The 113,268-nt window shown below is 67.3% G+C and carries 74 protein-coding genes; 29 read left to right on the forward strand and 45 right to left on the reverse strand.

The genetic code is table 11. From position 1 onward, the window contains the following. Nucleotides 1-438: 438 nt before the first annotated feature. Both ACOQFL_RS16525 and ACOQFL_RS16530 read right to left on the reverse strand, forming a co-directional pair. The gene (locus ACOQFL_RS16525; protein ID WP_435545072.1) at nt 439-1,329 is read right to left on the reverse strand and encodes an NAD(P)-dependent oxidoreductase; all 891 of its coding nucleotides are present in this window, start codon (nt 1,327-1,329) and stop codon (nt 439-441) included. 317 nt (nt 1,330-1,646) lie between these two features. Beyond that, nucleotides 1,647-2,525 (reverse strand): NAD(P)-dependent oxidoreductase, encoded by an 879-nt coding sequence (locus tag ACOQFL_RS16530; RefSeq protein ID WP_435545073.1) that lies wholly within the window; start codon nt 2,523-2,525, stop codon nt 1,647-1,649. A gap of 308 nt (nt 2,526-2,833) precedes the next feature. Here ACOQFL_RS16530 and ACOQFL_RS16535 point away from each other — a divergent pair, with 308 nt between their 5' ends. Beyond that, the gene (locus ACOQFL_RS16535) at nt 2,834-6,142 is read left to right on the forward strand and encodes an AfsR/SARP family transcriptional regulator (protein ID WP_435545074.1); all 3,309 of its coding nucleotides are present in this window, start codon (nt 2,834-2,836) and stop codon (nt 6,140-6,142) included. Between the two features lie 254 nt (nt 6,143-6,396). Here ACOQFL_RS16535 and ACOQFL_RS16540 read toward each other — a convergent pair whose 3' ends face one another. Beyond that, nucleotides 6,397-7,203 (reverse strand): pectate lyase, encoded by an 807-nt coding sequence (locus ACOQFL_RS16540; protein ID WP_435545075.1) that lies wholly within the window; start codon nt 7,201-7,203, stop codon nt 6,397-6,399. A gap of 517 nt (nt 7,204-7,720) precedes the next feature. Between ACOQFL_RS16540 and htpG the strand changes: the two genes are divergently transcribed. Beyond that, nucleotides 7,721-9,622, forward strand: coding sequence for a molecular chaperone HtpG (gene htpG, locus ACOQFL_RS16545; protein ID WP_435545076.1), 1,902 nt, complete (start codon nt 7,721-7,723; stop codon nt 9,620-9,622). A 91-nt stretch (nt 9,623-9,713) separates the two neighbouring features. On the opposite strand, the gene ACOQFL_RS16550 is transcribed toward htpG, so the two are convergent. From ACOQFL_RS16550 to ACOQFL_RS16580, 7 genes are all read right to left on the reverse strand, one after another. Beyond that, nucleotides 9,714-12,644, reverse strand: a complete 2,931-nt coding sequence (locus ACOQFL_RS16550) for an FAD-binding and (Fe-S)-binding domain-containing protein (RefSeq protein ID WP_435545077.1) — start codon at nt 12,642-12,644, stop codon at nt 9,714-9,716. 36 nt (nt 12,645-12,680) lie between these two features. Continuing rightward, nucleotides 12,681-13,790, reverse strand: a complete 1,110-nt coding sequence (locus ACOQFL_RS16555; protein ID WP_435545078.1) for an enolase C-terminal domain-like protein — start codon at nt 13,788-13,790, stop codon at nt 12,681-12,683. Next, nucleotides 13,787-15,583, reverse strand: coding sequence for a thiamine pyrophosphate-requiring protein (locus tag ACOQFL_RS16560; RefSeq protein WP_435545079.1), 1,797 nt, complete (start codon nt 15,581-15,583; stop codon nt 13,787-13,789). The genes ACOQFL_RS16555 and ACOQFL_RS16560 overlap by 4 nt, the downstream gene beginning before the upstream one ends. Nucleotides 15,584-15,906: 323 nt before the next feature. Further along, nucleotides 15,907-16,818, reverse strand: coding sequence for a non-homologous end-joining DNA ligase (ligD, locus tag ACOQFL_RS16565; RefSeq protein WP_435545080.1), 912 nt, complete (start codon nt 16,816-16,818; stop codon nt 15,907-15,909). Beyond that, nucleotides 16,815-17,813 carry a non-homologous end-joining DNA ligase gene (gene ligD, locus ACOQFL_RS16570; protein ID WP_435545081.1) on the reverse strand — a complete coding sequence of 333 codons (999 nt, stop codon included), beginning with the start codon at nt 17,811-17,813 and terminating at the stop codon, nt 16,815-16,817. The genes ligD (ACOQFL_RS16565) and ligD (ACOQFL_RS16570) overlap by 4 nt, the downstream gene beginning before the upstream one ends. Beyond that, nucleotides 17,810-18,403, reverse strand: a complete 594-nt coding sequence (locus ACOQFL_RS16575; RefSeq protein WP_435545082.1) for a DNA polymerase ligase N-terminal domain-containing protein — start codon at nt 18,401-18,403, stop codon at nt 17,810-17,812. The genes ligD (ACOQFL_RS16570) and ACOQFL_RS16575 overlap by 4 nt, the downstream gene beginning before the upstream one ends. Before the next feature lie 386 nt (nt 18,404-18,789). Further along, the gene (locus tag ACOQFL_RS16580) at nt 18,790-20,226 is read right to left on the reverse strand and encodes a BNR repeat-containing protein (RefSeq protein ID WP_435545083.1); all 1,437 of its coding nucleotides are present in this window, start codon (nt 20,224-20,226) and stop codon (nt 18,790-18,792) included. A gap of 569 nt (nt 20,227-20,795) precedes the next feature. Between ACOQFL_RS16580 and ACOQFL_RS16585 the strand changes: the two genes are divergently transcribed. Next, entirely contained in the window at nt 20,796-21,416 is a 621-nt protein-coding gene (locus ACOQFL_RS16585; RefSeq protein WP_435545084.1) for an acetoacetate decarboxylase family protein, read from the forward strand. A gap of 179 nt (nt 21,417-21,595) precedes the next feature. On the opposite strand, the gene rhaI is transcribed toward ACOQFL_RS16585, so the two are convergent. The 5 genes from rhaI to ACOQFL_RS16610 all read right to left on the reverse strand — a co-directional run bounded on the left by rhaI (nt 21,596) and on the right by ACOQFL_RS16610 (nt 27,905). Continuing rightward, a complete protein-coding gene (gene rhaI / locus ACOQFL_RS16590) occupies nt 21,596-22,768 on the reverse strand; it encodes an L-rhamnose isomerase (RefSeq protein ID WP_435545085.1) in 1,173 nt (390 codons plus the stop codon). After that, nucleotides 22,765-23,169, reverse strand: a complete 405-nt coding sequence (locus ACOQFL_RS16595; protein ID WP_435545086.1) for an L-rhamnose mutarotase — start codon at nt 23,167-23,169, stop codon at nt 22,765-22,767. Before ACOQFL_RS16595 ends, rhaI begins: the two co-directional genes overlap by 4 nt. Then, nucleotides 23,166-24,467 carry an MFS transporter gene (locus ACOQFL_RS16600; protein ID WP_435545087.1) on the reverse strand — a complete coding sequence of 434 codons (1,302 nt, stop codon included), beginning with the start codon at nt 24,465-24,467 and terminating at the stop codon, nt 23,166-23,168. The genes ACOQFL_RS16595 and ACOQFL_RS16600 overlap by 4 nt, the downstream gene beginning before the upstream one ends. An 801-nt stretch (nt 24,468-25,268) precedes the next feature. Then, nucleotides 25,269-26,555: a glycosyltransferase family 87 protein gene (locus tag ACOQFL_RS16605; protein WP_435545088.1), complete on the reverse strand. Its 1,287-nt coding sequence runs from the start codon at nt 26,553-26,555 to the stop codon at nt 25,269-25,271. Nucleotides 26,556-27,074: 519 nt separating this feature from the next. Beyond that, nucleotides 27,075-27,905: a methyltransferase domain-containing protein gene (locus tag ACOQFL_RS16610; RefSeq protein WP_435545089.1), complete on the reverse strand. Its 831-nt coding sequence runs from the start codon at nt 27,903-27,905 to the stop codon at nt 27,075-27,077. A gap of 643 nt (nt 27,906-28,548) precedes the next feature. On the opposite strand from ACOQFL_RS16610, the gene ACOQFL_RS16615 reads away from it, so the two are divergent. Continuing rightward, a complete protein-coding gene (locus ACOQFL_RS16615) occupies nt 28,549-28,791 on the forward strand; it encodes a hypothetical protein (protein WP_435545090.1) in 243 nt (80 codons plus the stop codon). A gap of 113 nt (nt 28,792-28,904) precedes the next feature. Here the strand turns inward: ACOQFL_RS16615 and ACOQFL_RS16620 are convergent, their stop codons facing one another. After that, nucleotides 28,905-29,366 carry a nuclear transport factor 2 family protein gene (locus ACOQFL_RS16620; RefSeq protein WP_435545091.1) on the reverse strand — a complete coding sequence of 154 codons (462 nt, stop codon included), beginning with the start codon at nt 29,364-29,366 and terminating at the stop codon, nt 28,905-28,907. A gap of 91 nt (nt 29,367-29,457) precedes the next feature. On the opposite strand from ACOQFL_RS16620, the gene ACOQFL_RS16625 reads away from it, so the two are divergent. The 7 genes from ACOQFL_RS16625 (at nt 29,458) to ACOQFL_RS16655 (ending at nt 40,446) form a co-directional block, all read left to right on the forward strand. Beyond that, nucleotides 29,458-30,024, forward strand: coding sequence for a TetR/AcrR family transcriptional regulator (locus tag ACOQFL_RS16625; protein ID WP_435545092.1), 567 nt, complete (start codon nt 29,458-29,460; stop codon nt 30,022-30,024). Between the two features lie 552 nt (nt 30,025-30,576). Continuing rightward, nucleotides 30,577-31,881 carry a family 2B encapsulin nanocompartment shell protein gene (locus tag ACOQFL_RS16630; protein ID WP_435545150.1) on the forward strand — a complete coding sequence of 435 codons (1,305 nt, stop codon included), beginning with the start codon at nt 30,577-30,579 and terminating at the stop codon, nt 31,879-31,881. 4 nt (nt 31,882-31,885) lie between these two features. Beyond that, the gene (locus ACOQFL_RS16635) at nt 31,886-34,231 is read left to right on the forward strand and encodes a family 2 encapsulin nanocompartment cargo protein terpene cyclase (protein ID WP_435545093.1); all 2,346 of its coding nucleotides are present in this window, start codon (nt 31,886-31,888) and stop codon (nt 34,229-34,231) included. Nucleotides 34,232-34,283: 52 nt separating this feature from the next. Next, entirely contained in the window at nt 34,284-35,696 is a 1,413-nt protein-coding gene (locus ACOQFL_RS16640; RefSeq protein ID WP_435545094.1) for a family 2B encapsulin nanocompartment shell protein, read from the forward strand. A gap of 13 nt (nt 35,697-35,709) precedes the next feature. Continuing rightward, nucleotides 35,710-36,753 carry a family 2 encapsulin nanocompartment cargo protein polyprenyl transferase gene (locus ACOQFL_RS16645; RefSeq protein WP_435545095.1) on the forward strand — a complete coding sequence of 348 codons (1,044 nt, stop codon included), beginning with the start codon at nt 35,710-35,712 and terminating at the stop codon, nt 36,751-36,753. Between the two features lie 645 nt (nt 36,754-37,398). Continuing rightward, entirely contained in the window at nt 37,399-39,327 is a 1,929-nt protein-coding gene (locus ACOQFL_RS16650; protein ID WP_435545096.1) for a glycoside hydrolase 5 family protein, read from the forward strand. 171 nt (nt 39,328-39,498) lie between these two features. Continuing rightward, nucleotides 39,499-40,446 (forward strand): carbohydrate kinase family protein, encoded by a 948-nt coding sequence (locus tag ACOQFL_RS16655; protein ID WP_435545097.1) that lies wholly within the window; start codon nt 39,499-39,501, stop codon nt 40,444-40,446. 239 nt (nt 40,447-40,685) lie between these two features. Here ACOQFL_RS16655 and ACOQFL_RS16660 read toward each other — a convergent pair whose 3' ends face one another. Continuing rightward, nucleotides 40,686-42,695 (reverse strand): NPCBM/NEW2 domain-containing protein, encoded by a 2,010-nt coding sequence (locus tag ACOQFL_RS16660; protein ID WP_435545098.1) that lies wholly within the window; start codon nt 42,693-42,695, stop codon nt 40,686-40,688. Between the two features lie 388 nt (nt 42,696-43,083). On the opposite strand from ACOQFL_RS16660, the gene ACOQFL_RS16665 reads away from it, so the two are divergent. The 6 genes from ACOQFL_RS16665 to ACOQFL_RS22895 all read left to right on the forward strand — a co-directional run bounded on the left by ACOQFL_RS16665 (nt 43,084) and on the right by ACOQFL_RS22895 (nt 49,276). Continuing rightward, on the forward strand, nt 43,084-44,733 hold the full coding sequence (locus tag ACOQFL_RS16665) for an ABC transporter substrate-binding protein (protein WP_435545099.1): 1,650 nt from the start codon (nt 43,084-43,086) through the stop codon (nt 44,731-44,733). A gap of 34 nt (nt 44,734-44,767) precedes the next feature. Then, a complete protein-coding gene (locus tag ACOQFL_RS16670; protein WP_435545100.1) occupies nt 44,768-45,757 on the forward strand; it encodes an ABC transporter permease in 990 nt (329 codons plus the stop codon). A gap of 5 nt (nt 45,758-45,762) precedes the next feature. Next, nucleotides 45,763-46,701 (forward strand): ABC transporter permease, encoded by a 939-nt coding sequence (locus ACOQFL_RS16675; protein ID WP_435545101.1) that lies wholly within the window; start codon nt 45,763-45,765, stop codon nt 46,699-46,701. Then, entirely contained in the window at nt 46,698-47,798 is a 1,101-nt protein-coding gene (locus ACOQFL_RS16680; protein ID WP_435545102.1) for an ABC transporter ATP-binding protein, read from the forward strand. Before ACOQFL_RS16675 ends, ACOQFL_RS16680 begins: the two co-directional genes overlap by 4 nt. Next, nucleotides 47,795-48,772 carry an ABC transporter ATP-binding protein gene (locus ACOQFL_RS16685; protein WP_435545103.1) on the forward strand — a complete coding sequence of 326 codons (978 nt, stop codon included), beginning with the start codon at nt 47,795-47,797 and terminating at the stop codon, nt 48,770-48,772. Before ACOQFL_RS16680 ends, ACOQFL_RS16685 begins: the two co-directional genes overlap by 4 nt. Nucleotides 48,773-48,973: 201 nt before the next feature. Then, nucleotides 48,974-49,276, forward strand: coding sequence for a hypothetical protein (locus ACOQFL_RS22895; RefSeq protein ID WP_503169962.1), 303 nt, complete (start codon nt 48,974-48,976; stop codon nt 49,274-49,276). 144 nt (nt 49,277-49,420) lie between these two features. Here the strand turns inward: ACOQFL_RS22895 and ACOQFL_RS16700 are convergent, their stop codons facing one another. Further along, nucleotides 49,421-50,680, reverse strand: coding sequence for an AGE family epimerase/isomerase (locus tag ACOQFL_RS16700; protein WP_435545105.1), 1,260 nt, complete (start codon nt 50,678-50,680; stop codon nt 49,421-49,423). 818 nt (nt 50,681-51,498) lie between these two features. Between ACOQFL_RS16700 and ACOQFL_RS16705 the strand changes: the two genes are divergently transcribed. Then, complete coding sequence (locus ACOQFL_RS16705; protein ID WP_435545106.1) at nt 51,499-52,815, forward strand: MFS transporter; 1,317 nt, start codon at nt 51,499-51,501, stop codon at nt 52,813-52,815. 449 nt (nt 52,816-53,264) lie between these two features. Next, complete coding sequence (locus ACOQFL_RS16710; protein ID WP_435545107.1) at nt 53,265-53,408, forward strand: hypothetical protein; 144 nt, start codon at nt 53,265-53,267, stop codon at nt 53,406-53,408. A 650-nt stretch (nt 53,409-54,058) separates the two neighbouring features. Here the strand turns inward: ACOQFL_RS16710 and ACOQFL_RS16715 are convergent. Both ACOQFL_RS16715 and ACOQFL_RS16720 read right to left on the reverse strand, forming a co-directional pair. After that, nucleotides 54,059-55,042 carry a glycoside hydrolase family 5 protein gene (locus ACOQFL_RS16715; RefSeq protein WP_435545108.1) on the reverse strand — a complete coding sequence of 328 codons (984 nt, stop codon included), beginning with the start codon at nt 55,040-55,042 and terminating at the stop codon, nt 54,059-54,061. Nucleotides 55,043-55,310: 268 nt separating this feature from the next. Beyond that, nucleotides 55,311-56,336, reverse strand: a complete 1,026-nt coding sequence (locus ACOQFL_RS16720; RefSeq protein WP_435545109.1) for a LacI family DNA-binding transcriptional regulator — start codon at nt 56,334-56,336, stop codon at nt 55,311-55,313. An 87-nt stretch (nt 56,337-56,423) separates the two neighbouring features. Between ACOQFL_RS16720 and ACOQFL_RS16725 the strand changes: the two genes are divergently transcribed. After that, on the forward strand, nt 56,424-56,567 hold the full coding sequence (locus ACOQFL_RS16725) for a hypothetical protein (protein WP_435545110.1): 144 nt from the start codon (nt 56,424-56,426) through the stop codon (nt 56,565-56,567). 59 nt (nt 56,568-56,626) lie between these two features. On the opposite strand, the gene ACOQFL_RS16730 is transcribed toward ACOQFL_RS16725, so the two are convergent. After that, nucleotides 56,627-57,448, reverse strand: a complete 822-nt coding sequence (locus tag ACOQFL_RS16730; RefSeq protein WP_435545111.1) for a bifunctional allantoicase/(S)-ureidoglycine aminohydrolase — start codon at nt 57,446-57,448, stop codon at nt 56,627-56,629. A gap of 330 nt (nt 57,449-57,778) precedes the next feature. Between ACOQFL_RS16730 and ACOQFL_RS16735 the strand changes: the two genes are divergently transcribed. Both ACOQFL_RS16735 and ACOQFL_RS16740 read left to right on the forward strand, forming a co-directional pair. Then, nucleotides 57,779-58,264: a nucleoside deaminase gene (locus ACOQFL_RS16735; RefSeq protein WP_435545112.1), complete on the forward strand. Its 486-nt coding sequence runs from the start codon at nt 57,779-57,781 to the stop codon at nt 58,262-58,264. Nucleotides 58,265-58,397: 133 nt separating this feature from the next. Continuing rightward, entirely contained in the window at nt 58,398-58,832 is a 435-nt protein-coding gene (locus ACOQFL_RS16740) for an SRPBCC family protein (protein WP_435545113.1), read from the forward strand. Between the two features lie 92 nt (nt 58,833-58,924). Here ACOQFL_RS16740 and ACOQFL_RS16745 read toward each other — a convergent pair whose 3' ends face one another. From ACOQFL_RS16745 to ACOQFL_RS16755, 3 genes are all read right to left on the reverse strand, one after another. Then, on the reverse strand, nt 58,925-59,188 hold the full coding sequence (locus tag ACOQFL_RS16745) for an FAD-dependent oxidoreductase (RefSeq protein ID WP_435545114.1): 264 nt from the start codon (nt 59,186-59,188) through the stop codon (nt 58,925-58,927). A 208-nt stretch (nt 59,189-59,396) separates the two neighbouring features. Further along, nucleotides 59,397-61,886 (reverse strand): right-handed parallel beta-helix repeat-containing protein, encoded by a 2,490-nt coding sequence (locus ACOQFL_RS16750; protein ID WP_435545115.1) that lies wholly within the window; start codon nt 61,884-61,886, stop codon nt 59,397-59,399. Nucleotides 61,887-61,996: 110 nt separating this feature from the next. Further along, a complete protein-coding gene (locus ACOQFL_RS16755) occupies nt 61,997-64,843 on the reverse strand; it encodes an AAA family ATPase (protein WP_435545116.1) in 2,847 nt (948 codons plus the stop codon). 277 nt (nt 64,844-65,120) lie between these two features. Between ACOQFL_RS16755 and ACOQFL_RS16760 the strand changes: the two genes are divergently transcribed. After that, nucleotides 65,121-67,955 carry an AAA family ATPase gene (locus ACOQFL_RS16760; protein WP_435545117.1) on the forward strand — a complete coding sequence of 945 codons (2,835 nt, stop codon included), beginning with the start codon at nt 65,121-65,123 and terminating at the stop codon, nt 67,953-67,955. A 47-nt stretch (nt 67,956-68,002) separates the two neighbouring features. On the opposite strand, the gene ACOQFL_RS16765 is transcribed toward ACOQFL_RS16760, so the two are convergent. The 10 genes from ACOQFL_RS16765 to eccD form a co-directional block, all read right to left on the reverse strand. Beyond that, entirely contained in the window at nt 68,003-77,518 is a 9,516-nt protein-coding gene (locus ACOQFL_RS16765; protein WP_435545118.1) for a WXG100-like domain-containing protein, read from the reverse strand. 206 nt (nt 77,519-77,724) lie between these two features. Then, nucleotides 77,725-78,111 (reverse strand): hypothetical protein, encoded by a 387-nt coding sequence (locus ACOQFL_RS16770; protein WP_435545119.1) that lies wholly within the window; start codon nt 78,109-78,111, stop codon nt 77,725-77,727. Nucleotides 78,112-78,155: 44 nt separating this feature from the next. Continuing rightward, nucleotides 78,156-78,626 (reverse strand): YbaB/EbfC family nucleoid-associated protein, encoded by a 471-nt coding sequence (locus ACOQFL_RS16775; protein WP_435545120.1) that lies wholly within the window; start codon nt 78,624-78,626, stop codon nt 78,156-78,158. A 34-nt stretch (nt 78,627-78,660) separates the two neighbouring features. Beyond that, nucleotides 78,661-80,343 carry a WXG100 family type VII secretion target gene (locus tag ACOQFL_RS16780; protein WP_435545121.1) on the reverse strand — a complete coding sequence of 561 codons (1,683 nt, stop codon included), beginning with the start codon at nt 80,341-80,343 and terminating at the stop codon, nt 78,661-78,663. 36 nt (nt 80,344-80,379) lie between these two features. Then, nucleotides 80,380-83,937: a WXG100 family type VII secretion target gene (locus ACOQFL_RS16785; RefSeq protein ID WP_435545122.1), complete on the reverse strand. Its 3,558-nt coding sequence runs from the start codon at nt 83,935-83,937 to the stop codon at nt 80,380-80,382. Nucleotides 83,938-84,076: 139 nt separating this feature from the next. After that, entirely contained in the window at nt 84,077-84,463 is a 387-nt protein-coding gene (locus tag ACOQFL_RS16790; protein ID WP_435545123.1) for a type VII secretion target, read from the reverse strand. A gap of 131 nt (nt 84,464-84,594) precedes the next feature. Beyond that, on the reverse strand, nt 84,595-84,885 hold the full coding sequence (locus ACOQFL_RS16795) for a WXG100 family type VII secretion target (RefSeq protein WP_435545124.1): 291 nt from the start codon (nt 84,883-84,885) through the stop codon (nt 84,595-84,597). A gap of 46 nt (nt 84,886-84,931) precedes the next feature. Further along, nucleotides 84,932-85,261, reverse strand: coding sequence for a WXG100 family type VII secretion target (locus tag ACOQFL_RS16800; RefSeq protein WP_092928661.1), 330 nt, complete (start codon nt 85,259-85,261; stop codon nt 84,932-84,934). 155 nt (nt 85,262-85,416) lie between these two features. After that, complete coding sequence (eccB, locus tag ACOQFL_RS16805) at nt 85,417-86,838, reverse strand: type VII secretion protein EccB (RefSeq protein ID WP_435545125.1); 1,422 nt, start codon at nt 86,836-86,838, stop codon at nt 85,417-85,419. Nucleotides 86,839-86,922: 84 nt separating this feature from the next. Next, nucleotides 86,923-88,320 (reverse strand): type VII secretion integral membrane protein EccD, encoded by a 1,398-nt coding sequence (eccD, locus tag ACOQFL_RS16810; RefSeq protein WP_435545126.1) that lies wholly within the window; start codon nt 88,318-88,320, stop codon nt 86,923-86,925. Nucleotides 88,321-88,462: 142 nt separating this feature from the next. Between eccD and eccCa the strand changes: the two genes are divergently transcribed. Beyond that, complete coding sequence (gene eccCa, locus ACOQFL_RS16815; protein ID WP_435545127.1) at nt 88,463-92,452, forward strand: type VII secretion protein EccCa; 3,990 nt, start codon at nt 88,463-88,465, stop codon at nt 92,450-92,452. A 48-nt stretch (nt 92,453-92,500) separates the two neighbouring features. On the opposite strand, the gene mycP is transcribed toward eccCa, so the two are convergent. From mycP to ACOQFL_RS16845, 6 genes are all read right to left on the reverse strand, one after another. Continuing rightward, nucleotides 92,501-93,808 (reverse strand): type VII secretion-associated serine protease mycosin, encoded by a 1,308-nt coding sequence (gene mycP / locus ACOQFL_RS16820; protein WP_435545128.1) that lies wholly within the window; start codon nt 93,806-93,808, stop codon nt 92,501-92,503. Nucleotides 93,809-93,879: 71 nt separating this feature from the next. Then, complete coding sequence (locus ACOQFL_RS16825) at nt 93,880-96,567, reverse strand: hypothetical protein (RefSeq protein WP_435545129.1); 2,688 nt, start codon at nt 96,565-96,567, stop codon at nt 93,880-93,882. 219 nt (nt 96,568-96,786) lie between these two features. Continuing rightward, nucleotides 96,787-97,407: an L-threonylcarbamoyladenylate synthase gene (locus ACOQFL_RS16830; RefSeq protein WP_435545130.1), complete on the reverse strand. Its 621-nt coding sequence runs from the start codon at nt 97,405-97,407 to the stop codon at nt 96,787-96,789. Nucleotides 97,408-98,116: 709 nt separating this feature from the next. Further along, entirely contained in the window at nt 98,117-99,352 is a 1,236-nt protein-coding gene (locus ACOQFL_RS16835) for a helix-turn-helix domain-containing protein (protein WP_435545131.1), read from the reverse strand. Nucleotides 99,353-99,442: 90 nt separating this feature from the next. After that, nucleotides 99,443-99,637, reverse strand: a complete 195-nt coding sequence (locus ACOQFL_RS16840) for a DUF397 domain-containing protein (RefSeq protein WP_435545132.1) — start codon at nt 99,635-99,637, stop codon at nt 99,443-99,445. A 77-nt stretch (nt 99,638-99,714) separates the two neighbouring features. Next, nucleotides 99,715-100,572 carry a helix-turn-helix domain-containing protein gene (locus ACOQFL_RS16845; RefSeq protein ID WP_435545133.1) on the reverse strand — a complete coding sequence of 286 codons (858 nt, stop codon included), beginning with the start codon at nt 100,570-100,572 and terminating at the stop codon, nt 99,715-99,717. A gap of 310 nt (nt 100,573-100,882) precedes the next feature. Here ACOQFL_RS16845 and ACOQFL_RS16850 point away from each other — a divergent pair, with 310 nt between their 5' ends. Continuing rightward, on the forward strand, nt 100,883-101,203 hold the full coding sequence (locus ACOQFL_RS16850; RefSeq protein ID WP_435545134.1) for a hypothetical protein: 321 nt from the start codon (nt 100,883-100,885) through the stop codon (nt 101,201-101,203). Between the two features lie 482 nt (nt 101,204-101,685). Then, on the forward strand, nt 101,686-102,348 hold the full coding sequence (locus tag ACOQFL_RS16855) for a DUF4389 domain-containing protein (RefSeq protein WP_435545135.1): 663 nt from the start codon (nt 101,686-101,688) through the stop codon (nt 102,346-102,348). 57 nt (nt 102,349-102,405) lie between these two features. On the opposite strand, the gene ACOQFL_RS16860 is transcribed toward ACOQFL_RS16855, so the two are convergent. The 4 genes from ACOQFL_RS16860 to ACOQFL_RS16875 all read right to left on the reverse strand — a co-directional run bounded on the left by ACOQFL_RS16860 (nt 102,406) and on the right by ACOQFL_RS16875 (nt 105,249). Next, entirely contained in the window at nt 102,406-103,452 is a 1,047-nt protein-coding gene (locus ACOQFL_RS16860; protein ID WP_435545136.1) for a zinc-dependent alcohol dehydrogenase family protein, read from the reverse strand. 83 nt (nt 103,453-103,535) lie between these two features. After that, nucleotides 103,536-104,189 carry an SDR family oxidoreductase gene (locus ACOQFL_RS16865; RefSeq protein WP_435545137.1) on the reverse strand — a complete coding sequence of 218 codons (654 nt, stop codon included), beginning with the start codon at nt 104,187-104,189 and terminating at the stop codon, nt 103,536-103,538. A 98-nt stretch (nt 104,190-104,287) separates the two neighbouring features. Further along, nucleotides 104,288-104,983 (reverse strand): type 1 glutamine amidotransferase domain-containing protein, encoded by a 696-nt coding sequence (locus ACOQFL_RS16870; protein WP_435545138.1) that lies wholly within the window; start codon nt 104,981-104,983, stop codon nt 104,288-104,290. A 47-nt stretch (nt 104,984-105,030) separates the two neighbouring features. Continuing rightward, a complete protein-coding gene (locus ACOQFL_RS16875; RefSeq protein ID WP_435545139.1) occupies nt 105,031-105,249 on the reverse strand; it encodes a hypothetical protein in 219 nt (72 codons plus the stop codon). An 88-nt stretch (nt 105,250-105,337) separates the two neighbouring features. Between ACOQFL_RS16875 and ACOQFL_RS16880 the strand changes: the two genes are divergently transcribed. Then, nucleotides 105,338-105,979 (forward strand): TlpA disulfide reductase family protein, encoded by a 642-nt coding sequence (locus ACOQFL_RS16880; protein ID WP_435545140.1) that lies wholly within the window; start codon nt 105,338-105,340, stop codon nt 105,977-105,979. A 226-nt stretch (nt 105,980-106,205) separates the two neighbouring features. Here ACOQFL_RS16880 and ACOQFL_RS16885 read toward each other — a convergent pair whose 3' ends face one another. Next, nucleotides 106,206-107,018: an SAM-dependent methyltransferase gene (locus tag ACOQFL_RS16885; RefSeq protein WP_435545141.1), complete on the reverse strand. Its 813-nt coding sequence runs from the start codon at nt 107,016-107,018 to the stop codon at nt 106,206-106,208. Between the two features lie 601 nt (nt 107,019-107,619). Here ACOQFL_RS16885 and ACOQFL_RS16890 point away from each other — a divergent pair. Both ACOQFL_RS16890 and ACOQFL_RS16895 read left to right on the forward strand, forming a co-directional pair. Further along, nucleotides 107,620-108,381, forward strand: coding sequence for a thioesterase II family protein (locus tag ACOQFL_RS16890; RefSeq protein WP_435545142.1), 762 nt, complete (start codon nt 107,620-107,622; stop codon nt 108,379-108,381). Between the two features lie 338 nt (nt 108,382-108,719). Next, the coding region (locus ACOQFL_RS16895; RefSeq protein ID WP_435545143.1) for a beta-ketoacyl synthase N-terminal-like domain-containing protein at nt 108,720-113,268 on the forward strand (4,549 nt) is incomplete at its 3' end.

Here is a 113,268-nt window from a genome sequence, read left to right on the forward strand (position 1 = left end):
TTTCGAGTGACTCCCGTGAAACACGTTCCGTCGCGTGCCTCTCGCGCGCCGCTGTTCGTCGTCGGCCGTGGCGGTGCGGCTGTGGACGGATGGGCTCCTGAGTAGATCACGGTGTGGTTCCGGAGTGTTCCGATCGTTCCGCCGCGAACGCGTCGTGCGGCCGAAATTCGCCGTCGCCGGTCTCGGTCCGCCTCCGTAGCGGTCGAGCCGCTCGGACAGGGGACGGCGAGAAAGATCGTAAGGCACTGACTCCTTGCTTGGCCGTTCGAACGGGGTGGCGTCCCTGGGTCGGTGGGAGTCTCGGCGGCCAATACCCACGACAGCCGCGCGTTGATCCCTGGTGCCGGATCCGCTCCAGAACCGAGATCGAGTTCTGGAGCGGGCTCTCAGACTCCGGATGCGGAATATCTAGTGCCAGGCCTCACACGGCCGGTCGTGCTAGTGGCTTTCTTGCTTCTTGAACGCCTCGATCAAGCTGGCAAGGCTGTGATTTCCGTGCCCCTGTGCGACGCGCTTTTCAATCATTTCCTGGATGGCGACCGACATGTCATTATCGACGTTCAGCTGCTTGCTCGTCTTCACCAAGTGGGAGATGGCGGCCTTGTTGACATCGAGGCTCGACACATCCGTCTCGAACCGACCCGAGTCGATCTCTTTGGCGCTCTTCGGGATGGCCGGAGCGATGACCTGCTCGATCCAGGTATTCACGAAGGGTAGGAACTCCTCGGCCGAGACACCGACGGTACCAACCAAGGCCTGGGCATGGACGTATCCTGCGATGCAGGACCACAGGATGGAGAGCAGACCCAGATCGTAAATCATCGGAACTCCGGCGTCAGTGCCGAGATAAACGCTTTTTCCTCCCAGGGGCTTGAGCAGTTCCTCCTGTTCAGTAAACACTTGCTGGTTACCTGCGTAGAAAATCAACGCCTCGGGAAGACCGATCATTTGCGGTACGGCCATGATGGCGCCGTCGAGATACTCGACACCGTTTTCCTGGGCCCATAAGGCGGTATCGCGCGCCTCTTCAGGGGTGCCGGAGGTCAAGTTCACGACAACCCTGCCCCTGAGCTCATCGGCCACCGAGGCGAGTAAATCGTTCATGACTTCGTACGTGGATACGCAGATCACAATCACTGGGCTTGCTTCAACGGCGTCCCGGATTTCGCCGGCCGCCACAGCCCCCTCAGCGATCAGGGCGTCGGTTTTATCCGCAGAACGGTTCCAGACGATCGTCCGATTGCCATTATTCAGAAACGCACCGGCCAAAGCGGTGCCCATCATGCCGAGTCCCAGAACTGTCACGGGTATCCGATTGGTTTCCGTCATCGAAAGGTTTCTCCTGCAATACGATTGAATTACTTGCTCTCGGGTGCGAGTCGATATCGCAACCAATTCTGGAATTGCATCGTCTGTCCGGTACTGACATCCGACGGTGTGGCTGTTGAAAATGAACGAAGGTTACGAAGGTTGCGAAGGTCTTGCACAATCTTCACAGCACTTCGAGGGTTTCTCCGGTGGGCAATACCACGGCAGGGAAGTAAAGTACCGGCGAGTGGTGGTTGTTCCCGCCACTCGCCGGAGAACGATTTCGCTGTGTCGATGCCGGTTGACGGATGGCCGGAACTCATCCGTGCGGCCGTTGGTTATGCGCCGCGGAGAACCTGGGAGAGTCGAGCGAAGCTCTCCTCACCGTACCCGGACTCCGTGGCCCGTTTCGCCAGCGCCGTGGCCGCGTTGAGTACACCGGTCTCGATGTCGCGGTTGTGGGCCGCGTGGATGATGTGGTCCATGCCCGCTGCGGCGGACTGTATGTTTGAGATGTCTCCGGTGAAGCGGTCCTTGTCGATTCGTTCGGCGAAGTCGGACATGATGTCGGGCAGCAGGTTGACGATGCCCTTGGCGTAGGGTGCCAGGTCGACCGCGTCGATCCCTTCGGCCTTGGCCAGTGCGAAACCGTGCACCATGCCTGCCATGCCCGTCCAGAATATGTCCAGCAGGGAAACGTCGTGCGCCGCTGCCCTGCCCGGATCCGTGCCCAGGGGCGCGGCCGTTCCCCCCAGGTTGGACAGCGTCGGTTCGTGGGACTCGTAGAGAGCCTGTGAACCGGCGTAGAGCACGACGGCCGCTGATCCCCCGATGGTCGGTGCCGGGGTCATAATCGCCCCGTCCAGGTATTCGATGCCGTGCTCGGCCGCCCAGTCGGCCATCTCGCGGGCCCGTGCGGGCGAGTCGGCGGTCAGGTTCACCAGCGTCTTGCCTTTCAGCGCGGTGGCAGCAGGCTCGACGATCGCCCGCACCGCGTCGTAGTCGATCACGCAGGCGATGACGAGATCACTCGCCGCGACCGCGTCGGCGACCGTCTCCGTTCGGTTGGCCCCCTCCTTCACGAGGGCATCCGCTTTCGATGCCGTCCGGTTCCACACCGTGGTGGGGTGGCCGTTGTTCAGGAACGCTCCGGCTAGAGCCTGGCCCATCGGACCGAGCCCAAGGATCGTGACCGGCTCGCGGTTGGCCGCAGTCATTGCTGTGTTCCTCCTTCGCGGCGACCGCCCCAGGGGCGTTCCGCTTCTTCTGCTGTCTTGTTCGGCAGCCACCATCGCTTGGTCCGTACCGTTCGAGGATGCTGTACCGATCACTCTGGCGCAGCCCGCTCAGGAGTCACTCTCGATCCGCTCACGCCCTAATGCCCGCGAGCCGGACCGTTCCGGACAGGACGACATGGGGGAATCCCATGAGGCCGAACGGAGGTATACAGCCTCGGACGGGTGAGCCCGCAGGAACCGTCACTTACCCTTCCGGAAGTATCCGGCTGCGCGGATATTCTGGCGGCATGCGATTCGGGATCCTCGGACCTCTGGCGGTGTGGACGGCGGACGGCCTGCCGGTCACGGTCCCCGAGTCCAAAGTGCGAGTGCTACTGGCAACGCTGTTGGTCCATGATGGTCAACCAGTCTCCACCGATCGGTTGTGTGACGTCCTCTGGGGTGATGAGCTGCCGCGAAATCCCACGGCTGCCCTCCAGACGAAGGTGTGGCAGTTGCGGCGGACCTTGGATGATGCGGAATCCGGCGCGGCGACCCTCGTCGAGTACTCCGCGCCCGGATACTTGTTCCGCATCGAGGACACCGAAGTGGACGCGAGAAGGTTTCAGCGCCTCATCACCGGCTCCCGGCACACCGAAGGCCCCCGAGCGCGTGCCGACGCGCTCGCCGATGCCTTCGGACTCTGGCGCGGCCCGGCACTCGCGGATTTCAGGGACGACGAGTTCGCGAGTGCGGCGATCACTCGTTTCGAGGAGCAATGGATCGCGGCGGCGGAGGACCACGCCGAAGTGCTGCTGGAACTGGGCGAGAACCGAGTGCTCGTGGGTGACCTGGCGGACCTGAGTGCCAGGTATCCGCTGCGGGAGCGGTTGCGAGCGCTGCGCATGCGCGCACTTCACCGCGCCGGCAGGTCGAGCGAGGCATTGCAGACCTTCGACGAGTTTCGGAGCTACCTCGGTGAGAATCTCGGGGTCGAACCGAACAACGAGCTGGTGGCGCTTCGCCAGGCGATCCTGCAGCGGTCCACCAGTCTCGATCCCGTGCCGCCGTCCTCGGCCAAGGCGGCGGTCTCCACACCGGGCAACCTCCCCGCAGCGCTCACCCCGCTGATCGGTCGGGACACCGCCGTCGAGGAGCTTCGTGAGTTGCTGGACGGAAACCGATTGGTCACCCTGACCGGAACTGGTGGAGTGGGGAAGACGAGACTCGCCCTGGAGCTGGCCACGACTCTGACCGAGACCTTCGTGGACGGGGTGTGGCTGGTGGAACTGGCACCGCTGGCCCCGCCGGGAGAGGTGGACGAGGCCGAACTCTACGACGCCGTCGTCGGCCAGGTCGCGAGCACCCTGGAGATACGTGGCGAGGCCACTTCGAGCGGCGGGCCCGGTGGTGGATTCCCGACTCCGCTGTCCGAGCGGTTGAGGGACGCGCTGCGTACCAAGCGGTTGCTTCTCCTCCTGGACAACTGTGAACACCTGGTCGAACCGGTCGCCAAGCTGGTCGAGAAGCTGTTGCAGGCGGCACCCGGTCTGCGAGTGCTCGCGACGAGTCAGGACGCGCTCGGTGTCGTCGGCGAACAGCTGCACAACGTCCCACCCCTGGTGGTCCCGGATGGTCCGGAAAGGATGGAGGAGGCGAGTGCGGTCGAGCTGTTCGTGACGAAGGCGAGCGCGGCCTCTCCCGGTTTCCGGCTCGACCGGTCCAACATGCGAGAGGTGCTCGCCATCTGCAAGCAACTGGACGGGGTCCCGCTGTCTCTCGAGCTGGCCGCGACCAGAGTACGGGCACTGGGCACCCGCGAGGTGGCGGCGCGGTTGGCGAACCGGTTCGAACTGCTCACCGTCGGATATCGCGGCGCGCCCGCGCGGCAGCAGACCCTGCGGGCGACGATCGACTGGAGCTGGAGCCTCCTGAGCGTCTCCGAACGGTCCGTGCTGTGCCGACTCGTCCCCCACATCGGCGGTTTCACCCTCCGTGCGGCCGAACAAACGTGTGCGGATGAGGGGATCGACACTTCGCGAATTCTCGATCTGGTCGCTCGTTTGGTGGACCGGTCCCTGGTCGCGGCTTCGGACGGCAACAATGGACGGCGGTTCCACTTGCTCGAGTCCATTTCGGCCTATTGTGCCGAGCGCTTGCGCGAGTCCGGCGAGCATACACGGGTTCATACCCGTTATGTGTGGTACTACACCGATCTCGCCGAACGGGCCGTACCGCAGCTGCGCGGGCCGAACCAGCGAAGCTGGTTGGAGCGCTTGGACGCGGAGGCGGCCAATCTCCGCAACGCACTGGATGTCGCCGTCCGGTACGAGCTCGCCGAGCTGGGACTGCGACTCGTGAACGCGTTGGCGTGGTACTGGTTGCTGCGTGGCCAATCGGGTGAAGGAAGTCGGTCCTGCTCCGCGGCCCTCACGATCGTGGGGGACAGCACGGCCGACAACCGTCTCGCCGCGCTCTGCTGGCGGGCCGGTTTCGCGTTCCGCGCCGATGAGGGCGAGTCTCCGCTGGTCGAGTGCGACCGAACGTGGGAGCTGAGCGCACGGATCGAGGACCCGCTGCGCAGAGCCACGGCGCGATGGTTCCTGGGATTCGCCCAGCTCGGATTCGGCGACCGGCAGCGGAACGAGGCCCGGATCGAGCGGGCGTTGGAGGACCTTCGTGCCGCTGGAGATCGGTTGGGCGTCGCCGCGGCGCTCAGCGCGCGGGCCACCCAGGCACTTATCAGCGGCGATCTGAGTACTGCTCAACGCGATGGTGCCGAGAGCGCCGCCGCGTACCACGCACTCGGGGATGCCTGGGGACAGCTACAGGCAGGCAACGTGCTGGCTCAGCTCGCTGAGATCAGCGGCGATTACGAGCGGTCGGCCGGGCGGTACCGCGAGGGACTGCACATCGCCACGTCACTCGGTTTGTGGACGGACGTGGCGTTGAAACTGTCCGGGCTGGGACGGGTCGCGCTGTTGCAAGGCGACTACCCGCGGGCCCGGGAGCTGCACGAACGAGCGATGCGCTCGGCCGCCGAGCAGGGTTTCCCCTTCGGGGAGCAGTTCGCCGAGGTGGGGTTGGGTATGGGGGCACGCAGGGAGAACGACCTCGATACCGCGGAGAAGCACCTGTCGCGATGGCTCGACTGGTGCCGCCGTACGGACGGTGCTCCGGGTGTCGCGCTGATCCTCGCCGAACTCGGCTTCGTGGCCGAGCAGCGCGGCGACGCCCACACGGCGTTGCGCTATCACCTGGAGGGGATCGGCGTCGCTGGCAGGGACCTCCGAGCGATCGCGCTGGTGGTGGAAGGCGTCGCGGGTGCGGTGGCCGTCGCCAAGGAGTGGAGAGGTGCCGCGTTGTTGCTCGGCTCCGCCGAGGCAGCGCGCGAGACCGCGGGCGCTCCGCTCCCACCTGGTGAGCGGGGGGACGTGGAGCGGATCACGCTGACGGCACGGCTGGGGACGGATACCGAGAACTTCGCCGCCAAGTTTCAGCGGGGCCGAGACCTGGCCCCTGCACAGGCCATGTCCGAGGTGTTGAGCGAGAGCGCGCTCGCGGGTCACGTGAACGGCCTCTTCCGCTCGGAGCTCTCGGGGAATCGCGCCCTCTGACCGAGCCGAGGGGGTGGAGCGATTCGTTTCCGGTGTCGTGGGGGCTTGTGCGGTTGGCCGACGACTTCTACGGTCTCCGCGAAGTGGGTTCCCCGGCGGAACCGTTGCCGAGTGCGTCACCCGGGTGGGAGCCTCCGAGGACCGCCCCGCGGCGCCGCTCCGGCGAGCGGCGAAGCCGCGACGCGGTTCCATATGAGGCCCCCGGGGGCGCTCCTCATCGGGTCAGTCGAAGCCGTCCTCGACGAAACCGGGTGTCATTCGAAGTCGATGTCCCACGGGTCGTACAGGCAGTTCCTACTGGGACCACTGCCGATCCGCTCGGGTTCGGCCCCGGTGTCGTTTCCCAAGTACGAGACGCAGATGTCCATCTCGGAGTCTCCGACGACCGTGATGTCGGACAATGCGACGCTGTCGCCGTAATTGACATTGACTCCGGTCAGTTTCCCGCCCGGCGCGGTGGCCGTGACATCGTTGATGATCGCGTGGCGCTCGTACTGCTCGGTGCAGTTGCCGCAGGACAGGTAGAGTGTGCCGAAGTTCTCGACCCGGAAATCGTTGATCAGCATGGTTCCCGGGCCGTTGTGCTGGAAGACCTTGTCCTCGGCCGCCCGCGCACCACCGCCGTCGACCAGCATCAGGTCGGAGGGGGAACCGGCGGCCAGTGTCGCGGCGTCCTCGCCGACGTCCTCCCACCACACGTTCCGCAGCGTGCAGGAGCCGAGGCAGTGGATGCCGTCGGAAGCCGGGGCGCCGATGATCACGTTTCGCAGCGTCGCACCGTCGGCGAGTTCGAAGATCGGGGGTTGGTCCTCGGCCTGGCCTCCTCCGCCGAGGTCGCCCTTCCCGTAGTAGCGGGTGAGCCCACCGTCCATCGTTCCCTCGACCGTGATCGTGGAGTCGACGGCCTGCTCACCTCGTGCCTCGGGAATGGGAACGGCCGCGGTGGCGGGGGGTTCGGCGTGCCCGAGGGGAACGGCCACGGCCATGCCCAGCACGGTCAGCGCACTCAGCGCCGCCGAGTACAGGCCCTTCCTGGCGCGGGAAGAAAAGCGGGGTAACAATGGTTCTCCTTTTCCGACCGGGGAAAACGCTTTCCTTGAAGTTACGGTGCGTCATCCGGGGAACCAAGCGGCTGTTCGTTCCCGCCGGCTGGGCGAGCCGATCCAGTGATGTCGTGCCCGAACGGCGCATCTCTCCCGGTTGGTGAAACGGCGCGGTGCCGTGGGCCTTTTCGCGCAGCGCATCGGTGCTTTCGCTCCGCCTCGCCTCACACAGCACCGGTAACAGCCTCCGCCGCACCTCCGCTGAGTGGCCCACGGGCAGGGGCGGGAAGAGCCAGTGGGGGCGGGCCTTCGGCACCAGCGAACCAGGCGTGCCCGACTGTGCCCGGGCGGAGTTCCGGGGCGACTCGGAGTGTTCCGCCGGGTCCGCTGTGACTGCCGTGACCGGCCGCGACGCGATGTAACCGGGCCCGGGCGGGATGGTCGTCGCGGTCGCGCGAGCTCCTATAATCCGGGTCGTGCCCGTGTCGCCGTTCGAAGCGACGCGCGGGAAACGTGATTTCGGGAAAGGGGATCAGTGAGTACACAGGCGGAAACGTTCGAATTCCAGGCGGAATCCCGCAAATTGTTGCAGTTGATGGTGCACGCCATATATTCGAACAAGGACACGTTCCTGCGCGAGCTCGTTTCCAACTCCTCGGACGCGCTCGACAAGGTGCGGCTGGAGTCCTTCCGCGACAAGGACCTGGAGGTGGACACCTCCGACCCGCACATCCTGATCGAGGCCGACAGGGAGCACCGCACCCTGACGGTGCGCGACAACGGTATCGGCATGTCGCGGGACGAGGTCCAGGACCTGATCGGCACGATCGCCAAGTCGGGCACGGCCGAGCTGCTGCAGCAGCTGAAGGAGACGCAGGACGGCGCGGCCGCGCAGGAGTTGATCGGCCAGTTCGGGCTCGGTTTCTACTCCAGCTTCATGGTCGCCGACCGGGTGACGCTGCTGACCCGTCGGGCGGGCGAGAGCACCGGCACCCGCTGGGACTCGACCGGTGAGGGCACCTACACCCTCGAGACGGTCGAGGAGGCCCCGCAGGGCACGGCGGTGACGCTGCACCTGAAGGCCGAGGACCAGGAAGACAGCCTGCTCGACTACACCGACAGCACGACGATCACCAACATAATCAAGCGCTACTCCGACTTCATCTCGTGGCCCATCCGCATGGAGGTCGAGCACACCGACTCCGAGGGCGAGACCACGCGGCAGGTCGAGACGATCAACTCGATGAAGGCGCTCTGGGCGCGCCCCAAGGAGGAGGTCGCCGACGAGGAGTACCGCGAGTTCTACAAGCACATCAGCCACGACTGGAACGACCCGCTCGAGACGATCCACCTGCGGGCCGAGGGCACGATCGAGTACCAGGCGCTGCTGTTCATCCCCTCGGTCGCCCCCTTCGACCTCTTCACGCGTGACCACAAGCGCGGCGTTCAGCTCTACGTCAAGCGCGTGTTCATCATGGACGACTGCGAGGAACTCCTGCCGGAGTACCTGCGCTTCGTCAAGGGCGTGGTGGACGCACAGGACCTCTCCCTCAACGTCTCGCGGGAGATCCTGCAGCAGGACCGCCAGATCCAGATGATGCGCAAGCGGCTGGTCAAGAAGGTCCTGTCCACGGTCAAGGACATGATGAGCCAGGACCCGGACAGCTACGCGAAGTTCTGGGAGCAGTTCGGCCAGGCCGTCAAGGAGGGACTGCTCAACGACGTCGACAACCGCGAGCAGATCCTCGAGATCGCCTCCTTCGAGTCCACGCACGACGCGGAGAACAAGACGACACTGCGTGAGTACATCGAGCGGATGAAGGAGGGCCAGGACAGCATCTACTACATCACCGGCAGTTCGCGGTCCAAGGTCGAGAACTCCCCGCACATCGAGGCCTTCCGGGACAAGGGCATGGAGGTGCTGCTGCTGACCGATCCGGTCGACGAGATGTGGGTGGAGTCGGTGCCGGAGTTCGACGGCAAGCCGTTCCAGTCGATCGCCAAGGGCCAGGTCGATCTCGACGAGCAGGACGAGGACGGCAAGGACGCCGAGCGGCAGCAGGAGTTCGCCGACGTGCTGTCCTGGATGTCGACCAAGCTCGCCGAGGACGTGAAGGAAGTGCGGCTGTCCTCGCGCCTGAGCTCCTCACCCGCCTGCGTGGTCGGGGACAACAATGACATGGGGCCGACCCTGGAGAAGATGTACCGGGCCATGGGTCACGAGGTGCCGCCGGTGAAACGCATCCTCGAGGTCAACCCCGATCACCCTCTCGTGAGCGGGATGCGCGACTCCTACGACAAGAACGGCGAGAGCCAGGAGTTGAAGGAGACGGCCGAACTCGTCCACGGCATGGCGCTGCTGGCCGAGGGCGGTGAGCTCCGCGAGCCCGCGCAGTTCACCAGTCTGCTGGCCAACAGGCTCGCCCAAACGCTGTAAGGACTCCTCGCCCCGGGGCCGGAGGGCGGCTGCTCTCCGGCCCCGGTGGAGGTACATGGCGGGGCCTTCCGGTCGTGGAGGCCGGGGTAGCTCATCGGAGGAGCTCGGTCGCGGGGTCGAGCACCTCGGCCAGGTGGCGGGCGCGGTGCCTGCTGCCGTGGGCTATCTGCGTCCGGCAGCTGAAACCGTCGGCCAGCACCAGTTCGTCGGTGCCGGTGTTTCGCAGCGCGGGTAGCAGGGCGTGCTCGGCACACGCCATCGACACTTCGTAATGACCACGCTCGAAACCGAAGTTGCCTGCGAGCCCGCAGCACCCCGAATCCAGCACCTCGGGGAGGAGACCCGCTCGCCGCATGATCGTCCGATCGGCGGTGAAACCCAGCACGGCGTGCTGGTGGCAGTGCGTCTGCACGAGGGCCTCGGCTCCTCGAGCACTCGGCTCCAGGTCTTTCGGCGCGTGGTCGGTGAGGGCTTCCGCCAGTGTGACGAAATGGGCACGGGCTCGCGCGGCCTCCTCGTCGTGGGGGAAGAGATCACGGGTGTCGGAACGGAACACGGCGGTGCACGAGGGTTCGATCCCCACCACGGGAGTGCCCGCCTCGAGCCAGGGGCGCAGTACCCGGAGAGTGCGCCGCAGTACTCTTCCGGCGACGCCGAGCTGTCCGGTGGAGATCCAGGTCAGTCCACAGCAGACCGGCTCGGTCGGTACCGCCACCCGAAATCCGGCGGCCTCCAGCACACGTACCGCCGCCCGTGCGATGTGCGGTTCGAAGTGGTTGGTGAAAGTGTCCGGCCACAGCACTACAGCGTTGGCATCGCCGGGGGAGGGTTCGGCCGAGCCACGCCCCAGCCATTGCTCCCGGAAGCCGTGGCGAGCGAATTCGGGGGCTTCCCGGTGGGGGGTCACTCCGGCGATCCTCTTGCCGACAGCGGCGATCCCCGGAGTGTGCAGCACGGTGTTGACCAGTTGGGGGGCGAACCGGGCCACCTGTGCCAACGCGGGCATCCAGCCGAGCGAGTAGTGCGCGGCTGGGCGCAACCGGTGGCGGTAGTGCTGGGCGAGGAACTCGGCCTTGTAGGTCGCCATGTCCACGCCTGTGGGGCAGTCCGATTTGCAGCCCTTGCACGAAAGGCACAGGTCCAGCGATTCCAGGACGGCTTCGGAACGCCATCCGTTGGTGACGGGGGAGTCCTCGTTGCCGCGCATCATCTCGAACAGCAGCCGGGCGCGTCCCCGTGTGGAGTGTTTCTCCTCCCCGGTGGCCCGGTAGGAAGGGCACATGACGCCACCGGTGGAGCTGCGGCAGTTGCCGATCCCCACGCAACGCATCACGCCCTGGTGGAAATCGGCTTGATCGTCCGGGTATCCCAGGAATGTGTCCGGATGCCACGGTCGGTACTCGGAACCGAGTCGCAGGTTCTCGTCCACCCGGTAGGGTGCGACCACTTTTCCGGGGTTCATGCGGTTCCCCGGATCGAAGATCTCCTTGAGCTCGCCGAAGGCACGCACCATCTCCGTTCCGAACATGCGCACCAGCAGCTCGCCACGCGCCTGTCCGTCGCCGTGCTCGCCGGACAGCGACCCCCCGTAGGAAGTAACGAGGTCGGCGGCGCGCTCCACGAAGCTACGGTAAGTGGCCACCCCCGGACCGCTCTTCAAGCGGAACGGAATCCGAACGTGTAAGCAGCCGTGCCCGAAATGGCCGTACAACGCGGGACGTTCGTAGCCGAACTCGTCGAACAGTCCAAGCAGATCGCGCAGGTAATCACCCAGACGTTTGGGAGGCACCGCTGAGTCCTCCCAGCCGGGCCAGCTCTCCGGGATGTCGGGAGGATCGGCGGTCGCCGCGAGCCCGGCCTCGCGTGCTTTGAGCATCCGCTCCTCGCGGGCCGGATCGTCGGAAACGGCCACGTCGTGGTCGTCCCGCGACTTGCCGAGTCCAGCCAGCAGCCGGTTGACACCTTCGTCGGCCTGTTCGACGCTTTCCCCGCCCGTCTGGACGAACAGCCAGCCGGAACCCTCCGGCAGGAGTTCGAGCGAATCCTCGAACAGCCCTTCCTCACGGATGAAGTGCACGAGTTCGGGGCCGACCGCTTCGAAGATCAGGGGATCGGACTCGGCCAGTACGCCCGGTACGGCGTCCGCGGCCGTCACGATGTCGTCGTAGCCGAGCACCACCAGGGCCTTGTACGGCACCGTCGGGACCAGTTCGAGCTCGGCCCGCAGCACCGTCGCCAGGGTGCCCTCGCTTCCGGCGAGCAACCCCGCCGCATCGATGCCGTCGGGACGCAGCAGCGAGTCGAGGTTGTAGCCGGAGACCCGGCGCGGTATGTCCGGATAGCTCGCTTGGATTTCAGCACGGTACCGGTCGCGCAGGTCGCGCAACTCCTGGTGGAGCCGCCCGATTTCGCCGCCACCGGCGATGGTCGACTCCAGCTCGCTCTCGGTGAGCGGACCGAGCCAGCAGCGCAGCCCCCCGTAGGTGAGCACTTCCAGACGTCTGATGTTGTCCACCGTCTTGCCGTACCGCTGTGCGCTGGCTCCGCAGGAGTTGTTCCCGATCATTCCACCGAGCGAACAGTGGCTGTGGGTGGAGGGCTGGGGACCGAACCGAAGGCCGTGCTCCGCCAGCGCCCGGTTGAGGTCGTCCAGCACGATCCCCGGCTCGACCACGCAGGTGCGTTCGTGCGGATCGACGGAGAGCAGGGAGTCGCAGTACTTCGTCCAGTCGATCACCACGGCCACGTTCACGCACTGACCACCCAGGCTCGTCCCACCACCGCGCGGAAGCACGGGTGCGTCGTGTGCACGACACGTTCGTATCGCTGTGGCCCCGTCCTCCGGAGTGTGGGGGACAACCACGGCGATCGGTACCTGGCGGTAGTTCGACGAATCCGTGGCGTAGGCCCCCCGTGAGGCCTCGTCGAACCGGACCTCACCGCTCACGGCCGAGCTCAGTGCCTGTTCCAGCGCTGTCGTGTCCACCCGGGGGATGCCAGGAAGACCGATCTCCGCAGCCATTCCGATCCCTTCGTCCGCCGTGGGTGCATACCGTGCTCATCGCACGCGATAGGGCTCCGAGTCGGGTTCCTTGAGTGCCATGCCGTGCCCCGGCAGCGACATATCCGGCCGCACCGCGCCCTCGCGTGGACGCAGTGTGCCGTCGAAGAGCATTTCCTCGACGCGCTCGTGGTCGCGGAACCATTCGAGGTGTCTGACATTGGGCGTGCACAGGGCCACGTGCGCTGTGAGGTTCTGCGCGCAGTGCCCGGAGACGTCGAGACCGCGAGCCGCGGCGAGCGCCGCGATCCGCTGCCACTCGCCGATGCCGCCACAGCGGGTGAGGTCGATCTGCGGGCAGTCCACGGCCTCGGCGGCCAGCATTCCCGCGAAGTAGGAAGGGTGGTAGCCGTACTCGCCTGCCGCGACATCGGCTCCGACGGCTTCGCACACCCTGCGGAGACCGGTCCAGTCGTCACTGGAGACGGGCTCCTCGTACCACCGCACGTCGAGCTGGTCCAGCAGTTCGCCCATCCGCACCGCCTGACCGACCGAGTACGCGCCGTTGGCGTCCACGAACAGTGCGGTGTCCGTTCCGGTGAGCTCCTGTGCGAACCGTACCCGCGCGAGGTCGCGTTCCGTGTCGGTTCCCCGGGACTCGCCGATCTTGATCTTCACCGCTGACATGCCGTGCTCACTTGCGTAGCGGTGCAGTTGGGTACGCAGCTGGTCGTCGTCGTAGGTGGTGAATCCACCGCTGCCGTACACCGGTACCGAGTCGTGCGCTCGTCCGAGCAGCCGACTCAGCGGCAGCTCGTGCAGCCGGGCCGCCGCGTCCCACTGCGCGACCTCCACTGCCGACATCGCGCACGAGACCAGCCCCGGTCTGCCGTGGTTCCGGATCGCCCGCTGCATGGTCTCCCGCGCGGCGGGGACGTCGGTGACACTGGTACCCAGCACGGCGGAGCGCAGCACCGATTCGACGAGATCCACGATCGCGTGATGAGCGTAGGTCCACCCCAGGCCGGTGTGCTCGGCCGTGTGCACGAAAACGACGACGACAGTGGTATCCGACCAGGCGAGCGTTCCGTCGGCCTCCGGAGTTTCCGTGGGAACCCTGTAGGCTCGTGCGCCCACGTCGGTTATCTTCGCGTCGTTCCCGATCATTTTCGATCGGAGCGGTGGGGGATGAACTCCTGGGCCTTGGACTTCACGCCTTCCTTGACCACCGACCACGCGTCGGGGTCCCCGCGCAGCATCGCTTCGGCGACGTTCTCCATCTGGTCCCAGTTGGCCTCCGGTGGGATCGGTGGCACCGCGGGGTCGGTGACGAACTCGAGCAGACAAGGGCGGTCGGCCCTCACGGCCTGTTGCCACGCGCTGCGGACGTCGCCCGGTTGTTCGATCCTCACCCCGCGTAGTCCGAGCAGTTCGGCGAAGCGCGCGTAGCCGAACTCCGGCAGTTGCTGGGAGGGCAGGAACTGCGGTGAGCCGCTCAGAGCGCGCAATTCCCAAGTCACCTGGTTGAGATCGGAGTTGTTGAGGACCCCGACCACCACTCTTGGATCCTGCCACTCGGGCCAGTAGTGCGCCATGGTGATCAACTCGTTGATGCCGTTCATCTGCATGGCGCCGTCGCCGACCAGCGCGAAGACAGGGCGGTCGGGATGCGCGAACTTTGCCCCCGTGGCGTACGGCATTCCCGGGCCCATTGTGGCCAGGGTTCCGGAGAGCGAGCCGCGGATGTTCCCTCTGAAGCGCAGGTGCCTTCCGTACCAGTTCGCGACGGAGCCGGCGTCGGTGGTGACGATCGAGTCGTCGGGCAACTCGTCGGAGAGCTCGTGGAACACGAGTTCGGGGTTGACGGGGTCGGCCTTCACCTGGGCACGACGTTCCATGGTCTCCCACCAACGGGTGACAGTTTGCTCGACGTCCGCACGCCACGTGCGATCCTCCTTGCGGTGCAGGAGCGGCAGCAGTTCGCGCAGCGTCGCCTGGGCGTCCCCGACGAGGTTGACCTCGAAGGGGTAGCGCATCCCGATCATGGTCGGATCGATGTCGATCTGCACCCCTCGGGCCTGGTCGAACTCGGGCAGGAACTGGCTGTAGGGGAAACTGGCGCCGATCATCAGCAGCGTGTCGCAGTCGCGCATCAGCTCCCAGGAGGGCCGAGTACCCAGCAACCCGGACGCCCCCGTCACGTAAGGCAGGTCGTCGCTGAGCACATCCTTGCCGAGCAGCGCTTTCGCGACACCGGCCCCCAGGGTGTCCGCGACTTCGGTCACCTCGTTCGCGGCACCACGCGCCCCCTGTCCGATCATGATCGCCACGCGTTCGCCCTCGTTGAGGATGCCTGCCGCTCGCTGAACGTCGTCGCCGGAGGGAATCACCACCGAGTCCGAGATGCCCAGACTGGAGGGCACCATCTTGAACGCGTGGGTCGGCGGTGAGTACTCCAGCTCCTGCACGTCACCCGGGATGATCAGGGCGGTCACGGTTCTCTTCGCCCATGCCGTGCGGATCGCCCGGTCGAGGACGTTCGGCAGTTGCTGGGGGGCCGTCACAGTCTGGACGTACTCGCTGGCGACATCCTTGTACAACGAACCAAGGTCGATCTCCTGCTGGTAGGCACCGCCCAATGAGGTGCTGCCCTGCTGCCCGACGATCGCCACCACCGGAACGTGGTCCAGTTTCGCGTCGTAAAGCCCGTTGAGCAGGTGTACCGCACCTGGCCCTCCGGTAGCCATGCACACTCCGACGCGTCCGGAGAACTTCGCGTAGCCCACGGCTTCAAAAGCGGCCAGCTCCTCGTGGCGCGCTTGGATGAAGCGTGGATCGTTGTCGGCGCGTTGCCACGCCGAGAGGATTCCGTTTATGCCGTCCCCGCCGTAGGAGAAGATCCGGTCCACGTTCCATTCGCGCAACCGGCGCAGCAGAAAATCCGAAACCAGTTCGACCATGTGTGGGCTCCGATTCGCGAGGTCTTCGTCGGCCTGCTCGGCGGGTTTCCGCCCGGTGTCCGTCCCAACCGGTGTCGCGGAGTACCACCGTCCAGCTCGTTCAGCGCCGCCTCGACGGGCTCGCCGGTGGACCGGACGAGCGTGGCTCGTGGGAGCGCGAACCCGGGAGTACCCGCCGCGCGCCGCACGGAACCACCGGAGGCAGCGCTTCGGGGCTACCCGGACGAAGGTTTCGGCAAACGGCGATGCAAGCTCCCAGGGCGGGACCGGTACGTTCCCGGGCGCCGCGAGACCTCTCGTGGGGAAGGAGTGACGCCCGTTGGTCAAGCGGTACGAAGGTGCTCGAGTAGATTCCGGGCACGGTTCAGGGAGTGCGCGCGGTTGCCGAGGTCCGACCAGGGGTCACCGTGCTCGCGTAGCCTGGCCGGGATGTCGTGCACGGTGAATTCCCACGGTGTCACGTCGGGAAGCTCGTCCCATCTCAGTGGGGTCGCCACGGGAGCGCCGGGCCTGGCGCGCACGGAGTACGGCGCGACAGCGGTCTGGCCGTACGCGTTGCGCAGGTAGTCCACGAATACGCGGTTGCCGCGTTTTTCTTTGCGCTGCTGCACGGTCAGCGTCTCGGGCTTGCGCTCCGCGAGGACCGTGGCTACTTGTTCGGCGAAGTCGCGTACCTCGTCGAAATTCTCGTGCCGCCGCAGTGGAGCCAACACGTGGAATCCCCGCGAGCCGGTGGTCATGACGAAGGAGGGCAGGGAGAGCTCGTCCAGCAGGTCACGGGTGGAGCGGGCGGCCTCGCGCAGGGTTTCGAGATCGTTGCCCTCCGGGTCGAGATCGAAGATCAGCCGATCCGGGAAGTCCAGTGCGTCCACACGGGACGGCCACACGTGTGGTGTCAGGCAGGCCTGATCGCTCAGGTACACGAGGGTGGCAGGCTCGTCGCACACCACGTGCACGGTCACACCGCCCTCCTTCTTGGGGACGGAGAAACGGCGGATCCAGTCGGGCGTGTGCTCGGAGACGTTCTTCTGGAAGATACGTTGCCCCGTTATCCCATCCGGGTAGCGTTCCGCCGCCAACGGGCGTTCCCTGGTGTAACGCACCATGGTGTGGCCGACTTGCCGGTAGTACTCGGCGATGTCGCCCTTGGTGAAGCCGTCCTCGGGGAACAACACCTTGTCTGCCCTGGAGACCTCTACAGAGCGTCCCGCCGTACGCAGGGTGGTCTCGCTCATGTCCCACGCTCCCTGGTGACTTCGGAAGGCTGCTTGTCCCGGCGCAGCCCCTGGTAGCTGGGGTGGCGGAGCTTGCCGTCCCGGGTCCACTCGGTGAAGGAGATCTGGGCGACCAGCTCCGGTGCGACCCAGCGCACGCCGTGCTCGTGTACTTCCTCCGCGAACGGACTGTGCTCCCGTTCCAGCCGGTCGAGTCGCTTGCGCAGGTCCTCCAGGGCGGCCTCGTCGAATCCGGTGCCCACCTTCCCGGCGTAGGCGAGGCTGTCGCCCTCGTAGTAGCCGACCAGCAGCGCGCCGAGATCAGGGCGGCTCCCGGTCGGTTCGGTGAACCCACCGATCACCAGTTCCTGGCTGGCGACGCACTTGAACTTCAACCAGCGGCGGGAACGCCCGTGCTCGTAGGGGGCGGTGGCGTCCTTGGCCAGTGTTCCTTCCCACCCCCGCGCGCAGGCCCGCTGGTGGTACCGCTCGCCGTCGGTGTCCTCGTACGGGGTCCACCGCAGCGGGTCCGCGAACTCCACCGCGCTGCTCAGCAGTTTCTTGCGCTCCCGCAACGGCAACCCGGTGGTGTCGTAACCGGCCAGGTGCAGCACGTCGAACAGGTAGCACCGAATCGCGATGTCCGAGGGCGTCGATTCCTCGTCGACGAGCTGCATTCGTTGTTGCAACCGGGCGAAGCTGCTCCGTTCGCCGTCGAACGCGACCACCTCGCCGTCCAGCACGCAATCCGATTCGACCAGACGGGGGATCGCTGCCACGATCTCCGGATAAGTCCGGTTCAGCGGCTTGCGGTTGCGCGAGAGAACGTCGACCCGGTCACCGTGCCGCACGATCAGGCAGCGCTCGCCGTCCAGCTTGGGTTCGAACAGCCAGTCGGCGTGGCTGAACGGCTCGTGGACCAGGGTCGCCAGCGTGGGTTCGGACCACGTGGGGGATGACTGCTTCCGGAGATTCCCACGGGACTCGGCACGCACCCTCTCGAAGAGCTCGTTCACTCCGGCTGCCCTCCGTGCGCGGCTATCGTGTTCAGATCCGCACCGCTTCGCACGGAACGGGGTTGTTTCTTGAGCGGCTTGCGCCGCCGATCGGCCCCCTCGTCGGCCACCTTGACCAACAACCACTGGTCCTCGGTGCGTTTGCTCATGCGCAACAAGGTGTAGCCGCCGCGTAGCTTGTGGCCCTCCAGCCAGATGTCGATCCGTCCTCGATCCAGCAGCTGGGCGGTGTCCTCGTCCCGGTCGGTGCGCAGGCTGTACGAGCCGCTGTCCCACACCAGGACGGTTCCCGCGCCGTACTGCCCTTCGGGAATGACCCCCTCGAAGTCCGCGTAATCGAGCGGGTGATCCTCCGTGCGGATGGCCAGTCGTTTGTCCCGTGGATCGATGGACGGTCCCTTCGGCAGTGCCCAGGACTTCAGCACCCCTTCCGCTTCCAGGCGGAGGTCGTAGTGCAGCGTGCTGGCATCGTGCTTCTGCACGACGAATCGGGGCCCGGAGCTCCCCTCGTTGGTGCGAGTGCCACCGTGCGGCTCGGTGGTGCTGCCGAAGTCACGTCTGCTTCGGTATTTCCGTAGTTTTCCCCGCATACATCGGGTTTACCCGGCGCGTGGCGGTGACAAACGGTGTGCCCGACCCCGTCGAGCACGTAACCCGCGGGCAAGGAGGTCGCGCCTCGCGGGTTCGGCGACGGCCGGGCGTGCCCGCGGAGCGCGTCGATGATCGCCAGGTGCCGGGGCGGTGGCTCGTTCGGCCGGTCGGACTTCTCCACGGTCCTGGTCAGCTCCACGGTTCTGGTCAGCGCCAGTTCGGAGGCGAGCGCGCCGACGCGGTGCTTCGGCGGGCGTATCGCCGTCAGCGGTGGATCCGGTCCGAGGCCGCTCGACCACTCCGACCGTTTCGCGGCCACCGTGGATGGCGGAGTGAATTCCCGCCGACCGCACGCGTTGTCGCGACGCGGTCGGCGGGAAGTGTGTCAGCCGAGTCGGAAGTCGGCGACGTGGATGGGCGACGGGGTTGTTCCCGTCGACTCCTCCTGGTACAGCACGGAGAGCACGCCGTCGGCCGCCAGGCGGGAGGTGTCCACGTTGACCTCGCCGAAGGCGTTCATGTCGGGGCGGTCGAACACCACGGTCCAGTCGGTCCAGTCGCTGGCCGCGCTGGCCGCCACGATCTTGCCCTTCGGCATGATGAGGTAGGCGTTGTCGTCCTGGTCGAACACCAGCTGGGTCCGCTGGGTGGAGTTCGACGGGACGGGAACCTCCCGCTTGGTCCAGTCGCCGTCGTCGCCGCGGACGAGGTGGAACGTGCGGCCGTGTTCGGCGCGCTGCTCGGAGTAGTCCGTCACGCACTGGGTGAACCGGCCGGGCACGTAGCTGATCACCGCGTGCGGCGTGTCGGTGGAATCGACCGCCTGGCTTTCCTGGTTCATGAGCCCGTGGTTGGGGCCGAGCGGGTCGGCCACGATCCCGGGGGAGTCGACGGCCACCGGATCCCGGCCGGTGACGCCGACGGTCTCGCCCGCACCGTTGTGCCAGGTCCGTCCCTGGTCGTCGCTGTAGACGTAGCCGGTGTCGTGGTTGGTCAGTCCGCCCGGATCACACAGCACCGACCGGTTGCCTTCGCGCCACGTGAAGGTCGCGTGCAGCCGCCCGTTGTCGTCGTAGGTCAATCCGTGCAGGTACATGTTCCGGGTGTTCGAGACCGTGCCGTTCGGGGCGGTCCACGCCCCCGTAGCCGAGGTCCAGCCGCCGAGTTTCTCCCAGCTGCCGTCGGCGTACTCGGCCAGTTCGTTGACACCGTTGCCCGACCCTCCGGTGCGGTAGCTGAACTGGAGCTCGCCCCGCGGGGTCACGATGAATCGCGGGTAGGTCATGGCCCCGAGCTCTTCGTCTCCCAGCGTGCGTCGGACCTCGCCGAACATCTCGGAGCTCCAGGAGTGGGCAGCGGGCCGGGAGACCAGTCCTGCGGTGGACCTGACGTAGTGGAGCCGGCTGTTGTGCGTGTCCATCGCGACGTGCAGGCGGCCGTCCTCGGGCGAGATTCCGAGGGAGATGACATTGTGCGAGTCGTTGACGCTGAGCTTGTGCGGCAACCTCACGGTTTCCCAACCGCCGTTGCCGTGCGCCGGTTTGCGGCCCACGACGGCGTTGCGGCTGTCCGTGTACCAGGCGGCGTACTGGTAACCGGCGTAGGTGCGAATGGCGTCCTGCTGGAACGAGTTGTTGTTGACCAGCCCGTCGTAGGAGACGAAGTACAGCGCGGACCGGTCGAGCACCGTGTCGGACAGCAGGGTCGCGTCGGGCTCGGCGTTTCCGGGGTTCTGGGCGAAGTCCGGCGGATCGGCCGCGGCGTTGGTGGGCATCACGAGCGCCGCGGTGATCAGCAGGGTCGCGAGTATGGCTCTGCGCATGTCAGGCGGACCTTTCCATCGGTGCTGCGTGCGGTAACTCGGGATCGGCTCTCCAGCGCGTGCGCATGTTTCCTCCTGTCTTGAAACGTTTTAGGATGCGCTGAAGTTAAGTGAGTCACAGCGAACCGTCAAGAGGTCTCGGCGACTTTCGGGGATGAATCCGGTTTTTGTCGGTTCGTCGCGTGGGATTTGTGACGCTCGCGCCGCGATCCGGGGTGCTCGCTATGAAACGTTTTTTAATGCCGCTTCGCGATTGTCGGACCCACTCGGCCGCCGACTGGTTCGAACGCTGGCATCGGCCGGAGTGACTCGTACGGCAGCGGAGCGGACCGTGGCTGGGCCTCCTGCCGCTGTGGCGGCATGTCGTGCGCCACCGAACTCCTCGACGCGGCCCGCGAGCGCGTCCACGGCGGCTGGGTGTACGGCACGGGATTCGGACGCGGAACCGGGCAGAGATCTTCCGTGCTGTTCGAGATCGCTCGAGGCGGGTAGGCTACGGACAAGCGAGATCGTCATAGACCTCTTGACTTTCGGCCCGCTCAGGCTCTGGAACGCACACTGGAACGGACATGACATATCCGCCACAACCCTGGTGGCTGTGCGGCGAGCTGTCCGTGTCGCTGTGGCGACTGCCGAAGCGGCTGCTCCCCGCTGTCCCGGCGGGACTGTCACCGGTGCTGCTGGGGAACACGGGCCTCGTCGGTACCGCTTGGGTGCTCTACCGCTCCGGGAGCGTGCTGGAGTACAACGAGCTGCTCGCCGCCGTGCTCGTGCGGCGCGGAGTCCGGTTCCGTGCTTGTGTCACCCACATCTGGGTGGACAGTGCGGCCTCCTTGCGGGGCGGTCGTGAGTTGTGGGGCATCCCCAAGGAGATGGCCACGTTCGGGGTCGACTCCGTGGACCCGTTGCGGATCGAGGCACACGGGATCGCCTCGGCCTCCCTGGCCGACCGGGTGTCGCTGCCGGGAAAGTGGCCGCTGGGCTACCGGATCGCACAGTCGATGGCCGGGGGAATCCTGGAAAGCCGAGTGAGGGCGCGCGGTCGCGCTGCCGTGCGCACCGCGTCGTGGCAAGTGGATCCGGACGGCCCGCTGGGATGGTTGCGGGGTCGTAAGCCTTTCCTCAGTCTCGCGATGCACGACTTCGAGATGCGGTTCGGCGGCGAAACCGACTCGTCCGTCCACGGGTGACGCGTCCCGGTCGCGGAGAGCGCGCGCCGCCTGCCCACCGCCACGACAGGTCCCCCGGATGGACCGGTAGGACTCGCCGGGTCCACCGACTCCGCGGGCGGGAACGGTGTCCGCTCCCGCCCGCCGAGTGGAGCCCCCGCGTGGGCGGTGTCCGGGGGCGTGCTCGGTCGGTGTGCCCGTCAGCCCCAGCCTGCCTGCGCACCGCCGACGCGTTGCTCGGCCAGGTACCGCTGGTGGCCGGAGGCGGTGTAGGCGCGCATCGGCTCCTCGGGCAGTCCGCGCGATGCGCGCCACTGTGCCAGGGCCGGTCGGACGTCTGTCTGGAACGCGTCCATCAGCACTTCGTTCGCACCGAGCACGTCGTGCTCGGCCTGGGCCTTGTCGAGGGCGGCTCGGTCGACCAGCAGTGCGCGTGCGGTCATTTCCTGCACGTTGAGCACCGAACGGATCTGGCCGGGGATCTTCTCCTCGATGTTGTGGCACTGGTCGAGCATGAAGCGCACCGGGGAATCCTCTTCGAGGCCACCGCTCGCGATGACCTCGTACAGGATGCGGAACAGCTGGAACGGATCTGCCGCGCCGACGATCAGATCGTCGTCGGCGTAGAAGCGCGAGTTGAAGTCGAACGAGCCAAGTTTGCCCAGCCGCATCAGCTGCATGACGATGAACTCGATGTTGGTGCCCGGCGCGTGGTGGCCGGTGTCCAGACAGGTGAACGCTCGGTCACCCAGCGCGCTGACCTGCGCGTACGAGGTCCCCCAGTCGGGAACGTCGGTGTGGTAGAAGGCCGGTTCGAAGAACTTGTACTCCAGTACGAGCCGCTGGTGCGCGTCAAGCCGCTCGTAGATCTCGGCCAGCGACTCGGCGAGCCGGTCCTGGCGGGCCCGCATGGAGTCCTGACCGGGATAGTTCGTCCCGTCGGCCAGCCAGATCTTGAGATCGGTCGATCCGGTGGCGTGCATGATGTCGATGCATCGGAAGTGGTGATCGATGGCCTTGCGCCGTATCGCGGGATCGGAGTGGGTGAGGCTGCCGAACTTGTAGTCCTCGTCCTGGAACGTGTTGGCGTTGATCGTGCCCAGCTCGACCCCGAGGCCTTCGGCGTGGGCCTTGAGGTCGGTGAAGTCCTCGACGTCGTCCCACGGGATGTGCAGCGCCACGGTCGGCGCGAGCCCGGTCATCTCGTGAACCTTGGCCGCGTCGGCGATCTTCTCGTGCGTATCGCGCGGGGTACCGGGGGTGCCGAACACCTTGAAGCGGGTACCGGAGTTGCCGAACGCCCAGCTGGGCAGTTCGATGGACTGGCGGGCGAGCGTTTCGGTGATCTTGTCGAAGCGAGGCGGTACGGTCATCGTTCCCCTTCGTTCGGATCGGCGTTGTCGGGCACCGGTGTGGTGCCCCCGTACTGAGGGCGCTCGTCGAGGTCGGCGAGCTGATCCTCGAGATGGAAGACCTCTTCGAGGGTGATCGCGGCCTGGTCGGCGCGTCCGCTCTGGCCGACGAAGAGGTCGGCCATGTACTCCTCCCAGATCGCGGCCACTCGCGATTCCGCGAGGTGGGTGTCCGAAGCGGCCACGGAGCCCGTCTCGTAGTAGCCGATCAGCAGCCCGTCCGGACGCAGGAACAGCGAGTAGTTGCGTCGTCCCGAGGACTCGAGCTCGCGCAGCATCTCGGGCCACACGGCAGCGTGGCGGCTTCGGTACTCGTCGAGGCGGTTCGGGTCGATCCACAGCTGGAAGCACACACGGGTCATGAGGTCGTCACCGGGTCTTCCGCCGTCGCGGTTCCGTAGCGCTCCCGTTCGATCTGCTTCAGGTCCTTGCCCTGCGTGTTGGGTGTCCACAGTGTTCCGATGAGCAGGGCGGCAGCCAGCAGTCCGAGGATGAGCAGGCCGAGCCCTTGCAGCCCGATCTGTGCCAGCAGCATCGGGAACCAGACGCTGAGTACACCGACGAGCACTCGGGCGGCCAGGAACAGCACGCCCTGTGCGCTGGCGCGGTAGCGCGTCGCGAACAGCTCGCTGGTCCACAGGCCGTAGAAGGCCTGCGCGCCGACTCCCATGGACACGCCCCAGCCGATCGCGAAGAAGAGCAGGGTGAACATTCCCGGCGGGACGTAGATCAGCGCTGCCCAGGCGAGAATGCCGAGCAGGGCGCTGTAGCAGTAGAGCCACCGGCGGCTCATCCTGTCGGCGAGCCGCATGAACCCGAGGTAGGTCGCCGCGCTGGTGCAACCCCACATGAGCACCTGCAGCAGGTACTGCTCGGTCACGGACGTAACGCCCGCCGCCTCGTACACGCGCGGCTGGAAGATTCCGGACTGACCGGCCACGGTGTTCCACAGGGCGTAGACGCCGAACAGGAACAGCATCGCCGTGAGGTTGGCCTTCTTGGTGAACAGGCCGCGCAGGCTGCCCAGGAAGGAGGGGCGCTCGTCCGGGGCGTTGTTCTTGTCGCGCCAGAGCCCGGATTCCGGCAGGCCGCGTCGCACCCACCAGGTGATGGCGGCGACGACGAACAGGTGCGCGAAGATCAGTCGGCTGCCGAGCAGGTCGAGCGGGGCCACCAGGACAGCCAGGAAGTAGCCGATCATCGGCCCGATCGACCAGGCCAGCTGGGCGGTGCCCACGTGCGCCGCTCGTTGGTGCGCCGGTGCTTCCTCGGCGATGTAGGTCCACGAGGCGGTCACCCCGGCGCCGACGGCGATACCGGTCAGTATGAAGGCGGTCAGCAGCATACCGTAGGACGTGGCGAACACGGCCAACAGCACGCCCAGCATGTACAGCAGCAGGTCGTAAGTGTAGATGAACTTCCTGCCGTACCGGTCGCACAGCGGGCCGCCGATGGCCGCGCCCGCCGCGGCGCCGAACGCGTTGGCGCTGAGTGAGGCGAGCAGGCCGACGGCCAGGTTGTCCAGGCCGAACTCCTCCTGCCACAGGCTCAGGCTCGTGGCGATCGCGATGATCGAGCCGGCCTCGATGTAGTTCGACATGGCCACGGCGATCGTCGCGCGCCACCCCGTCGTGCGTTTGTTTCTGGAACGGACCTCCATTGGTCCTCCCATCCGTTGAACCTGGTCTCTCACGCTCCGACTGCGGAAGCAGTAGAGGTAAATCGTTTCAAAGTGATGCGAACCATAGCGGCCTTCACGGCTGTGAACAAGACCGTGCGCGAGATTCGTGTGGTCAGCCCGGCTCGCGGTCGCGTACCGGCGACGCGTGCCTACAGCAGGTGTCGAATACCGGTGGGTTCACCGCGACGCGGGGCCGCGGGATGGTTCCCGGGAGGGGTTCCGGTGGTCCGTGGAGAAGGAAGAGACCTTCTCGGGATGTTTCGTTATGGGGGTGAGACCCTGCTTTCGCTCGGTTTTCGGCCGCGTCCGGCCTTCGCTCCGTAGCGGTGCCGATTACGCCCCTTCTCGGGCCCCAACGGAGGGAGAGAGGTTTCGGCCGACGGGATGGGTTGCGTGATCCCTCGTCGTGCGCCGAGGCGCGGCGGACGAGCGTGTTCCGGCACGACCGAGGCGGGCGCGGATGGTCGCTGCGCCCAAATAAACTTAAAACGTTTTATTTCAAGGCTGCTGCGGGATGTCCTCATTCGGTGAGCGGGATGCTGTGCCGCGTCTCTTGGTCGTGTTCTCCCACGGCGCGGGTGTCGACGAATTCGTGGCGGAGTGCGGCAACGCCGTCGCGTAATTCGGCAGGCGGCCCGCGAAGTGGTTGAGATCGTCGAGCGCGGAGTACAGCTGGGTGTGGCTCGTGCGGGCGTCGACGGTTTTGGTCTGTTCGAGCTGTTCGCCGTGTTTGCTTCTCTGTCGGGGGCGTGCCCGAAGCGACGGGCACGCCCGGAGCGGTCAGTGCTTCGCGGCCGGTTCGTACGCGCGGTACCGGTTCGCCTGCCAGCCCGTCAGCAGCAACGCCACCGCCGCGAGGACGACGTAGGCGTTGCCGACGAGCTGCTGCGGCACATACAGCAGCGGGGAGACATCGGCCGTGAGCGCGTGGAACGCGACCTTCCTGCCCGCGACGACGATCGCCACGGCGAGCAGGAACCGGCTGATGCTACGGGTCCGTACCGCGGAGCCGAGCAGGAGCAACAGCCCGGGAATGACCCAAACCCAGTGACTCGACCAGGTCGTCGGTGAGACCAGCAGCGCGAACAACCCGGTCAACGTCATCGCCACCGGCGGGTCGACCCGGCCGATCGTGCGCGCGAGCACGACGAGTAGCCCGAGGCACACCACTGCCCAGACCCCGTGCTGCACCATCGGCTGCGTTCCCAGCCGCGCGAGCACGCCCATGATCGACTGGTTGGTCACGGATTCATGACCCGCCACGGAGGAGGCAGGGCCGTAGCGGAACCAGTAGTCCATCGACGCCTTGAAATCGATCGCGAAACCGAGCAGCGTGCACACCACGGCGGTGATCGCGCAGGTCAACGCGGCTCGGAAATCCCGGCGGAACAGGAAGAACACCAGGAAAGCCGCGGGCACGAGTTTGATCGCGGCGGCGATGCCCACCAGCAGGCCACGCGGCCATCGCGGATCCCGCACGAGGCAGTCCGCGGCGATCAGCCCCATCAGCACGATATTGACCTGCCCCTGGCCGAAACACGCGTAGACGGGCTCCAACCACAACGGCAACGGGAGCGCGACGGCCGCGACGGCCAACGCGCCGCGAGGCCCCACACCGGGCCACTGGTGCCGCACGATCAGGTAGAGCGTCATACCGATGGCCGCCAAGTCAGCGGCCCACATCAGAAACACTCCCACTGTGACCGGCGGTAGGGCGAACACGCTCAGCGGCAACAGCGCGAAGGGGGGATACACCCAGGGCAGCAGATTGCCGCCCCGGAGCGGGGCCCAGTCCTCGATGATGTCGCCGCCCGTCAGCCAGGTGTGTACGGCCCAGCGGTAAACCTCGAAATCACCCCGCAGGTAGAGCTCCCCGCCTTCCCCGCGAAAGAGAGCGGGCAGCAGCACGAACCACACCGAGACGGCCAGCAGCGGTACCGAAGCGGCGACGAGGACGAACGGATACCGCGTGAGCAGAGCGCGTAACCGTTCCCGTGGGGCGCCACTCGAAGTCGGAGTTTCGGGAGCTACCGATGGTTCCGTGGGTGTGTGTTTCGAGACTGCCACTCCGACATCCGATCACAACGCCGTGAGCGGAAACCGAAGGCGGTCCGACTCCGGTTACGGCACTGATCGGTGTTCGCCGCATTCCGAGCTCGATCGGGGTGGTTTCGCGGCCGCACCCGAAGCGCCCTCGGAAACGTGCGCGGAGTGGTGGAGCTGAAGTTCCTCGTGGCTCTGCCGAAAGTCCGACCGGTGACGTCGAGCACCACCGTCATGGACACGTGAAGTCAGTGACGAGGAACTCTTCTCGTTCATGACCGGACCGGAAATGACGCCCGCTGTCATGGCTGACGCGGTGGTTGCCGCCAGGGGCTTTCTCGTGGACCGGGTCGAGACGCCGCTCGCACCGGAGATTGTCCGTTCGACACGTCCTACGACGAGAACCTCTACGGCTTCCCGGCTCGCGACGAGCAGCGGGCCGCGGTGATGAACGAGGACGTGGAGACCCCGACAAGGGGATGTGTCGCGCGCCGGGTACGCATGGGTGGCGGTACGGGTGTGCTAGATGAGGTCCACGCCGGATCATGTCGGTTTTTCCGCCGATACCAGCACATATCCGAAATCCGGTGAGTCCTGCATTTTTCGTGCTTCTTCGATTCGTTTCTCGAATTCCTCGGCGCCGATCGCTTCCACGTACTCGTCGCGGCAGGAGAGTGCTCCCTCGACGAAATGCCGCATCGAGTGTCTTGCGTTTTTCCCGACATCCGTGATTTCGATTCGGTCCAGTCCGGCCCGCTGGAGCAGGTCGCCGTACTCATCGGTTCTCGACATGATGTACATGCCTTCCGCCGAGGAGGTCTCGCTGGAGTTGTAGTGTTCTTGGGTCGAGGCTTCGTGCACGGTCAGATCCGCGATGGATACCCGGCCACCCGGGCGAAGGACCCGCACGATCTCACGTAGCGCGTGCACCTTGTCCGGCATGTGCACCATCGATTCCAGTGCCATCACCCCGTCGAAGGAGTCGTCCGGGTACGGCAGGTGCATCGCGTCGGCGACCTCGTAGCGAACCCGGTCATCCAGACCGGCTTCTCGTGCCTGTTCGGTGGCGATGGAGATCTGGTGTGGGCTGATGGACACACCGACGACCTCGACCTCGTGGTTTCGGGCGAGCAACAGTGTGGGGGAGCCGGTGCCGCACCCGAGGTCGAGGACGCGTTGTCCGGGAGAAGGGTCGAGCCGGCGGACCACTTCTTCGGTCATCCTGTCGGTGGCCTCACCGAAGGTGCTCTGATCGTGCTCGTCCTCCCAGTAGCCGTAGTGAAGATTGCCGTTCCAGAGTTTCGCCACGACAGTGGCTATCCTGTCGTAAGCGTCCGCGACCTTGCTGCTGTTCGAGGCGGAATCCGAGGTCATCGCGTTACCGCTTTCTTCGTTCGGTGATATTTTTTCTTTTGTTTCGGGATTTCGTCATTTCTCGTGGGTCGGCGTGAGGCGGTCCCTGATAGAAAAGGGAGTACGATGCGTTCTTCTGCGCTGGCGCGTTTGTCGGAATTGTGTGTTCCTGAACGGGGTGGGAGGCTTTGTGGGGTCGGTAATCTATCCCCTGTGGAGGGTCTTGTCCACCCCCGGTGCTTCACCGCCGCGTATGTGCGGCGGTCTCCGGCCCCGACAGTCGATGTGGCTTTGTCCGTCGGTGTCGGTAAAGCGAGATCGAACAGTGGTGTGACGGAATTCGCCGGCAAAGTTTCCGGCGTGTCTCGGGATGTGCCGTGATCTTGCCGGCCGGACCGGTTTTTCCGGCGACGGTCGGCTACAGGAGCTGTGCATTGCCTGCGTCGGACCTTGGTCTTGGCTCGTCGGGCGGCATGCTCAGGGTGGAGGATGGGCGAGTGGACCCGTGAAGATGCCGCTCTCTGCCATATTGTGGGTATCGCTCGGGTGCGCGTGCTGGTTGCGGGTAGGATCACGGTGGGGCCGTGCGTTGTTCTGATGTACCGCACCGCTGTGGTCACCGGGTACTGCCCGAACACCGCGACATCCGTTTTCGGGGTGGTTGATGCTTTCCTGGATCCTGTTGGGTTTGCTAATCCTGTTGTTCGTCGTACCCGCCTCGGTCGTCGTCGTGGTGCTGTGGCGCAGGCAACGCCGGGTTTCTCGACAGCCGGAGCCCGTACCGTCGCCAAGCACACGGGCCCAGCGTCGGGTGCAACGCACCAGGGAACGTGAGGCCGGTGATCACGAGGTCACCGATGTGCTGCCCATCGTGGACGATCGTGATGATCGGCGCGGCGCGCGGTAATCGTCCGATCCGGTGAACGCCGCGTACGCCTCGAAACGTTGTGCCGCTGGGGCACGGATGGGGCTACTCGCGATCAGCAGGGCCCTTCGAAGGCGGACGGCGTAATGCCGGGATCATCGAAGTGGGAGCTCGACTCCGTGTGCGGCTTCGGTACGGGGACCCTGGATGCGTCGGTCGGTTTCGGGGATGGCGATGTCGTTGATACTGGCTTCGCGGCGTCGCATGAGGCCGTGTTCGTCGAATTCCCACATTTCGTTGCCGTAGCTGCGCCACCACTGTCCTGCCGTGTCGCGGCACTCGTACTGGAAGCGGACGGCGATCCGGTTCTCGTCGAATGCCCACAGGCTCTTACGCAGGGCGTAGTCGAGCTCACGTTCCCACTTTTGGGTCAGGAAGGTGATGATCTCCTCTCGTCCCTGCAGGAAGGTGTCGCGGTTGCGCCATGTCGAGTCCGGGGTGTAGGCCGTCGCCACTCGGTGGGGGTCGCGGGTGTTCCAGGCGTCCTCGGCCGCCTGGACCTTCCGTGGGGCCGTTTCTGGTGTGAAGGGTGGATACGGCGGGCGGTCTTCCGACATGGTTCGGCTCCTCATGTGTTGAGAACGCGCGTTCTCCATTGGAGATGATCTAAGATAGGAAACGATCGTTCTCGATGTCAAGGAGTCTCGGATGCCCGCCCCACCCACCGAGGAACGTAATCGTCTGGACCGCGCGGCGCTGCTCGATGCGGCGGAGCGGGTGTTTTACGAGCGAGGTGTCCAGGCGGTGGGGATGGATGAGGTCCGTGCGGTCTCGGCGCTGCCGTTGAAGCGGATCTATCGGTTCTTCCCGACCAAGGAGGACCTGGTGGTGGCGGTGCTCCGGCGGCGCGATCAGCGGTGGCGGGAGAGTCTGGCAGCGTTTGTGGCACGGGTTCCGGAGCCTCGGGAACGGGTGCTCGCCGTTTTCGACTGGCTCGCCGAATGGTTCGCCGATCCCGGATTCCGAGGGTGTGCCTGGATCAACGTGCACGGTGAACTCGGTTCCTCGTCCAAAGCCGTGCTGGCCGAGGTTCGGGCGCACAAGCGGGCGTTCCACGATCAGCTCGCGGGGTGGGTCGGGGCCACCGGGGTGGCGGTGGTCGAACCGGTGTTCCTGCTGTTCGAGGGAGCGGTCGTCACGGCGGGCGTCAGTGGCGATCCCGCTCCGGCCCGGGACGCTCGTGCGGCAGCCGCGACCCTGCTCGGCATGCCGTGACTCGCCGGAGAGCATCCCCTTGCCCGGTCGGATCATTTCCCGCTCGGTCTGGGGCGAGCCCTGCTTCTCGCCATGATCACCATCACAGCATCGCGGCCGGTCGGTGTCATCCCCACCTGTCGTCGTACCTGACACGTTTTCGGACTTTTTCCCGGGGAGGCGCGGGAAACGAGTTGTTCACCGTGGCGTTGATGGTCCGTGGCGTCGGGTTCTCGTTGGTGCGAGTCAATGTCCGAACAGGACTTGTGTTGCGCCACTTTGATCAACTAGCTTCCTCATTCGGGTGACTGTTGCTCATCTGAACGGACGATCCACTGTGGGCGTCCAACCGGTTGAGCAGATCGTGCTCGACACCGCGCTGGGGGATTTCAGTGCGCGGCCACTGACTGATCCGAGGCGGACAGGAACATGTGACATGCGTCGAAATGGTGGTGTGTGGTGACAGGTACGAACCCCCTCTCCGGGCAACAGAACGATGACGGACAGTCGCCGCTGAGTCTGGGCACGACGGCCGCGCGGAATCTGGCGACGACGACGAAGACGCCGCCGCAGATGCAGTCGATCACCTCGCGATGGTTGCTGCGCCTGCTGCCCTGGGTGCAGGCCACGGGTGGCTCCTACCGGGTGAACCGGCGGCTGACCTACCAGCTCGGGGACGGGCTGGTGACCTTTTCCAACACCGGTTCGACGGTGCGGGTGATCCCGGGCGAGCTGTGCGAGCTGCCCGCGCTGCGGGGATTCGACGACACCTCGGTCCTGGAGGGCTTGGCCGAGCGTTTCGAGCAGCGCGAGTACGCCGCGGGCGAGGTGATCGCCGAGGCGGGAAGCCCGACCGACGAGATCGTGCTCGTCGCGCACGGCAAGGTGAACAAACTCGGTACCGGGCCCTATGGGGAGCAGACGACGCTGGGGGTGCTGGCTGGTGGGGAGCACTTCGGTGGTCAGCTCCTGGCCGATGACGAGGCCACTTGGGACTTCACCGCCAAGGCCGTGACCCCGTGCACGGTGCTGGCGTTACCCCGTCGGTCCGCCCAGGAGGTGGTGGACCGTTCCGATGCGCTGCGCACCCACCTCGAACAGGTCCGGAACGGTCCGCAGGGCGCGCACAACGCCGACGGTGAGTCGGAGGTCGCGGTGGCCTCCGGACACGCCGGTGAACCGGATCTGCCCGGCACGTTCGTCGACTACGAGCTCAAGCCCCGCGAGTACGAGCTCAGCGTTGCCCAGACCGTGCTGCGAGTGCACAGCCGGGTCGCGGATCTGTACAACGAGCCGATGGACCAGACCGAGCAGCAGCTTCGGCTGACCATCCAGGAGCTGCGCGAGGAGCAGGAGAAGGAGCTGGTCACCAACCCCGAGTTCGGGTTGCTGCCCAACGCCGACCTGCGCCAGCGCATCCACACCCGCACCGGTCCGCCCACCCCGGACGACATGGACGAGCTGCTGTCGCTGGTGTGGAAGGACCCCGGATTCTTCCTGGCACACCCGCGCGCCATCGCGGCGTTCGGACGTGAGTGCAGTCGCCGCGGGTTGTATCCGGCCAGTGTGGACATCGGTGGGCATCAGGTGCCCGCCTGGCGGGGTGTGCCGATTTTCCCGAGCAACAAGCTGCCGATGAGCAGCACCCGGACCACCTCGATCATGCTGATGCGCACCGGCGAGGCCAATCAGGGCGTGGTCGGGCTGCATCAGACCGGTCTTCCCGACGAGTACGAGCCGGGCCTGTCCGTGCGGTTCATGGGGATCAACGAGAAGGCCTTGATCTCGTACCTGGTCTCCACCTACTACTCGGCGGCGGTGCTCGTGCCGGACGCGCTGGCGGTGCTGGACGACGTCGAGACCGGCAGGGAAGGCTGAGCCCGTGGCGAGCCAACCGTTCGAACTTCCGGAGTTCTACCTGCCATGGCCCGCCCGGTTGAACTCGCATCTGCAGCGTACGCGCGAGCACTCCACGGCGTGGGCGCGTCGGATGGAGATGGTCACCTCCGGTGGCGCGGCGGGCAGCAGCGGTGCGTTCGCCTGGGACGAAGCCACGTTCGACTCGGCCGACTATCCGTTGTTGTGCGCCTACACCCACCCGGACGCCACCGCCGCGGACCTGGATCTGGTCACCGACTGGTACGTGTGGGTGTTCTACTTCGACGACCACTTCCTGGAGCACTACAAGCACACCGGGGACCTCGCCGGGGCCCGGCGGTATCTGGCGGGTTTGTCGGCGTTCATGCCGACCGATCCGGCCGAGCGTCCGCCGGAACCGACGAATCCGGTGGAGTGGGGCCTTGTCGACCTCTGGAACCGCACGACCTCGATCATGTCGGCCGACTGGCTCGTCCGGTTCGCCGAGGCCACGCGCAACCTGCTCGAGGACTGCGTGTGGGAGCTGACCAACATCAACCAGGGACGGGTGCCCAACCCGGTCGACTACATCGAGATGCGCCGCAAGGTGGGTGGTGCCCCTTGGTCCGCCGGGCTCGTCGAGCTCGCCGCTCGCGCCGAGATCCCGGCTTCGGTCGCCGCGAGCAGGCCGATGCGGGTGCTCACCGACACGTTCTCCGACGGGGTGCACCTGCGCAACGACCTGTTCTCCTACCAGCGCGAGACCCAGGAGGAAGGCGAGGTCAACAACGGCGTGCTGGTCATGGAGACCTTCTTCGGAACCGGCCCGCAACGGGCGGCCGAGCTCACCAACGACCTGCTGACCTCCCGGCTGGAGCAGTTCGACAACACCGCGCTGACCGAGGTGCCCGCGCTGTGCGACGAGCACGCCCTGGGGCCGGATGAGCGGGCCAGGGTGCTGGCCTACGTCAAGGGGCTACAGGACTGGCAGGCCGGTGGGCACGAGTGGCACACCCAGTCCAGCCGGTACATGAACGAAGGCGTCACCACGACACCCACCGCCACGGACCTCACCGGTCCGACCGGGCTGGGTACCTCGGCGGCCCGGGCGTTCACCCGGCTGCGGCCCGGCCTGCGACGCCGGGCCCAGCAGCGGTCCCACACCCCGTTCCAGCCGGTGGGACATCTGACGCTGCCGGAGCTGTACATGCCGTACTCGGTGCGGATGAGTCCACACCTGGACAACGCCCGTGAGCACGGCGTCGACTGGGCCCGACGGATGGGCATGTTCGACTCGGTGCCCGGGGTGGAATCCCACGGGGTGTGGGACGAGCGCCGGTTCATCGGTTTCGACTTCGCCCACTGCGCGGCGATGATCCATGCCGACGCGAGCTCGGAACGGCTCGACCTGTCGGCGGACTGGCTGGCCTGGGGAACCTACGGCGACGACTACTTCCCCGTCGTGTTCGGAGCGACCCGCAATCTGGCGGCGGCCAGGGCGTGCAACGACCGGTTGTCGGCGTTCATGCCCGTGAACGGCGAGTCCACACCGGAACCGAGCAATCCGATCGAGCGGGGACTGGCTGATCTGTGGCGACGTACCGCCGGGCCCATGCCCACCGCGGCGCGGCGTCAGTTCCGCACCGCGGTGGAGGAGATGACCGCCAGTTGGTTGTGGGAACTGGACAACCAGGCCCAGCACCGGGTGCCGGACCCGGTCGACTACCTCGAGATGCGTCGCAAGACGTTCGGCTCGGACATGACGATGAGCCTGTCCCGGCTGTCGAATCTCGACGTCGTTCCCGCCGAGGTGTACCGGAGCACTGTGGTCCGGGAGATGGAAACCGCCGCGCAGGACTACGCCTGCCTGACCAACGACTTGTTCTCCTACCAGAAGGAGATCGAGTTCGAGGGCGAGGTCCACAACCTGGTCCTGGTCGTCGAGCGATTCCTCGACGTCGACCGGTGGCAGGCCCGCGACGTCGTGGCCGAGGTGATGAACGCCCGGATGCGGCAGTTCCAGCGGATCCTCACCGAGCAGCTACCCCGGGTGTTCGAGGAGTTCGGACTCGACGAGTCCGCCCGCCGGGTGCTCATCGGCCACGCCGAGGGGCTGCAGGACTGGATGTCCGGAATCCTGGAGTGGCACCGCAGGTGCGTGCGCTACACCGAGGCCGAACTGCGCCGTCGTCACGAGCCGGGGGTTACCGCGATCGGGGTATCACCGCCCGGGGGTGCTTCCGATATCGCGCCCCCGCAGGGGGCGCTCACGACACGGCAGCGCCTGGCCGGCCCCACCGGCCTGGGAGCGGCGGCCCGCATCGCCGTGCCGAGGGGAACCACGGGCCGGAGCCGGCCCGAAACCGGGTGACCGGTTCCGCGGTTGCCCGCTTTTCGATCCGACACACGAGGGGGACAGGAACATGACCGAGATCGCTACGAGCGCGTCCGACGAACCGGGATCCGACGGGCAGGGGCAGCTCAGCCTGGGCACGGCCGCGGCCCGCAATCTGGCCACCACCACGAAGACCCCGCCGCAGATGCGGGCGATCAGTCCTCGGTGGTTGCTGCGCATGTTGCCCTGGGTCGAAACCACCAGCGGTTCCTACCGGGTCAACCGGCGGCTGACCTACGAGTTCGGGGACGGGCGCCTGACGTTCTCCAACACCGGCGATCGGGTTCGCGTCCTGCCACCGGAGCTCCGCGAAATATCCCCCTTGCGTGATCTCGACGACGAGACGGTGCTCGAAGCACTGGCGGAGCGGTTCACCCAGCACCACTACGCCCCGGGCGAGAGCATCACCACCGCTGGTGAACCCGCCGACGAGCTGATATTGCTCGCCCACGGCAAGGTCAACACCAGTACTCCGGGGCCCTACGGTGGCGAGGTGTCGCGGGACGTGCTCGCCGACGGGGAGCACCTCGGCGAGCACGTCCTCACCGGCGGTCGGGACACCTGGCCCGCCACGGCCACCGCGCTCACACCGTGCATCGTGCTGCGGCTGTCCCGCCGCGACGTGGACGAGCTCACCGACCGTTCCGAACCACTGCGTGCCCACCTCGATCGGGTGCGCGGCCATGCCCCGCCCGAGCACAACAAGCACGGTGAAGCGGCCGTGCGACTGGCTTCCGGCCACGAGGGTGAGACCGAGCTGTCCGGTACTTTCGTCGACTACGATCTCAGTCCTCGTGAGTACGAACTCGGCGTCGCCCAGACCATCCTGCGCGTGCACACCCGGGTCAACGACCTCTACAGCCAACCGATGAACCAGCTCGAGCAGCAGCTCCGGCTGACGGTCGAGGAACTGCGCGAGCAGCAGGAATCGGACCTGGTCAACAACCGCGAGTTCGGGCTGCTGCACAACGCCGACCTGCGCCAACGGATCCAGACCGCGGGCGGCCCACCCACCCCGGGCGATTTCGACGAACTGCTGTCCCGGCGCCGCAAGTCGGAGTTCTTCCTGGCCCACCCGCGCACCATCGCCGCGTTCGGCCGCGAGTGCAACCGCCAGGGCGTCTACCCGGACAGCGTCGACGTGGACGGCACCCGCGTGACCTCCTGGCGCGGCGTTCCGATGCTGCCCTGCGACAAGATCCCCATCAGCGAGAGCAACACCAGCTCGGTCCTGGTCATGCGAACCGGGCAGGAGCACCAAGGGGTGGTCGGGCTGCACCAAACCGGTATTCCCGACGAGTACGCACCCGGCCTCAACGTGCGGTTCATGGGCATCGACGACAAGGCCGTCACTTCGTATCTGGTCAGCGCGTACTACTCCGCCGCCGTGCTCACCCCCGACGCGCTCGGCGTGTTGGAAAACGTCGAGATCGGGCGCTGAAAGGAACACTCACATGGCCACCCCAGATGTGTTCCCACACGCGGCTCCGGCAGCGGAGGCTTACGAGGCCCTGGCCATCGCGCGCGGCCGAGTCGACCCCGCGCTGCGGTCCGCGGTGGACACACTGCCCGAGGACATGCGTCGTATCGCTCGATACCAGTTCGGCTGGACCGATGAACACGGCCTTCCCAGCGACGCCTCGGGTGGCAAGGCGCTGCGCCCCGCGCTGGCGCTGCTCGCCGCCGAGGCCGTGGGTGGCGGCACCGATGCGGCGCTGCCCGCCGCTGTCGCCGTCGAGCTGGTGCACAACTTCTCGCTGCTGCACGACGACCTCATCGACACCGACGCCACTCGCCGTCACCGCCCCACGGCCTGGACCGTGTTCGGGTCGGAGGCGGCGATCCTGGCAGGCGATGCCCTGCTCTCGCTGGCTTCCGGGGTGCTCGCCGACAGTGGGAACCCGGCTGCCCTCGCCGGTGTGCGACTGCTCAACGACACTGTCCAGGAGCTGGTTCAAGGCCAGGCCACGGATCTGGCCTTCGAACAGCGCGGTGATGTCGACGTCGACGGATGCCAACGCATGGCCGAAGCCAAAACCGCCGCGCTGCTGGCGGCCGCCTGCGAACTCGGTGCCCTGTTCGCGGGGGCCGAGCCGTGGCGGGTCGGGCACCTGCGTCGCTTCGGTCACGATCTCGGGCTGGCCTTTCAGCACGTCGACGACCTGCTCGGCATCTGGGGTGATCCCGAGACCACCGGCAAGTCCGCCTATTCGGACCTGCACGCCCGGAAGAAGACCCTGCCAGTGGTGTTCGCGCTGAACTCCGACACCACCGCCGGACAGCGGCTCGCCACGCACTACCACCAGCCGTCGACCTCGGAAGTCGCGCTGACCGACATCGCCGATCTCGTGGACGCGGCGGGTGGCCGCGCCTGGAGCCACGCCCAGACCGACCGGCTGCTCGCTCGAGCGCTGGGCCACCTCGACGCGGCCGCTCCAACCGCCCGAACCGACGAGCTGACCGCGCTCGCGCACCTCGTCACCCGACGCGATCACTAGAAGCGCTTCGCTGCTTCCGGTGCCGGGGCGCGTGCCGGGTTCCTCTAACGGACGTTCTCCGAATACTACGGGCATCGGCAGTAGAACTACGTGCCTGGCAGGGCACTTCGGGAATTGGGGCTCGGCGGATGACACCGAGCTCGTCCGTCCGTCGAGAGGTGTGGATCAGCACTGAGTACTTGACACTTAAGCGCTTAACTGATGAACTCTTCTCAGTTGCTCTTGAGGGCGCGCTGCGGGGACGGTGTGCGTCGAATGGTGCATCCCCCGAAAAATGATGAGGTGATCGACATTGGCAGTGACAAGTAGTTCTGCCTGATTGGGAGGTGCTGGGGCGATCGTTTTGGTCCGGGCGCGTCGGTCACGTCGCAACGGGTATAACGCTTAACTTGCTTTCGGTGTACACGGGAGTTCCCGCGTTCGCCGGATGCCGATGCTTACGAGTTGGAGCGGGACGGTCTGCCGCCCCACCGTGGGGATCGGCAGGCCGTTGGGACCAGCGACGTCCTCGACGGAGCGGTTATTCCCTGCTCCACGGCCTCGCTGGTGAACGTAATCGTTTTCGGTCACCTCGCCCCGTGTGTCGCCCGACGTTCCGGCCGGGCGGGCGAGGCGCCACTTTCACTTCCACCGAGGAGGGATTTCATGCGTCGCGGTTTCGCGATGGTCGACAGCGCCGGTTCGTCGGTGAACTGGCTGGGTGTCAACTTCTGGTCCCGAGAAGGCGGTCCGCGGATGTGGACCCGATACAATGCCGAGGTCGTACGCGAGGAGCTGCGTACCCTGCGGGAACACGGGTTGAACGTCACCCGTTCGTTCTTCTTCTGGCCGGACTTCATGCCCGAGCCGGACAGCATCGACGAAAACTGCGTCGCCAATTACCAGGATTTCCTACGAGCCCATGAGGAAATCGGGATGTCCACGATCCCGACCTTTCTCGTCGGCCACATGTCCGGGCAGAACTTCGACCCGCCGTGGCGAGCGGGGCGTGACCTCTACTCCGATGTGTGGATGGTGGAACGCCAAGCCTGGTTCGTCGAGCGGATGACCCGCCGGTTCGCCGATTCGTCCGCCGTCGCCGGCTGGTTGATCAGCAACGAGATGCCCATTTACGGCGAGGCGACGAGCGATCGGGACGTGGTCTCCAGCTGGGCCAAACTTATGGTGCAGGCAGTCAGAGCGGGTGGTGGGCATCAGCCGGTCTCCATCGGCGACGGTGCCTGGGGAATCGAGGTCACCGGTGTGGACAACGGCTTCTCCGTCCGCGAACTCGGCGAGCTGACCGACTTCCTCGGTCCGCACGTCTACCGCATGGAGGACGACCAGATCCGCCAGCACTACGCGGCGGCGTTCATCTGCGAGATGGTGAGCACCTTCGGTCACCCGGTCGTGTTGGAGGAGTTCGGGTTGTCCTCGGACTTCGCTTCGGACGAGCACGCGGCACACTACTACCGGCAGGCACTGCACAACACGCTGCTCGCCGGAACGACCGGGTGGATGGCGTGGAACAACACCGACTTCGACAACCTGGCCGACCAAGATCCGTACCGCCATCACCCGTTCGAACTGCACTTCGGTCTCACCAGTGTGGATGGAACACCGAAGTCGCAGTTGAAGGAGATGGCCGCCTTCGCGCGGACGCTCTCCGAGATCGACATCGCCAATTGTCGCCGTGAGGACGCACAGGCGGCGCTGGTGGTTCCCGAACACATGGAAGGTGACGTGCCGATCACCGATGCGGAGGACAACAAGTTCCCGTTCTCGGTGCTTCGACAGTCCTACGTCAGTGCGAAGCTGGCCGACCTCCCGGTCGGGTTGACCCGGGAGCGGGACGGGGTGAGCCAGGACTGCTCGTTGTACCTGCTTCCCTCCACCAAGCAGCTCACCGCCCCGAGCTGCTACCAGCTGGAGCGCTCGGCCCGCGACGGTGCCGTCGTTTACGTCTCGTACTGTCACGGCACCAGCGAGTTCCAGCGTGGCCCGTGGTTCGCGCACCTCAACGAGATGTTCGGCATCGAGCACCAGCTGCGTTACGGGCTGGTCGATCGGATCGAGCACGAGAGTCTCGAGTTGACCTTCACCGCCGATTTCGGCGGTCTGGCCGCAGGCACCACGCTGCGCTTCGCGGTGTCGGGAAACGAGCACAGTCGTTCATATCTCCCGGTGCGCCCCACCGACGCCGAGGTCGTCGCGGTCGACCAGGACGGTCGACCCGCGCTGCTGCGCAGGAAGGTGGGCAGCGGCTGGATCGTGCTGTGCACGTACCCGCTGGAACACATGGCCTCCCTCGTGCCGGGGGTCAATCCGGACGAGACGGTGCGGCTTTACGACGCGCTCGCCGCGACAGCCGGTGTGAGGCGATCCGTGCTGGTTGACAATCCGCTGGTCAGCGCCGATGTTCTCCGGAACGATGACGGGCGTCGGTTCGCGTTTGTGATCAGCCATTCCGACCACGTGGCGAAAGTGGAGCCGCAGGTACCTGCGGGTGGACTCGTCGACCCGGAGAGCGGGGCCACCGTGGATTCGGTGGAGCTGGAACCGCACGGCGTTCGGATGTTGGTGCTGGAAAGCTGACTCATCCGCGAGCCGCGTGCGCCCCTGCGCCGATTGTTCTGGTCAGGGGGAAGGTCGGAGACCCGGAACACGCCCTCCCGCCGTGGTCCGGCACCGTGACCGCTCGTTTCCGGCGGAGCCGTTCGCAATGTGTTGTCGGGCGTTTTCGCCCCGGTCATCGAAAGGAACACCGTGATCGTCGTAGGAGGCGAGGCGCTCGTCGACCTCGTGCCGGAGAAAGAACGATCCGAGTCCGGGCTCGCCCCACTGGTTCCCAGATTGGGTGGTGCTGCCTGCAACGTCGCCGTCGCGCTGGGGCGGCTCGCCGCGGACGCCGCGCTGTTGTCCCGGCTCTCCACGGACGCGTTCGGAGAGGCATTGCTGCGGCGACTCACCTCGTCCGGGGTGGACACCTCGCTGTTGCAGCGCGGTGACGAGCGAACAGCGCTCGCAGTGGTGCACCCCCTCGAGAACGGGGTGGAGTACGCCTTCCACGTCCACGGTTGCGCCGACCGCCGTGTCGTCGATCCCGGTTCGCTGGAGGCGGCCCGCGCCGTCTCCCTGGGTGGGTTGTCGTTGCTGCTCGAACCGGGGGCAAGTGTCTACGAGTCCGTTATGCGACGTGAGTCTCATCTCGGAAGCCTGATCGCGCTCGACCCGAACATCCGCAGCAGCCTGATCGACGATCCGGCGGCCTACCGCACTCGTTTCGAGAGCTGGTTGCCGAGCGTCGACCTGTTGAAGCTCTCCGCAGAGGATGCCCAGTGGCTGGTCGGGGACAGTGCTCGTGATCCGATAAGTGCGGCGTGTGAGTGGGTGAAGATGGGGCCTTCGGTCGTACTGGTGACGCACGGTTCGGCGGGAATGTCCGCCGTACTCCGTGACGGGTCCCGTGTCGACGTGGCCGTGCCTAGCTCCACCGTGGTGGACACGATCGGGGCAGGGGACACGGTGCAGGCAGCCGTGCTGGCGTGGTTGGACCGTAACGGTGCGTTGTCCGCAGCGGCAGTGGCGGCGTTGGGAACCGAACAGTGGCGTGCGGTGTTGCGGTTCGCCGCCCAGTGCGCGGCGGTGACCTGCTCACGTGCCGGTGCCGAACCGCCCTACGCTACCGAGCTCGATGAGCTCGTCCCCTCCTGACCAAGGAGCGTTCAGGGAAGGGGCGCCCGGCAGTACCGACTGTGTTGGTCCGACCACGAGTGGTTCCGCCACTCACCCCACGACTGGCCCCATCAGGGGAGAATTCGCCCGGGCCACACGGGTACTCGTGTCGTCCGCTCGGGTCGAAGTATCACGGTTGGTGACAGCCCGATCGGTGCCGGAGGACACGGGGCCGTCGACCACGCGTCGACGGCCCCGCTTTCGGTGATGGAACGCTGTTAGCAGCTCAGCCGGGATTTCGCCCAATCCGCGGCATCGCCGTAGTCCCCGTCTCCCGAGTCGCTCACCCGCAGCTCGAGGATGGTGGTGTCCGGTACCGGGACGTCGACCAAAACAGCGGGTTGTCCACTCTCGAGCGTGCCGGTCTCGCTGAGAATTCGGTCGTCACCGCGTACGGTGAACCCGACGCTGCCCTCCCCGTCGTACTGGTCGTCCACCCCGACCCTCGCGGAGAAGCGCTCGCACTCGCCGCCCAGGTGGAGCCGAACGACCGACTCGGCGTGCACACCCAGTCCCGTGGCGTACTCGGTTCCGGCGATGCTCATCGTTGCGCCGTCACCGCTCTCTCCGTAGCCGTTGGCCCGATCCCGCTCGACCGGCCCCATCCCGTTCTCGGCCGAGAGCAGGGGCATGGACGAGACCTCGATGTGTCCGGTCGCGGGGGCCGAGACCCGTGCGACCTCCTGCTCGGCCCTTCCGGTGTGTGTGTCGTCGCCGGCGCGGAAGCTCGAGGTCGCGGAGACTTCCACGGACTGACTGCCCGGTGTTCGCCGTGCCCCGGTGGGACGCAGGGTCCACTCCTGCTGCCAGGACTGACCGCCGCGCACGAGCCGGGTGTGCGCGGCGGTTCCGTTCCCGACGATGTAGCCGTCCGGGACGTGCAGGCGCATCCTGGCCTCGTGCAGCGGCCGGCGGCCGTCGTTGTGCAGTGTGGTGGTCACCGTGAACGATTCACCGGCTTCGACGTACTCCGGCGCCCGCAGCTCCAGCGCGTGCGCCGGAGCGAGCTGCTCGCCCTGCCTCGGCCACACTCGCAGGACCACCGCACTGTGCGCGCCGACCGCGCCGCGGATGGTTCCGGTGCTCGTGGACTCCGTGTCGTGCCACAGGTTCCGCAACCGGTAGTGGGAGGCCGAGGGAAGCCCCAGCCGTTCGGCCGGGATCGAGATGGTGGTGTTGGTGCGGGCCCGGTTGAACAGGGCGACCGCCACCGAACCGTCGGACATCGGTTTGGCCCAGACCTCTTGGTCACCGTCGTCGCGGATCCTGTGCCCCTGGATGCCTGCCCAATCCTGGTTGACCGTGATCAGGTCCTCGTCGGTGAGAATCCTCCTGGTCGCCTCGTCCATGTCGCGCAGGTCGTTGCCCGCCATCAGCGGGGCGTTCAGCAGTGCCCACATCGCGAAGTGCGCCCGGTACTCGTCCGTACTCATGTTGCCGTTGCCGACCTCGAGCATGTCGGGGTCGTTCCAGCTGTTGGGACCCGAGTACTTCGCCAGACCGACCTGTTCGTCCAGGATCCCGGTCCAGCTGGTCCAGGTGTCGCGGATGTCGCCCGTGGTCCGCCACAGCTGGCCGCCCACCTCGTGGCCCCAGCCCTTCCAGGGGCTGTTCTGTCCCCATTCGCAGATGCTCAGCACGATGGGTGCGCCTGTGGCCTCGATGGCCTCGGCCATGGCGCTGTAGCGTTTCTCGGCCGGGATGCCCTGGTTGTTGCAGTTGTCGTACTTGAGGTAGTCGACGCCCCACTCGGCGAAGGTGCGGGCGTCGAGCCTCTCGTGGCCCAAGCTGCCGGGATAGCCCGCGCACGTCTCCGTGCCCGCCGTGGCGTAGATGCCGATCTTGAGCCCGAGCGAGTGCACATGGTCGGCGAGTGTCTTCATCCCGTTCGGGAACTTGTCCGGGTCCGGGAGCAGTCGACCGTCGGGCCCGTGTTGTTCGGCCATCCAGCAGTCGTCGATGTTGACGTACTCGTATCCGGCGGCTGCCATGCCACTGGAGACCATGGCTTCGGCGGTCCGCCTGATGAGTTTCGCGCTGACGTCGCAACCGAAGTTGTTCCAGGAGTTCCATCCCATCGGGGGTGTGGGGGCGAGGCCCTCCGACCGGGCGGCTGACGGTTCCTGTGCAGGAGGCCCCACGTTCGAGGATCCGGCGGTAGCCGTTGTCGGAGTGAGCGTGGCCAGTGTCAGGGCGAGGACGAGAAGCGCTCTCGACCGGAATCCCATACTTTCTCCTCTCGGAGGGATGTGCGCCAGTTGGAATACCAAAGCACTTAAGCGTATAAGTCAACTGCTCCCGGCAAATCCGAGTTTTCGGGCCCTGCGGTGAGACGTGGGCGGCGATGCCTCCGTTCGGGGGTTCGCGCCCTCGGTGGGGCAGTGCTCAGTGTTCCGTTTTCAGAGGATGCGGATCTTCCAGCAGAAGGCGGTGTCGTGGCCCGATCAGCGTTGCCCGGCCCGGCGACTTGCTCAATCAAGTGGCTCGACTGCTCCGAAAGGGTTGATTGTGGGCCACGTCTCGGGTAATCATGTTCGCTACCTCACTTAAACGGTTCATTGGACATGTCATCTGCCGTCGGCGGATGAGGCGAACACTTTCGAGAGGAGGATCCGCATGCGCGCACACCTCACACGGCGGACGCTGCTCGGTGGGCTCGGGGCGGGTGCCGCGCTCGTGGCCACCGGGTGCTCGGCCGCCGCCGGTCGGGGAGGTTCCGAACTGATCGTCTACACCGGTGCCACCGGCCAACTCACGAACAACTTCAACCCGTTCACACCGACCTCGAACCCACCGGCACGCGGGATCATCTATGAGCCGCTGATGTTTTTCAACCAGGCCCGCGACGACGAGCCGACACCGCAGCTGGCCGAGAACTACGAGTGGTCGGAAGGGGGTAAGAGGATCACTTTCCGGCTCCGTAAAGGGGTGACCTGGTCGGACGGAACCCCCTTCGACAGCGCTGATGTGGCCTTCACCTTCGAGCTGATACGGCGCGAGGAATCACTCAACACCTATGCGCTGCCGATCACGGATGTGCGGGCCGCGGATCAGCACACCGTGAGCATCGGTTTCAACCGCCCCGTCTACGCCGAACTGTGGTACATCGCGGGTTACACGTTCATGGTCCCCGAGCATCTCTGGTCGAAGGTCGAGGATCCGGCGACGTATCCCAACACCGCTCCGGTGGGAACCGGAGCGTTCACGCTGCAGAGCTTCTCGCCACAGGACTACGTGCTGACCAGGAACCGGAACTACTGGCAGGAGGGCAAACCGGGGCTCGCTGCCATGCGCTACGTCTCGTTGAGCGGTAACCAGGCCGCCACGAAGGCGCTGTTGGCCGGAAAGCTCGACTGGACGACCCTGGTAATTCCGCGAATCGACCGGACCTACGCCTCCAGGCGCGAGACCAACAACTACGTCGCCACCCCGCTGTACCTGACAGTACTGATCGCCAACACCGTGCGTGGTCTGACCAGCGATGTCGCGGTGCGCAAGGCATTGTCGCTGGGGTTCGACCGTGAGCAGATAAACCGGCTCGTCTACAACGGCAAGAGCGAAGCGCCGTCACCGGCGATGCTGCTGCTGCCGCGCGACGAGCGGTACGTGGCCCCGGAACTGCGTGGAAAACGCATGCGGATGGACCAGCGAGGCGCACGTCGGATCCTCGAACAGGCCGGATACCGAAGGGGCGAGGACGGGATCTTCGTCTCCCCGGACGGGGAGCGGCTCTCGCTGGCTTTGAAGATCACCAGTGGTTACACGGACTACATCTCTGCCGCCAATGTGATGCGTCAGCAATTGGAGAAGATCGGGATCGAGCTGATCCCCAGGGAAGTCTCCTACGCGGCGTTCACCGCCGACCGGAACAACGGCGAGTTTCAGCTCGCCATCGACAACCTCTACGGCGGGCCGGACCCCTATTACCTCTACAACGACTTCTACAACAGCGCCAACACCGCACCGATCGGTGAGCAGGCCAACCCGAACTACGCCCGTTTCCGTGACGAGACGGTGGACGGAGCACTGGAGGCGATCGGCTCGACACGGGACGAGAGTGACCGCGAGAAGGCCTACACCCGGTTGCAGCGCGTCATCGCCGAACAGTTGCCCTACATTCCGGTCCTGCAGCGCAACGCCGTCACCCAGTATCGAACCGAGACCTTCACCGGTTGGCCGTCCGAAGACGATCAGTACGCCGTCGCGGCTGCCCAGTTCGCACCTGACCTGGGAATCGTGGCCAAGAACCTGAAGGTCAAGAAGTGACGGCCGCCCGCGCTGTCGAGAGGAGAGGTCGGTCGTGACACACATACGGCGCAAGGTGTTGTTCTACCTGGTCGCGGCTTGGGCCGCGGTCACGTTGAACTTCGTCATTCCCAGGATGATGCCGGGAAATCCGGTGGACATTCTGCTCGCCCGCATGCAGCAGAGCGGTGGGCCCGTGCCGCCCCAGGCGCGATCGTCAATCGCGACAGCTCTGGGGCAGGGCGGGGACGCGAACATCCTCGTGCAGTACCTGACCTACCTGGGAAACCTTTTCACCGGTGATTTCGGGGTGTCGGTCACCTATTTCCCGACACCGGTGGCCACTGTGCTCTGGCAGTCGCTGCCCTGGACGGTCGTGCTGGTGGGGGTGTCCACGATCGTGTCCTTCGTACTCGGCATCGGGCTGGGGACGTTCGCCGGTTGGAAGCGGGGCACCTGGTTGGACGGCGTGGCTCCGCTCACCACTTTCATCGCCGCCATTCCGTACTTCTGGTTGGCTCTGGTGCTGCTGTTCGTGTTCGGTTCGGTGCTGCAGCTGCTGCCGTTGTCCGGCGGTTACGGGTACAGCACCGACCCCGGGTTCAGCATGGAGTTCCTGACTAGCGCCTTCAGTCACGCGGTGCTTCCCGGAATGACCATCGTGCTCAGTTCCCTGGGGGGATGGTTGCTGGGGATGCGCAACATGATGGTTTCCACTCTCTCGGCGGACTACGTGCTCACGGCGGAGGCCAAGGGCCTGCGGCCCCGTAGGGTCATGCTGGCCTACGCGGCACGCAACGCCGTTCTTCCCAGCGTCACGGGATTCGCCGTCTCGCTCGGATTCGTGGTCAGCGGCTCGATCGTCACCGAGGCGGTTTTCTCGTATCCCGGTGTCGGCTACGTCCTGCTGCAAGCGGTCAAGAACAACGACTATCCCCTCATGCAGGCCATTTTTCTGATCATCACGCTGACCGTGCTCGGCGCGAACTTCGTGGTCGACATGCTGCATTCGATAATCGATCCGCGCACCCGAGAGACGGAGTGAAACTCATGACAGTGGACAATCAAACCGTCGGGGAGACGGTGGATGGCTCCGGAGCCGGAGCGGAATCTCCGGCACGGAGGAAGCGTTCCGGTCCCGGATGGCGACTGCCGAAATCGGCGAAGTTGCGCACCGGGCTCGGGATCGTGCTCCTCATCGGCCTGGTGGGGGCGATCGGTCCGCTGATCACCGGTGATCCGCACGCTGTCAGCGGTGCTGTCCTGCGGCCGCCGAGCGGTGCGCATCTGCTGGGCACCACCGAGACCGGGCAGGACGTGCTGGCGCAGCTCACCCGAGCCACCAGAGGGTCCGTACTGGTAGGGCTGATCGTCGGCGCGATCGCCACGCTGGTGTCGATCCTGGTGGGAGTCGTCGGCGGCTACGTGGGTGGTAGGACCGATGAGACCTTCTCCCTGCTGACCAACATTGTCCTCGTCGTCCCCAGCCTGCCCCTGGCGATCGTGATCGCCAACTACCTGGACGGCGGAGGGTTGCTGGTCACCATCCTGGTAATCGCCATGACGACCTGGGCAGCCCCGACCCGTGTGCTGCGGGCCCAGGCCCGGTCGGTCAGGGAACGCGACTACGTCACCGCGGCCAAGGCATCCGGGGAGCGTTCCTGGCGCATCGTCTGCGTCGAGATCCTTCCCAACCTGCTCCCCGTAGTGGCCGCGCAGTTCGTTTTCGCTGTCATTTTCGCCGTACTCACCGAGGCGGGACTGGCGTTCCTCGGCCTGGCGGGCTTCGGAAGCCTGACCTGGGGAACGCTGCTGTACTACGCGCAGAACGCCCAGGCGCTCATCCTCGGGGCCTGGTGGTGGTTCATCCCACCGGGGCTGCTGATGGCCGTCTTCGGCTGCGGTCTCTCCCTGATCAACTTCGCCATCGACGAGATCATCGATCCGAACCTGCGCAGCGCCACACGTCAGCGGAAGGCCTCCCGATGAACAGCCCAGCGAAACAGTACCCGACTTCCGAACAGCGACCGGTGCTCACCGTGAGCGGACTCAGCGTCGACTACGAGGCGGAACGCACCGTCCACGCGGTCCGTGACGTCGATCTCGTCCTCGGCAGGGGGGAGATACTCGGTCTGGCAGGTGAGAGCGGTTGCGGCAAGTCAACTCTTGCCTACGCGATCAACCGACTGCTGCGGCCACCCGCCCGTGTCGTCAAGGGCAGCGTGACCTTTCACGATCCCGAGCGCGACGTCGACGTGACAGAGCTGCGGGGGAGGGCGTTGCGCGAGTTCAGGTGGAACAAACTGGCCATGGTTTTCCAGGGCGCGATGAACGCGTTGAATCCGGTGCTGAACGTGCGTACCCAACTCGAGGACGTTATCGCCACCCACGAGCCCGCCACCGGAAAGCAGGAACGCAGGAAACGCTGCGCGGAACTGCTCGAACTGGTCGGTGTGGATCCGCGGAGGGTGTCCAGCTATCCGCACGAGCTCTCCGGCGGGATGCGTCAGCGCGTGATGATCGCGATGTCGCTGGCGCTGCGCCCCGACGTGCTCGTGATGGACGAGCCCACCACGGCGCTGGACGTGGTGGTGCAGCGCGAGATCCTGGCCGAGATAACCAGGTTGCGTGCCGAACTCGGATTCGCGGTCGTGTTCATCACCCACGACATGTCGCTGTTGCTGGAGATCAGCGACCGCATCGCGATCATGTACGCGGGCCGGGTGGTGGAGGAGGGCAGCACGGAGCGGCTGCGTCGCGCGCCCTCGCACCCCTACACGGTGGGGTTGCTCAACTCGTTCCCCGGCATCACCGGTGAGCGCGGGGCGCTGCACGGCATTCCCGGCCACACCCCGGATCTGGCCGACCCGCTGGACAGGTGCGCCTTCGCCGAGCGCTGCCCGCACCGTCGCTCGGTCTGCACGGCTGAGCAGCCACCGCTGGCGTCGCCCGTGGACGGCTCCGTGGAAACCCACGATCGCGTGGCCTGCCACGCCTACGACCCCCACAAGTACGGGGACGAGACACCGGCCTCGCTGCTGCGCGGGGAATTCCACCCGACCGAGAGAACCGAGGTGAACCTGTGACTACTTTCGAGGTCCGTGACCTGACCAAGGAATTCCGATTGCGCGAGGCTGGTCGGAAACGAAAGCTGCGTGCCGTCGACGAGGTCTCGTTCGAGCTCGCGGCCGGTCGCACGGTGGCGTTGGTGGGGGAGAGCGGCAGCGGGAAGTCGACGGTGGCCCGGATGCTCGCGCGGTTGCTGCCGCCCACGGCCGGGGAGGTGCTGCTGGAGGGCGAACGGCTCGCCGCCGGTCGGAGGACCACGCGGGACTACCGGCGGAAGGTGCAGATGGTCTTCCAGGATCCGTTCGCTTCGCTGAATCCGTTTCACACGGTGGGACACCACCTGAGCAGACCCGTACGGTTGCACGGCGGGACGTTGACCCGCTCCGCCGTCGACGAGCGGGTCGAGGGGCTGCTCGAACGGGTGGCGCTGGAGCCGCCGGAACGGGTGGTCGCCAAACAGCCGCACGAACTCTCGGGCGGGCAGCGTCAGCGGGTGGCGATCGCTCGTGCGCTGGCACCCGGTCCCCGGGTGCTGCTCGCGGACGAGCCGGTCTCGATGCTCGACGTGTCGATCCGGCTGGACATACTCAACCTGATCGACGGGCTCAAGCGCGCGGAGGACCTGGCTGTCCTCTACATCACGCACGACCTGGCCACCGCGAGGCACTTCTCCGAACAGGTCCTGGTGATGTACCGGGGCCAGGTGGTCGAGCGCGGCAGCAGCGACGAGGTGATCCTGCGACCGAAGCACCCCTACACCCAGCTGCTCAGGGACTCCGCCCCGGATCCGGGTGGGGAATCCGCGACGCTGTCGTCCCCCGAACGTCCTTCCGGCGAGGTGTCGGCCGGCGCCGAGGGATGCCCCTTCCGGTCCCGGTGTCCGCACGCGATGCCGAAGTGCGAGCGGCAACCGCCCGAGTTCCCCCTCAGCGATGGGCACACGGCACGTTGCTGGCTTTACGAGTCCTCCGCGGAGGGGGACGGGGCGTAAAGCAAACGCTTCTCCCGTTCCTGCCGGCCCACCGGGGATACTCGTGGCCGTCCGGAGGTCGTACGTAGGGTGGACGGTTTGCGGAACCGCTTCTCCCGGATCCGAAATGCCTCCGGGCATCCGGACGACGAGTCCGGGGCCACGCCCTTGGTGGGCGTTGGGTACGTGAGCTTTCCAGGTCGTGGGTTGTCACGTAGCGGCATGGTCCGGGAAGTGGCTCCGGAGGGGCAGACACAGCTCTCGGCCGGGCCGTATCGGAGATATCCCGGTCTCCTGACGTACGTGACCGAGAACGGTGCGGCCTGTCCGGACGTGGTGACCGACTCCGGCGTGGACGGGGTAGAGCGGATCGAATTCCTCGAGCCTCACATGAGGGCGGCGCACAGAGCACTGGATCAGGGGGCGATCCGCACGGGTGCTCAGAGGGGATCGGGTGCTCAGGGGGTATGCCAAGCGCTTCGCCCTCGTACACGTCGACTACGGCACCCAGCGCCGCACCCCTGAGCGGAGCGCGTACCGCTACTCCCGGGGGATCTCCGAGAATGTGTTGCGATGATTCCAGTTCGGTGAGGAGCGAATGACCGCCGCGGTCGTGCGACCGCGGCGGTCCCGCTTGCCCTGGGAGTCTCGAGACGTCGAACCGTCGCTTCATGTGTCGGTGTGGCCGACTCGTCCGAGCGGTTCGCTCCGCGAGGAATTCGCACTGTGCTTCTCGCGTCGGGCGAGTACTGCCGGAGCGGGGGCGAGCGGCAGCACGGGCAGCAACGCTGCCTGGTAGGCGTGGTAGGCGTCCGGTTTCCCCGACCAGACGGTGCCGGAGACCTGCCCCTGCGGCGTGAGCTCATGGTGCCAGCTGCCGTGCTCGGTGTCGATGTGGTGGGCTCCCGCGTACTCCCAGAACGTGTCGTACCAACTGAGGTAGTGGTGTTCTCCGGTCCGCTGGTGCAGCGCGTTCGCGGTGAGGACGGCTTCGGCGATGACCCAGTGCATGCGGGCCCTGACCTGGGGGCGGTCCTGCCAGTCGAGGGTGTAGACGAACCCGGGGTGGCCGTCGATGTTCCAGCCTCGGGTGACGGCTGACTCGAAGAGCCTGCGGGCGTCGTCGAGCAGCCAGCCGGGAGCTTCCGGGCCGAGAGCGGCTTCGAGCTGGATCAGGAGCCGGGCCCATTCCAGCCAGTGTCCGACCGTGCTGCCGTGGGGGCGGAACGGGTGGCCGGGCTGGTCCCTGTTGTAGTCGAGTAGCGGCTCCCAGTCGGAGGTGAAGTGTTCGGGCAGTCGCCAGTCGTGGTTCGCGGTGACATGGTGGATGAGGGTCTCGGCGATGCGCAGGGCGCGGTGGTGCCAGAGGGAATCGCCGGTGACGTCCCCGGCGGCCAGGAACGCCTCGACGAGGTGCATGTTGCTGTTGGCACCACGGTAGTGCTCGGTCTCCTGCCACGACCTGTCCCAGCTCTCGAGGGCGAGTCCGGTGCGTTCGTCCCAGAAGTGGTGCCCGACGGTCTGCAGGGCCCGGGTCAGTAGCTCCTCGGCCCCTGGGCGGTCGACGGCGGTGGCGCTGCTCGCGGCCAGGACGACGAAGGCGTGCTCGTAGGCGCCTTTCGTGGGGTCGTCGGTGCTGGAGTACCACCCGCCGTGTTCGTGGTCGTGCAACCGCTCGCGCAGTGCCGCGACACCGTGGTCGGCCAAGGGCGCGGTGTCTGTCTCGTCGAAGCCGTCGGCCAGGCTGAACACGTGTGTCATCCGCGCGGTGATCCACGTCGCGATCGGTTGCCGCTGGGCGAGGTGACCCGTGGCGTCGAGCCAACCGAATCCGCCTTCCGGGATCCGTGAGGCGGCCGCGAAGCGCAGCAGTCCGCGCCGTTCTTCGGCAAGTCGATCGTGGTGGGTGAGAGATTCCCGATGGATCACGGTGAGTCCTCCGGATGGGTAACGGTGTTCGCGGATGTGGCGAGCCGCCGGGCGATGGGCGGAACACGGCTTAGAGGGACGCGGTTTCGCCTGCCGGTTCGTCGGGCGAGGCCCCGGCCATCGGTATGTGCGGGAAAGGGCTGTTCGGCCACGAGCCGACAAGGAAGCGCGCCTGCGCACGAAGTGTGTTCGTGTGGTTCGAAAGATCAGGTCGATGTCGTACGGGCCCAACCGCTGCTCATCGATGTGGAGCGGGCACAGCCGTGGCGAACCCTGATCGTGACTTGAGCGGAATATAGATTTCGATTCTCTTCGCGTCAATGCCGCCCTTCGGCCGCGCGGCGCTCCGACGCTGTCACGCGGCGGTGGATGTAAGAGCTCGGCGATGTCCGGAGCAGGAGGGCGCCCGGCCTGGATATCGTGGGGTCTCTACCGGACGCACTCTTTCGGTGCGGGCTTGCTGCTCGGCTGCTGGGTTCGAGTAACGCGATGTTCGGGGAAATGTCGCGGCCGTGAAACGAAACTGTGGTGTGACCCTTGACGCTTAAGGGCTTAAGTGGTGTCCTGTTTTCGCTGTCCCGGGAGCGGGAGAGCCGCGTGCTCCGCTCGTCGACGTCCCGCTCCCCGAAGTTCTCGACGAACCACGGAGAGCGAGACCGGCCGGAAGCGGTACGCATCCGCTCCGGACCGTGCGCGGTCACCCCGCCAAAGACGGTCGGCACGCGGATCGTGTCGATCGGAACGCACTCGTATACCGCGCCCGACCACGTCCAGGGGAGGGTGCGGTAGCAACACCGCAATCCGACAAGGACTCCTACGTGGTAACGACGCCCTCATCGCAGCCGCCGGAAGCGGGGTCTTCCGAGCCGCTGTCCCCGGAGGACCAGCCTGCGAGAAATGCTCGTCTGACCGGGCAACGTGTGGGAACGGGGTTCATCACCCTCTACATACTCGCCATGATCGGTCTGTGGGTTGCGGTGCTGACCCCCTCGTCGATCACCCTCGCCCTGCGCGTCGCGGCGATCGATCCCGACGGCAAAGCCGGATCGTTGGCCCTGGTGACCGGTACAGGTGCACTTTTCGCGCTGGTGGCGACCCCCGTATTCGGGCGCCTCAGCGACCTGTCCACCTCGCGGTGGGGACAGCGACGTCCCTACATGCTCGGCGGTCTCCTGTTCGGCACCGCTTCGTTGGTGGTCATCGGACTCGCTCCCGACATCCTCGTGGTGACCATCGGGTGGTGCCTGACCCAGATCGGATTCAACGCCACCCTGGCGGCGATGATGTCCCTGCTGCCCGAGCGTGTCCCCGAGGGGCGCCGCGGAACCACTTCGGGACTCATGGGGGTGACGAACCAGGTCGCCCAGGCGGCCGGAAGTTATCTCGTCCTGCTCACCGGCACGATCGGGCTCGCCATGTTCCTCGTGCCCGCTGCGGTCGGGTTCGTCCTGGTACTGACCTTCGCCGTGTTCCTTCGGGAAGTGCCGAAAACTCGGGAGGAACTACCGGACAGATCCTGGAAGGACCTTTTCTACAGCTTCTGGATCAACCCGGTCAGGTATCCCGACTTCGGTTGGGCCTTTCTCAGCCGGTTCTTGATGCACACGGCGATCGCACTGTTGACCACGTACAAGACGTACTTTCTGATCGACCGGCTGGGATACACCGGTGCCGAAGCCGCCGGAATCCTGGCCTGGTCGATGCTCATCCTCGCCATCGGAGTGATGTCGGGCAGCGTGCTCTGCGGCTGGTGGTCGGATCGCGTGGGAAGACGCAGGATCTTCGTTTCCGGGGCCGCCCTCACCTTTGGGGTCGGGATGGTCGTGATCGCGCTTTCCCACTCGTTGACAGGGTTCGCCGTCGGTGTCGCCATCGCCGGTGTCGGCCAGGGGATCTACGCCGGTGTGGACTACGCACTGGTGGCAGGGGTGCTTCCCAACAGTGACACGGAAGCGGCGAAGGGGATGGGTGTGTTCAACATGGCCAACTCCCTACCGCAGACGGTGGGGCCTATGTTGGCTCCCGCTCTGCTCATGATCGGTGGCGGTGAGAACTACACCACGCTCTACCTCGGTGCCGCCGTGTTCGCCGCGTGCGGGGCCGTGGTCCTGCGGTTCATGCGACTGGCGAGGTAGTGGGCGCGCCCGTACTCCGCGTTCGCGGGCCGCCGCGGATAGTGAATCCGCGGGGTCGTCGGGAGGGTTTTGACTGTTTCCGCCCTGCATAACTGTGTGTACAACAGTGTGATACCGACCCGGTCGAGGAGCTCGGGGTGGTGAGAACCAAGCCGCGTCGAGACCCTGGTCATCCGCTACGGCCGCGTCCACGGAGAGTTGCGCCGGGACGTTGAACAAGCCCGCTGGAAACCCCGCTAAGACCAGCCCCGCTGGCATAGGGTATCGCCACGGGAAGACCGCACCCCCGGGTGTGGCCAAGGTCGCGTAGCAATACGACGGATCAGGAACACTTTCACACGTTTCCCGAACGGTTATCGGCAATGGGCTTCCCGCCCGAAGGCCTCCGCGAACGCCCCGGTTCCGGAGCCTTCGGCTCCCGGGCGGGACAGGACCGGTCGGATCGACCGGTGAAGGCCCCGGGCCGAAGCGCTCCCGGACCCCGCAGGCTGCTGTGGCCGAGCAGGCTGGCGACGAGGGGCGCTTCCTCGGCGCGACGGAGCTGCGTGATCATCGCGCCGATCACCGGCAGGACCACCCCGCAGGGGGCGTAGCTGCGTGATGAGCTCCACTCGCCGGTCTTGGCACAACTCGGCGGGACAACGATTCCAGGGGCCTCGCAGGGAAGTTCTCGTGACGGTAGCTTCACGTCCCAGCCGGCGGAGCCACTCGCCGGCTGTACCCGGCCTGTGAGGCCGGCATCACGCAGCGCTCGGGGCAGAGTAGCGGCTGCGAAGTGGGATCGGCGTCCTCGATCAGCATCCACCCGCCGGGACGCGTCGCGGGCGACGCCGTGGCTGAGCACTTCGACCGTATCGGTGGTCTTCCCACCGGGCCATGTCGATGTCGGTGGCGAGTGCGCCTCCGCCGGGTCCGACGCGCTCGGCGAGTCGGGTGGGAATGTTCGGGCTGCCGGCACCGACCTCCCAGTACTGTCACCTTACCGGATTCCGAGCGTCTCGAAGTGCCGGAACATGGAGGTGCCGAACAGGGCCGAGATCGCGTCGAAGCGTGCATCGGCCTCGACCTTCCGATTGCCCAACGAGTAATCCTCGTCGTGACCCACGAGCAGGTCATGACACGACCCGAGGCGTGTGCTGTCGTGTGCGCGCCTCGGACAGCGATTGTTCGGAACACGCGCCGCGATGGCCACGGGACAGTGGTGCCCCGTGGCCATCGCGGTCGCGGTGTTGGTGTCGACGGGTCAGTAAACGGTGGCTTCCTCGGCGGTCGCGGCGATGCCGTCGGTGCCGTTGAAGATTCGTTCGCCCCACTGAGTCAGGTTGTCGGCGTTGAAGTTCTCGACCATGTCGAGGTATCCGACGCCACCGCTGTTGCCGCTCCACGACCAGCCCAGGTAGCCCACGCCCAGGGACTGCGCGGTGGACATGATCGCATCCTCGTTCGGATCACCGTCGGAGTGCTTGTGGCCGAACTCGCCGATCACGATGGGCAGGCCCCGTTCGGTGAACGAGGACAGGTAGTCGCGGATCTTGGAGGCGGACTCGTACACCCCGTACATGTGCACCGAGAAGATCGTGTTGCTCGCGGGGTCCGCGGCGAGGACCTCCGCCGCGTTGTTGCGCATGATGTTCGCCCAGTCCTGCCCCCAGTTCGGGGCGTCGGCCATCAGCGTGTGGTCGAACCCGGCCGAGCGCATGTCCCGGATCGCCTGCTTCGTGCCAACGGTCCACTCGGAGGCCCTGTCGTTGCCGAAGGGTTCGTTGCCGAGATTGATGACGACGTACTTCTCCTGGCCGTCCAGCGCGCTCTGGACGCTCTTCCAGTACTCCACGGCCCGTTGCAGGTCCACGGCGCCGGAATCGTCGCCGTAACCCGTGGTGTCGTGCACTTCGAGTACGCAGATCAGGCGATTCTGCTTGCACCGCGAGACGATGTCGCTTACCTCGCTCGCTTCCGTCCTGTTCCACTGATCGCCACTGCTGAGCACGACCCGGACGGTGTTGGCGCCCTGGCTCTTGATGTCATCGAGCGATCCGAGCTGGTTCGGGTACCAGGCGTGCGGATGGTTCACGCCGCGCATGACGAACTCGTTGCCGTTGGCGTCGTACAGTCGTCCGTCCTGGACGTGGAAACCGCTCGCGGCGGTCGCCTGGGGCATGCCGAGGAGCAGCGACGCTAGTGCGATCAGCAGCGTTGTCCCCAATGCGGTTAATCGATTCTTCATCGAAACCTCGATCCGGTCGTTCCTCGCAGGTGTCCGCGAGAGTTCGTTCGGCTGGACCAGGACCGACTCCGGCCGATGCCCGCTCCCGCGGTGAGTGGGTCCGGGACTGTCCGTTGCCCCGGTGTGACCGAAGAGGGCCCGTTAGATGAATCACATCGCTTAAGCGCTTAATAGTCAAGAGTTACTCGCTCGCGGGTTCAGTCGGATTTCGTCTTTCCGCTCCCCGGAGTTCACCGGATACTGGTAGGAAGGCTCGTGCGGGGCGCGATCAATGCTTCGGCGCTGGACCGGTGCTCGCCCGCGGAATCAGCTCAGGGTCCGAAGTCCTGGCATCGTGGGGCGATTCGCCCGCGATGATGTCCGTCAACATCCGGATGGCGGTGGCCCCGCGTTCGGCGATCGGACGACGTACGGCGGACAGTGCGGGTCGGACCAGCTCGCACAACGTGGAGTCGTCCCAGGCGATCAGGGATATGTCCTCGGGGACCGAAAGCCCGAGTTCCTGCGTGACCCCCAGCGCTGCCACGGCCATCACATCGTTGTCGAACACCAGCGCACTGGGCGGTTCGTCGCTGGTGAGCGCTCGACGTGTCATCCGTGCTCCGCTCTCGTCGGAGTAGTCGGCGGTGACGACGTGTGCCTGTTCCAGGCCGAGGCTTTCCGCCGTCTCGGAGAACGCCCTGGAGCGTGTCCTGGTGTGCAGGAACTCGCTCGGGCCTGCGATTCGGGTGATGCGTCGATGTCCGAGCTTGGCCAGGTACTTGACCACGTCGACGATCGCCACCTGGTCGTCCGTCCACACACGGGGCACGCTGTCCGTCCCGGAGGGTTCCCCCAGCACCACGGCGGGGAGTCCGAGTTCGCGGACCAGCTCAGTGCGGGGGTCCTCTATCCGCAGATCCACCAGTAGTACTCCGTCGACTCGGTGTTCCGCCCACCACTGCCGGTAGGTGGCCAGTTCGGCATCGGCATTGTCGGTGACCTGCAGCAGTAGCGAAGTGGGCCCTCCGGAGAGCGCTTCCTGGATGCCGGAGATGAGTTGCATGAAGTAGGGCTCGATCCCGAGCACCCGGGCAGGACGATCCACCACGAGACCGATCGCGTTGGTCTGACCAGCGGTCAGCGAGCGCGCGACGCTGCTGGGGGCCCATCCCAGGCGTTCGGCGATGTCGAGAATCCGACGCCGGGTATCGTCCGAGACTCCGGGGCGGTTGTTGAGCGCATAGGAGACCGCACCGATCGACACCCCGGCCGTTCTGGCGATGTCAGAGATGGTCGGTCGTTTACTCGGCATCGACGTCTCCTTGCTGCTGAAGCGGTTTTGGGTAACTCTACTGGTGCTCTCCTGTCGAATCGGCGGTCGGATCGGGAGTATTCCTCGGTGCGTACGGCCTCGGGGTTGTCGTTGAATCGGATGTATCGGTTCTTCCCGGGCAAGGAGGACCTGGTGATGGCGGTGCTGCGGCGCCGTGACTCGTCCGGGCGCCTCGATCGCCCCCGACTCCGAGGACGCCGGGCCGAGTGAGGGCAGCGCGTCCCGGTCGGCTTCCTGCCCACGCCGTTCCGTGGTAGTGCTCGTGGAGTTCAGGTGAGCTTGATCTGACGGTTGACGTCCTTGTAGAGCAGGTAGCGGAACTTGCCGGGGCCACCGGCGTAGCAGGCCTGCGGGCAGAAGGCGCGCAGCCACATGAAGTCGCCTGCCTCGACCTCGACCCAGTCGTCGTTGAGGCGGTAGACCGCCTTGCCCTCCAGGACGTAGATACCGTGCTCCATCACGTGCGTCTCGGCGAAGGGGATCACGGCGCCGGGGTCGAACGTGACGATGTTGACGTGCATGTCGTGGGACAGGTCGTCGGGATCGACGAACCGGGTGGTCGTCCACGCGCCGTCGGTGTCGGGCATCGGGGTGGGGGTGACGTCCTGTTCCTGCACGGTGAAGCCCTCGGGAACCGGGTGCCCGGATAGTGGCTCGTAAGCTTTGCGGACCCACTGGAAGCTGGCCGTCTCCTCGGACTCGTTGGTCACCGACCAGTCCGCGCCTGCGGGCAGGTAGGCGTAGCCGCCGGGCGAGAGGACGTGGGTCTCGCCTTCGAGCACGATGGTGAGCGCGCCGGAGAGCAGGAACAGCACGGACTCGACACCGCGTTCCGGTTCCGGTTCGTCGCTGCCGCCGCCGGGGGAGACCTCGACGACGTACTGGGCGAACGTGGTGGCGAATCCGGCCACGGGCCGGGCCAGGATCCAGGAGCGGGTGCGGTTCCAGCCGGGCAGGTTGCTGGTGACGATGTCGCGCAGCACGCCGCGGGGGATGACGGTGTAGGATTCCTTGACCACGGCCCGGTCGGTGAGCAGCGTGTCCTGCGACGGGAGGCCGCCTTGCGGTGCGTGGTACGTCGGTGCGTTCAAGGTCCGCTCCTGTCCTGGTCGAACTTCGCGTGCCCGGCCCGTGCCCCGGTGCGTCCCCGAGACGCTGCTCGGGGACACACATTATCTCGGGGCGCCGTCGGCGCGGCGGAGCTCCCGTGGCGGAAGAACCCGCACGACCGGGAGAGGTCGTTCCCGTCGGGGACCGTGGCCCGCGATTTTATTCCGTTATTCGGAATATTTATTTCGTATTGAGGATAGCTTAGTCAGTGCTGCGAACCGGGTCAACGCGCTTCGTCTCGGGCTGCCGGTGGGCGGTAGCGTCCTGACCCCGGGTTTGCGGGAGGCCGGTGCGACCGAGGGGAGCGAATCATGACCGGTGATGTCGAGCTGGACCAGCTGCGTCGCTGCGTGGAGCTGGCGGAGGAGGCGTTGCGGGCGGGCGACGAGCCTTTCGGGTCGGTCCTGGTGGCCTCCGACGGGCGCCGTCTCGCCGAGGATCGCAACCGTGTCGTCACCGGTGGTGATCCGACCCTGCATCCCGAGTTCGCCCTGGCGCGGTGGGCCGCGACGAACCTACGTCCGGCGCAGCGATCGGCGGCCACCGTGTTCACGTCCGGGGAGCACTGTCCGATGTGCGCCGCCGCGCACGGTTGGGTCGGGCTGGGGCGCATCGTCTGCGCGAGTTCGGCCGCGCAACTGGCCGATTGGCTCGGCGAGTTCGGGGCGCCCGAGTCACCGGTTCGCGCGTTGCCGATCACCCGGGTCGTGCCCGAGCTGGTGGTGGAGGGGCCGTTCGATGAACTGGCCGACGAAGTGCGGGAGCTGCATCGCCGCGCCGTGAACGGGCGTGGCTGAATCCGCCGCGCGGCCGAACCTTACCCGATCGACGTGCGAAGCGGGGCCGAAGTCGCGCTGCAGGTGAGCTCGCCACGGGATGCGGAAGAGGGCCGCCACTGCCGGATCGTCGTCCGGGAATTAGGGTTACCGGATGGTAGGACGCCAGGTGTCGGCGACCAGGACGGTCGCGACCACACCGGACAGGATCTTCGAGCTGCTCACCGATCCGACCCAGCACTCGCTGCTCGACGGGTCGGGTACGGTGCGACAGGCACAGCAGGGTGGTCCACAGCGCCTCGAACTCGGCTCGAAGTTCGGCATGGACATGAAGATGGGTGCCTCGTACAAGATCCTGAACACGGTGGTGGAGTTCGAGCAGGACCGCCTGATCGCGTGGCGACACTTCAACGGTCACCGCTGGCGCTGGCGGCTTCGCCCGGTCGGTGAGCGAACCGAGGTGACCGAAACCTTCGACTGGTCGACCGCGCGGATTCCGCTGCTGATCTCGCTGAGCCCGTTCCCCCGCCGGAACAGGGCGGCCATCGAGAAGTCGTTGCACCGCCTCGGTGAGCTTTTCCCGGGGTGAGTCTTCTCTGTCCGGGGCGGTGCTGTCTTCGGGCTCTGGTGATGTCGAACGGATGCACCGCGTCGCGACGACGGCGACGGCGAGGGATCACTTCATTCGTCTTCCCGGTGTGCGGCGAGAGCTTGCTCGACGTCCTCGGCCAGTAGGTGGTGGTTGAGCGCGACAGCGGCCTTCGCCCCGCCGCCGGCCGCGTTGATGAGCTGTGTCGGACTGTCCACGACGTTGCCCGCCGCCCACACTCCCGCAACGCTGGTTCGACCGGAGGAATCGACGTTTATCCACCCGCTGTCGTTCTTCTCGCAGCCCAGCGAGGTCAGGAGTTCGTCGGAGGGCACGAAACGCGGGCCGACGAACACCGTGGTTCGCGATGCGGTTCTGACCGCGCTGAGTCACCTCGCCGGTGTGATGGAGGCTCGCCTCGATGCATGAGAACGCGGTCGATGCCGAGAGGGACCGAACACGAACCCGGCACGGGGCATCGAACGAGCTGCTCGGAGCCGATCCGGGAAAATGCGTTGACGCGGCGGGGGAAGTCCCTGCTCTTCGCCGTTCTCGTCGCCCGACTCACCCCGGCACACCTTCCCGGATGGCCTCGACGTCCTCGGCCAGCAGCCGGGTCAGATCGGCGGTGGAGGTGTCCGGCGAGACCGACAGGCGGGATGCCTGGTGGTCGACCATTCGTTCGAAGGTCTTGCGCGCTGTCCGGCCGTTGCCGAAGGTGCCGTCCTTGGGCATCGCCTCGAAGTAGTCCTGCAGTGCTTCGGCGGCGCTCTCGTCGAGCTGGTAGTCGTGCTCGGCGCACTGCTGGCGCACGATCGTTACCAGTTCCTCGGCGGTGTAGTTGGTGAACTCGATGGTTCGGCTGAAGCGGGACTCCAGGCCGGGGTTGGTGGCCATGAACTCGCGCATCTCCGCGGAGTAGCCCGCCGCGATCACCACCACCTCGTCCCGGTGGTCCTCCATCAGCTTGACCAGGGTGTCCACGGCCTCCTTGCCGAAGTCCGGGCCGGATCCCCCGGAGGAGGAGCTCAGGGTGTACGCCTCGTCGACGAAGAGCACTCCGCCCAGCGCCTTGTTGAACTCCTCGGTCGCCTTGATCGCGGTGCCGCCGACGATGTCGGCGACCAGATCGGCGCGCGAGACCTCGACCAGGTGCCCGGAGGCGAGCACCCCCAGCTCGGCCAGCACCGCCCCGTAGAGCCGGGCCACGGTGGTCTTGCCGGTACCCGGCGCTCCCGCGAAGACCAGATGCCTGCTCATCGGGGGCGCCGACAGCCCGGCCTCCTGGCGCCGCTTGGCCATCTTGTTCAGGTTCACCAGCGTGGTGACGTCGTGCTTGACTCCTTCCAGCCCCACCAGCGAGGTCAACTCCCGCATCGGCCTGCTCTGCTCGGTGCCCGCCTCGGCAGCGCCCGCCTCGGCAGCGCCCGTCTCGGCAGCGCCCGTCTCGGCAGCGCCCGCTTCGGCAGTGCCGCTCTCGGGGCCGCCGACCTCGGCGGGGTTATCGCGAGGGGAGGAGCCGGAGTTCTCGTTCGCCAGGCCGTACGCGTCGGGGAAACCGTTTCCGGTGCTGGTGAATCCCTCCACCGTCAACGCCTCCGAAGCAACCGTGCGCCGCAGACCGGCACCCCGGTTGTCGGTGGCCGTGCAGTCGCGCAGCACCACGGTCTCCGTCGAGCGCACGCTGATACCGTCGGCCTCGTTCTCGGCGAACTCCGATTCGGACACTTCGGCCCGGGCGGAGGGCTCCACCCGCACTCCACACGCCCGACCGGAACGGGCCCGGCAGCGGTTCAGCACGATCCCGCCCCGCTCCCCGGCGTGCACCCCGTCGCCACCGGCACGATGGACGTCGCAGTCGGTGAACGTGGCGTTCGCGGCGCGCAGCACCGCGACCCCGGAACCGTTCGGTTCCAGCACGCTGCACCCGTTGACCGTCGCCGCACCGTCGTCCGCGACGAGCACGCCCACATCACCGGTCCGTTCGATCTCGACGTTGTCCAGGCGGGCCTTCGCCCCCTTGGTGATCTCCACGGCCGCTCCCGTGGAGCCGGTGATCCGCAGCCGTCGCGCCGAGGGCGTGGCGCCGCTCGTGGCGCTCAGTCCCGTCCCCTGGCACTCGGTCACGGTGAGCCGCTCGAACTCGGTGCTCGACTCCGCCTCGACGAGGACTCCCGTCCCGCGCACCCCCGTGATCGTGCAGTCGCGGAGGATTCCGGCGCAGCCACCGGTGAGCCGGATGCCGTGGTGGTTGGTGTGCTCGACGGTGCACCGCTCCAGCGTGCTGGGTCCGGTGGAGGCGATCAGCAGTCCGTCCGCCCCGGATCGCTCTACGGAGCAATCGGTGAGCTCCACGGCCGAACCTGTGGCGAGGTAGCAGCCGACGCCACGACTGTCGCGCGCCGTGAACCCGCTCAGTGTGGCCGATGCCTGCTCCTCCACGGCCAGCGCGGGCTTTTGCGCGCCGATGATCGTGATGTTCTCACCGTCGATGTGCCCGCTGCCGTTCAGGCACAGTCCGTTGCCCGCCGCCTGCTCGACCGTGCACGAGCGCAGCGTGAGCACCCCGTGCTCGGCGGCCACGATCCCCGAGGTACCGGGTTCGGGGAAGGTGCATCCCTCGAGCGAGCTTCCGGCGGATGAGGTGACCACGACTCCGGCGCCCTCGGAGCTGCGCACCGAGCAGTCGCGCATCGTCAGGCTGCTCCGGCCGTGGCCGTGGACCGCCGCCCAGGCGGTCGCCTCCAGCCGGCACTCGGTGATGGTCAACCGATCCGATCCGGCCACGGCCACGGGAGCTTCGGGATCGGTGCAGCGCAGGGTCAGCCCGCTGAGTTCCGTCGCGACGTCGCACGAGATCACCGGCCCCCGCACGGAGCTGATCTCGACGGTGTCCGGCCCGTCCTCGGCGACGATCGTGACCGGCCTGCGCGGTGCCAGGTTCGCCACGTACCGCCCTGGTGCGATGTGCACCGTGGCTCCTTCGGGAGCCGAGTCCAACGCTTCGGCGATCGACGAGTGGCAGCCGGGGGCGTCCGGCGAGACGATGATCATCAGCTCTCCTGCTGGCTGGATCCCGGTCTTCGCACCGGGTTCGGTGGAGGGTGTCCTACTCGCGCCGCGATGGTTCGTGTCGCGGGCGGCTCGTTCTCGTGGCACCGCGATCAGGCGGGCATGAGTCGGCCCTCCAGCCGTGCGGTGGCCAACTCCACGCGGGAACGGCAGCCGGTTCGGGTGAACAGTTTGGTCAGGTGGCTTTCCACGGTTTTCTCGCTGGCCTGCACCGCCACCGCGATCTGGCGGTTGGTGTAGCCGTCACTGACCAGCTCGATGATCCGGTTCTCGGTGCTCGACAGCGTTTCCCTCGGGCCGCGGGAGCGTGTCAACGCGATACCGCGGTTGCGCATCAGTTCGCTGAAGACGCCGCGTCCGTACGAGGAGCCGAATCGTTTGACCAGGTCGTAGCCCTCGTGCAACCACGACTGCGGCTCGTCGAGCAGCCTGCCCATCGCGGCGCAGCCACGGGTGACCCGATGGTTGTCCCCGCGTCGTTTGGCCGACTCGATCCCCTCGCGCAGCAGTGTCGGGTCCGCCTCCACCATCCCCCGCGCGAGCAGCGCCGCCTCCCTGGCCGAGGAGGTGCGGTCGCGGGCCTCGAAGGCTTCCAGCCGTTCGAGCATCCGCTCGGCGCTCTCCTGGTCACCGAGTCGCACACTGTAGTCGATCAGCCGCTCCAGCAACCGTTCCAGACCCGTCGTGCTGCCCCGGTCGCGGTGGTGCAGGTATTCCCGCCATCCCTCCTCGACCGCCTCGGCGGTGTGACCGCGGCGGTGCCGCAGACCACAGCGCACCCAGGCGAGGAGGTGGCCGCAGGCGAACCGACGCGGCACCCGGGACAACCAGTTCTCCGCCCGCCGGAAGTGGCCGCGCGCCGCGCAGATCTCCCCCGCCATCACCCGCGTCAGGTGCAGCGCCAGGGAGCCTCGGGGGTGCGGCCGGTCGGCCTCCAGCGAACGGGCCACCGACAACGCCTTGTCCCACTCACCGGCGTAGTAGGCACGCAGCACCCGCTGGTAGGCGTGCGCGGAACCGCCACGGTGACTTCCCGGGCGGTGTCCCAGGACCAGTTCCAGCGCCGTGGCGTGGTCGAGCATGTTTCCCGCGTCGCGCAGCCGTTCGACGTCGGGGGCATCCCGGCAGGCCGGGTGGCGCCGTTGCCACCGCGAGAGGGCTCGCAGGAACCGCTCGTGCTCGCCCTCCAGCGCTTGGAGCAGCAGCAGTACTTCGTCGAGGGAGATCACCGGCCGTGCCTTCTCCCGTGCGGTGGGGAAGGTCGCGACCAGCGTGTCGAGTGTGGTCACCGCCTCGCGCGTCCGCCCGCGGAACAACGCGGAGAAGAGCCCGCGCAGCTGTTCGCCGCTCTCGTCCCGCGTGCTCATCAGGTCGAACAACCGTGTCGAGTCGTGGATCCCGACCGTGTGGCCCTCGTGCAGCTGTACCAGGAACCAGCAGATCGCGAGCTCGGCCAGCATCCGCTCGTCGTCGTGCTCGTACGGGCCGGTCCCCGTCGACTCGCTTTCGTGGTGCAGTGCTCCCAGCAGCGTGGGCAGCACGACCCCGACATCGTCGGCCAGCTCCCCGAGATGCCCTCGGGACAGCTGCAGCCGCGTCATCGTTTCCAATGATCTCGGCAGCCGCTTGTCCGATGCCCGCATCCGGTGCACCGCCGCGCGGTATCGTTCGGCGGCCCGGCCCGGATCGGTTTCCACGGTTCTGTCCGCCTCGTGGAGCAGGATCTCCAGCCCGCGCTCACCGCCGAAATCCGGGCCCGCCTCGACGAGGTGCTGTGCCAGTGCCGAGTGATCCACCACGATCCCGCGTTCGGCGCGGTCGAGCATGTGCCGAACCAGCGCACCGTGCACTTCCCGGGCCGAGCGCGCCCCCTCGCGGCCCAGCGCCGTTCCCAGCGCGGGTACCGGCAGCCGCAGTCGACCGTTGTCCTCGCGCAGCACGTCGTCGCGCACCAGCCGGTCCAGTACGCGTCCGCAGGCGTGCAACTCGACGTCGGCTACTTCGGCGAGCATCGGCAGGTCGTTCACGTCCAGCTCGCCGAGCACCGCGACGCACCACACGATCCGACCGCCCTCGGGGCCGCACTCGTGCACCGGGCGCAGCAGCTCGTGGTCCTCGGGCAGCGCGATCGGTTCCCGGGGCGAGCGCAGGCACAGGTGTTCGTCGATCACGGTGAGCCGGTCCTCGCGGCGGAGCGTTCGCACGAGCGAGCGCGTCGTCGCCGGGTTGCCGAACAGCGGCCCCAGCGTCGTGCGCAACGCTTCCGTGGTGCTCGGGTCCACGGCCACGGCCGCCTGTCCACCGGTCCAGCGCGTCAGCAGCGCCGTGACGTCGTCATCCCCCAGGGGCGGGAGATCGAGCACGGAGTCGGCCAGGTCCACCAGTTGTTCGTGGGCTCCGCGGGAGGCGTTGCCGAGCGTGGCCAGCACCACGCCGCCCGCGGCCCGAACGCCCTGGGTCAGCGAGGACAGCGCGGAGGCCGACTCCCGGTCCACGCGGTCGACGTCCTCGATCAGCAGCACGGTGCGTTTCCCACATGCCAGTCGCGTCAGCGCGCGGGTCAGCTCGTGCACCAGTGGCAGGGGAGTGAAGCGCGCGGGGCCTTCCGCGGTGGCGTCCTCCTTCGGGGGCCGCAGCCGGGCCGCCGCCGCGACCGCCTCCAGCAACTCGGGCTCGTGGTGGTCACCGACTCGTCCGCGCACGGTCTCCAACAGCGCGTCGAACATTCGGGGCGCCGGGACGGCGGCCGAGACGGAGAGCACCCGCACGTCGTGTCGAAGCCAGTTCCGCGAGGCGGCATCGAGCAGTGCGCTCTTTCCCGAGCCGCTCGGTCCACGTACGACGAGCAACGCTCCGGTCCCGTCGGGGGCGTGAACGGCGCTGTCGAGCCGGGCCCACTGCTCGTCTCGGCCGAGGATGGGGGTGTGCTCGCGAACCATTCGCCTTTCTTCCTGGTGTGGGTGGGGGCCGATGTGCGGCCACGATCGTCGGAAGGGCCACGCCCGCACCTCGTTGTTGTTATCGAGGATGTGAATGTCACACCAGTGTTGCTAATCATGATGCCCTAGATGGAGGGAGATCCCTCGCGTGGAGCACAATGGATCACCATGAGATCGAGGCGTGTCCGACCGTTCGGCGTCCCGGCCCGCGCGGCGCGAGTGGACTCGGAGGGTGTGAGCGTCGAAGGCCGCGACCGTGCGGGAATCGGTGATCGACGTGGTTGACTCTTCCCGCTGGGAGGCGCGTCCGGCACCTGCCCCGGAACAGGACGAGTCGTCGGTGACGTCGATGTTCGGCAGGCAAGCGCTGGTCGAGCGACTGCGCGCCGGGGCGTTGTCCGGCAACCCCCCGCTGACGCTGCTCATCGGTGAGGTGGGCAGCGGGCGTTCGGCGGTGTTGAACGCCCTAGCGGGAGAGCTCGCCGCGGTGAATGCCCGGGTGGTGTCGGTGCGTGTCGGTGAGCACGAACGAACCACCCCCTACGGCCTGCTGTACCGCCTGCTCACCGCTCTCGAACCGTCCGCGGAGCAGGGGCAGGGGGCCTTCTCCGCACGGGACTCGGTGCTCGGTCTCGTCGCCAGGCTCAGTGCCGACACCGCTCGTGGTCGGTCCGACGTCCCCTCCCAGCTCGCGAACACCGTGTTCTCCCTGGTGCGTGGACACGCCCCGCTGACCGTGCTGATCGACGACGTGCAGGGGGCGGACGCCGCCACCGTGTCGTTGCTCGACCGGCTCGTCCGCCTGTTCGCCGGTCAGGGGTGTTCGATCGTGGCCACCTGGCGGTTCGGGAACCCCGCCGGGACCGCGGGGCAGCGGCGCGTCGTCGAGGTGGACCGGCTGGTGGCCGACGGACTCGCCCGGTACGTTCCGCTGCGCCCCCTGACCCGGGCGCAGAGCGCGGAGTTCCTCGCCGAGTCGGTCCGGGCCGTCCCGGACACCGAGCTCGTCGACCGGCTGCACACGGCGAGCCGGGGAAATCCCGCCGCGCTGCGTTCGATGGTGGACACGCACCAGCAGGCCGGGGTGCTGCGGGTCGTGGACCGGCACGCCTACACGCGGTCCGCGATGGAGTGGCCACCTCTGCCCGAGCAGCACCCGTTGCTCGCCTCGATCCACGACGCCGGTCCGGTGTGCTGGTCGGTGGCCCGGGCGATGGCCGTGCTCGCCCCGCTCGGTGAGAGCGCGGTCGGGCTGGCGGCCGAGGCGCTCGACCTCGATCCGGACACCGTGTGCGCCGCGCTGGAGGCGCTCGTGGCCGACCGGGTGCTGGTTGGCTCTCGCGGAGCCCGGCAGCGGTGGCGGTTCCGGATCCCGGCAGTGCGGGACGCGCTCGAATCCTGCCTGGGACCCTACGAGCGGCGCAGGCTCTGCGCGCTGGCCGCGACCGCCGTGTGGGACGGCGCCGGCGAACCGGTCGACGCGAACTACCTGCCGGACCGGCTGGCCGACGCGGGCGCGCTGGTCGATCCGCGGCGCTCCGCCGAGGTGCTGCTGGCGCGCAGCGGGGATGTGATGTTCACCGACGGGCTGCACGCCGTTCGCTGGTTGCGCGCGGTGGTCGATCGGGTGGTCGAGCCGGAGCAGCGCGCCGTGGCGATGCGGATGTACAGCGCCGCCTGCGGCATCCACAGCCGGATGGCCGAGGCCGCGGACGGGGCCCGGGCGACGTTGGTCGAGCACGCCGACCGGTTGTCGGTCGAGATGTCGCAGGAGATCGCGATCGTCTATGTGAACGGGCTCGCCGCCTGCGGGCGCTGGTCGGAGTTGGACCGGCTGGCGAGCGGTGAGGCCCCACCGGTGCCCGGCGGACGGGCCAACGAACTGGTCACCAGGGGGTTCGCCCTGATCATGCAGGGCCGTTGGGCCGAGGGGGCTCGGTTGCTGGAGCGGAACCAGCAGCTGTGGTCGGAGGCGAATCCGGTCACCGCCGACTTCGGGGAGATGTTCCGCGGTGGTGCCGGGGTGCTGCTGGGAGAGCCGGGCACGCTGCGCCGGTTCCTGGACGATCCGGGACTGTGGCGTGCGCGGGACTTCCCGCGGCACCGCTTCGAGCAGGCGCGCTACGAGGCCAACATGCTCATCCTGCTCGGGGAGCTGGACGAGGCGATGCGGGTGCTCGACGAGCGGGAGCTCACCTTCGAGCAGTTGCAGAGCTCGGACCGGTCGCTGGTCCGGCTGCTGCGGGGGGAGCACTCGGAGGCGCTGGACATCGCCCGGCGCAGCATCGCCGAGGGGGGCTACGCCGCGCGTCCGCTGGCGCTGGTGGCGATGGCTCACGGGGCGGCCGGGGTGCTGATCGGACGGGGCTGGCTGAACCGGGCCCGGCAGCTGACCGGGATGCTCCGTGGCAGACACCTCGATCACGTGTTCGCCCACGCCGACTCGTGGGCGCTGCGCGCCCTGGGGGAGCACGCCGAGGCCGACGAACTGCTGCGCTCCGCCCAGCGCTCGGCCGACGAGAACGGGTTCGTGATGGGGACCGAGTGGATATGGGCCGATCTCGCCGTCCGCGAGCACTGCCGGGGCGACCGCGGCGGTGCCGAGGAGTGCGTGCGTCGGGGCGGTTCGGTGGCCGAGGCGTTGGGCACCGGTCGGGCCGAGATCACCTGGCTGCTCTCCCGCGCCCTGGTCCGCGGCGACCGGCAGGCGGGGCGGGACGCGGTGCGGCTGGCACGCGAGCGCGCGATGCCGGACGAGATGGCCTGGACGTTCGTCCGAGCGGCCCGATCCGGTGTGGACACTCCGCGACTGCTGTCGGAGGCCTACGAGCTCTTCGGCGAGCTCGACGCACTGCTGTGGCGCGCTCGGATGCGCGGGATCATGCGGGAGCACGACGTCTCGGTTCCGGGCCGCGGTACGGCCACCGCGGAGAACGAACGGTTACTCGCGGTGCTGGTCACCGAGGGGCTGGGCAACCGCCAGCTGGCGACGGTGTTCGGCACCAGCGAGAAGAGCGTGGAAGGCCGACTCACCCGGATGTTCGCCCGGACGGGCTACCGTTCTCGGGTGGAATTGGCCGCGGCCATGCTCACCGGGGAGTATCGTCCTTGAGCCGCTCGTCGCGGTGCCGCGCGCACTGCGGTCATTCCCGTGGAGGGTCATTGGTCGGGCCGTTTCCCGCCGTCGGCCTCCGCGTGCTGCGGCGCTCGTGTCGGAGCGAGGAAGTCCGCCAGCGCGGTGCCCGAGCTCTGCTGTTCGGTGTCGAGCAGCTCGCGCGCGTAGACCGGCCAGTCGTCCTCGATCGGGTCCGATTCCGGCGGCGGGTCCTCCTCGATCGGGGCCCGCTCCGGCGGCGGGTCGTGCAGGCCAAGCAGTTCGAGTCCGTCGCGGTCGACTTCGAGCATGATGGGCTCGTCCGGTCCGGTTCTCAGGGGCTGCCCCCATTCCGGCGGGGCCTTTTTCGCCCGGTAGGTCGGGGTGATGGTCCACTCCGGAGTGACTCGGACCAGGTAGCGCGCCCCGTCAGTCTTGTTGTCCGGGTTCTCCTTGGTGCTGGTGATCGTGTGCTTGGTCTCGCCGTTCCAGGGTGTCGCGGACTGGCTGGTAGCGATGACGCCCTGGTTGGAGCGCATCGGGGCCTCCTGGATGGACGGCTCCCTGAAGTCCACCGAGGTCGTTATGCCGATGCGGCCCTCGCGCTGCGCGTCCGGTGTCAGCTCCTGCTTGTCGGTGGTGCTCCGACTCAGCTCTCCTTCGTCGATCGTCCTGATCAGCTCGCGGGAAGTCAGATCAGCCGTGATCCGTACCTTGTCCAGGCTGCCGCTGGCGAGGGAGATGGAATAGCCGTTCTTCGACGTCGCCTCGCGTAGGTGTGAGCGCAGTTGGTGGACGGTGGTGGCCGCGTGCAACCGGAATGCCGGCGATGGATTGAGGACCGGTCGGGGCGGCGACTCCGTGTTGGAATCGCCGTGGACGAGTTCGTCCAGTTTTTCGTGCAGTCCCGGTGCGGGGAAGGGCCGTGCCTGAATATTCGTGTTCTCCGGCCACCCGAGCTCCACCCGTTGCGCGCTCTGGCGTTGCCGGAGCGATCCGGAGACCGCTTCGACGGGATCGGACGCGGAGCCGTCGGTGGAGATCGTTTCCCGGATGTCGACCGTGGATCGCGTCGCGTCGGGCAGCGAGAAACTGGCCTTGAACGGCTCGCCGAATCTGCGCGGTGCGAGAGCGGGAGTCAGCTTGGCCAGAGGAGTGCTGTAGGTGCCGGGACGCGCGTACGGGTACACTTCCATGTCGATCGTCAGATCGTGCAGGAATTGCACGCCCCGCCCCGGAGAGTGGCTTGTTCCGGTGGTGTCGGGCTTGTTCGCGCCGGTGTCCGTGGACTCGGGTCCGTCGGATGTGGCGTTCCCGGTCTTGGTGGCGACGGTGTTGCTGGACTCGTTGGTGAACTCGGAGCCGTGTTTGTCGGTGTAGCCACCGGTCAGCCCGACACGCTGGAGACTTGCGACGGGGTTGCCGATACCGGCGTAGTTCGCGCCACCGAGGCCGCCATCGATGTCCCAGCCCTTGTGGTGACCGCGTTTGTCGTGTGTTTTCGTCTCGTGGCTGTCGGTCGTGGCGTGTTTGGAGAGCGACTGATAATACTGTCCGTCGCCGGTGCGTGCGCGCAGCACCACCAATTGCTCGACCTTGCCGAAGGCCGTGCTGCCTTCCAGATACATCGGTCGGCCGCCGTTGAGCATCTCGCCGAGCGCGGTGTTGAACCCGTGTCGACTCACGGTCGGTCCCAACACGTCCCGGACGAGTCGGTCGTTGATCGCGTCGAACTTCTCCACTTTCGGTTGCCGGTCCGGTACGGGCTTGCCCAGCGCCTCGCGGGCGATGTCGGTCAGCTTCGCCGAGGTCTTCGGACGGCCGTTCTCCCGTGACCACTGGTCCAGCCGTTGCTCGATCCCTTCGACCAGCTCCTTCCCGGCTCCCAACCGGTGGAGTTCGACTCTCCCGCTGCCGCGACCGACGTTCTGCGGTGGGCGCAGGGTGGAATCGGCGGGATCCTCCTCGGAACGCGCCACCGGTTGTGATCCGGTCCGCTGCCCGGACGGAGCGTCGGAGGCGTCGGAAGTGTCGGGGGCCTCGGGTACGTCGGAGGCGCCGGGGACGCGGTTCTGCTGGTGGTACCGATCGGCGTCCGCGGAGTCCAGCTTCTCGATCTCGGGGCTGGTCAGCTCGCCGATCTGGTGTATCTCGCTGGCGGGCACCCACACCTCGACGGCCCCGGGTACGTCCACCCACCTGGTCTCCTCAGCGACGTCCCCGTGGTGCAAGAGCCGCAGGTAGTTCTGCGTGGTGTGTTGGACGGACGTGCGCACTTCGTGCCTCGCGTCGAAGCGCACCAGGTAACCGCGTTCGGAACGGCTGCTCGACGAGGTGTTCTTGGCGCTGGCGGAGTTTCCGCTGACCGTGTCGGAGTCGGTGTACTTCGCCGATGCAGTGGCTGTCGGACCGGCCATGGTTGTCGGGGAGGTCGTGATGTACTGGCTGGCGTCGACGCCGGTCTCGTAGTTGGTGTTCTTTCGCTCTTCCGAGCCCAGTTCGGTGCTGGTGTGCTCCTTGGTTCCCTCGAACCCGTGATCGTCCTCGCGCGAGACGATGCGTGGAGTCCCCAGCCTCGTGGACAGGTCCACCTGTGCGCTCAGCTCGCGGTTTCCGAACAGGCTTCCGGTGTTGTGGCTGCGGAATTGCCCGGTGTCCCGGTGCAACGCCGTCAGCTCGAACTGGGCCGTCCGGAAGTCGGTGCTCGCGAATGCCTCCACCGCGTCCAGTGCGGTGTTGTGCTCGTCCAGCGCGTTGTGGTGCTTGTCCCGCGGTCGGAAGATGTCGCTACCGCGGTGCTCATCGAAGGAAACGGGCTTGTTCCCGACGAACGGCACCGCCGACCATCGCCGCTGTTTCGTTTCCGGAGCCGCGTTCAGCATCTCGGTGATCGTCGTCAGCAGGCCGGGAACGGGTTTGAGTGATTCCAGTTCGAAACCGGCCGGCAAGTGACCGGTTCTCTCCAGCGGTCCGGGCGGGTCGTCCTTGTTCCAGCCGCTGTGTTCTTGTGGCTGCTCGGGGGCTGGGCCGTCGAACCGTTTCCCCGATTTCTCGGGTGCCGCGACCTCCACGTCCCCGCTGAGCGTGTGCGTGCTTTCGTCGTCGTTCGGGCCGCGCCACTCCGCGATCCCGGGCCGGTCCGACCATCGACCTCCGATACGCACTTCGAACTCGGTCGGGTAGCGGAACTGGTGGATCTTGCGCGTGCTGTCCAGTGACCGCTCGTAACCGGCCTGCTGCGTGCTCTTTTCCGCGCTGCCCCGGGAGAAATTGCGCTTGGCGTAGGCTTCCGGGTAGTGGTTGTACTGCGACGGAGGGGGAGATCCGGGGATCGTGAGGGCAGCGGTTGCCAACGCACCCACCGAGGTGTCCTTGCTGTGGACGCGCTCGCCGACGTTTTCATGAGTGCTACCGACCGCGCCGCCGAGGGTTCGTTCTCGGGGACTTCCCAGGTACTTCGCGTCAGCTCTGTTCAGGTTCCCGCGAACGAACACATCCGGTGCACCGCTGTGCAGGGCGCTGAGGGGGAAGCGGATACCGTCACCGCTGGTGAGATCCCTGGCGTGCTCGCGGACGAAATCATCGAACTTCGTCCTGATCCGGGGCAGCTCGTCGTCGGGCAGCAGGCCCTCGAGGCGCAGCTTGATCAACACCGGGCCGGTGATGCCCTGCACCGTCTCGTCCGGAATCCGGTGTTGTGCGTCGATGTGGTCCGGGAACCGGTGGCGGTCCACACCGGCCGGGGTGGAACCGGGGTCGGGGGCGGGGTCGGCTCGGTGCTGTGAGCTCCACAGCGTGGCGGAACCGTCCGCTGTCAGCAGCTTCCCCGGCTCGGATCGGGTGGTCACCTGCGCCAGGTACTTCAGGTCCAGCTGGTGCTTGGTGAACGGACCCTTGTGGGTCTCGACCGAGCGGCTCTCGTGCTCGTCGGTCGTGCTGCTCTCGTTGCGGGTCGAGCGCGAGTGCGCGACGTTGAGACCGGCGAGTGCTCCGTTCGCGCCGGTGATGTCACCGCCGCCCACCACGGCGTCCACACCTCGGTCGCGCGTGTTCGCCTGCGTGGTGGTGCGTTTCGCCGTGTTCGTGGTGGTGTGCTCGGCGGTTCCCCCCACGTCCGGGAGGCGGTGGGCTTGGACGTCCTTGTCGACGCCGAGGACGATCTCGGTCGGGCGGCTGCTGTTGTTGAAGGTGAAGGTTTCGCGGACCGGACCGGCGAGGACGTCCTTGCCCAGGGACTGCAGCCACTCGTTCAGCTCCCTGCCCCCCGGGTCGTTCTTCTTCAGTCCGAGCTCGTCCGCGACTTTTCGGTAGACGTTGTCGAGTCCGGAGAACTGGGCGTGCCTGATCGAGTCGGTCGAGATGTCACGCATGTTTACTTCGGACTTGGCGTTTGCGGTGTCGCGTTGACCCCAGGCCAGCTTCACGTGGCCGTTGGCGGAGTCGCTCCGGGACACCGTTTCATCGCCCAGCCGTCCGTCACGGGTGCGGACCGTGATCTTGTACTTGGCGTCGTGTTCGGTGCTGTTCCTGGCCACGTCCTCCTCGGTGAGTTTCGTTTTGGTGCTGTGGGACGTCTCCGTGGACATTCCCGACTCTCTGGAGTTGACCAGGCCTTTGACCTGTACCTGACCGAGGAAGTTGAGAATCGGAACCCGACCACCGAACGAGAGCGTTCCCAGGGCGCCGCGCGCGGTGGAGGAGTTGCGTTCACGCTTCTGCTCGTTCTCGAAGTCCATGTTGTCTTTGTGGACGCCTTCATTGCGCGGTTCGCCCAGATCGGCGAGCTCGACGGTGACCTCGGTGGCGCGGTGACCAGGACGGGAACCGAAGTCCATCACGTATCCACCGTCGAGCATCCGATGGAAGTTCTTCTGCAGGTTCTCGTCGGAGAGGGCGATCCTGACGAAATCCTCGACCTGCTCGTCACGCGATCCCTCATGGGAGCCGAGCAGTTCGGATGCGGTCTCGCGCACGGACTTGCCGTCGGGCTCACCGATCACCTTCGGCTGCTCGGACCTATCGTGCATCCGGCGGTCGAATTCGGCGAGCACCTCGTCGGTGAAGCTCCTCGGTTCCTGCTGGTGCGCAGCGTCCCCGTTCGTGGTGTGCTCCGCGGCCGGATCGGCCGGATTCCGCTCTCCGTTCTCGGGCCACCGCTGGAGGGTCTCCAGCTCGAATTCTTCGGGGACGGGAGGCAGGTCCGTCGGTCGCCGTGGTGCGGAGGACTCACCGTACGGGTCACCCGGGCCGGGCGTGGGATCGTCAGGGGTGTTCGCGGGGACTTGGCTGTCCGGGAGGTCGTGTCGCTGACCGGTACCGGTCTCACCGTGCGCGGAGGGGCCGGGCTCGGTGAGCGGGTGGTCGCGGATGACGGGCCCGCTGTCCGCGATGTCCTCCAGGGTGTGCAGATCATCCTGTGTGAGGGTGGGGTGTGCGTCCCAGGCACCCGCGCCCATGACACCGGGTCGGTCCGGATGCCGGAGCAGCAGGTCGGGGTCGCGGTATCCCTCACCGAGGCCGAGGAAGTGCATGACTTCGTGGACGAGCGGCCCGCTGGGGTGGGTGGTATCCCAGGTGAGTTGCTTCGGGGAATCGCCGCGGTCGACGCCAGTGGAGTCGTGGACCTTGACCACGGGGTGTCCGGCCGGGGCGTCGTCCCACTTCGCTGTGTCGAACTCGAGGTTGACGTGCAGTTGGTCGTCGCTGGTTGGCAGCCGGTGGCGCTGGTTGATGTGTTCGTCGATGTGGGACCGCACGCGTTCGCCAAGTTCCTGACGCGCTTGTGGACTCACGGCGTCGTTCGGGGAGACCAGATCGAGCTTGACGGTGAACTCTCGTACCCAGTTGTCCGGTGCGACCTCGAAACGCCGGACGTCGTAGTCGATCCGGGTCACCGCGCCCTGGACCAGACCTTTGTCGATGAGGGGATTGGCCGCGGGGTCGAAGCGTTCGGAGCGATGGTGCGTGGCGATGGCGGTGTCACGACGATCACCCCACTCGGCGGGAGAGGTGATACGGCTGTGGTGGGCCTGGGGCCGTTGCGTGTCCGACGTCGCGGGATCCTGCTCGTGCGCAGCGGAACCTTCCGGGCGTGGCGCGGAGGAGTCGGTGTGATTCGTGGGGACCCAGCGGTCCCAGCCGCGGGGCTTGTTGCTGGTGATCTTGCCCATGTCGGTGACGTAGTCGTTGTGTCGTGCGGTGCCGTTTTGGGCGAGTAGCCAGGGGACGATGAGCTCGTGGTCGCCGTCGGAGTTCTCGGAGATGCGCAGGACACTGTTCTGGTCGGCGAGGCCGTCGAGCAGGGGGGTGTCGTCGTCGATGCCGAAGTGTCGTTTGAGTGTGGCTTTGAGTGCGTCGGTGTTGGCGGACAGTTCGGGAGGGATGGTGTGGACGGTGACGTGGTGGGGGAGTTCGAAGTCGAGTACGGCTCCGCTGTGCCCATCGTCGTTGAGGGCGTAGTTGGCGGCGTGGTCGGGCTTTTCTCCGAGGTACCAGCCCTTCCAGTCGGAGTCTTCGTTGCCCGCGGTACCGGTGGTGGGGCGTTGGATCTGATTGAGAACGGCGTTGTAGTGGTCGGGTTTGACGCCGTGGTAGCCGTGGAGCTCGGTCAGCGGGGTGCTTTGGATTCCGTTGTGGTGGTGGATGGTGGGGCCTGCTTGGTGGTGCTGGTTCCGTCCCAGTTCGGGTGTGGGTCCCGGTTGTCCGGCGGTCTCGTGTGGCTGCGACGGCGCCGAGGACTCGGAGTGCAGGTCATCCGGGTGGGGCGGGTGAGTGTCGGGGGTGTGTTCGGCTGCGGACCCGGCGTTGGGATCGGTTGTGCGCCCGGCTGCGGACCCGGCGTTGGGATCGGTTGTGCGCCCGGCTCGGGTGGTCGTGTGTTCTCCGGTGCTCGGTGCCGGTTGCCTGGACGGCGGGGTGCTGGGGGTGTCGCGGCTCGTCGTCGCGGGACCCGCCCCCCGGTTGGGCCTGGTGGGGGCGTTGTGCGGTGCCGATTCCGTGTCGCCCCTCGACGGCTTGCCGGTGGTGCTCGGTGCGCTGCCGGAGGGCTGCTTGGTGGTCGAGGTGTTCGGGCCGCCATCCGTGCTGGTCGCTCTGCCGGTGGTCGATGGCGGTGTTCCCTGCGTCCCCGACGTGCCGGGCGTGCCGTTCGTGCCCTGTCCGACCGAGACGGGTGCGATCGGTGGTGCACCGGTGTTCGCGGTGTCGGAGTCGGTTCCCGCGCTCGCCGTGTTCCCGTCGAACCGCGGCCCGTTCACCTGCTCGGTCGGTGGCGTGTCGGTGTCCGTGCGTGGCGCGGCGTCGTCGGACCATGTGCTCGGGCCAGTGGACGTGTCCTGCGAAAGCTGCGCCGGACCGGTGCTCTCTGGAGTGGGATCGGCCTGGTGCGTCGCGATATCCGGAACGGGTGCGTTGCCGGTTCCCGCACCACCGGAGTGGTCCGGTGTGGATGTCTGCGGTGCTGGTCCGCCGAAGGTGCCGTGCTGACGCGGCGCCGACGTGGTTTCTTCGCCATCACCCCGCATCGATCCTTCGTCCATCGGATGGGGGGTGAAGCTCGATGAGTCGTCGTGATCACGCACCGCATCGGTGTTGGTGTGTTCTGGAGCGCTCTCCGTTGTTTCCGCTGGCGGCGGAGCCGAGGCCAATATGGTGGGAGTGTCGCCCGAACTGTTCGAGGTGACGGTGCCGGTGGTGTCGCTGCTTGCGGGAGTCGTGCCGCCGAAAGAGCCCGGTTCCTGCGTGACGCCGATCCGGCCGTCGATTCCGTTGTCCGAAACCGCGTTGATCTCCGGTGTGAACGTGGGTGTTTCGGGGACGCTCCCGTCGACTCCGCTGTCCGCGACGTCGGTGTCGACGGGGGAGCGCTCGACGTTGTCGGGTACCGCATCGGTGTTGGTGTGTTCTGGAGCGCTCTCCGTTGTTTCCGCTGGCGGCGGAGCCGAGGCCAATATGGTGGGAGTGTCGCCCGAACTGTTCGAGGTGACGGTGCCGGTGGTGTCGCTGCTTGCGGGAGTCGTGCCGCCGAAAGAGCCCGGTTCCTGCGTGACGCCGATCCGGCCGTCGATTCCGTTGTCCGAAACCGCGTTGATCTCCGGTGTGAACGTGGGTGTTTCGGGGACGCTCCCGTCGACTCCGCTGTCCGCGACGTCGGTGTCGACGGGAGAGCGCTCGACGTTGTCGGGTGACCAGTCGCCGTTCCGGCCGGTGTTGTTCCATCCGGTGGTGTTGTATCCGGCGATGCTCTTGATCTCCGGCGTGGGCGTGGTCGCGCCGGGGTCGCCGTTTCGGTCGGTGCCATTCGGCGGGGCGCCGTCGACGGTGACGTCGCTGTCGTTCGTGTTGCTGGGGGGAGTGCTGTTCTGCCCGGTACTCACCATCGGGACGTCGGTTCCGGTTGATTGGTTCGTGCCGGATACCGGGCCGTCCTCCGCAGGCGCTACCGGGACGTTCTGTTTGTCGGGGAGGCCCGGTGTCGCGGTATTCCCGCCGTCCTGCCCGGACCACTCCGTCCTGATACCGCCGTCCGGCGTGTCCTCGGCGTACGTCCCGTCCGGGGAACTCGTCGTCTGCGGCAGGGCCGCGTCGGGCAGGTCGCCGCCGCCGAAGCTTTTCAGTCCGCCCAGGGCATCGGTGTCGGACCCGTCATCGGCCGACCGGTCGCCGCGGCCTTCGAGACCGTCGACCATCGACGAGGTGAAGGAGAAGGGGTTCCATTCCTCCTGACCGAGCGCGGCATTGGTCGCTCCGTCGGCGGTGAACCCGCCCACACCCTGCCCGGCGACGTTTCCCACGTCGAAGGCGAGCTTCCCCCCGGTGGTGTCGAGGAAGTTCTTCGCGCCCTGGCCTAGTATGCCGTCGGCACTCTCGGCGGCCGGACCGCGGACGATCTTGCCTTCGTCGATGGTCTTGTCGATGCCGCCCTTCGTGAACTTCCCGACGCCGTGGACGAGCCCGCCCATGGCGCCGCCCATCGCGCCGCCGAGGGCGCCGCCGACCGCCGCGCCCTTCGTGAAGTCCTCGTTCCAGTCGGTGCGCACGCCGGTGAGCATCTGCATCCCCTGGATCACCGCGTCCAGCCCGACCTCTAGGGCGGCTCCCGCCGCCGCACCGACGATGATGTTCTGCAGCACCGTGCGGAAGAGCGACGTGATCACCGCTCGTGCCGTGGCGGCCGCGGCCGCGGTGATCGCCTGCCCGATCCCGGGCAACCAGGAGAAGGCCAGCGTCGCGGCCACGATCACCAGCTGCACGATGATGCTGATCTTGACGTACTGGATGTCGGCCGCGGTGTTTTTCGCCAACTCCGAGTGCTTGGTGGTCTTTTCGCGCAGCTCCTGCAGCATCGGTCGCAGCGTGTCGGTGACGTACTTCCCGTAGGCGTCGCTGAACTCGCCGTGCATGGTGGTGCCGATGTCGTTGGCCGAGCGATCCACGGCGGCTTCCAACCTGTCGATCGCCGCGGAGATGTCCGACCAGGCCACACTCATCCTGCGCAGCCCGTCCTCGTCCCCTTCGGGCCAACGTTGCCCGCCGACGATCTCCAGTGCCTTCTGGAGTCCCTCCGGAAGTTCTGTGGGCATGGGAGACGATTCCTTAGTGTGCGCGGTTTACAACTCATAACGGAACTGCGTGGCCGGCCGGGTAGCCGTCACGTGAGTCGGCGCCTCGCCGCGTCGGAGGGCACCTCGAGTATCGGCGCTCGCGCCGGATCCGGTGGCGCGGCGGCTCCGCCGGGCCGTGCTCGGTGGGACCGCCGTTCCGGGAGGGCGTTACCGGACCCGTGCGATCACGAGGACTCCTCGTCGTCCGGGAGAAGCATGTGCTCCGACATCTTCGAGTGGTATTCCTCGACCTGGCTCCGGTACTGCTTCATGACGTCACCGTAGGAACTGTCCAGCTCCTGAATGTTCGATACGACGTTGGGCAGCCCCACGTCGGCGAACTCGGTGAGGTACTCCTTCAGCTGCCGCAGGCTTTCCCGCGTCTTGTTCGCCTCCTCCAGGTAGGACGCCTCGAACTGTTTGCCGATCTCGTCGTCGCTCCAGCAGCCGTGGTCCCGTTCCAGCTCGTAGTTCAGGCTTTGCAGCGACCCCTTGAACTCCTCGACTGCCTGCGACAGTCGTCGCCCCGCGTTCTCGGTACCCGGAACATCGAGGTAGGTCTCGGAAGTCATGTCCGTCTCCGTGGTGTTGTCGGGGAAGGTTCACGGGGGTGGTCTCAGCTCCGGTCCCAGCCGTCGTCCTCGGTCCTGTCGGAACTCTTCGACGGCGAATCGCCGTTGGCCTCGCGCACCAGATCCAGCGACGGTTCCATCACCTTGCCGAGTACGTCGGCCAGATCGGCCTGCCCGGAGGCGAGGTCGTTGAAATCCGTGCCTCCCATCGGGCTTCCCATGAGCTCTTGCATGGTCTGTAGGCTCTGCCGACGCGCCTTCTGCAGTGTCTCGGTGATCAGCGCGGAGAGCTCGGCCGGTGGCATCGAGCGGTAGCCGGTGGTGTTGAACTTCAGCTCGGTGAGTTCACCGTTACCGTCCAGCGTGACCGTGAACAGCTTCTTCGGCGCGTCCACCACGGTGGTGGTCTCGGCCAGCTTGTGCTGGAACTCGGCCAGCTTGCGCTGTTCCTCCTCGAACACCTCCAGCGCCGAGCTCAGATCGGGCATCTCGCGCCGGAAACCCTCGGATGTCATGTGGCCTCCCTGATCGTCGGAATTCGGATGTCGGTCAACGCCCGAGCACGCCGCCGGAGCCACCGGCCCCGCCCCAGACGTCCTCGTCCTCGTACTGCAGGGTGTTCCGATCGCGTTCGCGGTCGTCCCGATCACCGTTGCCTCCCGTGGGTGGCACCGAGCCGCCCGGTGCTCCGCCGAGCCTTTCCGGGCTCGCGGACAGGCCGGCCCGTCCGTTGCTCGCCGGGGTGACGGCGGAGGGAACTTCGGCACTGTTCGCGAGGCGTCCGCTGCTGGTCGGGGTGGCTCCGCCGGTGGCGGCCCTGGCGTTCGCGGCCGAGTACGAGGTCGTGCCGCCGAGCTCGCCTGCGGTGCTCATCCCGACAGCGCTCGCTCCGTAGGCGCTCGACGGGCTGACCACGGTCGACACCCGGGAAGGAACCGTGGCACCGGGGGAAGCGGGCTTCGAGACCCTGCCGCTCGCCACGTCGCCCTGCGTGGTGGGCGTGGTGTAGCCGGTGGGTGCGTTCGGGGTGGAGTACTCGGGTCGGGAAACCGGAACCGCGGTGCCGAACGTCGCGGCCTCGGTTCCCGGTTCGTTCCCGGAGCCCGGGAGATCCGAAGCCGATTCGAGCTCGATCCGGTGTTCGAGCTGCTCCTGGCCGCCGCGTTCCCGACCGCGAGCGTTGGTGGCGCCGACGGACATTCCGGGCGCGGCGAGCACGCCAGGGACCTCGGTGCCCGTCGAACTCACCCCGGCCCGATCACCGCTGTCCGAAGTGATCCCGGTTGTCCGGTTCACCTCGGCGCGTCCCAGCACGCCCCCGTCCTCCTGCGCCGCACCGGCCAGCGTCACCGGTGCTCCGGTGCTTCTCACGAACGTTTCCGAAGTGCTTTCCGCGCTCCCCACCACGTGCGTCACGGGTCGGGCGGTCGCGAAGGCAGATTCCGCGCCGCCGACTCCACCGCTTCGCACTGTGCTGTCGGTGTCCGAGGACGCCGACCGGGTAGCGGCGGTTCCCGCCCCGACGGGCCCGTAAGTGCTCGTGGGGGTGGCGGCACCGACGAAACCGGCTCCGGTCGTGGTGGTCGTGACCGCATCCGTTCCGGCAGCCACACCGGCATCAACCCCGTCACCGGTGTCCCGGTGAACCGCATCGCTCACCTGGTTGCCCCGCGTGCTGTGCGGCGGGGGTTCGCGTAACTGCCCACCGACCTGCTGATAAATCCTCGCCAGGTCCCGCAGCACCAGTTGGGCGTGCTCGTTCTGCGCCTGCTCCTGGTGCCGGAGTTGCTGTTGCCCCTCCGGTGTTCCGGCCATGGCCGGATCGTCGGCCACGGCCTGTCGCCCGCTCTCGCGCTGGGAGCGCAGCTCCCGCAGCTGCCTTCCGGCGTTCGACGCCGCGTCCCCGAGATGGTCGTGCAACGCCGAGTAGCTCGGCGCCGAGATCGTTTCGACCAGCTGTTCCACTGTGTCCATGATCCGCCGCGCCGTGGTTTGGAACCGCTGCGCGCCCGGACCCTGCCAGGCGCCCTCGACCCTGCGCAGCTCGCGTCGAAACGCGTCGTTGGCCGTGCGCAGGCGTTGCGCGGTGTTCTCGAAGTGCTGTCCGTCCCGGTAGAACTGCTGCGGATCCGCGGCGGACACCGCCGCGGCGGCGGTGTCCAGGGTGTGGTGTTCTTCCATCCGCGCTACCTCGGATCGGTCCGATTGCTCGGCACCGTTCGGCGTGCTCATGCGATTCCTCTCCATACGTGCTGCCGAATCGGCGCGCTAGGTGTCGTGACCCAGCACTGGTGGAGCGACTTCCTCGTCGTTCGTGAACCACGCGCCGTTGTCCTCGGTCAACCAGGTCGAACGTTCCCGGTCCTGCTGGCCGCCACCGCCTGCTCCGGCCCCTCCGCCGCCCATCATCGGCGGCATCATCGGCATCCCGCGACCGCCGGAAGCGGCCGTGCCCGGCGTCGTCGCCGCCGTGCCGTTTCCGGGGCCGACGGTGGGTGGTGTCGAGCTCGGCGGTGTGGCGCTCAGCCCCGTGGTCGTGGCGTTCGTTCCGATCGTGTTACCTACGCCCATGTCGCCGGGGATCGAACTTCCCCCACCACCAACGCTGCCTATGCCGCCCACACCGCCGCTGCCACCGCCGCTGCCACCGCCGGTGAGCGCCGTGCCGCTGTCGGAATCGAGGTCGGGCAGGCTCGGGCTGCTCACACCCTCCGAGGCCACGCCCGCCGCGTTCCGCTGCGGTGCCAGGAAGTCGCTGAGGCTCCGACTCTGCTGTTCCGCTCCGTCGAGCGAGGCCATCGCCTCGTCGCCTGCGGTGCGGCTGGTCTCCACCACGTCGTCGATCACCTCGCCGACCTCGTCGAAGCTCAGCGGTTCACCGTCCGCGGCGGCTTGTCGCAGGCTCTCCTCACCCGCCGTGCGGGCCTGTTCGGTGACGTCGTCGAGGATGTTCTGGGCCTGTTCGTTCTGGGCGGCTTCGGGGCCGAGCAGTTCGTTCAGGGATTCCTGTCCGGCGGCGCGGGCCTCGTCCGTCATGTCGTCGATGATGTCGTCGACCCGTCCCTGTTCGACCGAACCGCCACTGGTGTCGATGCCCTCCTCGTTGAGCGCGTCGATCGTCCCCTGAGCCGCGTTCTCCTCGGAGCCGCCGGTTTCGTCGAACGCGTCGGACACCCGAGAAGCCCCGGCCACGTCGCCCCCATCGCCGGTGGAGCTCAGCGCATCCAGGGCGTCCTCACCGGCAGAACGGCCTTTCGCCAGCACGTCGTCGACGACTCCGCTCATGTCTCCCGCGGTGATGGACCCGCCGTCCGAGGTGAGTTCGTCCAGGCTCTTCTGCCCGGCGGTGCGGGCCTGTTCGGTGACGTCGTCGAGGATGTTCTGGGCCTGTTCGCTCTGGGCGGCTTCGGGGCCGAGCAGTTCGTTCAGGGATTCCTGTCCGGCGGCGCGGGCCGCGTTGGCCATGTCGTCGACGACGCCACCGGCCTGCTCCCGCCCGATCTCCTGCTCGGCCGCATCGGATCCCTCCGGGGCATCGGCACTGAGTGCTTCGAGGGCGTCCTGCCCGGCCTGCTTCGCCGCGTCGTTGGCGGCATCCAGCGCTTTGTCCAGCTGTTTCGGTTCGAGTGCGTTCCCGTCCTGTTCGGACTCGCCGTTGCCCGAACCGGTCGCGTCCGTACCGTCATTCGCGGACCCGTCGGTGCCCTCGTCGCCGGTGAGGTCTTCGAGGGCCTGTTGGCCCGCTTGGCGTGCCGCGCCGGTGGCGTCGTCGAGTGCCTCGTCCACGGCGCTCTGATCGATCGCGGCCTGATCGTCGCCGGAGCCCTGGTTGTTGCCGGAACTTCCGTTGTTGCCGGAGCCCCCGCCGCTTCCGGCCGGGTCGAAGCTGCTGGTCGGTATGTCGCTGCCGCCGCCGTTCCCACCACCTCCGCTGCCGCTGCTGCCGCTGCTGCCGCTGCTGCCGGTGAGGTCTTCGAGGGCCTGTTGGCCCGCTTGGCGTGCCGCGCCGGTGGCGTCGTCGAGTGCCTCGTCCACGGCGCTCTGATCGATGGCCGGTTCCTGCTGCCCGCTTTCGCCGTTCCCGGAACCGTTGGCGCTGTTCCTGCTGCCGCTGCTCCTGCTGTTCCCCCGGGTGCCGGAGCCGCCGGTACCTCCCAGCACACCGCCGCCGGCACTCTGGCCGGTGCCCCCGCTGCCTGATCCCCCGCTGCCGGTGCCCCCGGTGCCGTTACTGTCCTCGAACCGGGACATCGCTTCCCGACCCGCGGCTCGGGCGTCCTCGGATGCGTTTCGAGCCGCGTTCAGTGCCGCTTCCCCCGACCCGCTTCCGTCGCCACCGCCTGCGCCGACGTCCCGCGGGCGCTCGCTCGATCCGGTGTAGCCCGAACCGCCGTTCGCCAGCTTCGACACGGCCTCCTCGCCCTGCCGTTCGGCGTCCTGCCGAGCCTGCCGGGCCAGTTCTTCCTGCCGGGCGCGCTCCGCGGCGAGTTCCTCCTCGCTGCGTTCGCCGTTCCCGTTCGTGCCACTTCCGGTCAGCGAATCAGCGGTCTCGCTGCCGTACCCGTTGCCGTTGGTGTACTGGTTGCCGCTGCCGTAGCCGTTCCCGATTCCGTAGCCGTTGCTGTTGCCGCTGCCGTACTGGCTTCCGTATCCGGTGCTGTTCCCGTATCCGGTTCCGTATCCGTTCCCGTACTGGCTGCCATAACCGTTGCCGTACTGGTTCCCGTAGCCGTTCCCGTATCCGGTGCTGTTCCCGTACTGGCTGCCGTTGCTGTTGCCGTAGCCGTTCCCGTTGCCGTATCCGGTGCCGGGTAGGGAAGTGGTCAGCGGAGTCAGCGAACTTCCCGATGCCTGATAGGTGTCGGCGACGGTGGCTACCACTTCGCGCGCGTTGTCCAGAATCTCCTTCGCGATCTTCTCGGCGGATCGGGCGGCAGCGGCGGATCCGTTGACCGAGGAACCCAGCGAGGCGAAGGCTTCGGCGTAGGCAGCCGCCTCGGCATAGGCCTTCACCAGTGGAATGACCGCGTTCTTCCCGCGTGCGGCCATGTCCCCCGTCTCGGTGATGCCTTCCTGATAGCGACCGTCGCGCAACGAGGTGACTACTTCTTCGGCCGATTCCAGCAACTTCTCGGAGTACCGCTGGAAGGCCTTACCCGCTTCGCCCTCGAAGGAATTCTGCAGCCTGTCTACCTGGTTCCGGAAGGACTCGTGCGCGGTGGAGAGTTTCTCGGTCATGTTCCCGAAAGCCGTGCCTGCCGCGCGCAGGCTGCCCGCGTCACCGCTGAGTGCCTGCACGATCTGGGACATGGAGAACTGGGTGTAGTCCTCCAGCGGAGCCGGGGGAGTCGAGCCCCGTACTCCGGCGGAGTCGCCGCCGGAGTACTCGGTGCCCTCGGCGTCCTCCACCTCCACGCTCTCGTCGGACTCGGAAATGGTCTCCTCGGAACCGTCGAGGTAGTCCTGCGCGTGTTCGGACTCCTCGTTGGTGTACTCCTCCTCGCGGTCCAGGGCGTTGTCCGAGTCGGTTTCGGAGTCGTCCACCCTGTCGTCGAAGTAGTCCTGGTTGATCCAGACTTTGTCGTAGTCACCGCCGTCCTCGGCGAGCTCTTCGGGGGAGTAGAAGTGCCGGATGCCGTTTTCGTCGGTGTGCTCCTCCCTGCGCTTCTTCTTCTCCTCCTCGGTGAGCTCTTCGTCCTCGCCTTCCTCCGTGCTTTCGCCGTCTTCTTCCGTGGCCTCGTCCTCCTGGTTCTCCCTGTTCTCGTTCAGGACTTCCCTGTTCTCCTGGTAGTCGAGGCCGTAGTCGGTGTCATTGAGGGAAACCATGGGCGTGTTCTGCTCCGGTTCGGATGCGGCGGAGTCCCCGTGGAACAACGAAGCGGTCTACGAGGTGACGGACCTGAGATCTCGGGAACTCGGAGGACTGCGGGAGTTCGATCGGGTCAGCGGTTCGGGCGAGGTCGGACTACGTGTTGGGACCCTCCGGGGCCATCGGCGACGTGGGGGCCTGACTGCGTAGCTGGTTCACGGAGCTCTGCAGCTCCGCGTTGAGCTTGTCCAGCTGTTCGCCGTTGTTCCGATCCGTTTGTTCGATCTCCGTGGCGATGTGCTTGAGCTGTTCGGAGACCTCCCGCAACGTCCGCTGCAGGTCGTTGCAGTGCTGATGCAGGGTGTCCCGGCGTGCGGCGATGAGCTGGTTGAGCCAGGAGCCCACGGCGAAGTCACCCGCCTTCGGGTGCACGTCGTTGAGTTCGGAGAAACCGTTGACGTCGTCGGCGATGTCGCCGATGGCATTGCCCGCCTTGCGGACCTCGGACGCGTCGAGTGAGGTCTGGCTGCCTTGGGTACTCATGGGAGATGGTTCCTCGGTTGCGTGCGGTCGAGGGCGTTGTGGCTCACTCGGGGACGGTGCGAACACGCGCGGCACCGGGCGGTGCGGTCACCGCTTCCGGTGCCGCGCGTGTGCACCGATCCGCGACGGGATCAGCCGAAGTTGCTCGCCAGCTTGCGGTCGGTCTGGCTCATGTCCTCCTGCGCCTGATTGGTGGCCGTCCGCAGTCGGGTGAGCATCTGGTTCATCGACTCGAAGTCCGTGCGAATCCTGCCCGCGAGCTGGTTGTAGTTCTCCGAGCTCTGCGAGTCCCAGTCCTGCAGGGCCTGCTGCGTCTGCTGGCGCAGCTCGTCGACCTGCTGCTGAATCTGCTGGGTGACCCGTTGCATGTCGTCGACGCCCTGCTGCAGCGCGGCGTACTGGTACTGGATCTCGTCGGCCATGGGAGGGCCTCCTCGTACGTGCGGAATGCGGGTTCGATAACGGGGGTCAGGACATGAAGCTGGACAGTCCCGGGGTCTGTATCTGGCCGATCTGCTGAGCGGTCGCGGAGTCCTGGTCCTGGGTCTCGCGCCCGGTGCGGTTGACCTCCTGGGCCATCCGCTCCAGGTTCTTCACGATGTCCCTGCACGCCTGGTCCCACTGCTGGTGGACGTTCTTCAGGCTCGTCATCATGTCGCCGCGGTTGGCACTCGCCAGCATGTCGATGCTGCTCGCGAGCGACGTCTGCTGACTGGTGATCTGGCCCGCCACCTCTTCGTGGCGATTGGCGAGCTGGGCCAGACTGGACTGCGTGAGCCTCGTCTGCTGCGTGGCCATGTGACCTCTCTTCCGTGGTCGCCGGACGGAGCGGTCCTCCGCCGGCGGAATCCTGCTTTCGCCGATGTCCCCGTGGCGGCGGGAGTCAGTCCATCACCGATTCGCTCCGGGCGGGCAGCCGTGAGGGCGTGCTCGATTCGAGACAGGGATATCCTTCACGGGGAGTCGTCGCCCGTGTTGCCGGGTTTTCGGGTCACCGTCGCGGTGTTCGGGTCCAGCGAGGGGCCGGAGGGCAGCAGCGACAGCAGCGATCCGGGGACCGCCACCGGCTCCGCCCCGCCGTAGCCCAGCACTCCAGCCACGTCCGGTGTGGCCAGTGGGTACTTCACCCCGAGACTGGTGATCAGGTAGTTCGTCCCGCCCGCCACGCCGGGGGCGGGCAGGTCGCGGGCAAGCACGCCCTGCCCGGCCGGGATCGTGATCCGTTCGGCCACCCCTTCTGCGCCCGAGCTCGCTGTGGTGGTGCTCCGGTTCCGGGCGGTCAGCGTGATGGTGGGGGTGTTCGACTGTCCCGAACCGACCCGGAACGAGGCGCAGGGACGGGTTTTTCCGCCCTGGCTGAGCTGCCTCGGAGTGGGCGGCACCGCGGGGTAGCCCTCCGGAGTGCTGTCGGTTTCCGAGATCGGTGTGGTGGACAGGGCCTCGGGGCCGATCTCGACCGGCTGTGCTCCGGAGGAGGGTGCGGTGAGCAGCAGGCTCGCCGCCAGCGGGGTCAGCGAGGATAGCCCGTCCGAGCGCATCACGTAGAACGAGGACTCCGAATCCAGCGCCGGGTTGCGCATCTCGTAGATCCGGCCCACCGTGGCTGCTTCCCCCGCCACCTCCGGCGCCCGGGATCCCGCGTTCGGGATCTCCGGCGCGGCGAGGTCGGGGCCGCTCGGGATGGTGTTGATCCAGGAGGTGGCGACCGGGAACGGGACCACGTCGCCGTAGCCCAGCGCCTCGGTCACGGACCTCCCGGTCAGCTTCAATCGCCTGCCCTGCCACACCAGGTATTCCGTGCCGTCCGGTGTGGAGACCACGACTCCTTCGTCGGAGCCGAGCCCGCTACTCGGGCCGTCGCCCAGCCGGAGGTGGGTGATCGGAACCTGCTCGCCGGACGGTTTCGTGGCCGTCCGCGCGCACACCACCCACGGTGCCCGGATCAGGTGCTTTTGCTGCGGGATCGAGTCCGGTGCGCCGGGAATACCGATCGGGGTGCCGCGCGGTGTCCCCCGCAGCGAGTTCCGCGAGACCAGCTCGGGGGCACCGCCGGGCTGGTTGCGCGCCAGCAGCGCCGAGGCGTGGTTCAGCACCGGGCGCAGCGTGCCGTTCAGGTACAGGTAGCGGGCTCCGGTCTCCTTCTCCACGACGATCGTGCCCTCGGCCTGCCACGAGGTCTTGCCGCCGGGAAAGATCAGCCCCACGATGCCGAAACCGGCCACCACCAGCGCGCCCAGCAGGGTTCCGACGACCGTGCCCATCACGAAGCGGCGGGTCGGTGTGGTCTGATCGTCCGGGCTCGCCCGCATCAGCGCGGATACCAGGCGTCCCACCACGAAGAAGTAGGCCTGCACCTGGTCGCGTCTGGACTGCATGGTTCTCCCAGGGATGGTTCGCGGTCGGTGATCTCGGAGGAAGCGCCCGACCTCTTCGGAGGTTCTCGGTCACCGGGGCGGGTGCTAACCGGCCAGGCCGCGTACGAACATGTAGACGTCGAGCGCCGCCAGCAGCAGCGGGACCAGCGCCAGTGCGGAGAACGTCTCCAGCAGGTCGACCGCCCGTCCCCAGTACGGGGCCAGCTTCCGGCCGGGCAGGGTGGTGCTGGCCACCACGAGCAGCAGTGCGAATACCAGGGTGGCGGTGAAGCCGTACCAGAGCCGGGCGAACGGTTCCATTCCCAGCGCCAGGACCGCGCCGTCCAGGGCGAGCGCGTAACCGGCCGTGATCAGTAGCGGCCAACGCTGGCGTGCGCTGTCGACGTGTCGGGAGCGCAGCAGGAGCAGCAGTGCCGCCACGGCTGTGGTGATCATCGACCACATCCCGCCCGGGAGGAGCAGCGCCGTGAACAGCACCACCGCGGTCAGCCCCAGCGCCGCGTACAGCCCGGTCATGTACCGGTCGGCCACCGCCGAGCGCTCCACCACGACCTCGTGCGGGAAGGGATCGGTGTCCTGGCCGAACTCCTCCGAACTCGTGGGCAGCGGGGGCAGGCTCATCCCGGCCAGCCGGAAGGACGAGGTCGGCACGAAACCGAGTGTGAGCAGCACCAGCATCAGGCCGATCCCCGCGGCCTGGCCGCTGTCCAACGGGGACGCCGCGTCGATGATCGCGGTGATCCCCAGCGGCACGGCGGTGAACAGCCCGCTGACGAACAGCAACGCGGCCTCGGCCGTTCCCACCAGTCCGATGCCCAGCCCCGCCACCACCAGCATCGCGGCGCAGGCGATGCTCGCCGGTGCCTGCGCCTGGGGCGAGGAGAGCAGCGGCAGGTACCAGCCGCACAACCCCGCGTAGGGCAGTGCCAGGGCGGCCAGCACGACGGCGGTGATCGTGTCGGCCCGCCCGCGTGCCAGCGCGGTGGCCGTCAGCAGCAGCACGAGCGCGGTGCCGCCCGCGGTGATCGTTCCGGTGATCCCGGGCCCGCCGGAACCGAGCACCACGAGGCCGACGAGCAGCGCCGTCCCGCCGAAGGCGAGCAGCATCCACCGGCTGAGTCGCTGGGACCACGGGTCGGAGCGGCGTCGTGCCTGTTCGGCGATGCCGTCCACGAGATCGTCGAAGTCGATGGGCGGCAGGCGCTCGGCCCTCGGTCGCAGGTGGACCGTCTCGCCGTCGAGCAGTCCCAGTTCGGCGGTGGTGCGTTCCTCGTCGAAGGGGGGCTTGCCGAACCGCTGCAACACCCACCCCTCGTGCTCGACCCCCTCGTCGGCGAGTTCTCCGCCCGCGTGGCGCAGGATGGCGGGCAGCAGGTCGATCAGGGCGACGTCGGTGGGCAGTGCCATCTCGACCGACCTGTCCTTGACGATCAGACGTAGTCGGCAGAGCTGATTTGTGACATCCTTGGTGGCGTCGTCCACGTTGGTGTCCGGTTTCCTTCCTGGCTGGCTGGCCGAGACCGTGACAACGGCGGAAGGTAGTCACTCGCGCGCGGGGATTGGTGCGTTCGGGTGGCCCCTCCGCAACACCAAGGGGAATCCCGCACCAACGAGGAGACGCGCGTTGAGCACGACGCTGTTCCGCAGGCCGGCCCGCCGCGTGGGGCCTGCGATGCCCGCGGACCAGGTGGAACTACAGGAACCGCCCAGCGTGCCGGAGCCGCAGAGCAACAGCCTGAGCACGGTGCTGATGTATCTGCCGATGGCGGTCATGGCCGGAGCCATGATGATGATGATGCTCTCGTCGGCCCGTTCCGGGAGCATGATGACCTACATCGGTGGCGGCCTGATGGGCGTCGCCATGGTAACCATGGTCCTGGGCCAGCTGGCCAGGGCTTCCACCGACCGCAAGCACCAGCTCACCGGTGACCGCCGGGACTACCTGCGCTATCTCTCGCAGACGCGGCGCAAGGTGCGTGACGCGTTGGGCGAGCAGCACCGCGCGGCGATCTGGAAACACCCGGATCCGCGGTCGCTGTGGTCGCTGGTGCGCAGTTACCGTCTCTGGGAACGCCGCGTGGCGCACGAGGACTTCGGTGAGGTCCGGCTCGGACTGGGGCAGCAGCGCTCCGCCGTCAAGCTCGTCCCGCCGCAGACCAAACCGGTCGAGGATCTCGAACCGCTCAGCGCCTACGCCCTGCGCCGGTTCCTGCGCACCTACACCACGTTGCCCTCCGCGCCGATCGCGGTGTACTTGCGAGGGTTCGCCCGGATCCAGCTGCGCGGCGAGCCCGAGGCGCAACGCTCGCTGGTGCGGGCGCTGCTGTGCCAGCTCGTCGCCTTCCACTCCCCGGCCGATCTGACCATCGCCGTGTGCGTCGGCAACGAGCGGCGCGAGGAGTGGCTCTGGACGAAGTGGTTGCCGCACGCCCAGGACGACGGTCGTCGCGACGGGGCCGGGCCGCTGCGGTTGATCTCGGACAACGTCACCGACCTGGAGGATCTGCTGGGTGGAGAGCCCTATACCGAGCGCCCCCGCTTCGAACCCTCCACCCCGATCACCAGTGGTGAACCGTTCGTGGTGGTCGTGGTCGACGGGGTCAACATCCCGGCCGGGCACCGCTTCTCCGGGGGTGGCTACCGCAACACCGTGATCGTCGACATCGACAGCGCGCTGACCTGGCAGGCGGACCGTTCGGTGCTGCACCTGGAGGTCGACTCCGCCGAGATCCGCACGGTCGACTTCGACCGCGCGGGCCGGGAGAGCACGAGTTCGCTGTGCGGGCCGGACGGGGTGGGGGTGGTGACGGCCTCGGCACTGGCGCGCGACATCGCGCCGCACCGGATGGGCACCAGCGGCGACTCCGGGGAGCCACTGACCACCGACTACGAGCTGACCTCGCTGCTGGGCGTGTCCGACGCGCGTACCTTCGACGTCGACCAGCTGCGCCGGGACCGCTCGGGCTGGCAGCGCCTGCGGGTGCCGATCGGTATCGCGGGCAACGGCACCCCGATCGAACTGGACATCAAGGAGTCCGCCGAGGACGGCATGGGGCCGCACGGGATGCTGGTCGGCGCCACCGGTTCCGGCAAGAGCGAGCTGCTGCGGACCCTGGTGCTGGCCCTGGTGACCACGCACGCCTCCGACGAGCTCAACCTCGTGCTGGTGGACTTCAAGGGTGGTGCCGCCTTCCTCGGTTTCGACCGGCTGCCGCACACCTCGGCGGTTATCACCAACCTGGTCGACGAGATCGAACTGGTCGACCGGATGCAGGACGCGCTGACCGGGGAGATGAATCGGCGGCAGGAGCTGTTGCGCTCGGCCGGGAACTACAGTTCCCAGCGGGAGTACGAGCGGGCGCGTCGTTCCGGGGTGCCGCTGGATCCCATGCCGAGCCTGTTCGTCGTGGTCGACGAGTTCAGCGAGATGCTGGTCAGCAAACCCGAGTTCATCGACGTGTTCGCCATGATCGGCAGGCTCGGCCGCAGCCTCGGGGTGCACCTGCTGCTGGCGTCGCAGCGGCTCGACGAGGGTCGCATCAGCAAGGTGGAGACCCACCTGTCCTACCGGGTCGGGCTGCGTACCTTCTCGGCGATGGAGAGCCGCAGCGTGATCGGTGTGCCGGACGCCTACGAGCTGCCCACCACACCGGGCAACGGTTACCTGCGTTCGGACACCCAGACCCTCTCCCGGTTCAAGGCCGCCTACGTGTCGGGTGTCTACCGCACCCCGCGCAGGCAGCGCAGCAAGGAGGTCATCGAGGAACAGCTGGTGCCGTTCGGCGGTGACTACGTCGAGCCCCGCGTTCGGCGCACCGTCGAGGCCCCGTCGGAGCCTGCGGACGACAGCGGGCCGCAGAGCTCGCTCGTGGACGTGCTCATCGACCGGCTCAGCGATCACGGCCCGGCGGCGCACCAGGTGTGGTTGCCGCCGATGCGGGTCTCACCCACGCTGGACGACCTGCTGCCACCCCTGCTGGAATCCCCGGACACCGGTCTGCGATCGGCCGAGCGCTCCACCGAGGACGGACTGCGGGTGCCGCTGGGACTGATCGACCTGCCCGCGCAGCAGCGCCGCGAGCTGCTGACGGCGGACCTCTCCGGCGCTCAGGGGCACGTCGGCGTGGTCGGTGGCCCGCAGAGCGGCAAGAGCACCGTGCTGCGCACCATGATCGCCGCACTGGCGCTGACCCACTCGGCCGCCGAGGCGCAGTTCTACTGCCTGGACTTCGGCGGTGGCTCGCTGGCACCGCTGCGGGACCTGCCGCACGTGGGAAGCGTGGCGGGCCGTCTGGACCGGGACCGGGTCACCCGCACCGTGCAGGAGATCGTCAACCTGCTCGAACGCCGGGAGGTGGCCTTCCAGGCCAACAACCTGGACTCGATGGCGGCCTACCGCCGCGCCAAGCGCGCGGGGCGATTCGCCGACGAGGACCCTTACGGTGACGTGTTCCTGTTCATCGACGGCTGGTACACCGTGCGCAACGAGTTCGACGAACTGGAGGACCGGCTCGGCGAGATCGCCGCGCGCGGGCTGACCTTCGGCATCCACTTGGTCGTCGGCGCCGCGCGCTGGTCGGACATGCGTCCGTGGTTGCGCGGCGTGCTCGGCACTCGGCTGGAGCTGCGGCTGGGCGATCCGGTGGAGTCCGAGGTCAACAGCAGGCTCGCGGCCAAGGTTCCCGACTCGCCCGGGCGTGGCCTGACCACCGACAAGCAGCACTTCCTCGCCGCGCTGCCCCGGGTGGACGGTCGCGCCCGCACCGACGACCTCGCCGACGCGGTGACCGACCTGGTCGAGGCGGTCGCGGTCCCCGGGGCCCCGCAGGCGCCGCCGGTGCGGCTGCTGCCGCTGGAGGTGCATACTTCCGAGCTGCCGGAACCGCAGGCGGGAAACACCGGTCTGCCCAGGATCTCGCTGGGCATCGACGACGTCGACCTCGCGCCGCTGTGGCACGACTTCGACGTCACCCCGCATCTGATGATCTTCGGCGACACCGAGACGGGCAAGACGAACCTGCTGCGCCACATCGCGCGTTCGGTGCGGGCGCACTATCGGCCCGACCAGGCGCGGCTGATGTTCGCCGACCTGCGCCGCGAACTGCACGACGCGGTGCCGCAGGAGTACCAGCTGGGCTACTCGGTCTCCGGCGACACCTTCGCCACCACCATCGAGGAGACCGCAGGCCTGCTCAACGACCGGCTCCCCGGGCCGGAGATCACCCCGGATCGGCTGCCCAAGCGGGACTGGTGGACCGGAGGGCGGTTGTTCATCGTCGTCGACGACCACGAGCTGGTGCAGACCGGCATGAACAACCCGGTGCAGGCGCTGGCCTCGTTGCTGCCGCAGGCCGCCGACATCGGCTTCCACCTGATCATCGCCCGCAGCACCTCGGGCGCGGGCAGGTCCATGATGGACCCGGTGCTGCGGCGGATGTGGGAGCTGGGCACCCCGGGGTTGTTGTTCTCCTGCCCGAAGGACGAGGGCAAGTTCCTCGGTGAGCTGCCGCCGAAGACGCTTCCGGTCGGCAGGGCCCAGTACGTCAATCGCAAGCGCACGGTTCGGCTGGTGCAGACACCGCTGCTCGATCCCGTCGCGCTCGCCGAGCGGTGAGCCGTGCCCGGCGGGGTTCTCCCGTAGCGGGTATGACTGGTTCGGGTGTCACCGGGCCGAGACGTGCGGGCGGTCCTCGCCGGTGCCGCCGATGCCGGAGCGGTCGGCACCGGTGCCGTCGACCACGCGCGCCACGCGGTGGCGGCGCCACCCGCGCCGCCACCCGGCCGGTCCCAACCTCGCTCCGATCGCGGCCAGGCTGAGCAGCAGCGTCACCCCCACGGTGCTGATCAGCACCACGCGCATCGGTGCCGGATCCTCTCGCGGCACGTCCGGGTGCTCCACCCGGACCGCAGCGGCACCCGACCCGGTGTCCTGTCCCGAGGCAAGCACGCTGGTGACCGCGGCGTACGGGTCCACCACGCCCCAGCCCATCGCCTCGTCCGGTACCTCCGTGCCGGGGTGGCTCGCCGTGCTCGTCAGGCGGTGCCTGACCCGCGCCGCGGTCAGCTCCGGGTGGTAGGCCCGCACCAGCGCCGCCGTGCCCGCCACGAACGGTGCGGCGAAGCTGGTCCCGCTGTCCTGCCAGTGCCCCGGCCCACCCGGACCGACGCTGACCACGTCGACGCCGGGGGCGACCAGATCGATGAACTTCCCGGTCTGGGAGAACTCCGCGCGTTCGCCTGCGGCGTCGATCGCGCCGACGGCGAGCACGCCGGGATAAGCCGCGGGGTAGGGGATCGGGTTGCCCCGCTGCGCCTCGTTGGCCGCCGCCGCGACGATCAGCACGTCACGCGAGAGCGCGTACTCGACGGCCTCGCGCAGCGCCGTGTCGTCGTAGTTCGTGCTGGCCGAGATGTTGATGACCTGCGCGCCCGCCTCGGTGGCCGCGCGGATGCCGCTGGCCATGGACTCGGCAGAGCCGCCCTGCTTGGACCGGGTGTCGCGGACGGGGAGGATCGTGGCTGCCGGGGCGACTCCGGTGAAACCGGTGCCCTCGGCGGGGCGCGCGGCGATGATCCCGGCTACGAACGTGCCGTGCCCGAGGCAGTCGGTGTCGGCGGTTGCCCCACCGCCGGAGAGCACGTCGACACCGTCGAGCACGGCACCGGCCAGCTGCGGCGTCGTCGCGTCGACACCGGAGTCCACGACCGCGACCGTCACCCCCGCGCCACGGGTGAGTTCCCAGACCCGCCCCGGTGCCAGCATCTCCTGTGCCCAGGGGCGTGCCCGCGCCGTCTTGACCGGGGGGCGACGGCACTGCTCGGTGGCCGACCGCGCCGCGAGCTCGAAGCCGCTCGCCGTCCCCGTCGGACTCGTGTGGCCGGCTGCGATCGCCTGCGGAGCACACGCGAGCAGCAGTACGCTCAGCAGCAGCACCAGATCGGTGAGCACGCCTGGGCGGCGAGCGGGCATGGCTGGTTCTCCCTACCGCGGCTTCGCTGCGGCCGCGTTCCTCGTCGAAGACCGCGCCGTGCGGCGTCGACTCATCGGGCGGTGGTCGCGACGCCTGCCGTGTGGTCCGGTTGTGCCGGTTCGGCCCCGGACACAGCGGGTGGTGCTTCGGCGTCGTCGTGGAGTTCCGTCGGCACCAGCCCGACCGGGCAGCTCATCCGGTCCAGCTGGTCCCGCTCGGACAGCACTCGTGGTTCGATGCCGTGCCTGCGCCGCAGCGCGCGCTGGAGTTTGGGCAGCACGGCCAGGTCGATCTCGTCGAGTTCACCGTGGCCGGGCTTCTCGTCCGGCCGCAGTTCCCGCAGCAGCAGCGCGGGCCGACCGCTCTCCCCGTCCGTGGTGGCCAGGACCTTGAACCGGGAGTCGGAGGCGAACACGACCTCCTCCGGCAGCGAGTCGCGCCCGAACAGCGAGACCCGGCGTGCCGAGTGCGACCAGATCACCACGTCCCCGTTCACCGAGTTGCCGGGTTCGTCACCGCTCGTCAGGTCGTCGGCCGCCGTGGCGCTGAGGAAGCCGGGTTCGGACAGCACCGCGCCCGGTTCGTAGTTCTCGACGTCTCCGTCCGGTGAACCACCGAACCGGAAGGACGGGCCGCGGTGCACCGGCAGCCGCCGCAGCCCCGAGAGCAGGCAGGCCACGTAGTCCCGGGCGGCCCCGGTGTTTCCGGCGCGCAGTAGCCGGTTCACCGCGTTTCCCCCGTTCTCGCCGCGTCCGGTGTAGAGGATGACCGCCACGAAGTCGGCCTTGGCCTCGTCGGCCTCGTTCTCCCGCAGCGCCGGATGGGTGGCCAGCACCGTGTTCACACTGGGCAGCACCTCGTCGAAGTCCTCACCCACCGCCCGGGCGAAGCGAGAGCGTTCCTCGGATGTGCTGCGGTGGTTGTGCGGTGTGCCGATCCCACCCGCCTGCGCGGGCACGAGCCTCGGTCGCTCGGGCTCCTCACTCGTCGGGGAGTCCGGTTCCCGGTCGGACAGCGCCGCCGGTGGAGTGTCGGCGGGTTCTTCGGGAGCTCCCGCGTGCGGTGCCTGGGCGGGATGGCCCGAGGTGTCGGTCGGAGACGGTCGGTCGGCCCGCTCGGAGAGCAGTTCCGGGGGTGGTTCGGAGACCGTGCGTGGCCGGTGCGCCGGTATCGGCGTGGCGTGGAACACCGGCCGCTGCTCGTCGTCCGTGTCCGGGAAGGACGCCTCGTCAGCCGACGCGCCGTCGTCGGTCAGTGCGCTGTCGGCCGGGGTGCCGCTTTCCACCGCGGGGATGTGCGCCGTGGTTTCGTTCGGGGTGGCGTCAGCGGCGTCCGCCTCGGAAAGCGGGGCGCTCGTGGCTTCCGGAGCGCCCTCGGCTGTGGAGATCGGCGGGTAGGCCGGACCACTCCCGCCCGGTTCACCCACGATGGCGGTGAGTTCCCCACGCGTCCGCTCGTCGGCGATGCCCAGGATCAGCAGCCGAACCCTGTCACGCTGCCGAGGGGTGAGCCCGTCGAGCAGTTGCCGCAGCACGTGCGGGGCTTCCGGCGGCACCGGGACGTAGGGCGATCCGACCGAGACGGTCATCCGGTGCTGCTCGAAGGTGATCTCGTCCGCGGCGCCCCTGAACCCGGACTGGGCGAACGGCAACAGCGCCAGCCCACCGGGCACGACCCTGGCCACCATCTCCCCCGGCGCGGGGGCGGCGGGTCCGGCCTCGGCGCGTCGATAGACCAGCTGGTTGAACCTCACCCAGCCGACTGGCGCCGGAGCGGTCAGCGCCACCCGTGCGGGGCCGGTGGCCGAGTGCCACAGCGACACGGGAAACGGTTCCCAGGGGGAGTGCGGATCCCGCACCACCGACCGTTCGCCGCCCGAACCGTCGTGCAGCACGGAACCGGTGGTCGCCAGCACGTCGTTGCCCAGCCGTTCGGCGAGTTCGCGCAGCCGCGCCGGTGCGGCCTCCTCCACCGTGGTCGGTACGAGTTCCCAGGGTCTCCGCAGTCCCCCGTACAGCCGGTTCAGCATGGACACCAGGCGTGTCGCGGGGATCGGCCTCGCGTGGGGAGAGCCCAGCAGCAGGCGGGGGTGGTGCGGGGACTGCGGCACCGCGAGCTCCTCGTCCAGGGCACGGGTCTCCTGCCCGTCCTCGCGGATCCGCATCCCCGCCGGAACCGGTTCGGCGAGCAGCCCGGAGTCGGCGACCGGGCCGGTGGGCAGCTGCTTCTCCCACAGCGGCGTCGGGTACCGCACGACGTGCGGTCGAGATGGTTGTCCGGCGCGGTACAACCGCCATCGCCCGCCTGCGACGTAGAGCGAGCCACCGGGTACCAGCTCCAACCGTCCGGCGGGGACCAGCACGTCCGTGTCGAGCTCGGCTGCGAGCTCCGCTGCCACCGAGCTGCCTCGGGGGCCGGTTCGAGTCAGTCCCCCCACCGCGATCCAGAGTTGGCTCGGCGCTGCGTGTCTCGCCGCGGCGGACGCCGGTGCCAGGGCCGGAAGCATCGCGCGGCGGCAGGCGTGCCACAGCGTGTCGAGGAAGCCCGCCTCGCGTATCGACGCCGTCGTGGCCAGCACGGCACGGCTGTTCCGCGAGGAGGGGATCTCGGCGAAGAGTTCGCGTTCCCGATCGTCGGAGTCGTGCCGTTTGCGCACCGCGGTGTTGCCGCCGAGACTCTCGACGTGCAGACCCTGGCCCTGGGGGTGGCTCGTACTGTTCGCTTCCTGGTCGGGCATCAACCTGCTCTCGTCGGGCACGATCCGTCCTGGGGTTCGTCTCGCCACGCTCCCGGCCGGGACCCCGTCCCGGCTCCATCGGGGAGCGGCCCCGCTGCGACAGTCTGCCGCGCGTGCTCGCGCGCGCAACGGCCCGACCCGGTTCCGTCGATGTCCCCAGGGACATCCCTCACCGCTCGGTTCTCGTGGTGCTGGTTCGTCAGGTGCGGAAGGGGAAGACGGTGGAACTGTTCGACGGAACTACTCGAACGGGGTGGGATCACCCGCGCCGTAGCGGGCTATCTCGGGCTCGTCCTCGGAGAAGTCGACCACGGTGGTGGGTTCGGTCCCGCAGTCGCCGGAGTCGATCACGGCGTCCACCTCGCGGTCGAGCCGCTGCTTGATGTCCCACCCGTTGGTCATCGGTTCCTGCTGGTCGGGCAGCAGCAGGGTGCTCGACAGCAGGGGTTCGTCCAGCGTGTCCAGCAGTGCCTGAGCGGTGACGTGGTCGGGGATGCGCACGCCGATGGTCTTCTTCTTCGGGTGCAGCAGCCTGCGGGGGACCTCCTTGGTGGCGGGCAGGATGAACGTGTAACTGCCCGGGGTGGTGGCCTTGACGGCGCGGAAGGTCGCGTTGTTGATGTTGACGAGCTGGCCGAGCTCGGAGAAGTTCCGGCACACCAGGGTGAAGTGGTGGTGCTGGTCGAGCTTGCGGATCGTGCGGATGCGTTCCAGCCCGTCCTTGTTGCCCACCCGGCAGCCGAGCGCGAAGCAGGAGTCGGTGGGGTAGACCACCAGGCCGTCCGCGCGGAGGATCTCGGCCGCCTGGTTGAGCGCCCGCCGCTGCGGATTGCGTGGGTGAACCTCGTAGTACTGCGCCATGTTCCGACCCTAGATCCGATGGTTCCAACACGAAATCCGGCCGCGCTGGCCGGGGAACTCCGAACCGCGACCCCCGACAGCCTCTGGTGACCCCGGTGCCAGGTCGCCGTCCATTCTTTCGAGGGAATCCGAGAATATTCGGGAACTCGCGTGGGGTTTTGGCGGGGGCTCGGGTCCCGCGTGGACCCGTAAGGCTGCGAGTCCCCCCCTCGATCTCGGGTGTGTCGTGAATTGGGCACACTTCTTCCGGGATCGAGGGGGAGGTGAAGCTTCTCGGTATACCGGAATTGTGACTTCGGAGCTTCACCCCGCGCGGGGTGTTACACCCGCGCCGAGCCGGGGGTTACGGGCAGAGCGGCGATGGTGGGCCGATAGTGCCCGAGCGTGAGCGTCAGGGCTTACCAAGTACACGGCCGGGTTCGCCTAGATCGTGCGTTGCCTGACGCGCGGACTTCACGCCCTCTGACGGCGGTCCGCACGGCTGTGAACCGTGGCCAGGACTTGTAGCCCTACCCACGCGCTGCCTGGGGTGCGCGTGGCGGGAAGCGTATTCCGTGCTACGCTCGGCACTGCTATTTTGGTTCTTGGCGGATACAAAGTAGCACGGGGCTCCCTGGTTTCGATCAGGGGGCTCCGCTTTTTTCGTGCGAGAAAGTAAATATGAAAGAAATTTCGGATTCGCGTCGAGGGGATGCGGTTCGTCCCCTTGTCAGTCCAGTTCGGTGCGGATCTGTTCGAGTTCCCCGGCCAAGGTGGAAGGGATATTCCGCGGAATCTCCGCCACGGTTCTCCGAAGGATGCTTTCCGTCCGTCCCGAGGAAACTTCTCCCAGCATCGGGAGGATCTCGGCGGTGACACGTTCGGCCTCCTGCCAGGCACCCACTTGAAGGCTCAACCGTAGGGCGTTCGCCGCCGTGATGTAGGTGGCCCATCGCAGGTGTTCTTTTCCACGCGAGAGTTCCCAGGATTCGAGCATGTCGCGCAGCGCGTCGTGGGAGTGTCCCAGTCCGTCGTGGACGTGGCCGCGCTGAACCGCGAGTTCTCGTTGGTCCACCCACCAGGTCCACGAAGGATCGCGGTGGGTGAAGCTCTCGGTGAGTTCCGAGCGTGCCTTGTCGAAGACATGCAGGGCTGCCGGCGATTCGAGGGCGGCCAGTGCCCGGGCCTGCCGGATCTCGAACAAGGCTCTTACCCGGTTGGGGAGGTTCGCCTCGCTGAAGCGCCGCACGATGCGCAGTGCTCCGTACGGATTGCCCTGATACAGGCTGACCAGGGCGTCGTTGGACATCACGAACCACTCCATGCTCGTGTCCCCCGCTATGACGGCCAGGCGCAGGGCTTCTGCGTTGACCCGGTGCGCCTCGGTGAACCGTCCGGCGTCGATCAGACACCAGCCCGCTACCTCGGCGAGTTCCGCCGCAGTCGCTTCGAGATCACGTTCGACTGACGCGCGGTAGCTGCCCTGGTCCAGGATGCGTTGGGTGCGTCGGAAGGCGCGCAGTGCCAGCGGAGCGACCTCGCCGCCACCGAGGCTGCCGTCCAGCGCGACCAGGCGGTCGATCGTGACCCGCAGCTCGCTCAACGTGTCACTGTCAGCCGGGGCCTCTGTGATCCGCTCGGAAATCGCGTTGTCGGCAGGCAGAGCTCGTGCGGAAGGCATGCTCCGAGCAGCGGGAGTGCTCGCTCGGTCGAAACCGAGCTCCGAGTCCTCCGTCACCCCGAGGACGGTGCGCAACGCCGCTCGGTAATCCCTGTTCGGCCGCGCCACCGCTCCGCGCTCGTAGCGGGCCAAAGCGTGCGCGTCCAGGGCGCCCGAACTGCCCGTGTTGGCAGCGAGCCACCGATTCGCCTGCTCGGCCAGCTCGGCACGGCTCATGCCCGCGCCCGGAGTGCGCGGGGACGGAGTGGCTTCGCGTGCCTGTCGAAGACGGTGATTGCGGGGCACGACCGTGATCGTGCCACCTCTCACTACTCGGGAGGGATACGAAAGCACCCCCGGAGCGAATCCGAGGGTGCGATGCGGTTCGGCTGGGGATCAGTCGAACCGGTTGGTCTTCACGGCGTCGATGAAGGCGGACCACTGCGCGGGGGCCGCTGCGAAGTGACCGGCCGCACGGTCTTTGCTGTCGCGAACCCCGACGACCTCGGAAGTCATCGCGATCTCGACGCACTGTCCGCCATTTCCGCTGCGCGAGCTTGTCCGCCACGTCGCGCGCGACAGGTCTGCCATTGCCGCCCCTTTCGAAGTCTCGATCTCGCCGAGGTGCATCGTACGACCCCAGGCTAGCGAGACGGGGCAGGGGCGAACTACGCCGTCACGGGCTGTCCCGGGGCGATCTCGCGCACCAGGTCGACGGACTCGCGCTGCGGCATCGCCGAGGAGCGCAGTTCGTCGAACAGGTTCCGCAACAGCGTCACGTCCGAGTTGTCCTCGATCACGTGCCCTCCCAACGGGCTTTCCATATAAGCCACGTCGGGGTCTGTGGGTTCGGCGAACTCCAACACGGTGAACCCTGATGTCATGCTGGCGTGTTCGCCCGCTTCGTACGAAACAACCTGGAACATGACGTTGGGTAGATCGGCCATCGCCAACAGATGTTCCAGCTGTTCGCTCCAAACCTTCCTGCTGCCCACCTTGCGGTGCAGGGCCGCCTCGCTGATCACCGCGCGTAGCTCAAGCGGGTTGTCCTTGTCGAACAGACGGCGTTGCCGTTCCATGCGTGCGGCCACGCGTTTTTCGACGTCCTCGGGGTCGGTGATGTGTCCACCCGAGGTGTGGATCGCCCGCGCGTAATCCTCGGTCTGCAACAAACCGGGGATCAGTTCCTGCTCGAAGTTGCACACCAGCGCAGCGTCCGTTTCCAATCCCACGTAGGGCTTGAACCACTCGGGGAGACGGTAGGTCGACCACCAGCTGCGCTTCGATCCTTCCCGCCGCGCGTCCTCCAGAGTCTGCCGAACTTCGTGGGGCGCGTCATAGAGCTCAAGTAGGGCGGCCAGCTCCATCTTCTTCATGCTGGCCTGACCCTTTTCCCAGTTGCGGATGGTCTGCGGCGACGCACCCATGTGCTCGCCCACACCGGAGACGGTAAGCCCTGTCTTCTCGTGAAGCTCGGAAAGATGCGCGCCCAACCGTCGTCTACGTGCTGTTGGTCCGAGTGCCATAGCAAAACACTGTATTCGATCAGCTACCTCACAACTATCACCTAAATGAGCTACGTAGCTGCGTTGTTCAAATCTTGAGTCAAAGATTTCGATTAGCTACTGTGACTGCGCGTGAGCACAGCGCAATCACCACGGCCGATCAGCGCCGTGTGGGCAGGTCGCGATCTGGGTCGGGCTGCCGTGGAACGGGGGAACTCTGTGGAGCTCAGTGTGGAGACCGCCGGATGCGCCACATCCGACCGTGCTGCGCTCGCTGCTTCACCGAGTACCTGAAGCTCCACCGGGACCAGTCGAATTGGAAGGGATAATCGTGGAAACCACCGAGCGACAGCACTACTGGCTGCCCGTGCCGGACCGAACCGGGTTCAAGTGGCACCGGCACGCCTTCCGGGGCAAGCACTGGGACGGCCGACCGAGCGACACCTCGGTGTGCGGCAAACCGTGCGCGATGGCCAAACCCAGCGAACTCGACTGGTTCCAAGCGCCCACCTGCCCCGACTGCACCGAACTCCTGATCGCCGAGCAATCAGCCACCGGAAGTACTGAACAGCCGCGCACCGCGAGCCCCGAGCAATCGGACACCGGCAGCGCCGAACAACCGGACACCGGCAGCGCCGAGGGGGAACACTGACCAGACAGCCCCGCGAGCCGAACCGCGTACGCGGCTACGTCCCCGCCTTCTCCGGCGACCTGCACGAACCACCGAGAAAACGAACCACGGTGCCGCACTCACTGCTGGAACGGATCCTCGATGGACTGGAACGGCTGTGAGCGCCGGAACGAGCTGATCCCGTGCTGGGGTGGACTGCTGTGATTTCCGGTAGTCAGGATGAAGGCGCCGTCTCCCACTCGTTCTGCTCCGGCAGTACCGCTCGGATGATCTCGACGGGTGTCAGCAGGAACATCGGGAGACCCTTCTCCAGGGCGGCGGAATCCTGCGCAGGGGCGGGCTGAAAGGTACCGTCGCGTTCACGCGGCCGCCGTGACCGGGCCGATTTTCGCTGATGGGGGCAGCACCGCGCAGCGCACGCGGTGATCCTTCCGCCAACGGAGGCGCGGAGCTTCCGGGGCCGCTTCGGTGGAGCGCAGAACTCCGGTCCGTGGAGGTGCGGGGTGAGTGGGGACGCTTCGGAAACTGGTTCAGCCGGTTCGACCCGGCGACCGCACCCGGTCCGCTTCGACGTCGAGTATCCGGACAGGGAGCTCAACCGGGTCGGCACGGCCTTCAGGCTGATTCTGGCCGTGCCGATTCTCGTGCTGCTGAGCAGCGTCGGTGGCCAGGCGATGCGACTCGGCGAGGGATCGACGGAGGTGGTGCTGTCCAGCGCCGGTGGGATGCTCTTCGTTCCGCCGCTGCTGATGATCCTCTTTCGGCGCAAGTACCCGTACTGGTGGTTCGAGTGGAACCGCGAGCTGCTGCGCTTCACCAACCGGGTGATCGTCTACGTCGCTCTGCTGGACGACCGGTATCCCTCCACCGACGAGCACCAGGCGGTGCACCTCGATTTCGACGCTCCCGAGGAGCGCACGCTCAACCGGTGGCTTCCGCTGGTGAAGTGGTTGCTGGTCGTTCCGCACTACGTCGTGTTGTTCTTCCTGGACATCGCGACGATCGTGGCCGTGGTGGCCGCGTGGTTCGCGATCGTGTTCACCGGCCGCCATCCGCGAATGTTGTTCGACTTCCTGGTGGGGGTGGGGCGGTGGCACAACCGTGTCATCTCCTATGCCTGGATTCTCGTCACCGACCGGTATCCGCCGTTCCGGCTGGCACCGTGATCGGTGCGGCCGGCGACGCGGTACCGCGAGACAACCGGTCAGGACGGCAGTCCCGGTTCAGCCGAGCTCGGCGACGGTGATCCCGCTGCTCGGCGGCGTCGCCTCGTTCATCGCCACCAGCGCGGCCGGGATCTCGTCCAGCCCGACCCTGCGACCGATCAGTCGGTCGAGGTCGATGCGGGATCCGGTTACCAGCCGCAGCATCTCCGGGTACTCGTGCGCCTGCAGCCCGTGCGTGCCGAGGACGCGCAGCTCCCGCGCGATCACCTCGTGCATCGGCACCGGCGGCAGACCCTGTTCGGGTGGCAGCAGCCCGAGCTGCACGTGCGTGCCCCGCGTACGCAGCGAGGAGATCGAAGCCGCGCAGCTGGCCGGGTGCCCCACGCAGTCCAGCGACACGTGCGCACCCCCGCCGGTGAGTTCCCGGACCGCCTCGGCCGTGTCGGGAGTGCGGTTTCCGTTCACGGTGTGTTCCGCGCCCAGCTCGGCGGCGAGCCGCAGCGCCGCATCGGAGAGGTCGACGGCCACCACTCGGGCACCGGCGGCCGCGGCGATCGCTACCGCCGAGACGCCTGCGCCGCCGCAGCCGTGCACCGCGACCCACTGGTCAGCTCGTACCGCCCCCTGCCGCAGCACCGCCCGGAAGGCGGTGGCGAACCGGCAGCCCAGCGCGGCGGCCGAGGTGGCGGGCAGTTCGTCCGGCAGCGCCACGAGGTTCGTCTCGGCCCGGGGCACGGCCACCCGCTCGGCGAAGGAACCCCAGTGGGTCACACCCGGTTGGAACTGGTGTTCGCAGACCTGTTGGTTTCCGGTGGCGCACTGGTGGCAGGTGCCGCAGGCGCAGACGAACGGCACGGTGACCCGGTCACCGGGGTGCCAGCCGCGCACCGAGGAGCCGACCTCCACGAGGCGCCCGGCCAGTTCGTGTCCGGCCACGTGCGGCGGGGTGACGTCGGGTTCGTGGCCCTGCCAGGCGTGCCAGTCACTGCGGCACAACCCGGTGGCCTCGACCGCTACGACCACCCCGTCCGGTTCGACCCGCGGCTCGGGGACGGTGCGCACCTCCGGGGCGACTCCGAACTCGTCGAACACAACGGCACGCATCAATGGCCCTTTCGAACCGCTCCGGCTGTCGCTGCCAGCTTAGTAGCGCGTGGTCGTTTACCGACCCCCGCCACCGCGAGAGTTCACAGAGCGGCGACCGCCTTCGGAACCGATGTGTCCCCCTCGGTCAGTTCGAGCGTGTGACTACTTCCCCGGTGGGTGGCGAGCAGCTCCGCCAGCACGGCGGCAACGTCCTGCCGCGACACCCGGCCGCGTGGGACGGGAGGGGAGGAGAGGGTGACCAGACCGCTTCCCGGATCGTCGGTCAACGCCCCGGGGCGCAGGATGGTCCAATCCAGGTCTCTGGAGCGCAGGTCCTGCTCGGCGCCGGTCTTGGCGTCGATGTAGGCCTTCCAGACCTCTCCGGAATCGGGATCCGGCGACTGGCCGGCGCCCATCGTGGAGATCTGCAGGAAACGTGGCACTCCGGCGTCCTCTGCTGCCCCGGCCAGCGTTACCGAACCATCACGGTCCACCGTGTACTTTCGCTCGGCTCCGCTGCCCTTGCCCGCGCCGGCGGCGAACACTACCGCGTCGGAACCCCGCAGGGCTTCCGTGATCTCGGCACGGGAGCTGTGCTCCAGATCGAGTTCGAGCGGGTGGCCTCCCGCCGCTTCCAGATCGGGAGCGTGCTCCGGTTGCCGGATCAGTCCGAGGACTTCCGCCTCCTGCTCGTGAAGCAGCGCGGTCAGCCGCAGCGCGATCTTGCCGTGTCCGCCCGCGATGACGACACGCATGTCGTACCGTTCCTTTCCGCACCAAGGACGCCGCCGGACGTGTTCTGTGTCCACGCGGTTTCCAAGGAGCCGGTTCATCGGGGCCCTTCCGGGCCGGTTCAGCTCACCGAGGGAAGCATCCGCTCCGCCAGCGGTTCCGAGGAAGCCGGGTTCTGGCCGGTGTGCAGGTTGCGGTCCACCACCACGTTGGGTTCCCACGGCTGTCCCTCGGAGAACTCGGCCCCGAGGGCCACCAACCTGTCCTGCAGCAGCCACGCCGCCTTGTCGGCCAAACCGGCCTGCTTCTCCTCCACGTTGGTGAAGCCGGTGAGCCGGTATCCGGTGAACGGGCTGGTGCCGTTCTCGTCCTCGGTGGCGAGCAGGGCGGCCGGGGCGTGGCAGACGATGCCCAGCGGCTTGCCCGAGTTCAGGCTCTCGGTCAGCAGCCGAGCCGACTCCGCGTTCACGGAGAGGTCCTCCATGGGGCCGTGACCACCGGGGTAGAACACCGCAGCGTAGTCGTCCGGCCGCACGTCCTCCAGCCGCACCGGTCGCCGCAGTTCCTCGGCCGATTCCAGGGTCGCGGCGATCTGGTCGGCTCGTTCCTGCCCGCCGTTGGCCTCCGGGGCCAGGCTGGACTGATCGACCGGTGGGACGACCCCGCCTGGAGTGGCCACGACCACCTGGTGCCCCGCCTCGGTGAACACGCGGTACGCGGCGGTGAACTCCTCCGCCCAGTATCCGGTCGGGTGCTGTGTCCCGTCTGCCAGCGTCCAGTGGTCTGCGCCGGTCATCACGAACAGGATCCTCGCCATGCTTCCACAACTCCTCGTCCCGGGATCTCTTCTCGTCGTCGGCCCGCTCAGCAGGGCAGCCGAGTGGGAGGCGGGCGACCGTGGGTTGGTCGGACCAACAGGGTTTCCACGATGGCCCGCCGGAAAACAGCGGAGTCGACGGTGGCACTCCCGGAGGGGAGTCGGAGGTCGTCCGGGGTGGGGGAGATGTGAGCCTTCCACGCGTCAGCGGGCGGGTCACGCTCGTTCTGCTCGGTGTTGGACGACTCCTGCGCCGAATGGGTCATCCGATACACGGCATGTTGTCGGATCGCCGGATTAAACGCTGTTTTCGTGATTTACGGGATTCATCGAGTGGTGCGATACGATGCGGGCATGTCGACAAGAGGGAAACCTGGTGCTCCCGGTTTTCGAGGTGGTAGAAAATCCGGAACATGGTTCTCGTTTGTGGTGGTCGCTGCTGCGGTCGTGATGGCTGTTTCCTCGTGCGCGAGTTTTCCGAAAAGTGAAGTGCGGGCCGACGAAGGTGAGTTCTCCTTCGTGTCGCCGGACGGTAGAACGAAAATTGTGTACGCGAAAGACGAGCGTGAGAAGGTGGGTGATCTGTCCGGGGGTTCCGTGATGGATGCCGAACGAACCATTGCTTTGTCGGACTACCGGGGCGAGGCGGTCCTGCTGAACCTGTGGGGATCCTGGTGCGCACCCTGTCGTGGCGAAGTGGGTGAACTCGAGCGGCTGGCAGCGAGGTACCGGGATGCTGGTGTGCGGTTTCTCGGGGTGAATGTCCGCGACAACAGGAAATCCGCCCAGGACTTCATGAACAACCTGGGTGTGAGTTACCCGTCCGTGTACGATCCCGACGGCAAAGTTACCCTCGCTCTCAAGGGGCTTCCACTTTCCACGGTTCCTGTGACGCTCTTGCTGGATCGGGAGCACAGGGTGGCGGCGATATTCCTGGGGTCCGTGGTCGGCAAAAATGTAACGCCGGAAATGAGGAAAGTGGCGAGGAGCGGGTAGAACGGAATCGATGCTCCGCCTACGGCGGTCGGTAAGTGCCCTGGGGTCCAACTGCGGACCGCCGTCGAGAAGCCCGCTACCGGCATCCCGAAATGCCCGGCCCACCGGCGGCTCTGATCCCATCGGGGCGTTATGCGGGCTCCGGCCCGTCATCGGTCCCGCACCGTGATATCGCCACGGTCCGAAACCGTGCTGCCCGGATCGGTCGCCGCCGGTGCTCCACCGGTCAGCTCGGGCGGATACCCACGGCGGCGTAGCCGTTGGAGTGCCGGGCCGCCTCGTAGGTGACGGGCTCGGTGGGTCGCCAGGCGGCGCTGGGGACCACGCCGGGTTCCAGCAGGGCGTATCCCGCGAACAGCTCCCGGACCTCCTCGGGATCGCGGAACGTCACGTGCGGGGTGGTGGTGCCCGACATGACCCGGTCGATGCCCGCTCGTTCGGCGTCGGTCATGGTCAGCTGCGCGCCGTTGGTGACGGCCAGCGCGCTTCCGGGCGCGCACGCCTCGCGGTAGGTGGCCAGCATCCCGTGGGGATCCCGTACCGAGATGATGTCCAGGATGGCCACGGCCAGCACCGCCACGGGGCGGGTGAAATCCAGCAGCCCGGCCACTCCGGGAGCGTGCAGCACCTCACTCGGCCGGCGCATGTCGGCCCGCGTGATGGTCGCCAGCTCGGTCCCGCGCAGCATGTGCTCGGCGTGGCTGACCGCGACCGGTTCGATGTCGACGTAGGCCACTTTGGCATCGGGGTTCGTCCGGTGGGCGATCTCGTGCACGTTGCCCACGGTCGGGATGCCCGATCCCAGGTCGAGGAACTGGTCAATGCCCAGCTCGCACAACTCGCGTACCGCCCGCCCGAGGAACGAGCGGTTGTGCTGGGCCCACAACGTGTTGCCCGGGTAGACCCGCAGGAACTCCTCCGCCGCGGCTCGGTCGGACTCGAAGTGCGCCGAGCCGCCGAGGAAGTAGTCATACATCCGGGCGATGTTGGGTGTCTGCTCGTCCACCTGCGGTGGCTGCTGTCCGATTCCCGTCTCCAACGGTGGCTCCCCTTCTCCGCCGGCTTCGTCGATCGCCGGGACCGATTTTCCACATTGTGCGATCAATGCGCCACGCCGAGTAGATGACGGAAACGGCTCACCGCCTCCCGCGCTCGGGTGAGCGCCCGTAGGGGGGATAACGCACCGACGCGGTACCGCTTGGAGCCCGTCCCGCCGCTGAAGCTCGCCGGTACTCCGTTGGAAACGGGTTTTCCGGAGCGATGGGCAGGTGGTTCGCGGCATGGCCACGGAGTACGACTTCGCCCGAGCGAACCGCTCCGAAAAGTCGTAGACGATCAAGTCGTTTTTACTGTTGAGTAGGTGGTGCGGATCGGTTCGGCTCACGTTTTCCGATCGATGTTTTCCGAATCGTAACCAAGTACGGCTTTTCGTTTTCACATCGTGTTCCGTTCGAAGTGCGGTGTTGGTCGGTCGGATTTTGGGTCCGGTTTCCGGTCTCGTGGCCACGTGTTCGTTTTGCCTGCCGGGTCGGCGGCCTCCGGCCAACGGCTCCGTCGATGAATCGAATAATTAAATACGGCACGGCTCGTTACCAACTAGCCCTTTCGTAGTAGTGACCGGATCGTGCAAGATACGGCGCGTGAACCAGACGAAGTGGATCGAGCGCCGTGACGCCAATCCGCGGGCCCGACTCCGGCTGTTCTGCTACCCACACGCGGGCGGTGCCGCTTCGGCCTTTCACGCCTGGCAGCGGGTGATGCCGGAGACCGTTGAGGTGTGTCCCGTTCAGCCGCCCGGTCGATGGACGCGGCACCACGAGCCGCCGTTCCGCCGCGTGGAACCCGCCGCCGCATCGTTCGTCGAAGCGATCGATTCGCTCACGGATCTCCCCTTCGTCTTCTTCGGTCACAGCCTCGGTGCCCTGGTGATGTTCGAGGCGACCAGGCTCGTCGAGGCGCGGGGCGGGCAATGCCCGAAAGCGTGTGTCGTGGCCGCGCGTGGGGCGCCGCACATCGATGTCGGTCGCCCCGCACGGGAAGTCGTCGCCGACGACGAACGCCTCGTCCACTGGGTGTCCGAGCGTTACGGGAAGCTCTCCGGATTCGACGACCCGGAGATTCGGGAACTCTTCATGCCCGTGTTGCGTGCGGATCTGGAGGCGTACGCGTACTACGAGCCCGGTTCCGGCTCGCCGCTGGCCACGTCGCTGTACGCCTTCGGCGGCAACGCGGACCGAGCGGTACGGGCCGAGGAACTCGAAGGTTGGCGCGAGCACACCACCGGTTCCTTTGAGTCGGCTGTCCTGCCCGGTGATCACTTCTTCGTCCACGACCAGCACTCGGGCTTCCTGCCGAAACTCGCCGCGCTGCTCGAGGAACTCACCGTCGAGCACGGTGCGTGATGATGTTCCGCTAATCCCTCCGACGGATTGACATCGGCTATTTGGCGCATACAGAATACGGGCAATCTTCACGACCCGCCGGAGTGAGAATCGAAGCGAGAGGTGTACGGATTGACGCTGGTCCCGTCGGATTCCCTGTGTCCTGCTCCATAGGGAATGTTCCCCGAGGGTGAATCCTTGTTGGTCACATCGTGAAATCGTGATCAACCGTATCTGTGTTACCGATGGTCGAGTTTGGATCGAATTTTTAAATCTGGCCGGGCGTTGTCCCGGTTTTCCGCTGCCTCGTGTGACCGGTATCGCCGTTTTCCTTTCTTTGCGTTCCCCTGGAGGGGTCAATGAACGTGCCCATCGCAGTGGTCGGAACCGCTGGGCGCTTCCCCGGCGCCGCTTCGACGCGGGAGCTGTGGCGACTGCTGCTCCGCGAGTCGTGCACGACCGGTGTGGTTCCGGCCTCCAGGTTCGACATCGACAGGTTCTACGCCCCGGATTCACGGTCACCGGGTACGATCGCTTCTCGCTACGGCGGATTCCTCGACGGGGTCGATCGGTTCGATGCGGGGTTCTTCTCGCTCTCCCGGCGTGAGGCGCGCGTCATGGACCCCCAACAACGCTTACTGCTGGAGGTCGCCTGGGAGGCGTTCGAGGACGCCGGGCTCCGAGCGGGTGCCGACACCGGCGTGTACCTCGGAATGATCGCCAACGAGTACGCCGAACGGCTCCCCGCCGACAACGTCGATCTGTCCGCGTTGACCGGAGCAGGCTCGCGAAACGCCGCGGCCGGGAGATTGTCCCGTTTTTTCGGGGCCGTGGGCCCGAGCATGGTGATCGACACCGACCGGTCGTCCTCGCTGGTCGCGGTGGAGCAGGCGAGCCGGGCGATCGCTCGTGGGGAGTGCTCGGTCGCCCTGGCGGGCGGCAGCAATCTGATCCTCTCCCCGCGCACCAGCATGGCGTTCTCGAGCGCGGGAAGTCTCGCCCCCGACGGGCGCTGCAAGTTCGGGGACGCCGCCGCCGACGGCTTCGTGCGCGGCGAGGCCGTCGGGCTCGTGGTGCTCAAATCGTTCCAGGCGGCCCTCGCGGACGGCGACCCGATCCACGCCGTCCTCCTCGGCGGAGCCGTGAACAGCAACGGCGCGGCTTCGTCCGACCTCATGCGGCCGAGCGTCGATTCCCAAGTGGAGGTACTCGGCTCGGCGTGTCGGGACGCCGACGTGGCGCCGGAAGAAGTGGGCTACGTGGAGGCGCACGGCACCGGCACGCCCGCGGGTGACCCGGCCGAGCTCACCGCTCTCGGGACGGCGTACCGGAAGCAGGGCGGTGACCGGCTCCGAATCGGTTCGGTAAAGACGAACATCGGACACACCGAGGCGGCAGCCGGGGTGTGCGGTCTCGTCAAGACCGTGTGGGCGCTCCGCGAGGGAGTCCTCCCGCCGAGTCTGCACTTTCGGACGCCACGGGAAGACGTCGACTTCGACGAGCTGGGGCTGCGGATAGTCACCGAGCGCGAAACGTGGTCCGAGTCCGAATCCCAGGACGGCGCCGTGGGGGATCGGGGAAGCTGCCGACTCGCCGGGGTGAGTTCGTTCGGTCTCACCGGGACCAACGCGCACCTGGTGCTCGCCTCCGAGGCGGAGGCGAAGCGGCGGTTCCCCGAGCTCCTGCCGCCCAAATCCGAGCCGGACTCGGCGGAAATCGCCGGGCGAGCCCGGGTCGTCACGATCTCGGCGCACTCACGAGCCGCGCTCACCGCGCACGTTCGGGCCCATCGTGACCGTGCCCGCGAATGGGACGAGACGACGCACGGCTCGCTCGCCGAGCTCGCCCACACCACCGGTGCCCGACGCATGCATCGCGAACACCGCCTCGCCGCGGTGGTGCGTTCGACGGACGAACTCGCGGGCGAGCTCGACGCCTATCTCGACGGTGAGCCGGGCGGAAACGTAGCCACCGGACTCGCCGAGTCGAAGCGGCGCGTGGTGTTCGTGTGCTCCGGGCAGGGCTCGCAATGGCTCGGCATGGGGCGCGAACTGCTCGAACGGGAACCGGTGTTCGCCGACGCGATCCGCCGGATCGACGCCGTGGCACGACCCTACTCGTGGTCGCCACTCGTGGAGCTGTCCTCCGGCAGCGACAGCGTCGACGCGGGTGCGCACGATGTGCAACCCGCCCTGTTCGCCATGACCGTCGGGCTGGCCGAACTGTGGCGGTCCCGGGGCGTCGAACCGGACGCTTTCGTCGGCAACAGCATGGGTGAGATCGCCGCCGCCTACCTCGCGGGCGCACTCGGCCTGGAGGACGCGGTCCGGGTCATCTGGGAGCGCAGTCGGCTGACCGCGAGTATCAGCGGTACGGCCGGTGAGGTCATGTCGGTCGAACTCCCCACCGAGGACCTGACACCGTGGCTCGAGCCGTACGAGCAGCGCGTCGTCGTCGGCGTCCACAGCAGTCCCCACGCCTCGGTCCTCTCGGGTGAGAGCGCCGCCCTCGCGGAGCTGGCGCAACGTTTCGAGGCGAACGGCATCACGTGCCGCACCGTGCCGTTCCGCGCCCCGATCGCCTCGCACAGCCCGCTGATGGAACCGCTGCGCGAGCCGATGCTCGACGCGCTCCGGCCGGTGCGCATGCACGAGTGCACCACACCGTTCCTGTCCACCGTCGACGTCGAGTACGTCACCGAGCCGTTCGGTGCCGAGTACTGGTGGCGCAACCTCCGCGAGCCGGTGCGGTTCGAACCGGCCATCCGCAGACTGCTGGCCGAGGGGCACGACACGTTCGTCGAGCTGAGCCCACATCCGACCCTGCGGAGACCGATCGAGGACACCGCCTACGAGGCGGGCGCGCCGGCGAAGGTCGTCTCGTCACTGCGTCGGGAACGTCCCGAACAGGACACGCTGCTCGCGAACCTCGCCGAACTCCACGTGTGGGGCGTGCCCGTGGACTGGGCGAAGCTCCACGACAAGCCCGAAGCTCCGGTGGCACTGCCGAGCTATCCTTGGCAACGCCAGTCCTACTGGCTGGACCCGGCGGGACCCGAGGCCGACGGCGCGGCCGGAGATCCCGCCACCCCGGCGCCTCTCCCGACGGTGGACACGGACTCGCCGGAAGATCCGATGGACGATTCCGCCGACGAAAGCGACGAGCGCGTCCCGTCCTTCCGCTCTCGGCTGGAATCCGCCGAACAGCGGGAACGGGTATCGCTGCTCGAGTCGTTCCTCCGCCGCGAGATCGCGCGCGTACTCGACGAGCGAACGGCTGAGGACGTTCCCCTCGACGTGCCGTTCCACGAGCTCGGCGTCACCTCGGTGCTCGGCCTCGACCTGTGCACCAGGCTCGAACGGGCCCTCGAACACCGCGTACCGGCCCCCGTGCTCTACCGAACCGGCACGGTCCGGGCGTTGACCGACTGGCTTCGCGAGGAGCTCGAACTCGACACCGCGTCGGGAGCCACGACCGAGGGCTCGACAGGACACCCGAACGCCGCCTCGCGCGAGGAGACCATCGAGTCCGCCGCCCACTCCCTGGACGAACCCGTCGCCGTGGTCTCCACCGCCTGCCGCTTTCCCGGCGGCGTGGTCGACCCCGACGGGTTCTGGGAACTGCTGCGCACCGGCGGGGACGCCATCACCGACGTTCCCGCCTCCCGGTTCGACATCGACGCGGTGTTCGATCCCGACCCGGAGGCGGAAGGCAGCACCTACAGCCGGTCCGGTGGATTCCTCGACGGAATCGACGAGTTCGACCCGACGTTCTTCGGGATTCCGCCGCACGAGGCGAAGTCGGTCGACCCGCAGCAGCGGTTGCTCCTCGAAACGACCTGGGAGGCCCTGGAACGCGCCGGGATTCGGGCCGAGGAGCTGAAGGGATCGAGGACCGGCGTGTTCGTCGGCCTGTGGACCGAGGAGTACCAGAACGAGGCGTTGCGCGACACCAACGGGATCGACGCGTACACGCTGCTCGGGACGAATCCCTCCGCGACAGCGGGGCGCATCTCCTACTGGCTCGGGCTTCGGGGGCCGAACCTTCCGGTCAACACCGCCTGTTCGTCCTCGCTGGTCGCGATGCACCTCGCGTGTCAGTCGCTGCGCTCGGGAGAATGCGAGCAAGCGCTCGTGGGGGGCGTGAACGTCCTCCTCTCGGCCGCCGGATTCGTGTACTTCAGCCGGGTCGGCGCGCTCTCACCCACCGGGCGTTGCCAGGCCTTCTCCGCCGATGCCGACGGATACGTGCGCTCCGAAGGCTGCGGCATGGTGCTGCTCAAACGGCTCTCCGACGCCGAACGGGACGGTGATCACGTCCTCGCGGTCGTTCGCGGTAGCGCCGTCAACCAGGACGGCCGTTCCAACGGTTTCACCGCGCCCAACGGCGCCGCGCAGCGGGAAATGCTGTCGCAGGCACTCGATCGGGCCGACATCGCGGGAAACACGGTCGACGCCGTGGAGTGCCACGGCACCGGAACCCCGCTTGGCGATCCCACGGAAGTGCAGGCACTGACGGAGGTCTACGGCAAGGACCGGCCCGCCGACCGGCCGCTGCTGCTCGGTTCGGTGAAAAGCAACATCGGACACACCGAAGCAGCGGCGGGCATTGCGGGCCTGCTCAAGGCCGTGCTCTCGCTGCGACGTGAGACCCTGCCGCCTTCGATGCACGTGGAACGGTTGAACCCGCACTTGGCGTGGGACGAGTCGCCGGTTCGCGTGGCGGCCGAGCCGACACCGTTGCCCTCCGGTACGCGCCCCCGGCGGATCGGTGTGTCGTCGTTTGGGATTTCGGGGACGAATGCGCATGTGATTGTGGAGGAGGCTCCGGAGGGTTCTTCTGTAGCGAAGAGCAGCGAGGGCGAATCGAGTTCGGTTCTGTTGTCGCCGCCGCTGGTCATCAGTGGGC

The organism is Actinopolyspora sabaoui, from assembly GCF_051225635.1.
Taxonomy (GTDB): domain Bacteria; phylum Actinomycetota; class Actinomycetes; order Mycobacteriales; family Pseudonocardiaceae; genus Actinopolyspora.

Excerpts from the sequence above, each read along its gene's own strand:
- ACOQFL_RS16525 (WP_435545072.1), bottom strand. The coding sequence starts at position 1,329 with ATGACGGAAACCAATCGGATACCCGTGACAGTTCTGGGACTCGGCATG.
- ACOQFL_RS16530 (WP_435545073.1), bottom strand. The coding sequence starts at position 2,525 with ATGACTGCGGCCAACCGCGAGCCGGTCACGATCCTTGGGCTCGGTCCG.
- ACOQFL_RS16535 (WP_435545074.1), top strand. The coding sequence starts at position 2,834 with ATGCGATTCGGGATCCTCGGACCTCTGGCGGTGTGGACGGCGGACGGC.
- ACOQFL_RS16550 (WP_435545077.1), bottom strand. The coding sequence starts at position 12,644 with ATGGCTGCGGAGATCGGTCTTCCTGGCATCCCCCGGGTGGACACGACA.
- ACOQFL_RS16555 (WP_435545078.1), bottom strand. The coding sequence starts at position 13,790 with ATGATCGGGAACGACGCGAAGATAACCGACGTGGGCGCACGAGCCTAC.
- ACOQFL_RS16560 (WP_435545079.1), bottom strand. The coding sequence starts at position 15,583 with ATGGTCGAACTGGTTTCGGATTTTCTGCTGCGCCGGTTGCGCGAATGG.
- ligD (WP_435545080.1), bottom strand. The coding sequence starts at position 16,818 with ATGAGCGAGACCACCCTGCGTACGGCGGGACGCTCTGTAGAGGTCTCC.
- ACOQFL_RS16575 (WP_435545082.1), bottom strand. The coding sequence starts at position 18,403 with ATGCGGGGAAAACTACGGAAATACCGAAGCAGACGTGACTTCGGCAGC.
- ACOQFL_RS16580 (WP_435545083.1), bottom strand. The coding sequence starts at position 20,226 with ATGCGCAGAGCCATACTCGCGACCCTGCTGATCACCGCGGCGCTCGTG.
- ACOQFL_RS16585 (WP_435545084.1), top strand. The coding sequence starts at position 20,796 with ATGACATATCCGCCACAACCCTGGTGGCTGTGCGGCGAGCTGTCCGTG.
- rhaI (WP_435545085.1), bottom strand. The coding sequence starts at position 22,768 with ATGACCGTACCGCCTCGCTTCGACAAGATCACCGAAACGCTCGCCCGC.
- ACOQFL_RS16595 (WP_435545086.1), bottom strand. The coding sequence starts at position 23,169 with ATGACCCGTGTGTGCTTCCAGCTGTGGATCGACCCGAACCGCCTCGAC.
- ACOQFL_RS16600 (WP_435545087.1), bottom strand. The coding sequence starts at position 24,467 with ATGGAGGTCCGTTCCAGAAACAAACGCACGACGGGGTGGCGCGCGACG.
- ACOQFL_RS16610 (WP_435545089.1), bottom strand. The coding sequence starts at position 27,905 with ATGACCTCGGATTCCGCCTCGAACAGCAGCAAGGTCGCGGACGCTTAC.
- ACOQFL_RS16615 (WP_435545090.1), top strand. The coding sequence starts at position 28,549 with ATGCTTTCCTGGATCCTGTTGGGTTTGCTAATCCTGTTGTTCGTCGTA.
- ACOQFL_RS16620 (WP_435545091.1), bottom strand. The coding sequence starts at position 29,366 with ATGTCGGAAGACCGCCCGCCGTATCCACCCTTCACACCAGAAACGGCC.
- ACOQFL_RS16625 (WP_435545092.1), top strand. The coding sequence starts at position 29,458 with ATGCCCGCCCCACCCACCGAGGAACGTAATCGTCTGGACCGCGCGGCG.
- ACOQFL_RS16630 (WP_435545150.1), top strand. The coding sequence starts at position 30,577 with ATGCAGTCGATCACCTCGCGATGGTTGCTGCGCCTGCTGCCCTGGGTG.
- ACOQFL_RS16640 (WP_435545094.1), top strand. The coding sequence starts at position 34,284 with ATGACCGAGATCGCTACGAGCGCGTCCGACGAACCGGGATCCGACGGG.
- ACOQFL_RS16645 (WP_435545095.1), top strand. The coding sequence starts at position 35,710 with ATGGCCACCCCAGATGTGTTCCCACACGCGGCTCCGGCAGCGGAGGCT.
- ACOQFL_RS16650 (WP_435545096.1), top strand. The coding sequence starts at position 37,399 with ATGCGTCGCGGTTTCGCGATGGTCGACAGCGCCGGTTCGTCGGTGAAC.
- ACOQFL_RS16660 (WP_435545098.1), bottom strand. The coding sequence starts at position 42,695 with ATGGGATTCCGGTCGAGAGCGCTTCTCGTCCTCGCCCTGACACTGGCC.
- ACOQFL_RS16665 (WP_435545099.1), top strand. The coding sequence starts at position 43,084 with ATGCGCGCACACCTCACACGGCGGACGCTGCTCGGTGGGCTCGGGGCG.
- ACOQFL_RS16675 (WP_435545101.1), top strand. The coding sequence starts at position 45,763 with ATGACAGTGGACAATCAAACCGTCGGGGAGACGGTGGATGGCTCCGGA.
- ACOQFL_RS16680 (WP_435545102.1), top strand. The coding sequence starts at position 46,698 with ATGAACAGCCCAGCGAAACAGTACCCGACTTCCGAACAGCGACCGGTG.
- ACOQFL_RS22895 (WP_503169962.1), top strand. The coding sequence starts at position 48,974 with ATGGTCCGGGAAGTGGCTCCGGAGGGGCAGACACAGCTCTCGGCCGGG.
- ACOQFL_RS16715 (WP_435545108.1), bottom strand. The coding sequence starts at position 55,042 with ATGAAGAATCGATTAACCGCATTGGGGACAACGCTGCTGATCGCACTA.
- ACOQFL_RS16720 (WP_435545109.1), bottom strand. The coding sequence starts at position 56,336 with ATGCCGAGTAAACGACCGACCATCTCTGACATCGCCAGAACGGCCGGG.
- ACOQFL_RS16735 (WP_435545112.1), top strand. The coding sequence starts at position 57,779 with ATGACCGGTGATGTCGAGCTGGACCAGCTGCGTCGCTGCGTGGAGCTG.
- ACOQFL_RS16740 (WP_435545113.1), top strand. The coding sequence starts at position 58,398 with ATGGTAGGACGCCAGGTGTCGGCGACCAGGACGGTCGCGACCACACCG.
- ACOQFL_RS16750 (WP_435545115.1), bottom strand. The coding sequence starts at position 61,886 with ATGATCATCGTCTCGCCGGACGCCCCCGGCTGCCACTCGTCGATCGCC.
- ACOQFL_RS16755 (WP_435545116.1), bottom strand. The coding sequence starts at position 64,843 with ATGGTTCGCGAGCACACCCCCATCCTCGGCCGAGACGAGCAGTGGGCC.
- ACOQFL_RS16765 (WP_435545118.1), bottom strand. The coding sequence starts at position 77,518 with ATGCCCACAGAACTTCCGGAGGGACTCCAGAAGGCACTGGAGATCGTC.
- ACOQFL_RS16770 (WP_435545119.1), bottom strand. The coding sequence starts at position 78,111 with ATGACTTCCGAGACCTACCTCGATGTTCCGGGTACCGAGAACGCGGGG.
- ACOQFL_RS16775 (WP_435545120.1), bottom strand. The coding sequence starts at position 78,626 with ATGACATCCGAGGGTTTCCGGCGCGAGATGCCCGATCTGAGCTCGGCG.
- ACOQFL_RS16780 (WP_435545121.1), bottom strand. The coding sequence starts at position 80,343 with ATGAGCACGCCGAACGGTGCCGAGCAATCGGACCGATCCGAGGTAGCG.
- ACOQFL_RS16785 (WP_435545122.1), bottom strand. The coding sequence starts at position 83,937 with ATGGTTTCCCTCAATGACACCGACTACGGCCTCGACTACCAGGAGAAC.
- ACOQFL_RS16790 (WP_435545123.1), bottom strand. The coding sequence starts at position 84,463 with ATGAGTACCCAAGGCAGCCAGACCTCACTCGACGCGTCCGAGGTCCGC.
- ACOQFL_RS16795 (WP_435545124.1), bottom strand. The coding sequence starts at position 84,885 with ATGGCCGACGAGATCCAGTACCAGTACGCCGCGCTGCAGCAGGGCGTC.
- ACOQFL_RS16800 (WP_092928661.1), bottom strand. The coding sequence starts at position 85,261 with ATGGCCACGCAGCAGACGAGGCTCACGCAGTCCAGTCTGGCCCAGCTC.
- eccB (WP_435545125.1), bottom strand. The coding sequence starts at position 86,838 with ATGCAGTCCAGACGCGACCAGGTGCAGGCCTACTTCTTCGTGGTGGGA.
- mycP (WP_435545128.1), bottom strand. The coding sequence starts at position 93,808 with ATGCCCGCTCGCCGCCCAGGCGTGCTCACCGATCTGGTGCTGCTGCTG.
- ACOQFL_RS16830 (WP_435545130.1), bottom strand. The coding sequence starts at position 97,407 with ATGGCGCAGTACTACGAGGTTCACCCACGCAATCCGCAGCGGCGGGCG.
- ACOQFL_RS16840 (WP_435545132.1), bottom strand. The coding sequence starts at position 99,637 with ATGGCAGACCTGTCGCGCGCGACGTGGCGGACAAGCTCGCGCAGCGGA.
- ACOQFL_RS16845 (WP_435545133.1), bottom strand. The coding sequence starts at position 100,572 with ATGGCACTCGGACCAACAGCACGTAGACGACGGTTGGGCGCGCATCTT.
- ACOQFL_RS16860 (WP_435545136.1), bottom strand. The coding sequence starts at position 103,452 with ATGCGTGCCGTTGTGTTCGACGAGTTCGGAGTCGCCCCGGAGGTGCGC.
- ACOQFL_RS16865 (WP_435545137.1), bottom strand. The coding sequence starts at position 104,189 with ATGCGTGTCGTCATCGCGGGCGGACACGGCAAGATCGCGCTGCGGCTG.
- ACOQFL_RS16870 (WP_435545138.1), bottom strand. The coding sequence starts at position 104,983 with ATGGCGAGGATCCTGTTCGTGATGACCGGCGCAGACCACTGGACGCTG.
- ACOQFL_RS16875 (WP_435545139.1), bottom strand. The coding sequence starts at position 105,249 with ATGACCCATTCGGCGCAGGAGTCGTCCAACACCGAGCAGAACGAGCGT.
- ACOQFL_RS16880 (WP_435545140.1), top strand. The coding sequence starts at position 105,338 with ATGTCGACAAGAGGGAAACCTGGTGCTCCCGGTTTTCGAGGTGGTAGA.